Source organism: Chryseobacterium sp. OV279 (assembly GCF_900128945.1).
Taxonomy (GTDB): domain Bacteria; phylum Bacteroidota; class Bacteroidia; order Flavobacteriales; family Weeksellaceae; genus Chryseobacterium.
The window spans coordinates 576,714-692,056 of record NZ_FQUD01000001.1 but is presented as its reverse complement, the minus strand read 5'-3'; the positions used below and the strand labels follow the sequence as shown (position 1 = coordinate 692,056).

The window sequence follows — 115,343 nt, the reverse complement described above, 5'->3', positions numbered from 1 at the left end:
GAATTGCGCCGTCCTATGATGTTGTTGATCTCAGCAGAAAAATAACGGAAACTATTATGAATATTACGTGTGATCATTGTAAACAAACATTTACGGCATCCGGAGAACAGGCTTCTTTCATTCTGGATTCGCAGAAAAAAGGAATGCGTTTTATCATGCTGGAATGTCCTTCCTGCTATAGCGGCTTCTCTCTGAATCCACAAACGATGGATCCGCCTCTTCCACAGAAAATAGTGGATGAGGATCATTTGAGATGTCCGGTCAGTTCATGCTATGGTCTGATTTCTTATGTAGAAGACGAAAAACCATTTTGGGGCTGTGGTGAATGCGGAACAGTATGGTTTACCCAACCTGATTTGTTTGAAGCCATCGAAAAAAGTATTGAAAAATATCCTTACCGGGCAAAAGTCTATACAAAAAAAGGAAATACTTTCTTTCCAGCTCCGTTAGAAAATGAGCCGGACAATTACGAAGAAACCGTAGCTAAAGAATAAAAATCTGAAAAGTCATAAAAATTAAAACATCATCTAAAACTATACCTCATGTTATTAGCGATTTTACTTCCCTTTCTATCCTTTATGATCCGTGGAAAAATTCTCACCGGAATCGTTTGTCTTATTTTACAAATCACTTTGATTGGCTGGCTTCCTGCAGCTATCTGGGCGGCTTTATCTTTAAACAATGCTAGAGCAGACAGACGCAATGAGAAACTGATTAAGGCAGTGAAACAAAATCAGAGATAAATTTTTCCTTTTTACGAAATCACTATTGAGCATAACATAGTAATGATAATTATTTATATCTTTGCATAACAAAATAATAATTATGATTACTCTAAAACTTTTTTCAATGTTTCTGTTGCTTTTCTGCAGTACCATTGATGCACAATTCCAGGAAAAGAAAATAGACAGCTTAATTACTACAGAATTCAACGATCCTAACGGTCCCGGAGGTGTATTTATGATTGCTCATAAAGGAAAAACCATATACCGGAAAGCTTTTGGAAAAGCCAATCTTGAGCTGAATATGAATATGACCCCTGATAACGTTTTCCAGATCGGTTCTATGACCAAACAGTTTACATCTGTGGCGGTCCTTATGCTTGAACAGCAGGGAAAACTGAACGTCAACGACCCGATTTCAAAATACATTAAGGACTATCCTTCAGGGGATAAAATTACCATCCACCATCTGCTGACCCATACTTCGGGAATTAAGGATTTTACAAAAATGAAAGCGATATCCACCATCGCACAAAAAGAAATGAAGCCTGAAATGATGGTTGATTTTTTCAAAAATGAACCTGTCGATTTTGCTCCGGGTGAAAAATTTGAGTACAATAATTCGGGATATGTGGTTTTAGGATATATCATCGAACTGGCTTCAGGACAGACGTATGAAGATTTCATCAGGAAGAATATCTTTGAAAAAGCAGGCATGACGCATTCTTACTATGCCACAGACCGTCATATTATTCCAAAAAGAGCGTACGGATATCATCAGAAAGAACATGGATTTGTCAATAAAACAGTGATCAACTTCAGTGTTCCTTTTTCATCCGGTTCTTTGATGTCTACGGTAGACGATTTGCTGAAATGGCAGAAGGCTTTGAACCAAAATATCCTTCTCAATCCGGCAGAAACTAAAAAAGCATTCCAGAAATACAAGCTGAACAGCGGAGAAGAATTCACTTACGGTTACGGATGGCACCTGAAAGATATCAACGGAAGCCCTGACAGGGAGCATGGCGGTAGTATTTTCGGATTTAAAAGTATGGGTGTCTATATTCCTGGTGAAGACATTTACGTTATAGGATTGAGCAACTGTGACTGCCACTCGCCGACAGAGATCACCCGAAACATAGCAAAGATTGCATTACAGTCTTTTAAAAAATAATCCCCCGAATGAAGATTACAACACCAAAAGGAAGATTTTTTGAATTCAGACAAAATACAGAAAACTGGGAAAGCCTTGACAATTTCTCGTACAATGGCTTATCCGAGACCGATCGAAGTCCTGTTTTCGGATTTGAGAACGATTTTCCCAATGAATATGTCAAACATACTGATTTTGAACAGCGTCTGGGAGAATTCATTGATTTTTACATAGATAACAGATCGAGAATCATCTCTGAAACGAAAACAGCCGTTAATGGTCTTATTGCCCATAATCACGACATAGGTAAAGAAGATATGAATTACATCAATTACTTTGTTGAAATTCTAAACCTCGCCTCTTATGAATTTAAAATTCATTTTGTGTTTATGTATGGCTATGTTTATTATGAAATTTCCTATCAATTCCTTTCGCCTGAAAACTTTCTGATCACCAAAATAGATCGTATTCTAACCCATTAATATTTTTTTATTGATCTCAATCACAAGCTTTAAATATACACGCTGAACTGAAAAAGCAAATAAATTTGTACGCCGGATGATGAAGTAATATCTTTATATCCCAATCCATTGATATGAAAAGAATTTCACAGATTTTATTATTTTTAGTAAGCAGTTCAGCATTTTCTCAAACACAGTTTAATATTGAATTGAAGGCATCTGCATTTGAAAAAGATTCACTGCTGTTGGCACCTCCGGCCACATCAAGAAACATTATTTCGATATACAGCCTTAATTTAAATACGGACAATAAAAGCGTTAAATCTATCGGAAATTCAAAGGGAGCACTCATTAAAATCCAGCCTCAGGATAATACGATTGGCGGAACAGTTCCCTGCCCTATGCCGATGATCATGATGGGTCCAAAAGAAGATAAGAAAGGATTTCAGCAATCGAAAATGTTCTTCATTGAAAATGGAAATTTAAAAATTCAGGTTGCTGACAAAAATTTAACATTGGTCATCCCACCGGATGCAGTCATTAATAACGACTATAAAAAGCTGAAAGAATATCTTCAACAGGCAGACGAAAAACTCAAACCTTTTGAACAAAATAATCCAGCGGACCTTGACAATAAAGAAAAACTGCTGAAAGCATACATCAAAAAAAATCCGGAATCTTATCCTGCATTCTGGGAAATTATAGATTCTTTTTCAAAGTATGGTTTTCATAAAAATTACCTGACTGATCTTCCCTTATTTTCAAAAAAGATAAAAGCTTCGTCCTGTTTTAAGGATTTTGAAAAAATATTAATCCTTGAAAATTCAACCAATGTGGGAGGAAATTTCCCCGACATCGATTTCGGTCCAGAAAGTAAAATTACAAAAGCAACCTTTTCAGATTATAAACTCACCCTGATCGACTATTGGTCTACCAGCTGTAAACCGTGCATTAAAGAGCTTCCCGAGCTTGTTAAGCTGTATGAAAAATATAAAGACAAAGGCGTGAATTTCATCAGTGTTGCAGACGACAAAACGCAGCAGAGAATGGATCTGGCCAATAAAATATTCAAGGAGAATAATGCCACCTGGAAAAGCTATTTTGACACTACAAAAGAATTCACTAAAAAGCTCAATGCCGGAGGATATCCACTGTTCATCATAGTAGATCGCAATGGAAAAATCCTTTCAAAAGAGCTGGGCGGACAGGAAACGCTGGAAGCTGTCATAGAAAAGCATTTGAAATAGTTATTGGGAGGGAAGCTGGAAATTACTTTTGGGCATTCATTTAAAACCTGCCGTCTTTTCGTTTTGTTGTAGGAAGTATGTGCTCCGGAACTTTTGCAATCGAAAGCAGAACAATCATCAGACAAATAATATTGACAGCCAAAGCAATCGAAAAAGCTTGGTGATAATTTTTTGATGTAGGTTTAGGTCCGAGAAAATAATAGAAAACACTTCCCACGACAATAATTCCAATGATGGCAGCTGCCTGTACAAAGGTATTGTAGACTCCTGAAGCATTTCCCGCCAATGTTGATGGCAATCCGGACAGAGCTATATTCGCCAAGGAAGGGATAATGGAGCCCACGCCGATTCCGTGGAAAAAAAGCAAGAGACAGAGCACAAAAAAAGGTGTTTCTTTATCTAATAAAAGAATCTGAAGTATCAGAACGGTCATAATCAAAACCAATCCGGTTATTAAAAACTTTTTACCGTACCTTAAAATAAATCTCGCGGAAAACACAGAAGCCAGAATAAAACCGAGGCCCTGAAACACAATGATTTCTCCGGCAGCCATTGATCCGATGTGCAGTCCATCCTGAAAAAAAAGGGAAAGAATATAAAAATAAGAATCCAGCATAATGAAGAAAAAAGAAACGGCTAATATTCCAAGATTGAAGTTTTTATAGCTGAATAAAGTAAAATCCATCAGATAAGATTTCCTTTGCATTAACCTCATCTTTTGGTTTTTGACAAAATAGATTAAAATAAGTATTGAAATCACGGCCAATACCATGCTTTTGACCTGAATTCCCTGATGCTCAGACAGGGTAAGTGCATAGGTAAAACAGAAAAGCCCGGAAGCTAAGACTGCTACTCCAACGAAATCAAAAGTCTTTTTTTCAACTGAAATTTTAGATTCGTTTAATATTTTTTTGCTGAAAAGTAAGGCTAACATACATACCGGAATATTGATCAGAAAAATAAGCCGCCAGGATTCCTCCATCCAGCTTACCGATGAAAAATAGCCACCCAAAAACTGACCTGAAATGGTTCCCACTCCAATGGTAATCCCATACCAGCCCATCGCTTTTGTTCTTTCTTCATGCGCTGAAAACAAAACCTGTATCATCGACAGAACTTGCGGAGACATCATCGCCGCACTGATTCCCTGAATAAAACGGGAAATAACAAGAAGTTCCGGTCCAGCCGAAATTCCACACGTCACCGAACTCAGCATAAAAAATACCAACCCGATCATGAAGATCTTTTTTCTCCCATACAGATCGCCCAGCCTTCCACCTGTAATCAGGAATGAAGCAAAACCAATAAGATAAGACGCGATCATCAGCTGCATTTCTCCGTTGGAAGCATGAAGATCACGCTGTATCGACGGAATGGATACATTGATGATGAAGATATCCATGATGGTAAGCAGTTGACCGGATAATATCACCATCAATTTCAAATATTTAGCATTCATTTTTATATAGATATATCTATTTTTAATTGAGAAAAAAAATTAAGACAACTGTGCCTTAATCATTTTTTGGATCTGATCAAAAGAATCTGTGTTCTTATTGATCGTAGAAGTAACTACGGCACCTTCTATCAAAAGAAAAATCTGTTCCGTAAGCATATCTGTATTGATATCCTTTTTATTTTCGGTTTGTTCATTTACCATTGTTCGGATCATTTCTTTTTGCTTTTCCTTGTGCTGTCTGGCAAAATCGGAAACCGCAGGACTGCTGTCTCCTACTTCAGCCACAATTTTTATAAAATGGCAGCCTGCAAATTTTGATGATTGTTGTAATTTTTTCCGGTAGTCTATCAGCGAAAGTATTTTTTCTCCCGGGTCAGAAATTTTGGAAGAATGTTCTTCAAAACCTTTGAACCACTCCACCTCTTGTTTGATCAGATAAGCCTGGAGAAGATCATTTTTGGATGAGAAATGATTGTACAGTGAACCGATCGCAATGTCTGCCTCAGCAATAATCTGGTTGATTCCCGTTGAATTGAAGCCCTGTCTGTAAAACAGATCCGAAGCCACCCTGATGATCCTTTCCTGTACTTTTTCTTTTTTCATTCCGAAAATTTTTACAAAGGTAGATTAAAAATAGATAAGTCTATCTATTTTTTTATTTTCCGTGGATCGTTTCGAATTGAAATGATATTTAGGTTTTGGCTAAAGCCAAATGGTATTGATTTTTTTTGTTGAATGGGCTGAAGCCCATCCCTATTGAATAATATTATGTTTCATTATCAACATCTACTTTCCAATGTAAAAATATCTACATAATTTTATGTTCCCTTTCGAAATATGCGGAAAGGGCTAAAGCCCATCCCTATTGAATATGATCATGTTCTATTATCTACAAATCCTTTTCAATATAAAAATATCTCCGTAATTTTCATACGTTATCTAATATGTACAGATGAAAAAACTAATGATTAAAAATAAAGAAATTCCGTTTGTACGATTCTTATATTGTACCCTTCTCCCTTTAACACTTCTATCCTGTACCTCAAAAGAAAAAAATATGAATACTTCTAACCCCGTTATCTATTTCGAAATCCCTGTGAATGATATGAAACGTGCTGAGCAGTTTTACACGAATGTTTTTAATTTCAGTTTTGAAAAAGAAGATATTGATGGGTATGAAATGTCTTTGTTTCCGTTTAAGGAAAAAAGCAGCGGTATCACAGGCGCTCTAGCGAAAGGAGATGTGTACCAGCCAACAAAAGATGGAGTTATTATTTATTTTAAAACAGAAAATATGGATCATTCATTAGCCAAAGTGGTTCAGAATGGCGGGAACATACTCTACCCAAAAAAAATCAATGAAAAGTATGGATTTGCAGTCGCAGAATTTGAAGATTCCGAAGGAAACCGGATTGCGCTTCATGAAACCCTCAAAAATGATTAATAATTCACTGCATAATATTTTTAATTTTAATCGTCACATATTTCGTATCTTTAGGTACCATTTTGGAAAAGATCATGTGGTATCAAGCAATGGCAGAAGAACTTTATTTCATCAAAACGAATCCGAATATTGCTAAAATCAATTTGTACAATAAACTCTGCCGTGAGGAAGAAAATATCCTAAACTTTCTTCAGGCTGATGCCAAAGTAAGCCTTGAAATTATCAAAAATAAAGTAAAAGATTCTGTGGAAGAACTTTCCAAAGAAGAGCTTTCAAGTATTTTCACCTGGTTCAGTAATGCTTATCCAACGGATAATGAAGAAGCTAAAACCCAGCTGTTCATCCATGGTCTCGATCTTTTCTATGAAATCCCGAAAGAAGAAAACGTACATTCTTTTCAGGAAATCCTTTCCGATTACGAGAAATATTCCCAACAGAAGCTGGATTTCAGAGTGAATTCTCAAAATTTCAATCAGTTTCTGATTTATGGTTTATTTTTTACAGACATTGCCCTAAAGGAAAAAGGAAGCTGTGCAGTACTTTCCCATTATTTAAAAACGGAACATCCGGCTTTGTATGCCCTTGCAGAAAAGCAGTTCCGTGCAAAAGGCTCCGCTCAAAATAACGATCTTGCGCTGCAGCATTATTTCGGAGAACTTTATGATCTGACGAAATATTATAAAGGATCTATCATCCAGCTTTACACCCCATAAAAAGAGGCTTTTTCAAGCCCCCAGAAGATTTTTATTTTTCATCAGATAATCCAGTGCTTCTTCTACAGCCTGCCCGGGACTTTTTGGATTGAATCCCAATTCATTTTTGGATTTGGAAATATCAAAATCCTGCTGAAGTCCGGAGAACATCGCAATATCTTTCCTCGTCAGCAAAGGCGGTTTCCCACTTAATTTCGCGGTCAGCTCCATCATCCCTGCAATAGCATACAGTAAAAATTTGGGAACTGAACCCGGTACTTTTACATTCAGTTCGGGATATAATTTTCCTGCTAAAATAGTGGTATCTGTGATCGTCATACACTTTTCATTAGCTAAAATATAGCGTTCACCGGAACGTCCTTTTTGGGCAGCGAGATAGCATCCTTCTGCAACATCTTTGACATCGATCCAGTTCAGGGTAATCTTTGTATCGACTGGGATTTCTTTGTTCAGAATAAGTTTCAGGATATTGTAGGAAACATTCAATGGGAAAAAAGCATCACTACCAATCATTGCGGAAGGCATTACGGAAACCAGTTCAATATCCAGCTTGCGCGCCAGTTCGAAAGCCAGCTTTTCACCATCGTTTTTAGAATTGTAGTACATATCTCTTCTGTCCGGATTGTAGCCACCACTTTCTCTTGCCGGGAGTTTTGAATAATTCAAAGCAGCAATTGAGCTCACATAAACTATTCTCTTTACACCGGCTTCAGCTGCCGCTTCTATCGTATTGCGGGTACCGTTGATATTCACATCATAGATTTCCTTTTTTGGATCCTTTGCCCACAGTTTAAAGGAAGCCCCTACTGCATAAAAAGTTTCCACCCCGTGAAGTGCCTGTACAAAAGAAGCTTTATCCGTGATATCGGCCTGCACTATCTCACAGTTTAATCCTTCGAAAGGTTTTGTGTTCTTCGTATTTCTTACCGCTGCCCGTACAGGAATGCCTTTTTTCAATAAAAGCCGTACTACATTATTCCCCAAATGTCCATTGGCCCCTGAAACCAGAGCCAGATTGTTCTTTATCATTGCATTGATTTTAATGCTGTAAAGTTCACCTTCCCTACTCCGGAACCACTTGACTTTTGTTAGTTAATGCGAAAGTTACGGGTATAAGTTTGAGAGTAAAGTTTTGTTGCTGGTTGATAGTTGCTTGTTGCTGGTTCCAACCGCGAAACCCGCATCCCGAAACTTTATGGCTTGCTGAAAATTAATGTAAAAGTCTCGTGTCTGAAATCTGACATCTAAAATCTTCATTCACCATTCACTTGCGAAGCAAAATTGACCATTGACTTATTAAAATTGATAGAAAATTGGAAAGGCAGAACTCATGGGAATTAGTTTGTTGCTGGTTGACAGTTGCTGGTTCGAACCGTGAATCCAGCATCCCGCATCCTGAAACTTTATGACTTGCTGAAAATTAATGTAAAAGTCTCATGTCTGAAATCTGATGTCTGCTATCTGACATCTAAAATCTTCATTCACCATTCACTTGCGAAGCAAAATTGACCATTGACTTATTAAAAATAGTCTGAAATCTGATGTCTGATGTCTAGCATCTTGGTTCTTGTTTCTTGTCTCTTACTCAGTTAATTATTTTCCTCCGAATCCTACTCAGACTTTCCGGTTTCATTCCCAAAAAAGAAGCGATATACTGAATGGGAACATTCTGAATGATTTCAGGATAATTTTCTATCAGTTGAAGATAACGTTGTTCCGCATTCAGGACCGATAGTTCTCTGGAACGGTTTTCATTGTAAGCAATAGACTTCTGAAACACTGAAATACTGAAATCTTTCATCGCCTGACTGCTGCTGACGAGCTTATCAAGATTTTCTTTAGTAATTCTTAAAAGACTGCAGTCCGTGATACACTGTACATAATCTTCAGATCTGGTCTGGCTGATAAAATGGGTATAAGACGTGAAAAATCCGGGAGGGCAATTGATGTGTGTTGTGACTTCATTGCCACCCTCATCCATATAAAACAGCCTGAGGTATCCTGAAACAATATAGTACAGATGTCCGGGAATATTTCCGGCTTCCTCCAGGAGCGTATTTCTTGGATAACTGACTGGTTCGAAGTACAGTTTAATCGTCTCAATTTCATCAGAACTGAAATTAAAATCAGAATTCATCTCCTGTAAAAGCCTGTCATGCATGATGAAATATTTTTCGGAATATCTTACAAAAATAGCCAAAACAAAACCTGATTTACTGAAAGCTTCTCTGTTTTTTCCAACTTTTTATGTAATGCCACCACTTGGTGAGCTGTTATATATGAAAAGCAAACCATGAACCGAAAGATTATTCTTCTTTTAAGTCTTGTCTCATCCACTTACTTTTTCGCGCAAAGCATAGAGGGAAAAGTTACCGACCTGCAAAACAAACCAGCCACGGAAACTGAAGTCCTCCTTACAAAAGCGGACACCAAATTTTCTGCAATCACAGACGAGAACGGGATGTTTAAAATTCCATTAAAAGAAGATGGAAACTATATTCTTGAAATTATCAAAGACGGGGTAAAAACCAACAGTGAAAATATTACTGTAAAAGGAAATTCGAAGAAAGACATTCAACTGAAAGAGGCTCCGGTAGAACAAAAACTGGAAGGTGTCACTCTTACTGCAAGAAAAAAATTATTTGAAAGAAAGGTGGACCGATTGGTCTTCAATGTAGAAAATTCTGTTGCTTCACAGGGAATTGATGCTGTGGAAGCACTTGCAAAAACGCCGATGGTTCGTGCCACGGATGATGCGATCAGTATCGCCGGAAAAAGTAATGTCGCTGTCATGATCAACGACAGACTTTTAAATCTGAACGGTCAGGAACTTATCAATTATTTGAAAACCATCCGTTCAGATGATATTTTAAAGATCGAAGTGATCACCACACCGCCAGCCAAATATGAAGCCGAAGGAAAAAGCGGACTGATTAATATTGTTCTTAAGAAAAATTCGAGTCTGGGCTGGAACGGCTCTATTCAGACTTCGGGAAGTTCTTATTGGGGAAGACCTACGACATCAACCAGAAGTGGTGCTACTTTTAATTATCAGGGAGAAAAACTTTCGATTACCAGCAATTTATCTATCGGTGACAATTATTGGGAAAACCGTTCTTATAATTATCTTACCGGAACTACGGACAACAATTACTGGAAAACAAACAGTATCAACACCAACAATTACCGTTATAAGGGAGGCGGCTTAAAGGGTGAATATAAAATCAATGATAAAAATCTGGTAGGGTTCAACTACAACTATTCTTTCAGTAATCCTATCGAAAGGGGTGAAAGCAAAGCCAGTATTTTCGACAAGGACGGCTATCTGGATGTTGCGTCAAATTTCAACAACAGAAACCGCAGAAATATTCATAATGCAAGTGCGTTTTATGATGTGAAAATTGATTCTTCGGGAAGCAAGCTGAGCTTAACGGCGAATATGATGCTCAATAATTCCAATGCGAGAAATTTCTACAATACTATTACTTCGGACATCGTTTCTACTTTTGCGAATCCGGTGAGTGAGTACAGAATTTATTCAGGTCAGGCGGATCTTGAAAAGAATTTCGGTAAGATTAAAACAGAAGCGGGACTGAAGTATACGAAGATCAAAAATGATTCTGAATTTAATTTCTTCAATATTGAGAATGACCAATATATTCTTAACACAAAAAGAACAAATACTTTCTTTTACAACGAACAGAACTACGCGGCCTATGCATCTGCCAATTTTAAGATCAATGACAAATGGGATGCTAAAGCAGGGCTTCGCTACGAATATACAACCCTGGAAGGAATTTCTATGAATGATGATTCCTCGGCGAAAATCAAATACGGAAAACTATTCCCTACTGCGTACATCAGTTATAAACCGAACGAAAATCACGCGTTTTCCATCAATTATTCAAGGAGAATTTCAAGACCGTATTTTGGAAATCTGAATCCGTTTAAATTTTATGTTTCAGAACTGGAGTACAGTACGGGAAATCCTTATCTGTTGCCGTCATTTTCGGATAATATGGAGTTCGGATATGTCTTAAATAATAATTTTAATGTCACTTTGTACTACAACAAAACAAAAGATGACTGGGACAGGATTCAGGTGGTGGAAGGAAAATCGAAATACAGCATTGTGAAAAATTTCTTCAATGAAGACCAGACCGGAATCAATATCAGTTATAATTACAACAAGTTGAAATGGCTGGAATCCAATGTTTTTGTGAATGCTTTTTATTCCAAAACAAAATCTTACGATCCAACGGCAATAGCTGCACCAAAGGGATACAGCGCCAATTTCAATGTTGATAATAATTTCTTCCTGAATAAAAGCAAGACCCTTACTTTAATGCTGGGACTTTGGAGCAATCTACCGAACAGAGACGGAAATACCTATTATTTTGCCAATACATCCGTTTATACCGGAATGAAACTGAATCTGATTGAGAAAAAGCTCCTGATCAACCTGTATGTGAATGATATTCTGAATACCAACCGAAACAAGGGAATAGAATATTATCCGAATTATGACGTTGAATATTACAATAAAGGCATTACCCGAAACCTCTATCTTTCCGTAACCTATAAATTCGGGAACAATAATGTAAAAGGAGCTACGAAAGAAGTAAAATTTGAAGAATCCAAGCGGGCAGGTGGAGGAAATTAAACTTTATTTTATAATTTAGAAGCAGATACATTTTGACCATGCTGCTACAAAAAATACTGACCGGCAGTTTCCTGATATGTACAGGATTTCTGCTGGTCTCCTGCCATAAAGACTATAACCCTGAATTCTTCAACGGTGAGTGGCTTTCCGATTCTCTGGTCACCAAAGACAATGATCATTGGCGGGAATTCCTACATTTTGAGAACGGTCAGGCAGCACGTACGACCTATTGGGGTAAAAAGTATCTGCTCAACAAGAATCTTCAGTTAAAAGGATTGGAAATTTATGACCGGGACAATGCCTTATTTCAAATAAAGGTTTTAGATTCCAATAAGATTATTGTAGAAGGAAAAGATTATTACGGAAGCTTTTTTCGAAATGATTTCCAGTCAGATGATATGAAAAAAGAAGTATCAATGGCTGAAGAAACGGAAAAGCAACGAAAAACACTACTTGGAAAATGGAAAGCTATTGATTTTAAAACAATTCCCTTATCAGACTCACCTGAAAATAAAATCATGGCTGGGTACCTGCAGGATGAAGAAATAGTTAATATCCGTTTAAAGGAGATAAGTTCACTAAATTTTAATTATAATACATTTTCAATCTATAATGCAGCAAAAACCTCATTATTTGAGTACAGTGCGAAACCTAATAAAATAACATTCAATTCAGGAGATGCTATATATTCATTTAAATATTATTTTCAAAAAGAGCGACTCATCATTGAATATCAGAAAACAATGGGTTTTCTACATATCCTCACGTTTGAAAAGGCTCAATAATATGGTCCTGTGAAAATAATACACCATACCTCCCGCCAGATAGGCCAGAACATCCAAAATATCTTCTGTAAATTTTTCCGAAAGCATTGGACAGATTACTTCAAACAAAATTGAAAGGTATAACGTTGAAGACAGAATAAATTTAAAATCGGGTTTCCAGTGATAACCGAGAATGTTATTCATCAGATATTCTATCAGATAAGTGTACATGGGAACCGTGATACAATCAGTCAGATGATTGCTGATTACTGGAATAGTAATTCCTTTCTTTCTCAGAAAAATAATCAATAGCCAGATGGCAAGCCCCAGCAAAAACCAGTATGAAATTTTATTTTTCATCACATATGAAGTATGGCCATGATGAATCCGATAATGATCTGCAGGATTTTCACGAGCGTTTCCTGTATCTCTTTTCCTTTTTTGGAGTCTCTGTTTTCGGCGGTTTCATAATTGAATTTTTTTTGTCCTTCCATCCCGGTAAATTTGATAAGGCAAAGATATAAAAATTAGAACAAATGTTCTAATTTTGAAATATGATTTAAAGTCTCTTATATTTGGATCATGAAAACCAAGGATAAAATATTATCAAAAGCATTGGAGTTATTCAATGAAAAAGGCTACAACAATATCACCACAAGGCATATTGCAGCCGATCTGAACATCAGTGCGGGAAATCTGCATTATCATTTTAAACATTCGGAAGATATTATCAAGATCCTTTTTTCTGAACTGATTCTTAAAATGGATGCTTTAATGAATGATCTCCGGATAATAGAAAATAAAACGCTGGAAGATCTTTATCATTTTACTTTTTCAACCTATGAGGTTTTCTATTCTTTCCGTTTTATCTTCATGAATTTCTTTGATATTCTTAAAAAAATTCCGGTCATAGAATCACAGTATGAATCTATTAACATCACCAGAAAAGATGAATTCAGGGAAATTTTCGAAGGTTTTCAGAAAGACCATATTTTCAGAAACGATATTCCGGATTTTATTCTGGGAAGCCTCACCACGCAGATTTTCATTATTGCAGACAACTGGCTCATCCACAACAGCCTTTCTTTTAAACTCAACAAAGAGGAGGCTGTAAAGCATTATGCGCTTATTCAGATGAATCTTTTTTATCCACTGCTTACCGAAGAACAGCAAAAAATTTATGAATTAAAATACATTAGCTGATAAAACTAAACCATGAAAAGCATACTATCAATTATTTTATTTGGAATCATCATTTCAACCTGCGGAAATAAATCAAAGGACGATACACCGGAAGCTGTAACGTCGGATAATACCTTTCTTTTGCCCTATCAGGTAGGCAGTCAATGGGGGCTTGCAGATACATTGGGAAATATAAAAGTACAGCCTCAATATGATGCTGTGATTGATTTTATGCTTTCCGATCCATCCTATACCTATTATCTGATGAAGAAGAAAAACGAGATCTGTTTTATTGACGCTGATAACAAAAGATATTTTAAGAACCTAGAAATTGTACAGTCTGCGGATCAGAAAATCCACTTTAAAAAGAATGGAAAAATAGGAAATGTATGGCCGGAATATCATAACGGGACATGGGAGATTGATGAGAACCCTGCTTTATATATCTATGATAATCTCTACGATCTTCCTGGTGATTTTTCCAGATACACTATGACTGAGATCAACGGTAAAAAGGGAATTAAAGAATTTTCCGAGGATATTATTCCTGCCTCCTATGATTCAATATCTTATCATAAAAACGGAAGTATCGTTACATTCAAAGGCTATCAAAAAAAGGATGGTAAAACAGAAGGAACTACCATTACCACAAGAGATCTCAATTTTCCGCCTCCTCCAAGTGTATCAAAAAAACGGAAACCTGTAGAACAGCTTCTTGCCAAACGGGAGCTTACCGGTGAAGACAAGGGCTGGAAAAAACTGAGAGAATACAAATATGCCTACGATTATGATGAAAGGTACCCTACCATTGTAAAAGACAATACGAAAGAGCTTTATGCCTATAAATATCCCAATACAGAACTTGATTTTGCTTATGATGATATTTTTATAGGACTGAACCAGGTTCACTACAATGATCCGGAGCGTGTTATTGTAGCCAGAAAAGGAAATAAATTCGGATTTATTGAAGAATCTATCCGCCAGAGATCATCGGGGTTTATCTATGATTTAATAGAGCAGCGGCTTTTTAAAAATAAAGAGGGACAGACCATCCCTTACCTCATCGCTAAAAAAGGAAAAAAAACAGGAATGATTGTTCCGAACGGTGATACCAAAGCAAAAGACAGCTATCTTACCGTAATTCCTTTTGAATTTGATGATATCACAGACCAGAAAATCGTTATCAGAAACGGGCTGTATGGAGTATGGTTTGATGTTCCACGAAAGCGGGTAAAAATAGAGCCCCGATATACAACGAAACCGGTTCTTTATAAAAACATAAGTTACAACAATAAGAACTTCTATGTTTATGAAGCGACCAAAAAGAACAATAAAAAAGTTCTGGTTTTTTCGAACGGACTGGAATTATACAAATAAAATAAACGGCAAAAATATTTGACATGATCATCAGAAAAGGCAACTCCAGCGACCTGACAGAAATGCGCACCCTTTTTACAGATACCGTTACGACGGTCTGCCAAAACGATTACAGCAGCGATCAGATCAATGCATGGAAATCCGGAGCGGAAAATGAAGAAAGATGGCTTAGGGTAATAGACAGTCAGTTGGTGATTGTCGCTAAAATAAATGGTCAAATGGCAGGATTTTGCACCCTCGATCATGGAAATTATATTGATCTTCTTTTCGTTCATAAGGATTTTCAAAATCAGGGAATTGCCCGGAAAATGTATACCTTTATTGAACAGGAAGCCACCCTCCGGAAAGAAAAAACATTGGCCGCTGATGTCAGTAAAACGGCCAGACCTTTCTTTGAAAAAATGGGTTTTAAAGTCATCAAAGAGCAAACTGTCAATGTAAAAGGAATTGATCTCACCAATTATAAAATGGAGAAAGACTTAAATTAGAGTTATGAGTTATAAATTATAAGTTATGAGTTTTGGAGGTAGGGAATTTGGGATTGAAAGTATATGGATGTAACAGGTAACTCTTGGTTTGAACCACGAAACCCGCATCCCGATGCTAAAATTCACCATTCACTTGCGAAGCAAAATTCACCATTGACTTATTAAAAAATCTTTACCATGCAGGAATTACATCCGGAATATCATCAGCTCAAAATATCAGTTCCCCAGGAATTTGAAAGTGTATTCACGCATTTTTATTTCGCTAAAAATGGCTCCTCCGCCTCTGTTACGAAAACCCTGCTTCCCTCCTATCAAACGATTATGCTCTTCTGTTTTGGGGAGAATGTTTTTATGACCACTCAGGAAAATACCATCGCTGAAGTGGACAAATGTGTTGTATTGGGACCCGTAAGACAAGCCTTTGATTATACACTTCCCGCGGGGAGTTCTATTCTGGTGGCTAATTTTAAGGACGATGCTTTTTACCGTTTCTTTGGAAAAGCGATGATTTCCAGTCAGGGCACTCATCCCGATGAACTTTTGAAAGATAATTGTTTCACGGAACTCTGGCATCAGATCTGTGACTTCGCTTCCCCACAGGAAAAAACGGCACATATTCTTGAATTCTGTCGTCCTTATCTTCAGGATCAGGATGAAACAAGCCGCCTGCTGAGCAATTTTGAAAACATCAGTCTGAACCCTGTCAAAACCATTGCAGAACAGACCCGCCAAAGCGAAAGAAACATCCAGCTGAAGCAAAAGGAACAGTTTGGGTATTCCTCCAAAGAACTCGCCCGATACAGCCGCTTTCTCAAAGCAATTACTCTTATCGAAAAAGAACAGGAAAATGGCAAAAAGATCGAATGGTTCAGCGTTATTGATCAATGCGGTTACTATGATCAAAGCCAGCTTATCCATGATTTCAAACATTTTATTAATATCTCTCCTTCTAAATACATAAAGTTCCAGAAAGATATCTGCCGCTCCGGATCAGACTGATTCCGTTTCGTTTTCTTACAATTTTTGCAGTTCTTGCCGCTCTACATTTGTCTTATTAATTTAAACAATAAAAACGATGAGACATTTAATCATTTACGCACATCCTAATGAAAACAGCCTGAACAACCATTTGCTTCAAACCGTTATTGAAAGTCTGGAAAAAGATAATCACGACCTACAGATAAGAGATCTGAACAAAATAGGATTTGATCCGGTTTTTTCACTCGAAGATATGCAGGGACAGTTTGCCGGGAAAATTGCAGACGATGTAAAAACAGAACAGGATTATATTTCCTGGGCAGAACAGATCACTTTCATTTACCCCATCTGGTGGACCGGAATGCCTGCCATCATCAAAGGGTATATTGACAGGGTTTTCAGTTATGGTTTTGCTTACCGCTATGACCAGGGCGTACAGAAGGGGCTGTTAAAAGGGAAAAAAGCAGTCATTATCAATACCCACGGAAAGTCTCACGAGGAATATGAACGTATGGGAATGGATAAAGCACTTACTCTGACTTCCGACAACGGGATTTTCCTGTACAGCGGCTTTGAAATCATCCAGCATTTCTTTTTTGATAAAGCTGATAAAGCATCTCCCGGGGAAGTGGATATTTGGAAAGAACAGATCAGAAATACTTATTCACAGCCGGTTTTTAACCTTTAAAATTAATAAAAATGGAAAAATTAGCAGCAAAACAGACCGTCAGACCTCTATTATTCAGGACTTATAAGCTGAGCAAAAAAGTCATTAAATACACATTATTTATAACGATTCTTTATTTTGCTTATGAAGGGTTTATGGCATGGAATTAGCTTCAAGAGCGATAAGTAAAATTGTTTTTGAAACCTTTATTTTAAACCATTAGGACTGATAAACTGTTAAGAACAGTAAGTTTTTTTATAAATCTTAACTGATATGGAACTTTACAGCGGGTCTTAATGGTTTGGATATTGGATTATCATCAAAAAGCTTTTATATTTACATTATCAATGAAACATTTAAACAGCATATTGCGTCTTCCTTTTTTCAGTGAGTATTACTCCCCGACAAACCGTTCGGGAAGACTTTCTATATCTGTGATTTAATAAGAAATAATCTAATTTATATATAGAGCCCGGACAGCATTGTCCGGGCTTTTTTGTTTTAAAAACTCAATTATTATGATCAACACATTACAAGAAAATGCAGCCATCATCCTACCGGAAAACGGTCTGGAACAAAAACTTAAACAGGCTGAACAGGAAAACAGAAAATTAATAATTAAACTGGGATTTGATCCTACGGCTCCGGATCTACATCTGGGTCATGCGGTGGTGCTTAAAAAACTGAAACAGTTTCAGGAACTGGGACATCAGATCGTGATCGTGGTTGGAAGTTTTACGGCCAGAATTGGTGATCCGACCGGAAAAAACAAGGCGAGAAAACCGCTAAGTGTTGAAGATGTGAATCACAATGCCCAGACGTATATCAATCAGCTTTCGAAGATTATTGATGTGGAAAAAACCAGAATTGTCTTTAATTCCGACTGGCTGGATGCCTTGAACTTTTCAGAGGTCATTCAGCTGATGTCAAAGGTAACGGTAGCTCAACTGATGCACAGGAATGATTTTAATAAAAGATTTACAGAAAATACACCGATTGCGATGCATGAACTTGTATACCCGATTCTTCAGGGTTTCGATTCTGTACAGATTGAATGCGATATCGAGATGGGCGGAACAGATCAGCTCTTCAACTGTACGATGGGAAGGCAGCTTCAGGAGGTTCACCAGATGTCAGCTCAGGCGGTGATGTGTATGCCTCTGCTTAAAGGTCTTGACGGTAAAGAAAAAATGAGCAAATCACTGAACAATATTATCGGACTGACGGATGAGCCTAATGATATGTTTGGAAAAACCATGTCGATCCCGGACAGCCTTATTGATGAATTTATTGACCTTGCTTCGGATTTTTCTGCTGAGGAGAAGGCTGATTTACAATTAAAATTACAAAACGGCGAAAACCCGATGAACATTAAGAAGCTGATCGCTAAGAATATCATCACCCAATACCATGATCATGCTGCGGCAGAGCTTGCAGAAGAATTTTTCAGCAGTCAGTTTCAGAGCAAAAATTCTGAAGAGAAAGTCTATGAACTCGTTTCTTTAGCTTCATTTCATCATAAAGAAAACCTGATCACACTGGTGGAACTCTGCAGTGCGCTTAAAAATGACCTAAGCAAATCAGCGGTGCGAAGAATGATTCAAAGCGGAGGCATTCAGATTAATCAGATCAAAATAACGGATCCGGATGAAGAAATTGAATTACTCCCACAGACAAAGGTGAAAATCGGGAGAAGAGATTTTTTTGAACTTGCTTAAATCTTCAGATTCGTGAGGTAATTTTCAATATATTCGTTTCATTAAATAAAAGTGATGAGCTATATCATGGTGGATATTGAATCGGATGGCCCGATTCCCGGAGATTTCTCAATGATCTGTTTTGGAGCGGTCCTTGTGAATGAAGAACTGGATACTACGTTCTACGGAAAACTGAAACCTATTTCGGAAAAATTCAATCCCGATGCTTTGGCTGTTTCGGGCTTCAGCAGGGAAGAAACGATGCAGTTTGATGATCCCAAAGAAGTCATGCTGGAATTTGAAGAATGGATTGAGAAAAACTCTAAAGGAAGACCTATTTTCATCAGTGACAATAACGGTTTCGACTGGATGTTTATCTGCTGGTATTTTCATCATTTTACCGGGAAAAATCCATTCGGCTATTCATCAAGAAGATTGTCTGACCTGTATTGCGGACTGGAAAAAGACACTTTTGCCCAATGGAAGCATCTCCGTAAAACAGAACACACGCATCATCCTGTAGACGATGCCAGAGGAAATGCAGAAGTTCTGCTGCATATGAAAAAAGAAATGGGTCTGAAAATAGGTTTGAAATAGTTGATCATACAATTACGTGGGAAGAAATACTGAAATTTATATGTTTGATAAGGAGAAGGCATCTGTCCGTCTCTGTGAGGATCTGCAGCACAAAAGATTCCACACCAGAACATTTAAAACCTTTCTGGAAAGCAGAAAAAAAGAAATAGGTACGTATGATGTCACGTTTGAAAAAGTACTGGAAAAGGTCAGAGGTGACATCAATACCATAACGCCCGATGAACTGTTTGAGATTAATCTTTTTCTGAGTGAAGAGGTATATTCAGAATATACAGGGAGCAATTATTCCGCAATGGAAAAACATCTCGGGGATTTGTATAACCGTTATGGAATTATTTTGCTTTATGAGCTTCCTACCTCAACGGTATGTACCAGCTATATGTTTCAATATGGGAACTACACGCATTATTTCCCCATTTACGAACTGGAGAATTATGGATTAAAGCATAGTGACGGCGGCGTCAATATAGATTCAACAGATTTTTTAGAATTCAATGATTACATGATCCTGCTGATGAAAATGATCCTGGATAGAAAAATGGACGGTTATGAATATGACTTTACAAAAAACGAAGAGGACATCATCCAGCGTATAACGGCAGACCATCAGAATAATCTGATTCTGTTCAAAGAAATTGAAAGTGAATGTGATTTTATAAAAGAATGTTCCTCTGATGAAAAGGGTCCTTACGCACAGACGATCTACTATGCCTATGCTTTTTTTAAACAGTCCATTGAAATGAAACTGAGAATTGATACAGAAAAAAATGCAAGAATCGTTATCTTAGATTCCTAATAAATCCGGGCAGATACCGGCTCAAAATTGGATCTCCTATACAACTTATGAACACGACTATCACCTACAGAAAAGCCTCAGAAAACGATATCGATTATCTGCTTGATCTAAGAACGAAAACCATGAATCCGCATTACGCAGATTCTAACCTCCCAACGGACAAGGAAACAACGCTTCAGAGAATCCAGTATCAGTTTGACAAAGCCCATATCATCCTTCTAAACAATGAACCGGCCGGATTACTGAAGATCAACAAAGCTGATGATAAAACAGAAGTGCTGCAGCTTCAGATAGATCCCAGCCAACAGGGTAAAGGACTTGGAAGAACGATTTTAACAGCTATTCTGGAGGAAGCTTCAGCAGAAGGAAAAACAGTAGCCTTAAGCGTCTTAAAAACCAATAAAGCTCAACATTTATATACAAGTCTGGGGTTTAAGACTGTGAATGAGGATGAGCATTCTTTTTATATGGAATTTTCCGTCTAGAAGACTACCATCATTTCACTAAATCGTTCAGCCACATATAGATATCAACATCGCCGGGGATATTTAGTTTCTTTCGTAATTTATATTTTTTTGTCTGTACTGTTCTCACGGAAATAAAAGTGTATTCTGCAATATCCTTGGTAGAAAAATTCAAATACAGGTAAGCACAAAATCTTAGTTCTGAGCTTTGAACAGTATCATTAACGGACAATATCTTCGCCGAAAATTCAGGAAACAGTTGGTTAAATCTGGTCAGAAATTCAGGTTTATTTTGCTTGGCCAGTACAACAACTTCCTTAAACGATTCATTATACTGATCCTTTCCGGTGAGATCATCTAAAGGAGTATCTTTTTTATCCAGACTCCTCTCTTTGTATTTCTTATAAAAAAAGAATGTAAAATAAATGAGCCCTGCACCCAGAACGAGCGTGGTGACCAGCGTATAAACCAATCTCTTATTGCTGTTTTCCAGATTTTGCATCTGCTTCCGGTCCCCGATATCGATAGACTTATTGACATTAATATCTTTCTTTTTATTATTTTTCTGGAGTTCGACGATTTTCTTTAAATAGTAATTGATACTGTCTTTCCTCCCTTCCCTTTCATATAATTCCAGCAATGCAGTATATACAGCCAGCTTCATGTCATACCTTGGTAAATATTTCTCTTCGGTTTTTTTGGCCATAAGATAATAGGTCTGTGCTTTCTGATAGTCTTTATCAACCAAGTATACAGATCCTGCCACGTGGTATGTGGTATATTTAATATCTGCATTTCTTACATCGTCCAAATGATTGGTATCCGCTAAGGCTTCTTTCATGTAAATTCTGGCTGAATCCAGTTTGCCCATATCGAGATAACCGGCTGCCAGATAGGCTGTGGATTTATAACTGTCTTCGATTTGAAATTTCTGTTTTTTCCCGGGTATCAAATCAAGATTTTTCTGTTCTCTGCACGATTTTGAAATTTTATATGCCTCCTTGAAACATTTTAAGGACTCCGCATTATTTTCCATCGATATATTGATGGTTCCCCGCAATAATAAAATAAAATAATTATAATACGGGTAATTTTTGATCCGTGGGTCTGCAGAAAATTCATTAAGCTCGTCCAGCGCTTTTATGTATTTTCCGGAAGACCTGTAGATCCCGGACATTAAACATTTCAAACTGAAAAAATCTTCCAGATTTTTATCTGCAGTAATTAATTGCCGGCTGTTTATTTTTTCTATATACTCTAACGCTTTTGCCTGATTATTGTCTTTGGCATAAATCCGGGCCATTTTTAGGTAACCGGTTCCTTCGCAAGTCTCACATTTTTCAATAATATTTTGAATCTTGAGAATATCTTTATCATTTGCAGGAATAATATCTATGTCATGTATCATTCTTTTTAGCTGATCATCTGTAAGATTTTGAGCATGGCTGTAAGACGTAAAAAAAATACTCAAAGAGAAGAAGTAAAAAAATATTTTTTTTGCCATTTTATGGGACTGTTTAATTTAACGCTAAAATAAAAATACTTACCGTGTTTTCAATATACGTATTACCTACTACAATATGATAATCAAACATTTAAAATACAATCGGACTTTCTGAAAATTAAATCACGATTCTCAACATGCTCTTAAAATGTTGTTTAAAAAACATCATGTTTCGAATACCCAACCAAAATATCCCTGGGTTCAGAAATTTTCCGTTTCAATATTCCCTTCATGAAATCTGGTTTCGATCCAAAATAGCTGAGCCTGCAAGGTTATGGTAAGCATCTATAAATTTAGATGAATTTTTCAAATGTCTACGTATCATCTACTGTTTGTGCTCTGCTCCTCTTTTTCGGGGATTATATCTTAATGTAAAGGACTAATTTCGAATCGTTTAAAAATCGTCAAAGTATTTTTTTCATTCGTTTTAATGTGTTTTTATCAACTTGGACAGGCTGATTATTTCAAAAACAGCCTGTCTTAAGTTTTAGAAAGTCCCGGGATCTGAATGCAGCCCCATTACACTGTTTCAACATTTTTTTTAATCTTATACCTATTAACAATTAAATTTTTTTACATGCAAACAAAACTACTTTTACAATGGACCCTGATCTTTTTCTTCATGGCTCTCAGTCCAAAAAGCTTTGGCAGAACTATTATTCTGAACATCAATAATAACAACTCAGACGGCTCTCTTTACCAGCGAAGTGAAAATGTACTTATTGGTGACAAAATACGTTTTACCAATAACTTACCGTATCCCATTAATTCACAAAACAGCAGCTTTATCAATGACGGAGCAAGCAGTATTCCTGTCAACATTCCACCTGGAGGCTATCATGAGATAGAATTAACTTCAGCCTCAAAAACTCAGTTTACATTTGTTCACATGCTTATGGCCCAGAACAAATACTACAACAGCAGGATTAATCTAACCTTTCCGGCTTTAGGCGTGGACGATACCATAAATAAAGCAAAAGGTAAGATCCAGGTTTTTCCGAATCCATGCAGCGATGTATTGAATATCACTTCCACAGAACTTATCAGTGGATTAGATCTTTATGATGTCACAGGGAAATTGCTGTTTACTCAAAAATCAGCAGGCTCAAATGAGGATAACAAAGGAAACATTAAAATGACTTCCTACTTAAAAGGCAAATACTTTTTAAGAATAAGAGACACAAACGGCTCATATTCTGTAATAAGTGTCGCTAAAAAATAATTGAAATAGCTGAAAAGCCTGACAGGTACATTACACTTTCTTCCGGTTCTATTTTTCAGGAATTATTCCCGTAAAAAAAGACCGGAAGAAATTTTAGTCCGACTTACTGATTAAACGATTTTCTGAAGATAATTCTGATACCCAAAATAAAGCAGTTGATATCAATTGTTTCACTTAACAATTATCTCACGCTATTGATTTGCCAAAGTAACAAAGATCAGTCTCCCGCCTTCTTCGGCAGACAAAAGTATTTTCTTTCCATCTGTCAGTTCCACCATAGATCCGGGTGGAATCTCTTTCTGTTCCGTAACATCTTTCATCGAAGTCAGACTCTGATTCACGAGTACCCATCTCCCTTCATGAAAAGTGAAATATCCGACAGGCATTTTATCCTGCATCGTAAGATTTTCATTTCTGATGACCTTTCTTGACACATGCCATTTGAATAAATACTGGTTGTTGTAAACCATCAGCCGGTGGTTTTCAGGTTTCCAAACCTCATCATCAAATTTAAAATACAGATCCAGTACGGGAAGCGTTCCCCGGTGTGGTGTTCCGCAGAAAGGGCATTTAGGATTGCTGCTGTTGTCGAAAACATACCATTTCTCGGTACATTCCGGATTGTGACAGGGCTGAATCAGATCAGCCGTCTTTAGCAGGGCGGTTTCCCATTCATTGGCGGTTGGACGTCTGATCGGATCGTGGAGTCCGTCTATAAATGCTTTTCTAAACAGTTCGGAAAGATAAGGACCCGCAGCCGTAAAAGGAATTTTCTGAGGATCACCCCAGAATGCGTCCCATTTTCTGAGATGATCTGCTTTCACCTGATTGGATGGATCCCTGAAATGTTCTATGAATAAAGCTTTTTCACCCATAGAAATCACTTCATCCTTCTCGGAATCCAGATCCCAGATTTTTCCTCCTCTCAAAGGATGCCTTCTGAACAGATACATGTAAATCAGCACCGCCAAAGCATGAAGATCTGTTTTCTGGTTGGGCAAATGCCTTCCCGGATCCTGCATGCTGAGATGCTTGGTCTTTAACACTTCGGGAGCGATAAAATCCGCCGTCCCGATAACTTCCGGTGGGAAGAGTTTCGGGACAACCAATCCATCTATATCAATGATACAGGCAGATTTTGTCACCGGATCTATCAGAATATTGTTGTAGGAAAGATCAGAATGCGCCAGTCCCATCTGGTGAAGCTTTTTCACACCCCGGCTGATATTGATGGTGATCTGAAAATAGCTCAGCCAGTCCCCAAGTTCCGAATGATCCAGCCTCAGCGGATACTGTTGATTCCTGAACATCGGAGCTGTGAACCACTTCCCGACTTTATCCTGCCCCTGAATATTATCTGATCCGATATACCCTTTTGCAAAGAAGAATTTTTTATGATAAATAGGAACCACAATTCCCGTCAGTTTATTTTTTTCTACGATATCATACGGCCATCTGAAAATTTCATTCAGAAAGTAATCTGACGAATTCCCGTTCTGTATATTTCCGAGATAGGTGGAAACAATCCTCATGATACGCTCTTTCTGTCCGGCATCCAGAGGAGTCCGGTAAAATGCTACCACATATTCCCTTTCCGGCGAAAAATAGACATCTTTCACTCCGCCTCTGATAGGGCTTTCATCTACATATTCATAGGATTTTGAGTTATCCAGAATAGAAGCAACTTTAACGGTCTTTTTCATGTTTAATAGATTATGGCGAGGGTTCTGTCATCATGATTTCCGCGGCTCCAGAAATCGGTCCAGGTAAGAAGCTGTTGGTCAATGTCGGTATCGTTAATAAAATCTACTTTCGTCCGGTCATCATTGTTCCCAGCCAGATCATTAAAGAATGCTTTCCAGCTGTCGATATCTTCAAGTTTATTTTCTGTAATGAATTTCGGGTCGTAAATTCCATCTGTCATCAGTACGAGATAGGAAAAATCATTCACGCAGGTGATTCCAAACCTTGAAGCCGGATCATCGCTGAAGATCTCATTCATGGTGATAAAACGGGTTCCGCCACCAAATTCTCCAACATCCATTTGATTCAGAAGCTTTACGTCAGAAAAATCAGGACTGATCAGGTTGATCGGGCAGTCTCCCACTCCGAAAGTGAGGATGACATAACCGAAATCAAACTTTTTTGTCAGGGCAAAAATCAGCGTTGTATGGAAGTCTTTTATAGAAAATGAATGTTCTGCTGCCGTTTGATCCAAAACATGATAAACATGTAAAACTGCTTCATACAGAAGTTTTAGGATATTTTCTCTGGCTTCGGACCGTATTTCTTTTGATGACTCAGAACTACTGTAAACGATTTCAACATTTCTTTCGATTCTGTTTAAAATTTCATCTGAATTGAAAAAGCTGTTCACTGAAACTGCCGCCAGTCTTGACCCTTCTCTTGCCATAACAGCAGAACCGGCACCATCTGCCACGGAAACAATATTCCAGCCTCCGGAAAGTTCGTTTACGGCAAAATCATCATCCCTGAATTTTCCTTCATGAGCATGGGAACGTCCTCTTTTCGAAACAACAGTGATTTTTTTATCCAGAAATTTCCCTTTATGGGATGTTTCATCAGGTTTATGATAGACATCGTTGGTGTCGGATGGAATGTTCTTCCAAAGGTCTTTCGGGTCAGCATTGATGAACAGATGCACTTTCTTGATCTCCGTACTGTTTTCATCATGGATATGATAGAATTCAATATCCAGATCATGGACACTGTTTACATACGGAATTCCCGATATTATATTGTTTTCGAAAGTAAGTCCTGTCTCCTGAAGATGGGCGATATTTTTAATCTTTATATTCGGAAAGTCATCCAGCTCAAAATGGTATTCATAGAACTGCTTTGAACTGGCATTTTTAAGTACCAGATGAACTTCTTTAAATTCCTCTTTTTCTCTGTAAATAAGAGCTTTTTCCATGGTTTTGTGTGGGGTCTCGGCAATAGGATTTCTTTTCGTTATCCCAAAGTTCGGTTAATATCAAATCCTTCGCTGGAAAATCCGTAATAATCCGAAGTTCCGCACCATGGGCATTTGTTGTACCCTTCTCCTTTCAGGCAGTGAATTCCGCCACATGAGCAGGTTGCTAATGCGATGGGATTGGCACAGTGAGGACAAGATGTTCCTCCCTGCAGTTCTTCAATCGAAATTTTCAGATTATTTTTCTGGGAAGCGGAAAGCCTGTAATAGGATTTTTCGTCAATTTTATAGGCTCCATCCAGTCTGTAATATCTGGTAGACATTCCCGGTATACTTGATTCGGCGAATGTCTTTTTAAACTTCATCAAATAGAGTTTCTCCGTTTCTGAACATTTCCCGTTCAAAACAACAAAATTATTGTCCGGAAACTTCTGTTCCAGTTCAGTATCTACTTTTTCGAGAATAATAGAATCGATCTTGGAAAGATTGATGCCTTCTTTATTGGCTTCGGTAACGCTCTGGCTGGTTGTTTTAATGGAATCTGTTACCCATTTGAAAAATTCTTTATAGGAATTTTCATCAGAATTATTAAACAGCAAAACGTTGTCAGACAATGTCCCAAGCAGTTTATAATTGGTGTTTTCTCCTATCGACACTGCGATCGTATTGGACTTCCCGTGGTACTTATTGTTCCATCTTTCAATCGCTTTTGTGGCATCGTCGGTAGGAACGCCGTCTGTAAAAAGAAAAACAATAGGTTTCCAGTCGCCTTTTCTGTCGTAAGTTGTTTTCACAATATCCCTGTCTATGCAGTCCATCAATTTAATCAGTCCCTGAGACAGCGACGTTCCGCTTCCAATCGGGATTTTAGGCGGATAAAAACTGATGATATCCTGAAGCGGCGTAATGACCTCAGCCTCTCCCGCGAAACCTATAATGGAAATATAGACCGTTTCCAGGGAATACGGGTCTTTCTTTAATTCTCTGATGATATTGGCAATACCTTCCTGTACCTGCTCAATAGGTTCTCCAACCATAGATTCGGAGACATCGACTAAAAAATAAATGGGAAGTCTTCTCATGATTTATAGTAAGACAAGTGATTTAGATAATAATATTAAGCTCGGATGGCGGCGGTGGCAACGGTGTACTTTCTCCCGTTCCCTGCGATTTTCCTCCCATCGTGATGGATGAACTTACCCATTTGAAAAATGAGGAAAGCGTGATCGCATCGGTGGTATCCAGTTTTACAACATGGTCTGTAAGCTCCTTCAGGAACTGCTCATCTGCTTTTGGACCCGCAGCACAGCCTACGATAGCCCCAAATTCCAGATCTCTGATCACAGGGATCATCTGTCTGTATTTCTGGATATCGGATGGTTTTCCGTCGGTAAATATAAAAAGTAACGGTCTCCAGTCTTCTTTTTCATCCGAAGAACCTTTGATCAGTTCTTTCTTCACCAACTCTGAAACCATCTCCAATGCCGCACCGGTATGGGTAGGTCCACTATCCGGACAGGTGATTTCCATAGGGTAAAAACTGGCCAGATCTGTTAATGGAATGATGTTTTTAACCTCACGGTCGAAAGTGATCACACTCAGATGAAGACTGTCCATCGCCTGCGGATCTGCACGGAGCATGCTTATCAGCCCGTTAAATCCGTTATTGAGTGCCTGGATGGGTTCTCCGTTCATAGAACCTGAAGTATCCAGTAAAAAGTATGCTAATAATCTCCTGCTCATGGTATGGTATTAATTCTGAAGCCGGCAGCGGAAGTTGAAAACTTCCCTGCCGGCTTTTTAGTTTGATAAATATATTCAGGTTTAATTGCTGTAAGCGTACTGCTTCAGGATTTCTATAAAGTTATCCGTCTGGTGAGGTTCTCCGATAGCACGGAATTTCCAGTCGCCATTGTGACGGTAAGCTTCAGCAAAAACCATTGCACATTTACCATTCATACTGGAATCACCTGAAAGGCTGTATTTTGTAATCTCTTTACCTTTCGCATCTACTGCTCTGATAAAGGCATTCTCGATCATTCCGAAATGCTGGTTATTTTGTTTTCCCTGATAAATGGTCACCAGGAATAATATTTTCTGATAGCTTTCATCCAGCTGGTCAAGTTTAACGATGATCTGTTCATCATCACCATCTCCGGCACCGGTTCTGTTGTCTCCGGTCAGCCATATATTTCCGCTTGGATGCTGCATGGAATTAAAGAAAATTACATCACCCTGATACAACGCGATCTGTCTTCCGTCATTCGTTTGCACCGTTTTTCCCAAATTGGCTACTTTACCGTTTCCATCCAAAAGAAATGCAACAGCATCAAGATCATATTCTGCTTCTTTGCTGAACAGTTTCCCAAAGAAACCGCCCTGCTTTCTTACATCCCATCCTAAACCGATCGTTACTTTTGAAAGATCGTAAACACTTTCTCCACGGTCATTTTTTCTTAAATCAATCGTTTGACCTTTCTGTAAATTAATTGCCATAGTTATCGTTTTGTGTATTTGAAAATATAATTATTTAATGATCTGTCCTTTGTAGTATTTCTCAAGGAAGAAAGCAAGGTCTGCTCTGTAACCGATTCCTGAAGCTTCAAATTTCCAGCTTCCGTTTCTTTTGTACAGTCTTCCGAATTCTACACCGGTTTCGATGGAAAAATCCTCATCCAGTTCATATTTTGCGATCTCCTGGTTGGTGCTGTTATCCACAATTCTGATGTATGAATTTCTCACCTGTCCGAAGTTCTGTTTTCTTCTTTCAAAATCTTCAATGGTAACCACGAAAAGTATTTCTTCCGCTTTCGGATCTACTTTTTCAAGATCGACAATAATCGCCTCATCATCGTCACCATCGCTGTTTTTACCGCTCGGATCATCTCCTGTGTGAGTCAGTGCACCGTCCGGAGACTGAAGGTTATTATAAAAAACAAAACATTCCTCATTGATTAATTTTCTGTCGGAGTCAATCATGATGGCAGAAGCATCCAGATCGAAGTCGAAACCTGTCCCTTCATTCGGGTCCCAACCCAGTCCTATCGTCATTTTTGTCAGTCCTATATCGATCTTTTGTCCTTTCTGTAAATTAATTGCCATAGTGTTTTAGATTATTAATTATTTTTTGTTTAAGATAAATTTGATTTGTGAATTGACCAAATTTATTGATAAAAAAATAAATGGCGTGCGATCAATAGTATAAATGTTTAATTTTAATAGGGTTTTAACATAAGATGTTAGCTTCAACAAATCGGCTTTCTATTTTGATTTGATATGCCGAAAAAAATAAACCTTATAGGTTTTTGATGGGCGTAAAATCGGCATAAAAAAAATCCGGCTAAAAAACCGGACTTCTGTAGATTAAAAAATTTCTGTACAATTAATTTTTAACTTCCTGATCGGAAACTGCTTTTTCTCTTGCTTTAGCCAGCATCGGAATAGAGATCAGTCCCATGACCAGCATAATGGTGATTTGCAACGGAAGTGAAATAAACGAATAGGTAAGTCCCATTTCGCCCCCTAATTCAGCACTTTTACCCATTGAAATAAAAAGAGCCATAAATCCGAACTTCATCGCCAGATTGAAAGCCCCAATCCCGCCACTGGCAGGAATAATCATTCCCAAGGTGCCGACAACGATAATGAAAAAACCATCAGCAATAGTGAAATTGGAAGTTTCAGGAAGTGCGAAGCATACTAAGTACGCTGCAAAGTAGTAAGAAATCCATATTCCTAACGTATACAGGATGAATTTCCCTTTTTCTTTCAGCTTAAATATGGTTGCCAATCCTTCGAAAATTCCGTCAATAAAATTCACGATCTTCCCTAAAAACGGAACGTTTGCAAGTTTCTTTCTAAATACAAAGAATCCCACCGTACCTGCAGCCAGTATCAAAAGAACCAGCAATACCTTATTTGGATTAATATTAACGCCTGAATTTTCATAAAAAGACAGAATCGCTTCATATTTAAAGAGTAATGTCAGTCCCAGAAAACCCATCATACATATAAGGTCTACCACCCTTTCCAGAATGATGGTTCCGAAAGACTTGTCAACCGGAACTTTTTCCACACCATATAACGCGGTAGCTCTTGCCAGCTCACCACTTCTTGGAATGGTAAGATTCATCAGATACCCAAAAGATATGGACCATAATGAATTTGAATTTGAAATCCGGTGTCCCATGGGTTCCAGCATCAGGTTCCAGCGAACAGCTCTGAACCAGTAAGCCAGAATACCAAATACAGATGCGAAAAGTACCCAGAGATAATTAGCTTTCGCCAAAGATGCTTTGATCACTTTAAAATCAAGACCTTTTAAGGCAAGCCATAAAAAAAAGCCTGCAAAAGCAAGCGATATTACTATTGTTAGTATTGATTTTAAAGGATTTTTTGATTTTTTATCCATGAATTAAGTTAGGAGATTTGTTTTTTCATCCGGGAAAACAATCTTCGGCTGGAAGACTTTAGCCTCTTCAGGTGTCATCTGCGCATAAGCAATGATAATAATGATATCATCACGCTGTACTTTTCTTGCGGCAGGCCCGTTCAGGCATACTTCTCCGGATTTTCTTTTCCCTTTGATAACGTAGGTATCAAAACGCTCTCCATTGTTGACATTGACGATATAGACCCTTTCTCCCACTACCAGACCGGCAGCTTCTATAAGATCTTCGTCGATCGTTATACTCCCAATATAATTAAGGTCTGAGGCCGTAACCCGTACCCTATGGATCTTAGACTTGAAAACTTCTATTAACATGTTGCAAATTTATTAATAAAAATTAATAAATCCGCCTTTTGAAATCAATTTAAAACTCCCACAGACCCAGTCATTTAATTTTATATTACACAAGTTTTGAAGTCATTATTTATAAATTATGCAAACATATCATTAAAAATATTAATACTTTATACGAAATTCAGGATTTAATAAATGAAGGAAATAATATTAATTTTTTGCTAAAGTCAATACTCATAAGCATTTGGCATGATTTTAGTGAGCCGTAACGTAGATTTTACGTGAAAAGTCAAATTATCATATTTTAACTGTTTTCCCCGAAAAGCAAAAAAATTTTATAACTTTTAATAAAATAATTGCACAATTAGAAAATAGTATTATATTTGCTATAATTACGAACTAACTTTAATATTAAAAATTATGAACAAGTCTGAATTAATCGACGCAATCGCAAAAGATGCAGGAATCACTAAAGTTGCAGCTAAAGCTGCTTTAGAATCATTCATTGGTAATGTAACTACTACTCTAAAGAAAAAAGACGGAAAAGTTTCTTTAGTAGGTTTCGGTACTTTCTCAGTAGCTGAGAGAGCTGCTAGACAAGGTATCAACCCTGCAACTAAAAAACCGATCAAAATTGCTGCTAAAAAAGTTGCTAAATTCAAAGCAGGAGCTGATTTATCTAATGCAGTTTCTGGTGCTAAGAAAAAATAATCATTCAGATTAAAAAAATTCAAGGGCCGTTTCTTAGGAAGCGGCTTTTTTTGTGGTCATAGGTGGCTTCGAGGACCTCAGCCACCCAGAAATAGTGTCATCCGTAGAATGCGGAAGAAATTGTTTACCAATTCTCTTATGTTTTTCTTTTCATTTTTAGGTTTTGGCTAAAGCCTTTGTAATGTCTGGAAATTGAAAGCGGGCTAAAGCCCGCTCCTATTGAATATTAATGATATCTCTTTTTTATAAATAGAAACTATATTAAACAAAATCCACATTTCTTTAAATTGAAAAGACTGCATATAAAAAAGAGCGGGCTAAAGCCCACTCCTATTGAATTTTAAATAATATCATTTTAGACATAGAAAATTAGATTCAATAGATAATAGAAAAGACCACTATGCTTTAATTTCTCTACCAGAACTTCCATTTTCCGGCATCCACTTTCTAACTTCTAATCTCTAACTTCTAATCTCTAATCTCTAATCTCTAATTTCTAGCTTCTAATTCCTACGGTGCCAGTCGTGAAATCTTCCAGTCCAGATCCTCTAACTGATAAATAATCCTGTCGTGGAGACGGTTGGGTCTGCCCTGCCAGAATTCAATCTCGTACGGTTTTGCGATATATCCGCCCCAGTTGGCTGGTCTTGGTACTTCGCTGTTTTCGTATTGTTTTTCGAGTTCTTTTAATTTTTCTTCCAGGTATTCTTTATTTGGAATCACGTGGCTTTGCGGAGATACAGCGGCTCCAAGCTGGCTTCCTTTCGGTCTTGAATGGAAATATCCATCACTGAGGTTTTCAGCTATTTTTTCAAGATCAGCTTTGATGATGATTTGTCTTTCCAGGTTGGGCCAGAAAAAATGAAGGCAGGCTTTATGGTTGTTTTCTATTGCTTTTCCCTTTCTGCTGTCGTAATTGGTATAGAAAATAAAGCCTTCGTAGGTGTATTCTTTAAGCAGCACCATTCTTGTCCTCGGACATCCGTCTTCTTCTAAGGTAGAAACCGCCATGGCATTGGCTTCAGAGACCGTTGGGCTATTGCTGGCGTCCAAAAACCAGTCTCTAAACTGTTCAATGGGATTTTGTTTTATCTCACTTTCAATAAGTTGGGATTTCTCATACACTTTTCTTTTGTCGTGCAGGTTTTCCATAAATATTTTTTATTAAATTTGAGTATGAATTACTCATACAAAGGTAAAATATTAATTTCCACCCCTGACATTTCCGGAGATATTTTTTCGAGATCCGTCGTGCTGATCGTTGAGCATAACGAAAGCGGCGCATTTGGGTTGATTTTAAACAAGAAAAACAGCCAGATGAGTAGTAAGTTCAAAAACTTTTTTGACTTCAAAATAGAGGTCTATGACGGTGGACCTGTGGAGAACGATAAGGTCTTTTTTATTGTTAAAGAAAAGAAGGTCACTGAGATCTATTCTGAGATCAGCAAGGATTTCTATATCACGGAAGATATTGAAAGCATCATCAGTGCAGTTCTTAATAAGGAATTGAGCATTAATGATGTAAAAATCTTCTCCGGCTATTCAGGATGGGCGGCTGGACAACTTGATGAGGAAGTTCAGAGAAAGCTCTGGACGGTAGTGGATGTCTATAATCTTGATTATACGCTCCCCAATGACCAAACGCTTTGGAAATCAATTATGCAGAATCTGGGTGGGGAATATCTGCTTTGGGCCAACTCACCTGAGGATATTTCACTTAACTAACTGAATTCGTTTTTAATACGATGTGAAAACATTAACAAACTTTAAGATTATGTTAACCAATTTTAAAGAAAGAATTCACGTTATTTGAACAACCAAAAATCACTACCATGAGAGGATTTAAACTACTCGCTTTATCAGCATTTTCCGCTTCATTTCTATCATTTACCCCAATTAACAAAAAATACATCGTTATAGATGCCGGACATGGCGGAAATGACACGGGATCTGTTTATGGGAAAGTCTCCGAAAAAGAGATCACTGTAAATATTGCTAAAGAAATCAAGAAGCTCAATGAGAATCAGGATCAGTATGAGGTCATTCTCACCAGAGATTCCGATGCTTATCCTACTCTTCAGGAGAGAACAGCTATGATCAACAAGCTGAATCCGGAGATCGTTATTTCTCTTCATATGAACAGCAATCCAGAGAAGGAAACTCCAAAACAGGGAACTGAGGTATATATTCAGAATACTGAAAATTCAAAAAAACTTGCTGAAAAAATTTCAAAGAAATTTGATGTTTCCAAAGTAGAGGAACGCAATCTCCATATGCTGAGAGAGACAAAAGCTCCTGCAGTTTTGGTAGAGCTTGGCTTTATGAATAATACCAAAGAAAGAGAGTATGTCACCAGTGAAAAGGGACAGAAAGAAATCGCACAAAAATTCACAGACATCATCCGTGAATACTAAATAAAGAAACAATTTCTGATTATTCAGAATAAAACCCGGTAAAGGACTTGGGTACTTTGTTGTTTACCGGGTTTGTCAATTTATTGAAAACTATTTTTCCAGCTTTCCACCATTTCTATAAAACGGGAGCTTTCAAACGTCTTATTTCTTATTTTACCTACAGAAAATATGCCTTTCTCGTCGGAGATCATTAAAATCTCTTCTGCTTTTTGTGATTCAAAAGCAATAATTTCGTGTTCCTGAATATCTGCAAGGTTATTTTTATGCAGGAAAGTGACAAAATTTTCCATCAAAGGAGAAATGTATGCGCCTTCAGACTGCTTGGGAACTTTGATCACATTGCCTTCCAGGAACAATAGATTTCCTGAAGTAGTACGTGCAATTCTTTTATTGGGATTAAGCAGAATCACGTCATCCAGATCATTTTCTTCCGCATAGATGCCTCCGTAAATATTTTCCGGGGAGTGAACCCTGATGTTGCTTAATAAATTATTATTAACATTGATTTCCTTGGTAAGGTCCATTTCCAGAGGTCTCTGATGAACAGTAAGCACATCATCTGACTCTGTTACTTCGTAGAAATAGGATACTGAAGATTTTGAAACCGTTACAGCATCATTATTCCTGAAAACCTGAAAATTGATAATTCCGTTTTTAATTCCTTTACCATCGATAACATCTTTATGAAAAAGGGTCTGAAAAAACTCCAGCGTATAGGTAAGCGGAATGTTCATTCTCATCTTTCTCATGGAAGCCATCAGGAAGAAATAGCACTCTTCATCCATGATCAGTCCTCCGTTTCTTACGAAGAAAGAAACCTTCACTGCGTCGCCCAAAAGGAACGCTCTATTCTTTACATTTAATCCGTCTGATGTAAAATATTGATTTTCCAATTTTTGATGTGATTTATTTATAAAAAAATAATGAACGATAAATCGTTCATCAGTTTTACCATTTAATAGCGTCCGGCTTATGCCGCACCTAATTTTATTCTAAGGTTTTCTATCAGGTTTTCCCAGTACAATGCATTCTCTTCTTCAGAACCTTCTTCGCAGAAATCTGTAATATTCAGAGCCAGATCTTCTGTAATATCGTCTATTGTGATAGTCATTTCAAAGAAATTTTTAGTCCCCTCATCTTCTTCCCATCTGAAACGTACGAAACCTTCCGGCTTATATCTAATCAAAGTGGCCTTTTCGGCAGGTCCTCCGCCCCAGCTAAAAAAGAAATCATCGCCTTTCTCTGTAACCTCATCCGCAAACCATTCAGATAGCCCCTCCGCTGTTGCCAGATATTCGTATAAAATCTCTGATAAACAATGCATTGGAAATTCGTAATGGACTTTATGTTTCGCCATATAATCTTTGTTTTTATCGTCCCGCAATATATAAATTAATTTTTTTATTACACAAAAAAGCAATTACTTTTTTAAAGAATCTTCATGATATTTATCACTGGTTTTAAAACGCTGTAGAATATGATTTTCAGCATAAAAAAAGCCATGTGATGCATAAAAAAATCTCTCCGGTGTGGAGAGACTGTATCATTTAATCTTCGTTCAGAACATCCAGAATGATCTGGCATCCCTGTCTGATTTCTTCTAGTGAGATGGTAAGCGGCGGGGAGATTCTCATGTACTCATTTCTATAGAGCTGCCAGAATACAATAAGGCCCTTTTCCATGCATTTTTTGGCTACGGCAAGGGTGTAGTCAGGTGTTCCCAGATTAACGGCCAGCATCAGCCCCATTCCATTAATATTTTTAATCTTCGGATGGACCAGAAGTTCTCTGAACAGTTTTTCTTTTTCAGTGGTCTCTTCCATCAGTCCGCTTTCCAGAACTTCTTTCAAAGTAGCATGGCTGGCTGCTGCGATCAATGGGTTTCCTCCAAACGTTGTAATATGTCCTAATTTAGGGGAATGTGAAAGGGTTTCCATGATTTCTTTCGAACTCATAAAAGCACCTACCGGCACTCCGCCTCCCATTCCTTTGCCCATGACAAGAATATCCGGAACAATTCCGAAATGCTCGAAAGAGAATAATTTCCCTGTTCTACCGAATCCGGGCTGGATCTCATCAAGAATCAGAAGAGCTCCTACTTCTTCGCATCTTTTTTTCAGCTTAATCAGATAGTCCCCTTCAGGAACTAAGAATCCTGCTGCCCCCTGAATGGTTTCCAGAATGACGCATGCTGTTTTCTCTGTAATCTGGTCAAGATCATTTTCATTATTGAATTCAATAAAGCTGACCATCGGAAGTAACGGACGGAATTCTCTTTTATGGGTTTCGTTTCCTGATACGCTCAAAGCTCCGTGTGTATTCCCGTGGTATGAGTTTTTAAAAGAAACGATTTCTTCTCTACCAGTATAGCGTTTGGCCAGCTTCAGACTGCCGTCAATCGCTTCTGCCCCACTGTTCACCAGATAAGTGATTTCCAAAGGATCGGGCGTAGATTCTGCCAGGAGTTTACACAATGCGATCGGTTTTTCCTGTGCATATTCTCCGTACACCATGACGTGCAGATATTTGTCTGCCTGTTCTTTGATGGCTTTCACCACCTTAGGATGCGAGTGTCCCAAAGTATTGGCAGAAACGCCGGCCACAAAATCCAGATATCTTTTTCCATCTGTTCCGTAGATATAGCTTCCCTCTGCTTTTTCAACTTCAAAACCTGCTGCAAATTTTGTAGTCTGTGCCTGATATATAAAAAAGTCCTTGTGCATCTCCATTGTCGCGAAATTTTCAGCAAAGCTAAAAAAGATTCGGCACATGCAGAAATTATCTGCCGGGAATAAAAAAATTACCCCTGATGATCTCAAGGGCAATTGAATATAAATAATAAAAAGTAGAAAGCTGATTTAAAGTACTTTTTCCACCGTCACAAAGCTGTTGTTAATGACGTTATAGGCGGTTGTTCCTCCAAGTTCAGAAATCGCCTCCAGGGTAATATACTGTCCCTGAACGATATATACTGAAAAATCTAAGCTGATTTTCCGAATTGTCCCATCGAAATTCACTGTGTTTTCCAAAAGCTGAAATCTCTTGGCATCGTTCACATACAAACTTGCCCCTAATCTGCTGCTGAATGCGCCGGCTGCTCCGGTAAAATTCAGACTTACGTTCACTCTGTACAAACCGCTCTGACGGATATAAAGCCTGTTCAGATCTGCACCTGTTGTTGCTGCATTGGTTTTAAGCTTTAACGGATCTGCTAAAAAATTAGGCTTATCAATCAAAGAACTGATGGGAAGCATCACGGAACCTGAACTGGTATTGACCGGATTTATTGCAAATCTGGAAACATTATCAGATTCTATTTCAAAAGCTTTACTCCAAACGAGCCCATCGAATACCATTACTTCGCCTGTGCTTTTTACAAACAGAAGCATTCCGCGCAAAGCTTCTATTCTGGTTGCAGGTGCATTTACGCCCGTGTTAGGCAAATCTGTAGGAGTATCAACAGCAGGTAATCCAAAACCTTTAACCCCTGTCGCTTCACTTGTATTGGTGATATACATCATTACCTGATCGTTACCATTGGCGTTGGAATCAGGATTGGGTATATTGGTAAAATTGACTTGTGCACTGTACATCGTTAATGAAAACATGAACAGGCAGAATATATATTTTTTCATGGTTAGTAGGCTTTAATTAAACGTGCTCCGATATATGAGTTTATAGAATTGCTGTCTGTCCCGTAAGCAGACAAAGATCCTCCTGAGCCTCCAACAGTTGTTATGGTAGGAACAACTCTCAGTTCAGCACCGGCAGGTAAAGATACGGTCTGTGCAAAGCTGGATGTTTTACTACCCTGAGTATCGATGATAAATACCAGAGAATAGTTCGTCTTGGTAACGATGGTTTCCCAGTCTGAAGCCGGCGTATATTTTACCTGTAGTGTCAATTTAAATTCGGTAACTCCCAATTGTGCACCCACACTGCCTCCTGTGAAACCAAGAGCTGCGGCTATATCGTACATTCCGTTTTGTTTCACCGTCACCGAGCTTGCATTTTTCAGAAGCAGATTATCTACAAGCACCTGGCTTTTATTGTCCGGGGCAAGATAAACCGGAGCCCCCAGAGAAAGGCATATTCCAAGACCGAAAGCTAAACATGGAATGGTAATTCCCGAAGAAATACCCAGTCTTGAACCTTTAGGCTGAAAAATCCCCTGTATCTGTCTTGCAGGATTCCAGGCAAAACCGTCATATTTATAATATTGGTCATCAGCTTTATTGTAGATAAGACCACCTACAAGATTGGGATAATCACTAAAGAGATCTGATGATGCAGCGTCATACTTGGGAAAAGCAGTAAAGGTCGTGGAATATGGAAGAATTACTCCCCTAGTTCCATCCTTTACTTTTACTATATTCTGATTGCTGACCATATTGTCCCCAATCACTACCTGTGCGTTTATGCCATATTGAAATAAAAGCACTACAATTAATAGGATCTTTTTCATCTTATTGCATATTTATTTTTTCGACAATAATTTCTGACACGGCATTTCCTGTGGTATTCATTGAAAAAGACAATACATTTCCTCCAATAATACCGGTACAAACACCTGTTCCAATGTTCTGGTTTCCATAAAACCTGAGGCGTAAATTATCCCCTGCTTCAAAGCTGCCTATATAGGTAAGAACCAATGACTGCCCTACATCAATAGATCCCGGTGATAAACTTCCTAAGGACAGTGCACCGCTGGTAGAACTTGTCGAATTGTTTGTAATAGGTCTCCAGGTAGTTGGAGTGGCCGCTGTACTTGTTTCCAGATCAACCTTTGAGTATAGATTAATGGTTACACCTACACAGAGAGCCGGTGTCTTCACATCAATCGCACCACTTTTAAAGGAGATCTTATACAATCCTTTTGTTTTGATATTAATGACATTACTGGTAGCAGCGGCAAGCGAGACATCTGCTGTAATATCATTATAACTTGGGCTCACACTTGTAAAAGGAACATCTACCGCCCCTCCGGCCTGTGGGCAAAGCCGGTTGACGCCTCCACATCCCAATCCGCAGGTTCCGCAATCTGCAGTGATGGCAGCACTTCTTATAAAACGTGCCATTTTGTTGTTTTTCAAGGTCGTCACGATGGGATCTGAAATTTTCCAGGTGGCACCGTCATTCTGAACAATACTTCCGGTTTCTCTGTTGAAGATAATGGAACTTTGGGTACCGTTTCCAGTAGTACCGGTAGCAGAGACTGGCAGAACTGCTGCTGTGTTGGACCTGGGCATCCGTGCTGCATTGTTGTCTTGTTTTACATGCAGAAGTGTTCTTTCGTCAGGTTGAAATCCGGGTGCTTTTGCAATCCCAACCTGTGCGTTGATCCCTATAAAGCAAAGAATAGGAACCAAGAGGAAATAGTTGATTTTCATTTTTAAATTTTTTTATCATTCTAGGTGTATTAAATTTATAAAATATTAGTATTCAAAGAACAACCTTAGTGAAAAATTAATGTTAATAATATAAGCAATGGCTAAAAACCCAGAGTTTAAAAGGAATTTCGATAGTAGTCCCTATGCTTACTTTTGGAATAAAAGTCTATAATTTTACTAGATTTTGAAAATAATTCTACTTTTTGAGTCAAAAAAAATCACCATTTCTTATTAAAAAATGGTGATTTAATGTTTTCGTTGAAAATTTTTGTTTCTTATTTTCGCACCCGTTTCGGTTTCTTGGCCTCTTCTTTGGCTTTGGCTTTATCTACAGCTTCCTGAGCTTTATTAAACAACTCATTATCGGAAGTATATTTAATTTCTTCGTTATTAGGACTGTCTACCAGGATATCCTGCCATTTTCTGATCCGGTCTTTGGTATTCCAGTTGAAGTCGGAGAACTTTCTTTTGTCCGGTTCTATCATACTCATGGGATAGGTATCTGAATTGGCACCTATGCTGCATGATATAATCTGCAATCCGGTTTCTTCAAATAAAGCTCCAATGATTCCACAGGTAGAAAGCGTAATTCCTATTCTCTGGGGCTGTTTGGTTTCCTGATCTACATCGTCCACATAAGCGATGGATTGGGCATTCCCAACGACTCTCGCTTCTTTGATCTCGTTATTATGATAGTAAACGGTCATGAATTTTCCTTTCACCTGGTTGAATTCATCTTTAAGGTTCAATGAATCCACCTTACTGATGGCAAAGGCATTTCCGATTACTTTCAGTGAATCTATATTTTCAGTTTTTGTATTGAAATAGGCTTCCACTTTGTCTCCGGTTACCTGTTTTTCGCCACTCCAAAGAATGGGGTTGGTATACATATGCATGATCCCGTCTGTTTCATTGAAAGCGATGGAATCTGCTCTTCCCTGCGCATTGGATTTGAAGATACGTCCTTTTTTATAGGCTCTTAAAAAGCTTTTCTTAATAGTAATATCGGCTGAATCCGGTCTCTGGTAAGAAAGAATTTTTTCTGCTGCAAAATAGATAGAGTCTTTTTCCATGATCTTAACAGCATAAGGACTTTTGGTCATCATGGCTGAATCTTTCTTTTGGAAAACTTCTCCATATCCTCCTTTGATGTATCTTCTTTCCTTAGGATCATCCAGCGTAACGTTTCCGGTTGCTTTCCCGAAACCTGTGATATTGTTAAAATACATATCATCACCAGTCAGGATCTTGTCGTTATAAAAGATCTTGGAGTTTTTGTTAAGGAAAGCTTCCTTAGTCTCCATTCTATAGGTTCCTCTTTCGGTGTAGATTCTGTTTTTAGGATTGGCGCGGTTGGTGATGGTAGTCGGTCCAAAGAACTCAGCTACTTTTGTATTCTGGTTCTGTTTGATATTGGGACCTTCAATGATATAATCAGGACTGTCTATTTTCACATTCCCAACAAAATCAATCATTTTGGTATCGAGGAAATAGGTAGCCGATTTCGTATACATCACATTTTGTGCGTCACTAATTGTCCCTCCTGTATTGAAATAAGCCTGATTGGCAAGCTTGTCGTAATAAAGGATATCTGTTTTAATGGTCTGTTTAGGATCAGTAAGAACAACGTCTTTTCTGGCCACCCCTTTCTGGGTAGCTCCGTTGTATTCCATTTCATGGGCAGTAATTACGGAACCGTCTGCGTTCTGCAACTTAGCATTACCAATGGCTTTTACAATACTTTGATCGTTGTAAAGAATAACTTCATCTGCATAAAGAATAGATCCCTGATGCTCTATCTGAACATGACCTACCAGATACTGGTTTCCTTCGTACTTGGTGTCTTTATTAAATTCATCGGAATGGATGATTTTCACCTTATCTTCAGGGCGTACTACCGGCGTAGCTTTCCCTTTATTTTGAACATAAGAATCCACCTGCGTCGTTTTATTGTCCTGTGCGGAACTGAACGCAGAAATAAAAATTAACAGAAAAAGGATTATTCTCATTGATTAATCATTCTTAGTACCATAGAAATACAGCGAATGCGAATCAATATTTACGCCAAATGCTTCTTCAATTGCTTCTTTTATTCCCTGGATTCTTGGATCGCAGAATTCGATAATTTCTTCAATTTCTTTATCAGAGCCTTTTTTGTAGATCACCAAATGGTCATGCTGCTTGTCAAAATAAGACTTCTCATAAGATGAAGAGGTCAATGTTTTTTCTCCAAACTGATGCTTACGGATCAACCCTGCATCAAGGAAAATTTCAATAGTGTTGTAAATGGTTGCTTTTGAAACATGATATTTCTTCTGCATCATAAGGAGATACAGATCATCCACATTGAAGTGATGATCCATATTATAAATCTCTTCTAATATCGTATATCGTTCAGGTGTGTTTCTGAAACCCTTTTCTAGCAGGTAATTTCTTAAAACATCCTTGATCAAGGCAATATTTTTTTCTTTTTGTATTGTATCCATCAAAAAAATTATCTACAAATTTATTGATTTTTATTTAAATAGACCTCATGGTTTGCTACCCGGACTTTTAGGAGTTGTGACGGATGAAGCCAGACTGCTCAATCTTGTTGTCATAAATCGTAAGTTCTGTGATAGGCGCAGACTCCACTTCCACGTTGTGTGAGGATACTCCCCAGGCCTTGAAATCATCGCTTCCGATGTACTTCACAAAGTTGTAGATATTGAGTACAATCTTCTGTTTAACCGTTAAAAGTATATCGTTAATATATGTATTATCTATAATCACATATTTCAGATCCGGCGGTATATTATGGGCTCTCAGAGACGGATGGCTGCTTCTTGAAGGAATGGTTCCATCGGCCATAAGATCTTTCAACACCATATTAAAATAATCATTGATCCTTCTGTCTACTTTAAATCCTAAAAGGAAATTGACTTTGTATACAGTTCCCGGAAGAATTTCGTCCACGGTATATTTAAAAGTATACGGATCTTCCTGATTGACAATACTTAATATAAAATAATGATCTGCTCTTTTCGGCTGTTTTTTGATGATGGAGTAAATAATTTTAGATTCTACCTCATCATTTCTCTTGGCTCTGCTCAAATAAGCAAGGTTGGTTGCATATTTTGGAATGCTTTCATCCAGCTTCATATCTTTTATGATCGATACATATTTCTCTATTTTTACAAACTGGATAAATGTTGTTTTTATAAGTCGTCCATTATACCATGCATACATAGAGATCCCAATAGAACCTGCTAAAACTACAGTAATCCATCCACCTTCCATGAACTTGATAATATTGGCACTGAAAAACCCTAGTTCAATCGCCATGTAAACTAAAGCGAAAAATAAGATTAGTACTTTGCTTACTCTGTGTTTTAACAACCAGAAAACCAACAGGATCGTTGTCATCAGCATTGTTACCGTAATGGACAATCCATAGGCGGCTTCCATTTTCCCTGATTCTCTAAAATGTAATACTACGATAATACATAAGATCAAAAGTCCCCAATTGATTCTTGGAATATACATTTGTCCTTTAACTCCGGAAGGGTAATCAATTTTCTGATTAGGCCATAAATTAAGTGACATCGCCTCAGAAAAGATGGTAAAAGAACCTGTAATTAAGGCCTGACTTGCAATAATAGCTGCTGCAGTCGCCATAATTACACCCGGTACAATCATCCATTCTTCCATGATTCCAAAGAATGGGTTCACCACAGAAAATCCAGGTTTAGCATGATTGGTCAAAAGCCATGCTCCCTGTCCAAGATAATTTAAGATAAGCATCACTTTAACAAATCCCCAGCTTACTCTAATATTTTTAGCTCCGCAGTGACCTAAATCTGAATAAAGAGCTTCAGCTCCTGTTGTACAAAGGAAAACGGCACCAAGAATAACAATTGCGCTTGGAGAATTGACAATAAGCTTATACGCGTAATAAGGATTGAAAGATCTCAGAATTTCGAAGTTTTCACTTAAATGCATTACTCCCAAACCACCTAAAACCAGGAACCAAACCACCATTACAGGGCCAAAAAACTTCCCGATAAAGCTGGTTCCAAACTGCTGTACCACAAATATGACAATCAGAATTCCGATCGTAATAGGAACAACAGGCGTATGAGGATTATAAATTTCAAGACCTTCAATAGCTGACATCACTGTAAGCGATGGCGTGATGACTCCATCTGCAACCAGTGCTGCTGCCCCTACAATAGCAATAAGATACAGCCATCCTTTTTTGAGGTTTTTAACCAATGAGAATAAAGCCAAAATACCTCCTTCTCCTTTGTTGTCTGCCCTTAGAGCGATGATTACGTATTTTATTGTAGTCTGAAGAGTAAGGGTCCAGATAATACATGAAAGAGCTCCTTCTATGTATTCGTTGAAAGGCATATTACTACCGCCATCTCTTGCATTCACAATCGCTTTCATTACGTAAAGCGGTGATGTCCCGATATCTCCGAAAACAATTCCGAGAGAGACTAAAACTCCCATAAAAGAAAGTTTTTTTATGTCAAAATGATAACCATCTTCTGTAACGTCTGCCATGTCAGCTTATTTATTTTAAACGCGCAAATTTATACTAATTTTATGACGTCAAGAACTATTCTTCATGAATAGAATAAATGAAAAAACTTCCTTTCGGAAGTTTTTCTCTATAATAGTTATTTTACGTACATCGCTTTTTTGATTTCCTCTTTCACTTTTTCAAGCTTAGGGAACCAGTCTGCAAATAATGCAGCTGAATACGGTGCAGGTGCATCAGGAGTAGTAATTCTCTTGATAGGTGCATCTAAGTAATCAAATGCTTTCTGCTGTACCATATATGTAATTTCTGAAGATACTGAACCAAATGGCCATGCTTCTTCAAGGATCACTAATCTGTTTGTTTTTTTAACGGAAGCTAAAACGGTATCAAAATCAAGAGGACGAACTGTTCTAAGGTCGATCACTTCTACAGAGATTCCTTCTTTAGCCATATCTTCAGCAGCCTGAATAGCCAGCTTCATGATCTTACCGAAAGAAACCAAAGTAACATCTGTACCTTCTCTCTTGATATCTGCTTTACCTATTGGCAGGTAATATTCTTCTTCAGGGATTTCCATTTTATCACCATACATCTGCTCAGATTCCATGAAGATCACCGGGTCATTATCCTGAATAGCTGTTTTCAACAATCCTTTCGCATCGTAAGGGTTTGAAGGAACCACTACTTTTAATCCGGGAACGTTGGCAAACCAGTTTTCAAAAGCCTGAGAGTGTGTAGCTCCCAATTGTCCTGCCGAAGCAGTAGGTCCTCTGAAAACGATAGGACAGTTCCACTGACCACCACTCATCTGACGGATCTTAGCCGCATTATTAATAATCTGATCAATACCTACCAAAGAGAAATTGAACGTCATATACTCTACAATTGGTCTGTTACCATTCATCGCAGCACCTACAGCAATCCCAGTAAAACCAAGCTCAGCAATGGGTGTATCGATTACTCTTTTAGGACCAAATTCATCCAACATTCCTTTTGAAGCTTTATACGCACCATTGTATTCTGCAACTTCCTCCCCCATTAAAAAGATGGATTCGTCTTTACGCATTTCCTCGCTCATTGCTTGTGCAATTACCTCACGAAAAGTATATTCTGCCATATTTATTTGAAAAATTTAGACTACAAAAATAGTGTTTTTTTATTACTAACATAACAAAAAAGGCATCTCATTGAATGAGAAGCTTTAATATCTATTGAATTAAAAAGCTTTTTCTTCCGACTGGCTCAGTTCTCTGTAGTTTTTTCTGAGATCGGACAGGATTTTACCGTAAGTTCTTTACCAAATTCCTGTAAAAATAATCAGCATATAACAAAAAACGGCATCTCATTGCTGAAATGCCGTCTTATCATTTTATTTAAACCTGATTAGTTTACTTTATCCCAGGTCTGAGTTCTTCCGAATACAGAAACTCCCATATATCCCCTTACATTCAGTTTATCACCACTTTTTGTGATGGTACACTTATACGTCTTACCTGATTTAGGGTCTGTAATAGTTCCTCCTGTAAATTCATCTCCATCTTTTTTAAGACCTCTGATGATTTCCATGCCTAAGATTGGTTTTCCTTTTCTGTCATCTTTACATCCCGTGCAATTTGGATCTGCAGGCTTTATAAGCAACTGGGAAACTTTTCCGTAATACTTTCCGTCTGACTTTTTAAAGATTTCTACCACAGATTTAGCTTGCTTCGTTTCATCATCTATAGTCTTCCATTTCCCTTCAATCTGTGCAAACGATAATACGCCAAACAGAGAGAGTACGAATGTTAATAATAATTTTTTCATATTTCTTATAGTTTTAATTCCGATATACGTTTTTTGTTATGTATCTATTGCTAAAAGTATAAATTAAATTTTAAACAGGCAAAAACTTTTATTATACAAAGCATATGATAGGCCAAAGTTCCGGGTTGCAAGTTTCGGGTTTCGCGATGCGGGATGCGAACCAGCAACGATCAACCAGCAACTCAACTCTAAAACCCTAAAACGCTCCCACTCTCAAACTTATTTCAGTTTCCTGTTGATCACCCTGTCCATATAATCCTGGAACCAGGCTTTAGCCGTCTGCATTTCTTTTTCTGTTTCCGGGGTTTTCAACTGGCCCATCAGGTTCTTTTCAAAACCGAGGTCATTTTTATCGTATATCCCTGTGATCTGCTTTCCATCGAAGCGGTACATATGATTCCCGATGATGAACTGTTCTGAACTTCCGTCAGAATTCACTACAATAGAAGGGTATTTTTTATCACTCACGAGGCTTCTTCCCCAGCTTCTGATCTGTTTGTTGTATCCGATAAGATCAGCCAGTGTAGGATAAATATCGATTTGCTGAGCGGTTTCAGGATTTACGCCTTTCAGATTGTATTCCTGATTTGGAGAATAGAAGATCAGCGGAACGGCAAAACGGTTCATCGCTTTTTCATATTCGCCGTAAGCGATCTGGTTGGTATGATCTCCTGTGAACACGAAAATGGTATTATTGAACCAAGGTTCTTTTTTCGCGGTTTCAAAATATTTTTTAATAGAGTAATCCGTGTATTGGATCGGCTCATGCATTTCTATGGTTCCTTTTTTAAATTTCCCTTTATATTTTTCAGGGATTTTAAACGGATGGTGAGACGAAGCTGTGAACACCGTCGTCATAAAAGGCTGCTTCTTTCCTACATTCTTTGCAAAATACTGAAGAAATGGTTCATCCCAAATAGCCCACATTCCGTCGAAATCTTCATCATGATTGTATTCATTCTTCCCGAAATAATGCTTAAATCCTAAGATATTTCCAAATCCGAGAAAGCCCATCGATCCGTTAGGAGCTCCGTGGTAGAAAGAGGTATCATAGCCCAGATCATTACAAACTGAAACAATAGACTGAATTTTCTGATTGGAATACGGCGAGCTTGTAAACGCATCTGTAAGACTTGGAATTCCCGCCAATACGCTGCTCATGCCGTGGATAGACTGTCTACCATTAGCAAACATATTAGGAAAAATCAAACTCTGTCCCGCAAGACTGTCTATAAAAGGCGTATAGGAAACGTAGCCGTTGATATTTTTATCTTTATTAAAAGCTCCTGAGTATTCTCTGCCAAAAGATTCAACAATAAAAATGACAATATTGGGACGGTTTTCTACTTTCCTGTCATATATTTTATAAGGCTGAACATTGTCTGCAATGAATTTTTCGTCTACAAAATGAACTTCTTTAAAATTATTGGTTCCTAATGTTCTGAAAAACGAAAATGTACTGTTCAACACAATATTTCCCTGAAGCGGATTGACTACAAAACGGTTGGCATCCACCAAATTGATGGGTCTTGTGCTGTGTTTGAAATCACCACGGATTCCTCCCACTACCAAAACAGCGGTCCCGCAAAGAACCAGTACCGACCATATAAAGTATGGAATAAGTTTTAAAGGCTTCTGCTCTGTCACCTTCACCTTTTTGTAAAGGAAAACCCAAAGTGCCATTAACACGACAAACCATATCAGAACAAATGGATGCTGCCCTACGGAAACCGTGAATACTTTAAAGACATTGGATTCGTGTTTTGCCACCTCCATGGCGGTAGATGTCAGTCTTGCCTGTGAAAATTTATAGTAGATAAAATCCCCGAAATTCATCGCATAAGCAATACCATTGGTGATAAAATACAGCCAGAACAAAACAGCCTGATAGCCTTTCTTGGTATTGATGACAATGGGAACAAGGCTTAACAGAATAAACAAAGCATTCACATATAAAATAGCCGTGGTATCAAAGGCCGTCCCGTGAAACGCGAGGTTGAAATAATCTGAAACAGAGTCCACTTTGATGAGTTCTTTATTGAAATACCAAAACAAAAGCCGGGCAATCTGATAAAAAACGTATGCTAAGAAAATCCGGTACAAAAGCGCCAGAACTTCCTGTTTTCTAAATTCTTTAAAAAATTTCATTCGGCAAATTTACATCAAAAACCGATTAATGTATTTTTTCCTTCATAATATTTCGGTATAAAATTTGGAAAAACTGTATTTTTGTTGATATGAATTTCATAAAAAATAATCTTGCGAATTTATTGACCCTTGCCAATTTATTTGCAGGCTGTGTAGGTGCGATACATCTTATTCTGGGCGATTACCAGACTACGGCCATCTGTATGATTCTTTCTTGCATTTTCGATTTCTTTGACGGGTTTGTCGCCCGCGCTGTAAAATCAAACTCCAATCTGGGACTTCAGCTGGACTCTCTGGCGGATATGGTGAGTTTCGGACTGATCCCCGGTCTTACGATGTATAAAGCTCTGGAACCGTTCGGAAATGAAATTTTAGGATTGCATCTTCCTTTTGACATCAGTTATATCGGTCTTCTCGCGACCATTTTCTCATGCCTTAGATTGGCTATTTTTAATCTTGATGAGGAGCAGCGTTATTATTTCAAAGGACTGAATACGCCTACCAATACGGTATTGCTGTTTGGACTGTATTATGCCTTCAAAGAAACCGGAGCTTTTGGATTCCTATTTGACAATTCATTGCTTTTGATTGTATTGACGGTTATCACATCATGTCTTCTGATCAGCCCGATCAAGATGATGGCGATGAAATTCAAATCGAAAACGCTGCAGGACAATTACCCGAAAGTTATTTTATTAGTCGGCGGAATTGCTATTCTGATTATATTTCAGATTGTAGGGATTCCTATGCTTGTTATTTATTATATATTAGTATCGCTGGTTTTTCAGAGACAGTTGGGATAGATGTTAGACGTCAGATATCAGACATCAGATGTCAGACTTTAATCACCGAATCAACATATCACTAAATCAGCACATTATTAAATTAACCTATTTTCAAATTAAAGAAATGAATTTAAAACTCCATAAACCCCTTTGTGTTTTTGACCTTGAAACGACAGGAACGAATATCGGAAAAGACAAAATCGTAGAAATCTGCATTTTAAAAGTAAACCCGGATGCTTCCAGACAAAGCAAAACCTGGCGTGTAAACCCGGAAATGCCGATTCCTAACGAATCCAGTTTAATCCATGGAATTTATGATGCAGATGTAAAAGATGCTCCAACATTCAGAGATATCGCTCCAAAGGTGATGGAAATGCTTGCAGGAAGCGATTTGGGAGGATTTAATTCCAACCGTTTTGATGTTCCTCTTTTGGCTGAAGAACTTTTGAGAGTGGAAATTGATTTTGATTTAAGTAAATTCAGACTGGTAGATGCACAGACTATTTTCCATAAAAAAGAACCGAGAAACCTGGGAGCTGCCTATCAGTTCTACTGTGGAAAAGTTCTGGAAAACGCCCACTCTGCAGAAGCTGATGTAATGGCGACTTTCGAGGTACTGGATGCACAGGTCGGAAAATATGATGATATCCCGAATGAAATTGCTCCTTTAAGTGAATTCACCTTCCATAATAAGAACGCTGATCTTGCAGGATTCATCGGATACAATGATAAAACGGAAGCTGTTTTCAACTTCGGAAAATATAAAGGTCAGGTGGTAAAAGCTGTATTCCAGAAGGATTTAGGCTATTACGGATGGCTTCAGAATGCGGATTTCCCGCTGTACACGAAGAAAGTCTTCACCAAAATTCAACTGTCAAGCAAATTTTAATACATGTCAGATCTTGTCCGTTTTAAATTTTACGAAACCGCCCTTGAAGCTAACAGGGACAAACAGATCCTTGCCGAAAACGGGGTGAACGGTTTCATTGCGAACGAACAGCTGATCCAGTCTGACTGGCTGCTTTCACAGGCTGTTGGCGGCATTCAGCTGCAGGTTTTTGAAGATGATCTGGAAAAGGCGAAACAGATTCTGCAGGATTATAATGACAATGAGGCGTATTCACTGGAGGTAGAACATACCATCAAGGATCCGGCATTTGATTTTGTATGCCCGAAATGCGGTTCAAACCATATCTACAGAGACGACAGAGCGACGAGCTTCTTTGGAATCTCCATTCTGTCCAGTCAGAAGTTTGTCTGCTACTATTGTGGGAATGAGTTTACGCATCAATAGTATTTAAGATTTAAAAAAATTAGAGATTACTTCATCTTTACACATAAAACATCAATAATTAAGAATTATGAAAATCATTTGTATTGGAAGAAACTACAGCGAGCATGCAAAAGAATTAGGAAACGAAATTCCTGAACAACCGGTTATTTTCATGAAACCGGATACAGCGGTTTTGAAAGGAAACGATTTTTACATTCCTGAATTTTCAGATGACGTACATTATGAGCTGGAAGTGGTTGTCAAGATTTCAAAAGGTGGGAAATACATTCAGAAAGAAGTGGCTCACAAGCATTATGAGGAAATCAGCTTAGGAATAGATTTTACGGCGAGAGATCTTCAGACTGAGCTTAAATCCAAAGGCCTTCCATGGGAGCTTGCCAAAGGTTTTGACGGTTCTGCAGTGGTAGGAAACTTTTTCAATAAAGAAAACTATGATTTGGAAGGACTTCAGTTTTCACTTCTTCAAAACAAAGAAAAGGTTCAGGATGGCAATACTAAAGATATGATTTTCGGTATTGATGATATCATTGCTTTTGCTTCCCAGTATTTCACCCTGAGAGTGGGTGACCTTATTTTTACAGGAACACCAAAAGGCGTTGGGAAAGTAAATGAAAACGACGTCCTGGAAGCTTATCTGAAAGATGAGAAAATTCTTGATATCCGAATATTATAAGTATTTAACATAAAATTTTGGCATTTTTTTCTTACCTTTAGAATAACAAAATTAGAGGTCATGATAAATATTGTACTACCCGTAGATTTTGGGGACAAAACAGAACAGCTTGTAGACGGAGCCGTAAAATTTGCAAAACAGTTAAACGGCAGAATCTTTCTGATTCACGTAGCGCCATCGGATATTGGTTTTGCTATCGGTGATATGGGATATCAATATTTTCCTGAGGTAGAAGCCAACGAGATCAGAGAAGAACTGGTACAGCTGAATAAGATTGAGCAGCGAATTATAGCACAGGATGTGGACTGCGAACACCTTTTAAAACAGGGAATCGCCAAAGATACCATTCTGGACTATGCCAAGGCTAAAAATGCAGATTATATCGTTATGGGATCCCACGGAAGAAGTGGAATTTATGATGTTTTTGTAGGAAGCTTAACGAAAGGGCTTACAAAAGATTCACCCGTGCCGGTACTGGTACTTCCCATCCACGACTAGAAAGAATTAAATTTTAACTGTTAATAAAAAAACCGATCAGACCTAAGTCCGATCGGTTTTTTACTATATAACCAATTAATTAACCTTCTTTTTTATAGATCTTTGGATCGTAGTAAGGGTTCTTACCCTCAGTCGGAGAATAATAGTCTTTATCTTTATCACCACCCAGTTTTACTACCAATACATAGCACCAGTAAGTAAACAGTACGCAGCAAACGATAAATAAAATCCAGTTTAAAACATTTCCAAATGATTCAAAAAAACCAAATGTAAATTTGAAAACTTTACTTAAGAATAACCAGAAAGACGTCATTATTTTCCTTTTTTAAATTAACTTTGTACAAATTTATAAAAAATGTTTAAATTACTTTCAAAAGAAAGCAATATTTTTTCAATTCCTGTTTATATTGGTTTTCTTCTATTAGTAGTTATAATATTTAACATACTGAATTTCAACACATATGAAGCGATTATTGCCGGGGTAACTTTCCTGGGAATTGCTTTGGGATATTTTTGTTTTCACAGCATTGCGCTTAATTATCAGACGCATCTGCCGTTATTCTTATATACATTTTTTATTTTTGGACTTTATCCGGGAAATCTGGACATCGGAATTGCCGTTTCGCTGCTTACCAATTCTTTTCTGCTTCTGCTCCTCACCAGTGCGGATGAAGACATCAGAAAGAAGTCGTATGTTCTGGTAGGAGCCATCGTTGCTCTGAATTTTATTTTCCTTCCCACCACCTGGCCTATGGCCCTTTTCGTGATTGTTCACGTGATCGCTACTTCTCAAAAAATAAGCTTAAATCTCTTCAGATTTCTCTTAGGAACTATATTAATTGCATTCAGTTATTTCTCCCTCATGTTCTTTTTCAGTTTTACGACGTGGAATATAGATTATTTCCCGTTCGGAAAAATGAAACCGATGACGGATTATACGGATCTTTTTCCACTGATTCCTATTTTACTGATGCTTATTTATGCGGTATACGACCACTTCACAAACTATAACAAGAAAAGCCCGATAAGCAGATATAAGTATACCTTTCTGCTTGTTTTCTCACTGGCTCAGCTGGTGACTATTATTCTGTACATGAATAAAAATTATGAGTATTTACTGCTACTGGCATTTCCGTCGAGCATTATCCTGAGCAGGATGATGAGATTCTTGCCTAAATACTGGATGCAGGAGGTAAGCTTATGGCTTATCATTATAAGTTTGATTGCTTTTAAAGCAGGTACGTATTTTGATTTATTTTAAAGATTATGATTCAGATAGACGATAAATTGATTTCAGAGGATATATTTTCCGAAGAATTTGTTTGCAACCTTACGAAATGTAAAGGTGCATGCTGTGTGGAAGGAGATGTAGGCGCTCCCCTGGATAAGGATGAACTTGAGATTTTAGACAGTATTCTTGATAAAATAAAGCCTTATCTCACCCAGGAAGGCATCAAAGCCCTTGAAGAACAGGGAACATGGACTACAGATCCGGAGGACGGAATGTATGTAACCCCTATGGTAGAAGACCGCGAATGTGCTTATGTAACTTTTGATGAAAGAGGAATCACGAAGTGCGGTATTGAAAAAGCGTATGAAGACGGTGCTATAGACTGGCAAAAACCGATTTCCTGCCACCTCTACCCGATCCGTGTTACAGAATATTCTACGTTCACAGCCCTGAACTACCACGAATGGAGTGTATGCAGTGATGCTTGCGCTTTAGGAAAAGAACTGCAGGTTCCTATTTATAAATTCCTGAAAACGCCTCTCACCAGAAAATACGGTGAAGCGTTTTACGGTGTTCTTAGTGAAGCTGCCGATGAATGGAAAAAAGCCTATGGCTCTTAAACCAATAAAAAAACCGCAGACTGATCTGCGGTTTTTCTTTTATCAGATTGATATTCTACTCATGAGTAGCTTGACTTTATTATTTCAAAATTTTATAGGTTGTATAATCTTTGATGGTTTCTAATTCATAAATTTCTTCTTTATCTGCATCTATGATCCTGATGTTGTCTAATGGAACATTCTGGCAGTGGATAAAGTTGATAAACTTCCAACCGTTAAAATTTCCTTTTACAAAAATATCAAAGCCGTTTTCTATTTCCACAGAACTGAACCATTCCCACTTTTTCATATACTGTAAATTATAAATTGACAAATCCACGTCTTTTAATAATTCATCATATTTTTTGTCATCATCATTTAGCTGTTTGATTTTATTTACAATTCCTTGTGGAAGAAGTTCCTCCCATTTCGGATCTTGATAATGAATATTTTTACTCTTTAAAAATGTCAGAACTGCATTTTTAAAATTATCTAAAACTTCTTTTGCATTAGCTGTATTTCTCACCCTCACAATTTGATAGCCTTTTGAGGGTTTTTCACCTTCTATATTGTACTTTATATCTCTTTGTTCATTCATGAATTTATTTACAAAATCATTTTAAAATTTTATAGGTAGTATAATCTTTAATCGTTTTCAACTCATAAATTTCTTCTTTATCTGCATCTATGATCCTGATATTGTCTAATGGAACATTCTGGCAGTGGATAAAGCTAATGAATTGTCCAGCATTAAACTTTCCTTTTACAATAATATCAAAACCTTTTTCCGTTTCTAAAGAGCTATACCATTCCCATTTTTTAATATCCTGAAAGTTGTAGATAGTCATATCTATATCATCTAACAACTCATCATATCCATAATCATCATCATCTAATTGTTTAATTTTATTCACAATTCCCTGAGGCAGTAATTCATCCCATTTCGGATCTTCATAGTGAAGGTTTTTATTTTTTAAGAATGTTAATACTGCATTCTTGAAATTATCCAAGACTTCTTTTGAATGGATTATATTTCTTACTCTAACTATCTGATAGCCTTTTGAAGGTTTTTCTCCTTTTATATTGTATTGTATCTTTCCTGATTCTGTCATCACTTTATTTTTTAATAATTACTGCTTTTTTATTAAATATATTTTTAAAATCTTCTATCTTCATAGAATAAGAGGTTCCTTGATTCATAGGTAAAGGATCTCTTAAAAATACTTTTTCAGCCTCCACCTTTTCAAGTACTACAGCATGGCCTTTAAATTTATCCGTCCATACACTTACAATTGCTTTATCTCCATCTTCTAGTTTTTCCAATAATTTAGGGAAAGTTATTCTGTTTTCTGCTGTAACAACTATTTCATCTAAATAACTGTTATATAATGCCTCAGGAATATCTTGAATTCTTGCTCCATCTGTTGTCGTGTTTAAAGCACTGGCAAGATATTTTTCACTCTTAATAATTCCCTTATCATCTAAAACCATTCTTAAAGAAGTTGAAACACAAGTGTAATCCATAGATTGTCCAAAGACCTTATTTTCACTTATCCATCGTTCAATTCTGATCCCTGCATTTTCAGCAAAAGATTTAGTTGGATCGCCGCCGCCTCTTTGAAGCTTTCTTCCTCTGATGATTACTTCTTCCAGATCATGAACTTCATCGGCCAGATCCTCAGCTTTAGCGCCATTCTTCGCCCCCTGCATCAGTTCTTCTATAAACCTGAAAAAACCTTTGAATCCCTTGGCGCAAGCTTTTCCAAATCTAACAATAAATCTTGAAAGAAAAGCCAGCAGGTCCGGAATTCCTAAAGTCACAACAGAAAAAGTCTCTCTGCCCAAAACTCTTAACATACTCGTTATTTTTGCCAGATAAGTTTCTCCTTTTACAATATTGGCCGTGCCTCCTGTAAAGATGAGAAGCAGAATATTAATTAAAACTTCAAAAGCAATAATACCAATAAAGAAAGCTACAGTGTAACGGGAAACATCTCCAAAATATTCCTTCATCTTATCCAGCATTCCTTCCATATCAGAGAGCGAAAAGCTTCCATTTGAGCTGAAAAGGTCTTTAACTCCCTGTAAGAATTTAGGAACATTTTCTGTCACCCAATCCAGTACATCTTCTGCTTTTTCCATCAGATCTCTTCTTTCCAGATATTGCTGGTACGAAAAAGTGGTTGTAGGCTGTAAAAGAAACTCTAAAATATAAAGCAGACACTGTATAAGACTGACCAGACCACTATGAATACCGCAATAGAAGGCATTGACCAGCTTAAGGATTTCTATCCCAAGCTTTGCAAGTTCATCAAGATCCTCTTTTACATTGATGAGAAAAGATTTAATATCAGTAATGACACCGGAAATTTTATTAATCATCTTTTTAAAAGCATCCGGAAGGTGGTCTATGGAAGCATTCGCAATCTTACCGGCTGCCTGCTCAACCATTAACCACACTTTTGAAAAAGCAGACTCAGCACCCTGAACAAAAGGATTATCTCCCAGCCCCTCAAAGAACTGCGCAGCCTTATTGATATTAACGGGAACCGGAATACCTCCGATAAGAAGAATTAATGGTGCATAATCTTTAGATTCAGGATTATAATTTTTTTCTGCCGGTTTTAAATTTTCCAGCTGTTCTGCACACCATCCGATAGCATCAGCCGGAATAGAAGAAATATTTCCAATGATCTCTTGAAACCTTTTGTCTCCCGTATAAAACTGATATTCTCTCATTAACGCCTGATGAACAAGAGCAGCATTAATCTTATCTTTTTCAAAAGTATAAGCCAATTGTGTAAGATAAGCAGCTTCATCTTCCATAGAAGTAATATCGCTGAAAAACTGACCGTTTATTTTAGAAGATAATGGCTCGGGAAATCTTTTGAATAGATCTACAAAATAATCTCCCATTTTAGCAATACAGAAGTCACCCGAAAAGTTTGATTTTTTGGAATTCGGTTTCTCGTAAAACAAAAATAGGGCCTGATTTTTTCTTTCATTAGCCTGATAGCTTCCATAAACCTGAGAACCTGTTTCACAAGGAAGAACCTGTGCATAATATTCATACCCTTTTTTTCCCGCTTCATTCGCTCCCGTTGAAGCAAAACAAGAAACAGGATCATCTGTAAGATAAGATTCGCCCAAAGGAGTTCCGCTGTAATCATGGAAAGGACTGCGGTAATCTTCAGAGCCTTGATCTGTCATTATACCTTGCAGGGCAGTAACTGGCCGGTTCTGAAAATTAATAGTCTTATCGGTAGTAAAAGCATTCAGCAGGGCTTGGCTTTCTTCATCAAATTCATCAAGACCGTTTATTAAATTTTTCATAAATTGTGTTTAAGGAATTAATAATCTTTCTCGAAACGTTTCTGAGACAAAGCTATCCCTTGGATGCGACAGAACTTGACGTATCTCATTAGAATAAAAAAAACTTAAAATACACAACAAAAAAAACCGCAGACTGATCTGCGGTTTTTCTTTTATCAATTATTCTGAAAAATATTATTTAGTGACTGATGCGCCTACCACTGCAGGTTTGGCATCAGCTTTTTTAGTATTTTCCCATCCGTCTTCCGGCATCAGTGTTGCTGTGATTTTTCCTTTGGCAAGGTATTTCTTCGCAACATCCTGAAGGTCTTTTACGGTAAGCGCTTTTACTTTTTCCTGATAGTTCAGGATGTCGTATTTATCGCTGCCATCCAACTGGTTTTTAGCAAGAGAACTCAGCCAGAACATATTATCCTTAAGTTCTGTTTTATTGTCGTTGTATTCCCCTTCTTTGTACTTGTCAAGGTCTTTTTGTTCCGGACCTTTGTCGATCAGTTTCTGAAGTTCAGTAATGGCACTTTTCGTTAATTTGTCTGCATTTTCAGGTCCGCAAGGGAAACTGATGCTGAAATTGTAGGCACTATAAGGAATTTTATTCATGCTTCCTCTTGCTCCGCCACCGTAGATTCCGCTTTCATCTTCTCTTAGTTTTTCGATCACTTTGATGGTCGCTACTTCTCCAAGTGCTGCAAGAGCCAAAGCTTCTTTCTCGTTGTAAGGTGTTTCTCCACTGTAAGAAATCGTTACCATACTCTTAGGATCTTTTCCTTTTTTGTACACTTTCGAATGATCTCCGGTTAGCTGTCTGTACCCTGTATCTTTGAACGTTGCTGTTTTACCGGCTGATGGAAGGCTTCCGATATACTGAAGCACCTGCTCTTTGAACGTAGCTTCATCTATATTTCCAACAAAATAGAACTGGAAGTTTCCGGCATTGCCAAATTTCTCTTTATAGATATCGTATGCTTTTTTATAGTCTGTATTCGCCCAGTCTTTCTCCATTGGGAATAATCCGATGAATCTCGGGTTCTTCTGGTTCATGAATTTCGCATGCTCATTGGAGAAATAAGCCTGAGGATTAGACAGAAGGTTATCCAGCATAGCAGACTGTTTTTCTTTGTAAGCATTGAATGCAGCAGGATTGTAATTTAATCCCGTAAAATAAGCATACGTAAGCTCCATAGCAGTTCCTAAATCTTTCTGGGAAGTTCTTCCTGAAATTCCTTCAAAGTAAGGTCCTATCATTGGATTTACGCTCACCTGCTTACCTGCAAGATAGTTCGTAAGATCCGCTTTTGACAATCCGCCCACTCCTGCTTCGGATAATGCTCCGAAAGCGAACTGAGTTTTGATAAAATCAGCATCAGAGATCAAAGAGTTTCCTCCTAAACTTCTTGCTGAAAATACAATTTCGTCATCTTTGAAATCTGTCTTTTTGAAAGTCACTTTAGCTCCGTTGCTCAATGTCCAGGTTGTTGTTCCTAATTTCGCATCGGTTTCCGTTTTAGCAATTTTTCCTTCAGATTTGAAAGGCTTTATCAGGTTTTTGATGGCTGCTTTCTCCTCGTAAGGCTTAAGATCCGCCATTTTTACTGATTCAAAGGTATTGAGAACCATTGCTTCTGTAGGCATTGTAACGTTATCCTTTTTAGGTCCGGTGATCACGATAACTCTGCTGTCATCCTTCACCATTTTCTTGATTACATCATTGGTTTGTGCCAAAGTAACTTTAGGAAGGAAAGCTTTCGTATCATCATATTCCCAGGCGATTCCCGGCATTGGTTCCTGCTCCAGGAAGTTTCTTACATATTCGTCTACCAGCATATCACTTTCCGTTTTGTCACGGTTGTTATAAGATCTTTCAAGATTTGATAACATCTGCGATTTTGCTCTGTCAAGCTCAGTTTGTGTAAATCCGAATCTCTTTGCTCTTTCCACTTCTTCCAAAAGAACTTTCAAAGCGTTCAGCTGATTTCCTTCTTTTACCATGGCAAATCCCTGAAAAGCTTCTTTGCTTCTGGCATAAGTTCCTCCATGATATACAGATCCGAATGTAAAAGGTGGATTATTTGAATTGATCAGTTCTTTCAGTCTGTTGTTTAGCATCGTCGTAGAAAGACCTTCGATGATAGTCTGGTTGTACTGTTCAACCGTTACGTCCGGCTTGTAAGCATCAGCATCTTTCATAATGAACTGTACCATAGAATTGGTAGCATCAGGATCAGTTTCTATCGCTACTAATGTTTCTTTATGATTCGGCAGGTCAAATACTTTTCTTTCTCTTGGCTTGGATGGATTTTTATATTTGCTGAAATTATCTTTGATTTTCTTTTCAACTTCATCTACGTTGATGTCTCCTACCACTACAATCGCCATCAGATCCGGTCTGTACCAGTCCTGGTGGAATTTTCTGATCACATCCGGCTTGAAGTTTTCCAAAACATCTTTTTTTCCGATCGGAAGTCTGTCTGCGTATTGTGATTTGTATAATAATTTAGGAAGATATTTATCGGCCATTCTTTTATCTGCCCCAAGACCCAATCTTAGTTCTTCCAGAACAACGCCTCTTTCTTTGTTGATTTGAGCATCAGAAAGCGTGGCGTTAAAAGCCCAGTCTTCCATTACTTTTAGCCCAGCATCCAGGTTTCCGGGTTTATCTAATGGAACGGGAAGCATGTAAACGGTTTCGTCAAAGCTGGTGTAAGCATTCAGGTGCTGCCCGAATTTCACCCCGATAGACTGTAGAAAATCGACAAGTTTGTTGTCCGGGAAATTCTTGGTTCCGTTGAAGTTCATGTGCTCCATAAAGTGAGCCAAACCTCTTTGGTTTTCATCTTCAAGAATAGATCCGGCATTGATCGCCAGACGGAAATCTACTTTCTTTTCAGGTAATGTGTTTTTTTTGATGTAGTACTTCATTCCATTGGAAAGGGTACCGATTCTCACGGAAGAATCCACAGGGATATTCTGTCCGAAAACATTTGAAGACATCAGGAAGATGACCGCAAATGATGATAAAACTTTCTTCATATAATTTGAATTTATTTTCGTCCTAAAAATATCAATTATTCACCACGTGAAGAAATGTTAAAATTCACATTATAGTTAAAGTTGAGTTAAAGTTATTCAGACCACAAAAAAGCCGGAAAATATCCGGCTTTTATCTTATAAAATGATTGTTTTTATTTAAAGTCTGCATCAGAAACAGGAGCATTTAAAACAACTTTAGTCGTTTTAATGGTCACTTTCTGGCCATTCCCATCAATATCTACTTCAGAAGGGAATTTTAATCCTTCTACTGTAGTATAATTCTTTACGATAACATTTCCCTGTCCTACCGTAGACTTATATAAAAGTCCTGTAGCAGCGTCAAAGTAAAATTTTCCTTTATCCGAAGATAATACGTTATAATCTTTAGCGTCTAGTTTTTCTACTGTAGCGGTCTGAAAGTTAGCAGCGTTAAAGCCTAAAGCCTCAACCGTTGTTCCTTTTTTCAGTTCAGCAATATTCTCGGCAGGGAAATCTGTTTTCTGTCCTCCTCTTTCTATATATCCTTTTTCACCGTCAAAAACCTGACTTACGGTTTGTCCCATGGCAGTTTGAACAGACTTGAATTTATTGCCCATTTTCGTGGTGCTCATGGTGATATCCATCCCCTGAACACTAAGACTGTTATCAATAACCGTAGATTTTACGGCTTCCAGTTTGGCCTTACCTCCTAAAGCTTTGAAATAATTGTCTATAACTTCTTTGGGTGTCAGTTTAGATTTCACGACTTCCGTCTTTGCGGGAGCTGCGCTGGTCTGCTGAGCTGCTGCCGGCACTGAAAACAATACGGCACAGAAAAACGGAATGATGATCTTTTTCATATGTATAATAAGTTTTAAAGTGTAAATATAGGAATTATGATCACAACAAATAAGCCAAAGAATACTTATCCCCGATACATTATAATACCTGTAAGAATACTTTAAGGTTTTTTAAGATAATGGGCCTGTGAAAAGATGATGTGGAAGAGAGTAACAGGGGGTGAAAATCGGGATTTTACTGAAAGGTAGAATTTCCTTTTGTACCTTTGAGTAACCATGTCAAGGTTTTGAACCTTGACATGGCTAACAGAACCACTCAAATCCGGATAGCCTCCAACTTTCTTACCCTCATTAAAGCAAAAAGCTCTTATCCTGCATTCAGGTTACGCAAGTAAAAACTCTTTTAAACCAGACATAAAAAAACCTCCGGTTTCCCAGAGGTTTTCAAATATTTATATCGAAATAAATTATTTCTTAAGTTCTTCTAAAAACTCGTCGTGAGAGATTTTAGTTTCTTTTTTTCCTCCTTTTTCAAGGATTACATCTTTCAGTTTAGCCATAGCTACTTCAGAAGAAATTTGTCTTACCTGCTCCTGGTCTTTCAACATCTCAACAGCGTATTTCTGGATTTCTTCGTCACCTAAGTGGTGAATTCCGTAGATCGCCAATTGGTTTTTCACCAACTGCTCAGCCTGTGCCAATACATCAGCATAGTCTAATTTGATCTCATTATCCGTCATTAATTTACCTTCAATGATCTGGTATCTTAACTGGCTTTTTTCTGATTCAAGAATTTCTTTAGCTTGCGCCTCAGACTGGATATTCTGGTTAGAGAATATTAACCATTTTACTAAGAAATTTTCAGGAAGTTTCACTTCTTCTTTTTCAGTAACCTGCTCCAATACTTTATTCACATAGTGAACGTCAGCATTTTGCTGGAAGTACTCATCCAATTCAGATTTTACTTTGTCTTTAAGCTCTTCTTCAGAGGTGATCGTTCCTTCTCCGTATACTTTGTCGAATAGATCCTGGTTCAGTTCAGCCAAGTTCAATGCATAGAAATCTTTTACTTTAACTTCTACTTCAGCATGGTGTAAGTGCTCAACTTCTTCTTTAGTGAATCCTAATTCTTTAGCTAATTCTTCGTCAGATGCAAGAGTTTCTTTAGATACTTTTACAGAACCGTCCATTTTCAAAGCTTTTACCAATTTGAAAGCTTCTTTGTTTTCAGCTGTAATGGTAGCATTCTTTGGGTGGTGGTGGTGCTCTCCTTCAGCATCTTCTTCTACAACCTGAGAAATCTCTAAAGCGATATAAGAATCTTTACCGATTTTATCCTGAGGAACCTGCTCCGCAAAACGTCTCTGCATGTTCTCAATGCTCTTCGTGATTTCTTTGTCAGAAGCCTCTACTTTATAATGAGGAGCTTCATATTTAGCTAAATCTATAGTGAATTCAGGCTCATATCCTACCTCGAAACCAACTTCAATTTGTTCAGCGTTGTAGTCCAATTGGTTTACTGGCTGAGGAACAGGCTGTCCAACTAATCTTAACTTGTTTTCGTTAACGTAGTTGTTCAATGCGTCAGAAACCTGTTTGTTGATTTCTTCGAATGCAATACCTGCTTCATATTGTTTTTTAACCATACTCAAAGGCACTTTCCCTTTTCTGAAACCAGGAACTTGCGCATTTTTAGCATAATTAATCAACTGCTTTTCTACTTTTTCTTTGTAGTCAGATTTTTCCAATGTCACTGTAAGTAATGCACTTACGTCATCATGGTTTTGTGCGGTAACCTTCATTATTGATTAAAATTTTAGGTTGCAAAAATATGAAAATTTTATGAGAATAACCTACTTCTAATCAATTCTTAGTCCTCAAATGTCTATAAATAAAAAACCACTGAATATATCAGTGGTTTTTTGTTTACAAGATTAAAGGATATATTAATTAATAATATTATAATTTGCCTGTGCGTCTGTTTCACCTCCTGTATGAGTTCCATAAATGACTCCGTTTCCACTTACTGCAGAAGCTTCAGAAACGGTTACCGGCTCGTGGAATAATGTAAGAACCAACTGGCTGGTTGCAGAAGGATTTTTTATAGCAGCATTTACTACCCATTTTGTTTTCAGTCCAACACGGTTTCCGTCTCCTCTTGTTGAGCTTGCATCATCTGTACGTGTTAAAGTAATATCAGAATTTGGAAAGTTATACACCAGAAAGTGTTCATCTTTAGCATCTTTAATTTCCTGAGTAGCATCTTCATTCCCATTTTTGAAAATTACTTCCACATTATAGGTATGACCGTTGATTAGTTTAACATTCGGGTTAGTCGTACTATTCACCTGATAATCATACACTGCAGGAACTCCCGTAGCCTCATCTGTTACTCTTAACAGAACATCTGACAGTTCTTCCTGAGGAAGGTCATCCGCTTCATCATCGCTTCTGTTACATGAAGTTAAACTGAAAGAAACTGTTAGGAATAAAAGTCCAAGAATAAGTGTAGTATTTTTAAAAGTATTTTTCATTTTTTTGATTTTAAGTAATTAAAATTGATATTTAAGAGTTAAAATAAAGTTTCTTCCCATCTCGCTGGAAAAGAAACGAAGCCTGTTCAGATAATCTCTGTAAGACGTATTAAATACATTCCGGACTGAAAAGTCAATTCCGAAATTTTTAGACAAATTCACCCCTGTCTGAAGGTTCCATAGCGAATATCCGTTTGGAGGGGTAGAAATATCCACTTCTTCATTATAAGCATTTCCATCTGAATCAAATAATCGGATGGGAACATTATAAATCGGAAATCTTGTTTGTTTCAAATAAGTATTGTTACTTACCGTAACATAAAAGTTCTTCCATTCTTTCTTGTTGAATTCCAATGAATTATTAAAATTAGGGGGCATCATCAGAATAAGCGGTACATCATGCGTTGTATCCTGCCCGTAAACATATGATCCGCTTCCTTTATAAGTAAGATTATCTGTAATATTAAGCTGAACATCAAGATCCACTCCATACATTTTCGCATTGATCTGCTGATAATTATAGACTACAAAAGCCCCTCCCCATTGGGTATTCTGGTATCCTGTAGGAATCTGATTGATGAAATTCTGTGTATAAAAGAAGTATGGGTTTACTGAAATATTCAATCCTTTTAAAACATTTGCTTTTACATCAGCAACTAAGTTAAACTGGTTTCCTGTTTCACTTTTCATTCTCATATCCCCTCTTTCAATAATAGCTGCAGAATGGTGAAGTCCGTCTGCAAAAAGCTCTGCAACATTGGGAGATCTTGAAACTCTGGCATAATTAAATTTCAGATCAAAATATTCTGATGGATGATAGACAATTCCTCCGTTTACCGAAATATTATTATAGCTTAAAGATGGGTTTGTCAGAATTCTGTTTTGGTTGGTTCTTACTACAAAATCTGAATAATCCGCTGCATACATTTTATTCCAGTCACTCAGATCATACCACTTTGTTACTTCATAACGGTCATAATCATATCTGCCTCCCAGCTCAAGATCCAAATGGGGTGTCATCTTATATTTAAATACAGAATAAATTCCTGCATAATATCTGTCATAATTTGGAACAAGACGTCTTGCCTCGGTCTGGGTATTGGAATAGTTGTTTTGATATCCTGCATTAATTCCTGTTTCAAGATTCCATTTCGCTCTTTCTATCAGATGATTAACACTCAGATCATTGGTTATCAGTTCAAGATCCAATGCCGGTTTTTTACTAAGTTCATCGGTACGTCTAATATCATATTCTTTTCTATGATTGTACTGGAAACTATAAGTCGCTGTAATTTTTCCAAAATTTTCAAACCTTTTGTAAGCAGAAACTTTAGCAATATGATGCTCGATTTCCTGTTTTGGATTATCAATATCATAACTAAAATCCCTTTGATAAATAGGTTCAGGTGCCGTAAGTGCATTACGCAGGTCTTCAGAGTTCCCTACATGAGAACTTCTGAGAATTCCTATCGTACTCTTCGTCAGATAATAATCAAAAGAAATACCTTTCTCAAATGTCATCTTCTGAACTCCAAAATTAAATCCGGAGCTCTCAAGACCTGTATTCATCAAGCCATAATCCGGAGCTTCAAGATCACCCAATTTTTTAAAACTTCCATTGGTTTTAACAGCCCAGCCATTATCCCAGGTTTTTGAGAGCTTTACATTAAGATCAGCGCCTCTTCCGTTTGAAATTCCGGAAAGAGATACACTTCCCATTATCGTATCTTTCTTAGGCAGGATCTGAGGCTGCAAAACAACCACTCCACCTACAGCTCCACCTCCATATTTCAGGGCAGATGCTCCTTTTATGACATCAATATGTTCAAAATTATTGACATCAACATTAGGTGCATGTTCTACACCCCACTCCTGTTCGGCCAGTTTTACCCCATCATTAAGAATAGAAACTCTACTACCATAAAGCCCATGAATAATAGGTTTGGTAATATTATTACCCGTTTTGAGAACATTAACACCTGAAATATTTGTTAATAGATTCCCCAGGTTTTCACTAACATTCCTTGAAATCATGGATTTGTCAATGGTTTTCACAACCATACTTCCATTGTTCTTATGGCTGCCGTGAACCGTAACCGTTTCAATATCTTTAATATGGTGCTCCAGGGTAATGACCAAGTGTACATCCTGAGTAACTGCTATATTTTCAGTATAATCATTACAATCAGGATGTTTGGCAATGAGTATATATTTCCCCGCAGGAATTTTATTAAACGTAAACTTACCCTTATTATCTGTTTTCGCAGTGAATCCGCCGATGTTCACCACTGCATTTTCCAGCATGGTTTTATCGTGAAAATCGTGAACGGTTCCTTCCACCGAGTAAGTCTTTTGTGCACTTATCAATGCCAGTCCGCAAAAGACCAACATCAGACTATATATCAATTTCATTGTCTATAGATTGATTGCGTACCGTTTCAGGTACATTTTTTTCGTAAAAAATTTGTTAAAAGGGTTTATTTTAATTGTAAAAAGTACAATGTAAAATGTAGGAATGACTGAGATGGTAAGTGATGAGATTTCAGATTTCAGACGTGAGATTAGAGACATGAGACTTTTGCCGTAATAAAGTTTCGGTGAGATTTGAATCAACAATTCAACTCTACACTCATATAATCTCAAATCGTCTAACTCGATAATCCCGAATCCGTTTACGAGAAATGATATTCCTACTTAAGATCTGCAGAGACTTCTGTCTTCCCTCTTCCATCTCAAGTCTTAAATACCGAACTCAAAACCCGCATTCCGAATCCCGAAAAACCCGAATCGAACCCATTCACAAGAAATAATATTCCATTTAAGAACCGCAGAGATTTCTGTCTTCCCTCTTCCATCTCCCAGCCTTAAACACCGAACTCAAAACCCGTATCCAGAATCCCCGAATCTCGCATCCCGAAATTCTCATCTATCAGCCATTAGCTTTAAACCCAAAGTACTGAACTTTAAAATCAATTAAAGCCCATAAAAATCTATGATTTATGAAACTGCGGGAGGCCCCCGAAGTTGAAAAGTAAATTTGGTCTGAGACCATATTTTTTCCTGAACGGCAATAACCTGTTTTACTTCATGCGAAAAATGATCGAATGTAAAACTGTACTCGTCCGGAACCAATGTATTTCCTGTCGCTAAGAAGTGACACGCCAGACAGTCGCCCGGCTTTTCTTTAGCTGAAGATTTAGCAATTGTATTTTCTGTCTTTTTAAAGTGGAAACTTTTAAAATAATCGACAGCATCGTGGTGGTGAAAACTTTGGGAAAACAGCGCAATGAAGTAGATCCCAAACAAAAGTTTGGAAATAAAATTCTTCAGATTTCTGCTTTCCTTAAAAATCATGCTTCAAAAGTATGAAAATAATTTAAGTTTTATTAAACACTGTATAAAAACTATTCGATATGTCGGTGAAAGTGATAGTTTGTTACAGGGAAGAGAATCAAGAATCAAGATGCCAGATTTCAGACATCAGATTTTAGACACGAGATGAGAGACATGAGACTTTTTACCTCCGAACTTTAGCATTAACAAGTTCGGGATACGTGTTTCGGGATGCGGGTTACGGGGTTCGAACCAGCAACTGTCAACCAGCAACCAACTACTCATCCACTCTCAAACCCTAAAACGTTCCCACTCTAAAACACTATAACACCCTAGCTCAACTGAGAACCCAAATGCTCCCATTCCTGAAGGGCAACTTCCAGTTCTTCTTTTGTTTTATTGTATTTTTCTAAAGTTTCTTCAGAAGGATTTTCTTTGGTGAATGAAGCTTCATATTTTTCAATTTCTGTTTCAAGCTCGGAAATTCTTTCTTCTACTTTCTTTAGTTTATTCTGAATATTTTTTTGCTCCTTGCTTACGATAGTTGATGATTTTTCTTCAACTTTCACTTCTTTTGGAACCGGTTTTGGCTCAATTTTGTCTTCGCTGTGAAGTTTTGCTTTTTCCGCGGAGATTTCTCTAAGGGTTTCCTTTTGTCTGTATTCAAGGTATTCTCCCACACTTCCAAGGAATTCCTTCATTCTTCCGTCACGGAATTCGTAGATTTTATCACAAAGTCCATCCAGGAATTCTCTGTCGTGAGAAATCACGATCAATGTTCCTTCAAAATTCTGTAGAGCCAGTTTGATAATTTCCTTAGACTGAATGTCAAGGTGGTTGGTAGGCTCATCCATGATCAGTGTGTTGAATGGACGAAGCAACAGTTTACAAAGTGCCAGACGGTTTCTTTCTCCTCCGGAAAGTACTTTTGTCTTTTTGGAAACAGCCTCACCCTGGAAAAGGAAAGATCCTAATAAGTCTCTTACCCTTGGTCTCGTTTCTTCGGTTGCTGCATCTTCAGCTTCTTCTAAAACGGTTTTATTCGGTGTCAGTACTTCTTCCTGATTTTGGGCGAAGTATCCGATGTTTACGTTGTGTCCTAAATTCCAGGTTCCTGTATGATCTTTAATATCTCCTGCAAGAATTTTCGCTAAAGTGGTTTTACCCTGTCCATTCTGTCCTAGAAGAGCAATTCTGTCTCCTCTCTGAACAATAAAATCTACATTATCAAAAATTTGTTTCTTTCCGTATGCTTTTCCTAAATTCTCCGCTTCAAAAATAACTTTTCCGGGAACCATAGACTGTACGAAACGGATGTTGAATTTTGAAACGTCTTCATTATCCACTTCAATACGCTCGATTTTATCCAGCTTTTTCATCAATGACTGTGCGAAAGATGCTTTGGTAGCACTCGCACGGAACTTATTGATATTGTCCTCCATCTGCTTGATCTCTGCATCCTGGTTCTTTTTTGCACCGATCAGTTTCTCACGGCGCTCTTCACGCATTACGAGATATTTGGAATAGTTGGCTTTGTAGTCGTCAACTTTTTTATTGTTAATGTCAAAGGTTCTGTTGCAGACAGCCGTCATAAACTGTTTATCGTGACTTACCAGAACAATGGCACCGGGATAATCTTTAAGGAAGTTTTCCAGCCAGATAATGGATTCCATATCCAGGTGGTTGGTAGGCTCATCGAGAAGCATGATGTCATTTTTCTGAAGCAGCAGTTTTGCCAGTTCAATTCTCATTCTCCACCCTCCTGAAAATTCATCGGTGATTTTTTGGAAATCATCAGCTTTAAAACCTAAACCGAACAATACTTTCTCCATATCGCCTTCAAGATTGTAAGCGTCATGGTTCATCAGAAGGTCATTCAGTTCTGTCATTTTATTGATCAGATCTGTGTAGGCATCACTTTCGTAGTCTGTTCTCACAGTCATCTGGTGATTCACCTCTTCCAGTTCGTTTTTCCACGCATTGATCTGCTCAAAAGCCTGCATGGTTTCTGCCCAGACCGTTCTTCCTTTTACGAAATCCAGATCCTGCTTCAGAAAACCGATGGTAGCACCTCCTTCGCGGACTACACTTCCTTCATAGAAATTAATTTCCCCGGAAAGCATTTTCAATAAAGTAGATTTCCCTGCTCCATTTTTCCCTACGAGACCTACTTTATCATCCTTTTTAATGGTGAAATTTGTATTTTGAAACAGATAGTTTCCTGAATGATGTAATCCTAAACCTTGAACCGAAAGCATTGTGTAAAATAAAAATTAGTGATGAATAATGAATTTTCGGGTGCAAAAGTACGGAAAAAGAAATGAATAGCCCAGAAATAAAAACGGACTGCCCCGGAGCACCGTTATTTGGGACCATAAAAGGGATGCCCTGCCAGACATCCCTTCGTAACCTAAATTTAAAACTGAAAAGTACTAACGTATTTATCTAATTCTGATCTGCCGTTACGGATCTCATTTCGATCGTACGGCTCCAGATATCATTATTGGGAACATTGGTTCCATACAGAAAATCTGCCACAAAGCTGTCTTCGGGAAGATGCAGCTCGGTAAGAAGTCTGGTATGAATGCCACGGTCTACGGATGTACTGCTGGGTACATTCAGACCGTTATTGATCAGCTCGGCTTCAATTTCCTCCACGGTTTTATTGTCCGACGGGTCTCTGTACATCCCGTAATTCGCTGAAATATGAGTATAGGCTGCCAAAGCTGAATAATCATACTTCGGTTTCAGATCCGGTGTGAGGCTTTCAACATAGGTTGAAAGGGCTTTATAAAAATCCGAAAGGAAGGTATCATCTGTAATTTCAAGACCTGATTGGCTAAGATCCGTATTAAATATTCCGGACACGGCATTATTGGTTTCCTCCAGCATGATGCGTCCATATACGAACGGAAGCGTGTTCAGCACAAGCTCTCTTGAAATATAAGCCTGCGAAAGGACCACTCCTTTCTCAATTTTAAAATCCGAAAGCAGTGCATCCCAGATTTTATTTCCTTCAGCATCGGTTTTCGCATTCCTTACATCTGAAACATAGTCATTAAGATCATTCACATTAATGAAATCAGTAGAAATATACACAGAATGTGCTGCCGGCAAGTAGCCTCCGCCTACATCAGCATGGGCTCCCGGAACAAAAACTTCTTTCCAGACGGAACCGGCTGTTTCGGTTTTGGTATCCTGCATATTTTTAGAGTTCTCAAAAAATCCGGTAAGCGGGAAAAAGAATCTGCATTCATTGACCGCACAAATATGCAGAGCATTTTCCACTTCCTGCGGCAGACCCATATCATAGGTATTGAAAGGTTTGGATTCAACCGTATCAAAAACGCCCAGAAACTTTATGGTAACATTTACTGATGGATATTTCGCGACAAGCTGGTTGCAGAATTCTCTTGCCAGCATGCTTCCTCTGCTGAATCCATAGACGTAAAACTGATACTCTATATTTTTATCAATCACAAGATTCTGCACAAAAGTATCTGCTTTCTGCAGTTTATCATCGGAAGAATAGCCCTGTGCATCCGGTGGATTGGCACATGTAGCCATGGCGAAATTACTGTCTTCACCTCCTGTAATTGTTCCTATTCCTTCGACATATATTTTATCGTTTCCGTTGAATAAATTGAATAATTTATAAACATTGGTGGGGGCCTCTTTATAACTTTCATTATTGGCTGAAGGTACTATGATGGCTTCCGTATTGATCCCGTTGTTTCCTGTTCCGTCAAAAAAAATTCCGACAGATATTATTGTATCTTTTTCCATCGCTGTGTTTTGCTTTAATTGTTAAAAGTTTTCCCAGACATCTTCATGATCTGATTCTGCTCTGAATTCCGTAAAAACTTATTTTTCAAATTAACGGAAGAAGGAAAAGCAATACTAGCGTGAAAAATACCAAATAAAAAATTCCGTATTTCTACGGAATCAGATTTTATCTAGAGAATATATATTGTTGACCACGGCGTAGATGACAATCCCTACTGTGTTCTTGGCTCCAATCTTTTCCAGGATCCGCTGGCGGTGACTTTCCACGGTCCGGGGGCTGATGAAAAGCTTCTCTCCGATCTCGTTATTGGTGTATTCCTGACAGATCAGTTTGACCACATCTTTTTCCCGTTCAGATAATTCGTCTTCCATTTCAAAAAGCGATTTCTTCTTGGCAGAGCTGTTCATGTAGGTAAATAACATCTGATGATCTTCGGCCGTAAAGAATACTCCGTTTTTATATACCATCGTAATGGCATCGATAAATGTTTTTCTGTCTGAATTTTTAGGAAGAAAAGCTGAAACGCCCAACTTAACCATATACCCCAAAATGGAAGTTTTGTAGTGGGAAGAAAGGATAATGATTCTTAGTTCAGGATATTTTTCTTTAAGAACTTCTACCAGCTCAAAGCCGTTCATAGGCTGCATCTGTACGTCTACCAATGCGATATGCGGAAAATCGTCTTCGGAAAGGCTTCCCAGTTTCTCAATGAAGTCAGGGCCGTTACTGGACGTAAGGCAGACGGAAATATTCTTTTCATTCGAAAGCAGCATTTTCACCCCTTCCAGGATCAGCTGTTCGTCATCAATTAAGGCTATTTTGATTTGGGAGTTCATTGTTTTTTGGAATTATAATGATTAAACGGGTTCCTTTATTTAAAGTACTTTTCCATTTATGGACGGCATTCATGGATTTTATTCTGGATTCGATGTTTTTGATTCCCATTCCTTTTTTCACGAGATCATAATCAAACCCCTGTCCGTTATCAGAGATAATCACTGCCATATTTTGAGGATAATCTTTGATATAAATCCAGAGATCCGTCGCTGTGGAATGTTTAATCACATTGGTCGTAAATTCCTGGATAATCCTGTACAGCTGTACTTCCACAAAGATATCTTTTTTCTCATATCCGGGCATTACCTGCATAGAGATATTGATCTTGTGCGAAAGGTTAGCAATCAGTTCTTCCACATACAGAACAAATCCCACCGATTCAAGATTGACAGGATATAATGAATGGGAAATACTGCGCGCTGCATCAATAAGGGATGACATCTGGTTGTAAATATTTTTTTTGATCACCTCATCACCTTTGGTATCAAGGTTATTCATCCACAGGGAAAGGATATTGAGACGGTTTCCGATATCATCATGAATCATGACGGCTATTCTTTTTCTCTCTTCTTCCTGTGCTTTGATGTTTTCCAGGACAAGTTTTTTCTGGTGAAGAACTTCAGCCTCATGCTGAACATTTTTCTCTTTAATGATCCGGCTGATAAAAGATCGGTACGCTATGAGAATAAAGGATACGATAACTGTTATGGTAACAATTATAAGGATCAGCAGGCTAATATTTAAGGTTACTTCTTTAATTTGATGAAGGTATATAAAAATGAACAGTATAAAATGCTTGACAGAATATTATTCACACTTAAAATAATATAATAGTCATTTTCTGACAGATTCGCGAGCTGGTGCTGAATAATAAAAATAAAGACCGACACGGAATAGTAGAAAAAAATACACGCATCTACGAGAAGAAAACGGTTCTGTGTAGACGCATCTTTGATCTCGCGGATCAGGGCAAACCCGGAAAGGCAGATGATCATAATATTGGAAATCACCTTGACAATATCACTGTTGAAAGGGTAATTGAATACATATTTCGACACCATAAATCCTGTGGCCAGCAATGCTGTAATCCCCAGAAAATATTTGGGAAGATCCAGTTTTCTGATAAACAGGGCTGTCACCAGGAAAAACTCTCCGGCTATGTACAGAGGATACAGAAATGAGGTATCGTTAAGATTGAACACATAAGGCAGAACGAGGTTCAGCAGTTCAATAAAAAAAAGAAAAGCAATACAGTGAAAATATTGCTTCTCTTTAGTATTCAGTATACGGTATTTTGCTGCTCCCAAAAGTATGATGGACAGAAGCAGACCATAGTTTAGGAATAGAATTGCTTTAAAAAAATCTGTCATTCCTATCTATACTACGTATTTAAGATCCAAGTTCTGGAATACGGCAGACAGGCGGACATGGTTTCGCCCAATCGTAGGTATTTGAAATAGTTTCTTCGCTTTCTCCTTCCTGAAGAAGCTCATGGAACGAAATGAAAATTACGGTTACCAGCATTCTCTGGTAAATATCATTCTGTCTAAGCCCAAATGAACATTTAATCCCAGCAACTTCCGGATACGGATGAGACAAATCTGCAATAGGAATATAAAATCTTTTAAAAATTCTCTGTCCTCCAAATTCTGTACACTCACGGAAGAACCATTCCATTCCTTCATTTCTCCAACGTTCAATAGCTTCTACAGCGATATCCTGATCAAGAATTGGTTGATTGGTTACAGGAAGGGTTGTGTTGGTATTATCATCAATTTTGGTAAGGTTACTGGAAAGAACCGCATTTTTCACAACGGTGAATTGTTTTGTTTCCTGCAGTCTCAGATCATGTTTAAGCGGTTTCAGCGTAGTGTACTGATATTCAACAACGCTTCTGTCAATAAATCCTTTTTCATCCAGAGGGACGAAGATCAGAACCATTTCGCCGTTGAATACACCTACCTGCGCACATGCATCTACGTACTTATTCTTTTCTTTAATTTTATCGAGCTGCTCTTTAGACAGATCAAAAACATAATTGGTTTGAATCAGCTGAGTGATCAGAAAATAATCTGACCGGTGCCTGTCCCATTCGGCGATCGCCAGTTTGTAATCGTTCTCGTTCATAATTTCATGGTTTATTTAGTCGCATAAAATTATATAAACTAAACCTACCGCACAAATAATCGTATCATAAATTTATTATTCGTAAAACAAATTTAATTTTAAACGCTTAAAATTAACAAAACAACATCATGCTGTTTGTGATATATGATTCTCGATACCGCACAGACAAGCCGATACAGCTATCAATAACCCGACAATCTTTTATGAAAACTGTTCATTATATTTCAAGATATTACAAAAATTGGAAACCTTCAGAAGGCAGACAAAAGAAAATTAGTAATTTCTCACCGTAATATGATAACAGCTCTGCTGTCTCTCTTTAATGTAATAAATTCTTCCTGCAGCTACATAGTACTTTAAAACTTTCTCCAATGCTGCTTCCATTTTCGGATTGTATTTCAGAACGTCATTGAACCGAATGTAAGAAATATCAAAAGAGTTTCCGTAATTGTGGGAGCTTATTCCCATTGAAGCGTTGGAATTTACCCGTCTCAGTCTGCACTGGTCTTCAAGCGTTCTGGTCATGGATGAGACAGTGAAAGTATGTCCTTTGGTTTCTTTGCTGAATCTGGACGCCATCTTTTCGAGCGTAGCTTTAGCTTTGGAAACCATATAAGCACGGCTGTAATCAAGTTTCTGAACACGGTAGCCTTTTCCGCTTTTTTTTATTTTATGAAATTTCCCGCTGTTAATATACTTCTGTACCGTTTTGGAATCTGTGAGCAATTTTACTCCGAAACTTTTTGAGGCATCCAGATGCGACTTGTAGAGTGCCGTTGGTTCCACTTTCAGTACCGTTGAAAGATCATAACAGGGAACTGCTTTTTTTGTTCCCTGCGAATAATAAAAGCTATACATAAAAGGCAAAAAAGCCACACAAAAATACTTTCTCATTAACCATGCTTTTAAATTACTAAACGAAAGATAAACATTTATGCTCTATCATTCAACCCCCACATAATGTCATCCCGGAAAAATTCCCAACAAACATTAAACCAAATTATTAAATCTTGAATTTTCAGTTAAAAAAAGTTAAAATATTTTTTCACTTTAACTTTCTATTTTAAAATTTAAATTTTACATTTGAGATACATTTAAATAATAAACAACATGATAAAAAAACTTTTCGCTGAATTTTTCGGCACATTTTGGCTTGTTTTCGGTGGCTGCGGAAGTGCAGTTTTTGCTGCCGGAGTTCCCGATATCGGAATTGGCCTGCTGGGCGTAGCTCTAGCGTTTGGTCTTACCGTTCTTACGATGGCTTATGCTGTCGGGCATATTTCTGGCGGACATTTCAATCCGGCAGTATCTTTCGGACTTTTAGCTGGAGGCAGATTCTCGGCAAAAGACCTTATTCCTTATGTGGTAGCGCAGTGTCTTGGAGCATTGGTAGCCGCAGGATGTCTTTACGTTATCCTTAACGGTTCCGGAGCAGTAGATTTTTCTAAACCGGGAGCTTTTGCCACCAATTTTTATGGCGAAGCAGTTTACAACGGAAAAGCGTTCAGCATGGGAGCCGCATTCCTTGCCGAATTTTTACTGACAGCCTTCTTCCTGATCGTAATCATGGGAGCTACAGACAAATGGGCTAACGGAAAGTTTGCAGGTATCGCTATCGGTCTTGCTTTAACATTGATTCACCTTATCTCTATTCCGATTACCAATACTTCGGTAAACCCGGCAAGATCGCTTTCACAGGCGGTATTCACCGGTGGGCTTGCGATGTCACAGCTTTGGCTGTTCTGGGTTGCTCCTATTGCGGGAGGAATCGTAGGAGGATTGATCTACAAGTTCTTACTTCAGAGAGATTCAACGGAAGTGGTTGCTGATTAATTAATACCAATCATTATAAAAAATATGGGCTGTCAATTTTTTGGCGGCCTATTTTTATGGGTGCGAGGTGCGGGTTTGAGGGTCGGAGAGTTTGAGGGTTTGAGAGTGTAAGAGTGGAGCGCTAGTTGCTAGTTGTCAGTTGTCAGTTGTCAGTAACTAGTTCGAATCTCGTAACCCGCATCCCTAAATTAAAATTTACTACAAAAAGTCTCAGCTCAAAAATCTTGATTCACCATTCACTTGCGAAGCAAAATTGACCATTGACTTATTAAAAATAGTCTGATGTCTGAAATCTACTTCACCTTCTTAATCTCAAAAGGATTTTTGAAAATAAGTTCTTCCTGTTTTCCTTTGATTTCCATTTTACGCTGCAGTAAGTTCAGGGCCATTTTCCGGATAAAAAGATCTTTGTCACTCAGTTTCCAGTAAGGATCTTCGTGTACTCTTTTTGGGCTGCGTATAAGGTAGAATTCCGTTTCCCAGGTATCGGCATTATGGTAGAACTCGATAATGCCACAGTGTTCCGGAATTATGCTATGCTCAACCATTCCCATTGGGAGCAGGAAACTGAAAGCATTACAGATATAATCTCCACAGGAAATCTTATCGTGTTTCAGAAACTTCTCTCCTGTTTCTTTATTGAGGTATGATTTTTTGAAATCGTTTTTAAAGTCACTTTTAGAAAGCTTGATCTCTATTTCATGACTGAAACCATCCGCATCTATGAACAGCATATCCGCTTCCCAGTCTGCCTGGAAATAATTCGTCAGTACAATTTCTTTTTCGAAATCGCAGTGGGAATGGATATAGGCATGAACCAATTCTTCTATTTTCAGCACGATATATTACTTTTTTTGCAGTTCAACAACACCATAATGCAGCCATATTCCAAAAAAACCTGTTTTGGTAAAATAAGTTTCATCTTTTCCGAATGCAACGGTAGTATCTGGCGGTGTCTGACAGATAAAAAAATGTCCACCATCAATACAATTGATTCTTCCTTGCTTATGCATATCTGTCAAGCCAAACTCTTTATATGCATCCTCGTCATTGGCCAGGTCAAATAAAAAACGCTTAACCGTGATTTTATCCTTGCCGCCATCTCTTTTTGAAGTCATAGACCAGCGAACCAGATCGGATTTTTCTTTATCTGCAACTTCCTTAGCATCAGCATCCTTTATTCTGGCAATCACCAGCGTACCAGTCGTTGTTAAACCTCCGTCGCTCTTCTTTTCATTGACCATATAAGTTCCGGACCAGATATCCTTTTCTGCTTTCTTTTGAGCAGACACCAAGCCGGATAATCCGATCAGCAGTAAAAATATAAATCCATTTTTTATAAGATCCATGATAAGAAGTTTTTATTTGATAATTAAGAAACCAATAAACTGCATCCGCGAATATCGGAGTGGTCTATTCTTCCCAGCACCTGAAATGTATCTCCCGGAAGCGTTTTACCTAAATCCTGCGTCGCAATAAAGCAGCATGAATGGATATTAGCCAAATCTATAATATTGATGGCTCCGGTTCTACCTTCCTGTTCGTAAGAAAATGGATCTTCTGCATTACGCACCAGTATTTTCATCCAGTTGGGACACTTATACTCGTTATTTCCCAATGAATAGGCCTGTGAAAGCAGTTCCGTCATGGAATATTCTGAGTAGATTCTGTCTGTTTTAAAACCATTCTGCAGAATTTTCAGAAGCTCATCTTTTGTCATTTCCTCTTTTCTTCCCTTCATTCCTCCGGTTTCAATAACGGTCAGATTTTGAGATCCTTCAATTGAAAAATCAAGAGACTCCACAGAATCCAGGAAATCTAAAAGAGCAAAAGATACCCCAAAAAGAATGACTTTTTTATCTTTCAAACGGTTTAGAAGTTCAAACAGTTCAGAATGATTATACAAAAAATAGCCGTTTTCAGGTTTTGCAGACTTCTTCATCAGATAGTCTACCATATAAATCAGGGAAGAATTCTGCTTCTCCAGATAGCTCGGAAGCAGACCCAGAAAAATAAAATCTTCCGGTTTTCCTATAAACTGTTCAAAACTTTTATAGATGCTTTCTTCATAAAGATCGGGAGCTGCAATGAAATGTTTCGAAAGATTCATCTGTGTGGTTCCTGAACTCTGAAAAAACAGATCTGTTGACTTATTCCTGTCCAGAATCTGGTGGTTTTTAAACATCTCTATCGGCAGGAAAGGAATCTTCTCCAGACTGTTGATTTCGTCCGCATTTATTTTCAGATAATCCACGAACTTTTTATATATCTCAACATTTTCGTACTGATAACGAAAAGCGGCCAACGAGGCATTCAGGAAATCCTGTTCTGTCTGTATGCTGAATATATTTTTCAATTTTCTAAGACTATTTTTAAGTTCATTATCAATTCATAATGAATGAATTACACAATAAAACCTATTTTTTTAATATTTTTTTAATGGAAGCATTACACTTTGGTAAACTTCTTGCAAGTACTTACCCGGAATATGGATTAAAAACAAGAGTGAGCTTCGGTTCATTCGAAAATTACCTCTCTCAGGGGTAATTTTTTTTTGTGCCGTCTTTATAGGTTTTCAGTTCAAAATCACTTTCAAAAACTCCGTACGTAAAATAAGAAATCCAGTCGCCCAGATTGATGTATTTTGCCTTCTGTTCCAGATCCAGCACCATCGGAAGGTGACGGTGGCCATAGATAAAGTAATCGATCTTCTGGCTCTTCAGTTTTTCTTTTGAATAGATGATCAGGAATTCTTTATCTTCTCCTAAAAACGCCTTATCCTCTTCTCCGGAGATCATTTTGTTTTTCTGTGAAAGATACAAAGCCACTTTCATCGCAATATCCGGGTGCAACCATTTGAAAAACCACTGCGCCAAAGGATTGGTGAACAGTTTCTTCATTCTTTTGTAGCCTTTATCACCGGGTCCGAGACCATCTCCATGAGCCAGCAAAAACTGCTTTCCGCCCATCTCAAAATATTGTTTCTGATAAAAAACAGTACATCCGATCTCTTCTTCCAGATAGTCTTTCATCCACAGGTCATGGTTTCCTACAAAGAAATAAATATGAATTCCCCTGTCTTTCAGTTCGGCTATTTTTCCGAGAACACGTACATATCCTTTTGGGATCACATGTTTCCATTCATGCCAGAAGTCAAAAAGGTCACCCATTAAAAACAAAACCTGAGCATCTTCTTTGATCTCGTCCATCCAGCGTATAAATTTCTCTTCACGCACTTTGCTCTCCTTAGGTGTAGGAGCTCCAAAATGTTGATCTGAAGCAAAATATACTTTTTTTCCAGGTTCTAAATTAATGATCGTTTTTAACACCGGTCTGAATTTTTATGGATAAATTACTGTTACTTATTATCTTCTGCGAACCATTCTCCATAAGAGTTTTCCGTTTCGTGAAGTTTAAGGTAGGCCAGAGAAACCTCAGCCGGAAGTTTTGATTTTATTTTTGCAGCAATAGCGTACAACATGTTCTCACAGGTAGGCTGAAAGCTGCAGTAGATTACTTTATGTCCTTTATTTTCAAGATCCTCCCCCAGTTCTTTATGGGGCGACAATGCATTCACAAGAACGGCATGGTCCCAAAGATCCACGATTTCAGATTTTACGATACTTTTAATATCCCCAAAATCCACTACCATTCCATTTTTGGAATTCTCCAAATCATTAATCACTTTTCCTTTCACCGTTACAAACAGTTTATAGGAGTGTCCGTGCATATTTTTACATTTCCCATCGTAGTTGTACAGCACATGGGCTGTCTCGAATGTGAAAATTTTTGTAATACGTATCATAGTGCAAAGATATGACAAAACATAATTATAAGTGGTCTATCCGGGCTGGAAAAACAAATTGTGAGCAGCGGCCCTAAAGTGAATCTTTTATTATTAAAAAAAGCACAAGTATGGACGCTTGTGCTTTTTTCACATTATAAATTTGTATCAGATATAAATTTATAATGTTTTGAATAGCTCGTTATTTTCTTTAAAGATATATTTATGATTAATAGTTACTCTGTATTATCTAAAATTAGCAAATATTTTTTTTCAGAATTATTTGTAATTGCATATACTACACTAGCTATTATTTCTTTATAAATTCCCAATAAAACGCTCTGCGGTATTCAGGTTTTGATTCTAAGATTAGTCTTAACTCCATATTAAGCTTTATAAACATTTTTTTTTCAAGTTGTGTTTCTACACATTTTGTAGTTAACTTCTCATTATTAAAGAGAAAACTTGATTTGATAGTAATATTTTCAATTATAGTACAATCTTCTAAAACATGTTTCTTTGATTCATTTTTAATCTTCCAAATTTTAGATTTTTCTTGCTTTGTTAGCGGAATTATTACTTTTTCTTCAAAGGATGCAGAATAAGATCCACAACTAGCTCTATAATATAACCCTGTTTTACTATTATAAGATTCTATTTTTGTTATAAAGCAATCTTTTTTCCTAACCTCTTCATAATTAAAATCTTCATATTCTTGTGATAGAGCAAGACATGGGAAAAATACAATGATTATTATTTTTTTCATAATTATTATCTTTTATAGTGCATAAATCTTTGAAATACAGGAAGCAATTTTTGAAAACTGTCATCAACTAAGCTTTTCATACTAGGTGATAGTTTAAAATATTCAATCAGATTAACATCTTCATAATCAACAAATAGCTTAGGGCTTCTGCTACTATAATTTAGCAAATTGTATTTAGCATATACGTGCTCTAACTTAGCAATTGCAAAATGCTGAGTTGTGTCCAAAGCTCCATAGTTAATGTTATATTTTTTTCTGTCTATCGAACTATCTATTAATCCCAATGCATTACCATATGCATGCCCTGTTTCATGAACCATAGAAAGAGCTAAAAGAGGATTATTCTGTGCCGCAATAGGTGAATAATATATAGTGGAACGTCCTGTTAAAAAATCATATGTCGTATATGCAAGATCCTGACGCCCAGGTCCTGGGCTTAAATATCCAGATAAATCAATCATCTTTCCAAGTTTGTCGCTCTCAACTCTATAAATTTTCATTTCTGCATCACTAAAATTAGAGCTTCTCATATTATCTATATTTTCTTGCATTGTTTCTTTACTTACATTAACGTCATATTTATATTCATCTATATTTGTTACTTGATCCTTTGATAAATGTTTAGCTTTGTAAAGTCCTTTCGCTAGATAATTTACTGAATAACTAATACTAGCCACAGCTCCCCCGATCACAGCTCCTTTTGCCAATCCTTCAAGAAAATTATCTCCATTTATTAAAGAAACAACACCACCACTTCCTGCTCCTGCTAAAGCTCCATTTCCAGCAGTAGCCCAGAAGCCTCCCGCATTAAATACATCTCCAAGGCCTGCAGAAACTGCACCTGTAACAGTTCCCATTAAAATAGATTTAGCAAAGCCACCCCAAGACCAATTATTATTCAATGTTGCCTGAAGAGCGTACATACCTACACTTATTGCTGCTCCAATAATCGCACCGGATATAACTGCAGCCCAAAAATATCCCAGCCCAACACCAATTAAGAAGGGAAGCACCTCTCCACTTGGATCATTATAAATAAGCGGATTATTTAATACATATCCGTATTTATTATAATTCTGTGTATTATAGGGATCCTGTATATATTCATCTGCATTTAGGAATCTTCTTAATAAAGGATCATAAAGTCTTCCGTTCATGTGGATAATTCCCACTTCTGCAAAATGTTCATGACTGGTATATCCTCTGTCTAATAATAACGAAGTATTATTGATTATATTTTTATCCGTAATGACCGGACCATTTCCAATCTGAAGATGGGTAAAATTACCCCAAGCATCAAAATGTCTCTGCTCAAGCTTGTTTCCTGCCTGATCACTAATAGCTAATATACTTCCCAAGTAATCTTTATGCAGGAACTTATAAGAGCCTGTACTCTCTGAATAATCTTTTATATAAACAATATTACTTTCATAAGGACTACCACCGATATAAAGAATATGTTTTTCTTTACCTGTTATATTATCTTTAAGAATTTCAAAACTCCCATCTTCACTATAATACTTAGTAAAATTCCCTTCCTGATCAGGATCAAAATTGCCACCGTAACTTACTTTCTGCCTCATATTTGTGAGTCCGTACTGGAAAGCTACGTCACCTTTTGCCCCATCAATAAATACAGGGTCATTATTTTCATTATAAGCAATACTCTGGATGAGATCGTTATTATAATTTTGGGATCCCTCTGCATTCAGAGTCATCCCTGTAGGCTGATAAATCTTTGCAGCATTATCAAATTTAATGGTTCCAACCTGATTATTTTCTAAGATTCTTCCTTTAACATCATAAACGTTCGTATTATCATGGCCTGTTACAGGATTAGTCCATTTTACAAGCCTATTGTTATCATCATAATCAAAGGATTCGGAAATATTGAAATCCCCCCCGGTAATTCTACTTTTCAGTTCATTCTTAATGGCATCAAATTGATATTTTATGTGTAAGAAACTTGAATTTCCGGCTGTACTATGCTTGATCTCTTTAAGAAAACCGCTATCGGCATTGTAATCATTGATGATATCTACAGATCCTAATTTTGCTTTAAGAATCTGTCCCTTTTCATTGATTTGATTAAGCTCCCATAGAATTTTTCCCGAAGTTTTATCTTTTACCTGATAAAGCTCTCCATTCCATGCACTATAAATATTTTCTACTACTACTTTCGTAAGAACACCCGATGAATATAGATTTCTTTCATAAGAAACCATCCTTGCCATATCGTCATAGGTGACTCCCTTTTGAATAAAGTATTTACCATTACTGCTTTCAGAAGAAGATAGTATTCTGCCCTGTGGATCATAGGAAATGTTGGCACTATAAGTTTTTCCTTTTGATGTTCCGGACTTAGAAACGATTCTTCCTTTATCATCATATTGGTAAGAAATTATTTTATTGGTCGCTTGTCCTCCATCTGTAGAAGAGAGTTCTTTTTGGGAAATAAGCTGGCCAGAAGAATTGTAAGTATATTCTTTAGTTCCTTTAGGGCTTATTGTTTTTTTAGGTTGGCCAAAACCATCATATTCATATTTGTATGTCCCGTTAGAAGGGTCATTAAATTCCGATTTTCTTCCCCATGAGTCATATTGGGTGGTTACGATATTCTCTGCATATTTAGCGCGGATCTGTTCTCCTCCTGCATTATAAGAGAATGTAATGGTGCCTCCTTTATCTGAAGAAGAAATTGTATTTCCTAATGCATCTACCGTTTTGGTTGTTATTCTTAAGTTACCATTTTCCTCTTTAACTGTTGTTGTTAATCCTGAAACAGACGTTGTTGCCTCCTTCCCATTGAAGGATTTTGCTTTTAATATGGACGGAAATACAGAATCATCGTAGGTGACTGTACTCCATTTATTAGCACTTTGTCCTTCAAAATAAGGCTCACTATCTGCTATTTTTCTTCCTAGTATATCATATTGAGTTTCATTAGAAACAAACTGCCCTTGCCCAAATGCTTTGGTAGAAACTTTATATTCCTGTCCCAATTTGTTGATTTCCTTTTTTGATATATTTCCGTCGGGATCATTTTGAGTTATGGTAACATTGGAATTAACGTCTTTTTTGTATTGATAAGTGGTGGTTCCTGCTAAATTACTTTTGGAAGAAAGAAGTTTGCCCCATCCATCATATTTGTTATAAAGTGTATTACCCAGCGGATCTGTTTGTTTTTCAATCTGTCCCCATTGAGTGTAAATAATATTGGTTTCCAGGCCTAGATTATCAATTTTCTTTTCTACAAATCTTCCTTTAGAGTCATATAGCACTTCGCTAGTCTGTGTTTGGGAATCTGTACTATTGCTGGTGCCATTTTTTACAATATTTCCAAAGCTATCATAATTATATGTTTCTAATAGATAACCCGTATTATCTCTGTTCCAGGTTTTTAATGTTTTTAAAAGGTTATTTTCATAAGTATATTCTTCTTTTTTAGATTTTGTATCTCCATACGCCTGTATTACATCAATTTTAGATTTGGGACGTCCTATATAATAGTCAGCTCCTGTTCCTCCAGAATTATGAATATATACAAATGCTGAAGTTTTTATAGCATAGTTATTATCAATATTGGTCACACTTTGTGCCGGAAGATAATAATCTCCATAGATAATACTTCCTGTAGTGATTGTTCCTGTTAGAAAATCTTTAGTTTTGGTATTTTTCGCAATAATTGCCGTTACTATATTCGGTTTGTTATTATCTGAAACAGGTGCAGTGACCAGCTGATTGTTCAACAATTTATCAGCTTGATAAAGAGTAGATTTAAAGCTTAATAACTGGGTATTATTCTCAGAAATATCGGTTGGAAAAATTTTAGATTCATCGTTCGTTCTGATAGACCATTCTTTTACTGGGACTCCATCCATAAGCGGATTTATTTCTGCTCCAGACCAAATTTTAATATTCACAGAAACATCAGCATACCATGAAGAACGGGAAGATTGATAGTATCCTATCATACCTTTTCCTTGCATATGCCCTGTCATGCCTCTGTATCTGAAGTCTTGCGTTTTGCCTTCCTGCCTAAGCTGTGATACAGCATAGGACTGATCTAAACGGCTTAAAGAAAAATAGGGATAAAATTCTTTCTTAATTTTTTTATAAAAATTGGGATTAATAGTATTGTTGGGGATTACTTCCAAATAATCTACCGCCGTTATAATTCCTCCCTGAGTAATGGATTTTACCTGAGAAAGCTCTCTGATTGAAGAAGGAGCTTTAAGCTTATGTATCCGCTCTTTCCAAAATAAAAAAACATCATAGTAGTTGTTATTCACTTTAATTTGCGAAGTGATAGGTGAAAACAAGCTGAATTCTTTATAATTTTGTACTACATATTTATGCCCTCCAAGTTTATTACTTACAGCAAAATCTAATGATCCATTTCCCTGAGCACCATCATAAGTATAAGTATATATATCATATCCAAAAGTTCTGTAAGAAGAATTACCATTTGAATCTTGCTGACCTATATCATTATAAGAATTGATGTGAAGAATATCAGACTTACCGTCTTTGTTTATATCTGATGTTGAATAAAAATTACGATAAATATGAAAACTTCCCGTTGAAGCATTAGGTTTTCTGAATTTTAAAAAATTAGATTTTAAAAAATTAGAAAATCCTTTTTCAGTTCCCATATAAAATCTCCAGTTATCTTTTTCCTGAGTGTCTGTAACAGGAATTGTAAAATCAAGATTTCCATCGCCATTAAAATCGCCATAAAGTACAGGGAAATCAGGATTTTTCGCTTCTAGTAAACTCCCTGTAAATTTTATTTTTTTGATATATTCAAAAGGAGAAGTTCTCACAAACTCAAACACAGTATAGTCAGTGTTCGAAACATTTATGATGTCAACTTTTCCATCGCCATCTATATCATTATATTGTAGTTTATCATATATACTTTCGTTGATATTGGAATCAACAGTAAATGTTGAAACTGGAATATTGGGATTTTTAAGATCTACAATAAAATTTACTCTAGGAGAATCATAGCACGTAGCACCCCCAGGAGGCAGTCCTTCCTCAGGATTGTGTATTATTTCCAGGTAACAATCTGTTCTTGCAAGAGAAATTATTAGGTTACTTATCCCATCTCCATCAATATCTCCTTCGTCAAACGTTGCTTTAATTGTACAGCTATGATTTGTATCAATACCGCAAGTTGAAATGTCATAAATTTCTTTTTCAAATATTTTAACAAAAATATTATCTCTTAAAATATAGCCTACAACTTTACCATTTTCATATTGAACAATTCCATTTCCATTATAAACCTGTCCTTCTTCATCTAGTAAAGTATTAACAACCTTTGCGTCAGTACCAAAAATCTTATTTGTAGGAACATCGGTAAAAACTTCATTAAAAGCCCCTAGTTTAACGTTTCCATTGTTCATAATGAAATCCACGTAAGAATCTCCATTAAAATCTCCAGCTAATCTGACATTGTCAAAACTATCCATATTGTTTGGTGAAAATTCCAGACTTTGTAGGGTTGGAGCGGGATAACTGAAGGTTACTGGATTTGCAGGACTATCCTCAGTATTGTGTTCTATAATTGTATTAACTAACTGATAATTATTCCCATTTTTTATGTACTCAATAGCATATCTTTTAAACTGATTTCCATTTGAACTTACCTTAATTTCAGACAGCAATTTATTTTGAGTATATCTCAATCCCCTTACATATGACTGTTCTGCAAAATCCCTGTCGCGATAACTAAAATCAATAGTATTAAAGTGGAGCTTATTTAAAGTTTCATTTCCACCCCAATTAATAGATGATATTCTGGAGACACCACCGTCTGTACCCCTGAAGCCCGAAATTAAGGTATACTCATAATTATAACTTATATAATTACCTTGGGCATCTTTCCATTTTGTAATGTTATATTCCAATGTTGGGATCATAGCTCCATTAGAACTATTGGTGAATGTTTTTTCATATTTAGCCTGAGAACCATCTTCAAAAGTCACTTCCCAATAATCAGGACCTGATATATTTAGAGTGTTTCCGACTGATCTTATTTTCGCATTAGAATATTTCTCTGTCACATACTCAGCCCCATCTCTGCCATATTCTCCGGATTTTAAAATTAATCTCTGCCCGTTAAAACTATAATAATCAGAATAATCTAATTGAACTCCTCCACTTTCCCCTTCTTTTTCAACTGTTTTTCCAGACCTTGAAATGGCTGTCAGCCCAGACATACTCCAGCCATATCCTGCAATACCGTTTCCAGAACCACTGGTATAAACCAAATTAACCTGAGGGGCTACACTTTTCACTCCCGGAGGCAAAGCAATAGGTAACGTAAATTGTAATTGTCCTGCTCCTGTGACCTCTATGTTTCCTTTTGTATCATGGAATTTTTGATCACCTGAAACAGTTGTCCCACTTGGGTTATTTGCTCCTGCATTGGAATCCGCAGGTTCTCCGCCCGGATTTTCTGTATTGGGTCCAATCTTAGCAACAAAAGGATTGGCAACCGCAGAAGAAACATGAAATCCCTGTGCAAGCACTACGGTTTGCGGATCTTGAACCGTTCGCGAGGCGCTTTCCGACTGATACAATATAGTTTGTGAATATCCTAATATCGAGATACAGGATATAATGAATGAGTAGAAAATTTTCATATTCTTTTTCTTTGTGTTAATAAATTGATAAATAACGAATCAGAAAAACAGCTTATCGTTTTGTAACATTTCTACCGAAGACCCTTCCATCCTTCAACGTAAAACGTAGGATATAAACTCCCCAGTCATATCCGGTCATATTGATTTTAAGCTGACGGTTCAGCCCCGGAATATTTTGCTGTTGGAATTTCCAGTGCACGGTGCTGTGCTGATAGAGTGAAACGGATTCTATAAAATGATCTGCTTCTTCAGTCCAATCGACGGTAAGAATATCATTGACGGGTACCGGATACAGTCTGATTTGTTTCCAAAATGTTTTCTCATCCATTGCAACTGGCTGTTGCAAAGAAGCTGCGGCTGTAGTTTGTTTTTTTGCTGTTTCAGCTGGGGCTGCTTTTCCTGCGGCATCTGGTCCTCTGTATCTTTGGTTTCCAGCTTCGTCATATTTAAAATAGACTTCAGTTTGAGAAAAACCGAAAAAGCCTATAAACAAAGAAAAGATCGAAAGTAATTTTGTTTTCATCTGTGGTGTTTATTTTTTGGTGGAAAGAATCTGTTGAACCTGTTTTTTCAATTCTTCAATCTCATGAGATTGAGATTTCAACGTTTTGTTCTCTTCCTGAAGATTTTTTATCTGCTTATTCTGTTGAATGGAATAAAGAGTTAATTCTTCAATTTTTTCAAGAAGCTTTGCATTCATCTCTGCTACGTTGATCCCGTCCTGCATCACCTTTTCTGCCGAAGGCATATTGGGAAGATGTCCTTTTTCCTGAATATGTTTTTCTACCTGCTCTAAAGTATTTAGCTTATAATCTTTTTGAAATACATAATCCGCCCAAACATTGGCCTTAACTTCAACTTCTTTAGCAAAGATTTTACCGTCAAATCTTGCAGTAGCGTTATTAAAGAATTTCACCCAAATACCGTTAGCAAGATCCTGAACCCCTACATAATATTGCCCGTCATTGTTATCATTAGGCATCGAAAGAATAATATTATGGGTTCTGCTTATATTTCTAAGCACTGTATCTCCGGTTTTACCTCCAAAACATCCGTCGCAGGTAGATTTTGTAATCTGGAATGAGCCTAATGAACTGGCAACTTCCAGGACAGGGTTCTCAGCCTTATAGATTCTAAAAAACTCAGCACCATTTGCTTTGGGGTCGTTTATCCCTACTCTAATCTTTCCATCAGGAAGAATACGCATTGCTTCAGCACTGTTAGTTTTAAGAACCAATGGCTGGTTATCTGTTGTTCCAATAAAGTTTCCCGAAGAATTTGTTCCTGAATTTCCTGTCAGATTCCATGATTGTGCAAATGTGAACGATGACACCAACAGGGTCATTGATAATAATTTTTGTTTCATCTTAGTATGTAAAAATAGATTGTCTTATTTTTTGCAAAAGTATTCTTTTTTACCTCACTAAAGAAAGATTTATTTAACAAATTACAACTTTAAAACTATGATTTAAAACACCTTACGTTTATATATTCACACCAAAACAATAGAATCCATTATATCATTCTCAATAATATTTATATAAAATTAAAATTTAAACTAAAAACAAAATATCGCTTTAATTTTCTTCGAAGTACAATTTATTCTGTTCAATCCCTGTAATGTGAAAATTTTGGCAATCCCTATCATAGTAAAAAGATAAAGCTTAAGTTTGAAATTAATTATTTTTAGCTTAAGTTTAAAATGGGAGACATGAATAATGATAAAACAAATCCTGAGTTTAAAAAAGAACACAACTTTATACGAAGTTACCTGGGCAAAGACCCACTCTATTCTGATGAAGAATTTCAGGAAGAAGAAAAAGCAAAGCGTGAGAAATGGTTCGATTACAAGTTTATTCTGGATCTGGATTTCAATGAATATCTGAAAAGCGTATCTGTTGAGAATCACAGAACTGATGATTTTTGCGCAATGTACCCGGTAACCGTTAAAGACGATTTGCACACTCTTCATTGTAAGAATAAGGAACACCCTTTCTCAGTTTTATGGGAATATGCTGATTTAATGTATCTGGTCAACTTTGATATCAACAGGGTTTCCAGACCTTATGACGAATTTTTCGCCAATACCTACCATCATCTGGCAGGTGTTATGGATTCTAAAAATAAGAGCATCCTGATTCTTCCATTTTTTAATGAAGTAAGATATTATCCTGATTTTAATATATTTTGCGGCTCAATGTTTCCAGACAATGAAGAAGATATGAATAACTATGTGCGAAGACTTTTTTATTTTGACACCAAAGGGCGTTTTATAAAAGAGGAGAAGGGACATTTGCCCAATCATATTCCAACGATTGGTTTTAATGAAAAAAACAGCAGTTTTACAGAGATCAGTGTACCTTATGCCGAAAAAATTCATTCTCACACTTTATATACTATTGAAAAAGAGGGCGGTTTCACTTTAACCAACCATCGGAATGAGCCTTTAATTGATGGAATTTATCAGAAAATATTCGTCAACGATTCTTTAGACTCTGCCATCACTCCTCATGAAAATGATATTTCCCTCCACTTCTTTACAGATAAAACTAAAATAAAGGTCACAGAAGGACAGCTCGTAGACCAGAAAAATTCTTTTATCCGGTTTTTTGATGTTCAAAAAAAATGGGGTATTCTGAATAATCAGTCTATTGAAATAGTACCAGGTTATGATTATTTGGACTGGACATATGATAAAACAAGATTAAGAGCATTCAAAGGCGATTTCACATGGACCTATATTGAAAATTTCACAGAATTGATCGGCACAAAAATCACCGCTGATAATCCGGATCTATACACCAGCCACGGAAAAAAACTGGAAAGCGGCAAATGGGGAATTATAAATCTACAATCCGAAATACTCATCCCATTTGAATATGAATGGATCGAAGAACTCAACGAAAACCTATATCTGGCCAACAAAAACGGAGAAGTATACCGGTTTGATTTATATAATGAATACAGTGAATGGAAAAAACCTGAGGTACATTATGACGAGCACGTAATAACAGGAGGCGAATGGTATATCCTGGATCTGCAGGGGGAAATCCAGAAAAAGCTATCTATAGAAGAGCTTCAGGAATTATATCGTTCAAACTCTATTGAAGACTCAGAGACATTTTATAAAAACTGTGGTGTACAGTCCTATATATTTTAATGGTCCATTACTTAATGGCATCCATCCAGTCACTTTCCAGTCTCTTTATCTTTTGTGTCTTCAAATCAACCAAGACCCAAAGAGTGCTTGAATCTACAACGAGCTTATCATTACAGTAAAACTCCACTTTTCTTGGTTGTTTTATGCCTTCAGGAGTTTTCGGGTAAGTTTTAACTGTAATTACATCCCCAAGATACACCTGTTTTTTGTACTGAATATGATGATCAACAAGTATCCATGCGAATTCAGCGAACTCTGTTTTATGCTTTAAAGAATCCCAGTGCTCGGCAGCTATTTCCTCCACCCAATGTACATATTGTACATTATTGACATGATTATTCTGGTCTATATGTTCTTCAGTTACCTGAATCTGTTTTTCATAAATTAAATTCATTTCTGTTTTCGGCTTCATTAATAACCAAATATATGAACTTTTGATTATTGTTCCGGTGGCAAATGATTTAAAAACAGGTTAAATTTTAAGTTCTTTTCTTAATCATTCCGTAAAGAAAGATGAAGCAGGCCTGCCCATCGGCACATACTTCATCATCATCATTTGTGTTTTTAGAATCTACTTTTTCCCTCTTGCGACGATCATCTTTTAACAGCAAGAAATTCTTTTTTCATCTTTACTCTTTTGGAGATACTCCATACTGTTTTCATTATTCATTGACGATCTAGAATCATGGGCATTGGCAGGGCACCAATTTTTTTTATAAACAACCAGTAAGATGGTGTATGTTATTCTTTAATTAATTTTCACTTCTTTTATTTAATTATGATCAATTGTCATTTTTAAGTTATGGAACAATATCTTAAAACCAGCACCATTTCGTTCTGTTCAAAACTAGTATAAATGGTTAAAAAAATAACCCAGTAATAGAAGCGGTTAACAACGCAGATCATTAACTTACTAGTTATCAATATTTAACAAATCATATATTAACACATATTTTCGGATCAGATAATACTTTATTAACAGAAAAAACAACACAACACCACTACAAAACCTGTAAAAAATCAATCAAAACAAGACATATTACAAAAAGTGACTAAAAAACATGAGTCTTGCATCTATATAAAAAAAATAAATCATCTTATATATCGTCATGTTTTTCACAAATTCGTCTGCTTAACGGTTTCTTTTTCACACCAAAAAACCTTCCCAATATTGAGAAGGCATGTATTTATAAAAATTACTATAAAATAATTAATGAAACTGCGCCGTTTCCGTAGAATCTTTCATCGCAACTGTTGCGGAAGAACCATTAGTTACTACATTTTGAACCTCATCAAAATATCCTGTTCCTACAAATGACTGATGCTTTACAGCCCTGAATCCTTTCTGCTGAAGAGCAAATTCACGTTCCTGAAGTTCGGAGTATCCTGCCATTCCTCTTTCCTTATAAGCTAAAGCAAGTTCAAACATCGCAGTATTCAATGCATGGAAGCCCGCCAGTGTGATAAATTGGAATTTATACCCCATTTTTGCAAGCTCCTCACGGAAATTAGCCATTTCTTCCACACTTAATCTCGCCGCCCAATTGAACGATGGGGAACAATTGTAAGCCAGCATTTTCCCTGGAAACTGAGCATGAATTCCTTCCGCAAATTGTCTGGCCTGCTCCAAATCAGGATTAGAGGTCTCCATCCAGATCAGGTCTGCATAAGGCGCATATGAAAGTCCGCGGTCTATACCTTGCTCTACTCCATTATTAACTACATAAAAACCTTCAGAAGTTCTTTCTCCGGTTACAAATCTCCTGTCTCTTTCATCGATATCAGAGGTCAGAAGATCTGCTGCATCCGCATCCGTTCTGGCAATGATAATACTTGGAACACCCAATACATCTGAAGCAAGACGTGCTGCAACCAACTTATTAATAGCTTCCTGAGTGGGAACCAAAACTTTTCCACCCAAATGCCCGCATTTTTTTGCCGATGAAAGCTGGTCTTCAAAATGAACGCCCGCAGCTCCTGCTTCAATCATCTGTTTCATCAGTTCAAAAGCATTCAGATTCCCTCCGAATCCGGCCTCTGCGTCTGCAATAATCGGGACTAAATATTCTTTATCTCCATTTCCACTCACCGACTGGATCTGATCCGCTCTTAATAAAGCATTATTGATCTTTTTCACCACAGAAGGCACTGAATTGGCGGGATATAATGACTGGTCAGGATACATTTCCCCGGAAAGATTCGCATCCGCAGCCACCTGCCAGCCTGAAAGATAAATCGCTTCCAGCCCTGCATCAACTTCCTGAACCGCCTGGTTTCCTGTCAGTGCACCAAGTCCGGCTACATAATCCTGGTTATTCAGTTTATCCCAGAATTTTTTGGACATTTCGGTTGCAATGGTATAATCAATTGTGTACGAACCGCGAAGCTTTAATACTTCTTCAGCAGTATACGTTCTTTTTACTCCGGTCCAGCGGGGATTGTTCAGCCAATCCTGCTCTAAGGCCTGGATCTGTTCTTGTCTTGTTTTCATAATATTTTGGATTTGTTGTTTTTGTATTAAGTTGGAGGACATAAGTGTCGGAGCGTTTGAGTGTGGGAGAGTTTTAGAGTTGTCGGTTAATATTGGTCAGCTCGAATCTCAAATCCCAAAACTCTCCCACTCTCAAACTCTCTTACCCAATAAACGGGTACGCTTTCAAGGTCAGGAATTCTTCGAATTTTTCAGAGAATACCAGTTCGTTGAAAAGTTCTTTTGCTAAATTGAATTTTCCGTTTTTAAAACGTTCTTCGCCTACATATTTTTCGATGTATTCTATTTCTTCAGCCTCCCATTGCAGAATCATTTCCCTGGTTAAGACAAGACCGTTATCCAGCTTAGCATCGTTTTTAAGCCATTGCCAGAGTTGCGTTCTGGAGATTTCTGCCGTGGCGGCATCTTCCATCAGGTTATAAATGGCTGCTGCACCCACTCCCATCAGCCAGCTTTCCAGATATAAAATACCAACGTTGATATTTTTTCTTACGCCCTTTTCCGTAATTTCACCTTGTGGGACTTCAAGCAGATCTGTTTCTTTGATATGGTATTCGAATTTTCTATCAATCTGGTTCTTGGCAGGCATATGATGATCAAAAATTTCTTTTGCAACCGATACTAATGCAGGATGTGCCACCCAGGTTCCGTCGTGGCCGTTTTTCACTTCACGCTCTTTGTCCTTTTTTACTTTTTCAAAAGCAGCGGCATTGGCTTCATCATCGTTTTTTACAGGAATTTGTGCGGCCATTCCACCGATAGCATGAACATTTCTTTTATGGCAAATTTCAATCACTCTTTTTGAATAAGCGCTCATAAAAGGAGAAGCCATCGTCACCTGATCTCTGTCCGGAACCATAAACTCAGGAAGATTTCTGAATTTTTTGATGAATGAAAAAATATAATCCCATCTTCCGCAATTCAGTCCGGCACTGTGCTCTTTTAATTCAAATAAAATTTCATCGATCTGAAAAGATGCTGTAATCGTTTCAATCAAAACAGTTGCTTTAATGTTTCCTGTAGGAATTCCAAGATATTTTTGAGCAAAAACGAAAACCTCATTCCACCAGCGGGCTTCTTTATAATGTTCTAATTTCGGAAGGTAAAAATAAGGACCACTTCCATTTTCTATGAGTTGCTCTGCATTATTAAAAAAGTAAATTCCAAAATCCGTCAGTGAGCCGGATGCTTCTTCACCGTTGATCTCTATGTGTTTTTCCGGAAGATGCAATCCTCTTGGGCGAACCTGAAGAATAGCCGTTTTTTCATCAAGCTGGTAAGATTTTCCATTTTCAGCCGTGAAATCTATATTTCGTCTTATAGCATCCTTTAAATTAATCTGACCTCGAATACAGTTTTCCCAGGTTGGCGAGCTGCTGTCTTCAAAATCAGCCATAAAAGTGGATGCGCCGGAATTAAGTGCATTAATGATCATTTTCCGGTCTACGGGTCCTGTTATTTCCACTCTTCTGTCCAGCAGATCAACAGGAAGTGGTGCGCAGGTCCAGTCACTGTTTCTCACTTCTGCTGTTTCTGGCAAAAATCCCGGAAGATTTCCCAAATCAAAAAACTGTTGTGTATTTTTTCTTTCTTCTAAAAGCGTCAACCTTTTCTGATTAAAATTCTGATGAAGTGCTGTCAGAAAACCGGTCAGTTCCGGAGTAAAAACATCGTCAAACGGCTTCTGAGCTTTTATTTTTAATTGCGTCCTGGTTTCCATAACCTATTGATTTTGTGATTTGATGTTACAAACATAAATAAAAATATTCACACACAGCGAACGTTCGCTAATTATTTTTAAAATTTATTATGCGGATAATCGCATCCAATTATTTATATTTGACTATGAATTCAGAAAGCGATTTTATCAAAACAGTTTTCGGACTAAAGCTCAAACAGCTTAGACAAAAGAAAAACTGGTCTCTGCAGGATCTTGCGGTAAAGACCGGTTTGTCTAAATCTTACCTAAATGAAATTGAAAACGGAAAAAAATATCCAAAGCATGATAAGATCATCCAGCTTTCGGAATCTCTGAGCTGTACTTTTGATGAACTGGTTTCCACCAAACTGGATAAAAGTTTAGCCCCATTCAACGAAATTCTGCAATCGGATTTTTTCAAGGAAGTACCGTTGGATCTTTTTGGAATCAGCAAAAACAATCTGATCAGTATCATCAGTGATGCTCCCAAAAAAGTGACTGCTTTTATCAATGCACTGATTGAGATTTCGCAGAATTATAATTTGGGAAAGGAACGTTTTTACTTTGCGGTACTTAGATCTTTCCAGGAGCTTTATGATAATCATTTTCCTGAAATTGAGGAGAAAACGTTAGAATTTATCAAAGAAAACGGATTGGATATCAGTAAAGATCTAAGAGCTTCTGTTTTGGAGACTATTCTTACTGAAAAATTTCATTACAGCATAAGATCTGAGGATTTTGAACAGTTCGGAACTCTGGATAATCTGCGTTCACTTTTCATTCCTGAGCAGAAATTACTGCTTTTGAACAGGAAACTTGAAAAAGATCAGCGAACATTTATTTTAGCGAAAGAAATTGGATTCAATGTTCTGGAACTAAAAATTCGCCCCAATACGTATTCATGGTTGGATTTTGGAAGTTTTGAAGAAATTCTGAACAATTTTTATGCTTCCTATTTCGCAGGTGCTTTATTAATTTCCAAAGAAAAAACGCTTGAAAAAACATCAGAATTTTTACTTCAAAATACATGGGAACCAGAAAGTTTTGAAGCGCTGATTGAAAGCTTTACAGATTCTCCTGAAACTTTTTATTATCGACTGACCAATTTGCTTTCATCAGAATTGGGCATCAAAGATTTATTCTATCTGTGTCTGGTGAAGAAAAAAGATTCGGATAAAATCCAGATATTAAAGGAACTTCATCTGAATCACCAGCAAGCGCCGCACGCGAACGCAATGAACGAGCATTACTGCCGAAGATGGATTGCTGTAAAAAATTTACATCATTTAAAAGAAAATGAAACGCTTACGGATGCTCAGATCTCTCACTACAAGGATCAAGGGGTAAGTTATCTCGTGATTTCAACTTCACAGAAAAACCCATTTTCAGACGGCAGTAACAGAAGCTACTGTCTTGGCATTTTACTGAATTCCCAGACCATTAAAAAAATTGGTTTTGTAAAATCTCAGACATTAAAAACGGTCAATGTAGGCGTCACCTGTGAATCCTGCAGCATTCCGGATTGTGAAGTACGCCAGGCGCCGCCGGTCCGACTGGAAAAGGAACATTTTAACCTTAGCATGAAAAATGCAATTGAGAAGATCAGAAAACAAATGATGAATGATGAATGATGAATGATGAATGATGAATGATGAATGATGAATGATAGTTGCAAAATTACAAATTACGCTTCTAACTTCTAATTTCTAACATCTAACTTCTAATAAAAAAAAACACAATGATATTAGATTTATTTTTCCCAAACCGCTGTATCCACTGCAGCCGGATCATAGACGCGAAGCTTTTGGTCTGCAGTTTATGCTTTGAACAGATTCATTTTACGCACTTTGATTATTTCGGTGATGACATCATCAAAGAAAAATGCAGGCTCCTTTTTCCTGTTGAAAATACATATGCTCTGATGAAATTTGAACAGGATGGACTGAGTCAAAAAATCATCCACGAACTGAAATATAAAAGCAGGGAAAATGCAGGGAAAACTCTAGCCGAATGGACTGCAGAACGCCTGGATTTCAAAGATAAAAAACCGGATCTGCTGCTTTCGGTTCCGCTTCATCCAAAGAAATTAAAGGAAAGAGGCTATAATCAGCTCCATTTATTTACAGAAACTTTATCAAAATTTTATAACCTTCCATTCGATCATGAACTTATTCAAAGAAATCATTATTCCAAAGCACAGGCCTTAAAAGATAAAAAACACCGTCTGGAAACAGTAAATCCCTTTTCTCTTTCAAAATCAATTTCGGGGAAACATATTCTTCTAATAGATGACGTTTTCACTACCGGAAACACCGTATCATCCATTGCCTGGGAGATTTTGAATTCCGGGGATAATATGGTGAGTGTATTGGTGATGGCAGTGGATGTGTAAGAGGGTTTGAGAATATGAGTGTGGGAGAGTTTGAAAGTTTCGGGATTTGAACCAACGACTGTCAGCCAACAACTAGTAACCAGCAATTAGGGACATACACATCCCGAAACCCGCATCTCTCACCCCATAGCCCGAAACTCAATTCTTTTTCCTAATTTTCGGGTAAACTTTTGATTATGAAAAATCTGCTTTTACTGCATGGTGCATTGGGACACTCTGATATTTTTAAACCTTATGAAAAGGAGCTGTCAAAGCATTTCAATATCCATACGCTTTTATTTTCAGGACACGGAAGTACTGAGTTATCTGAAAACGGTATAAGCATTGAGAAATATACTGAGGAGATAAGAGATTATTTGGTAAAGGAGAACTTAGAAGACGTCTGCATTTTCGGACACAGTATGGGAGGTTATGCTGCCCTTAACTGTAGTCTTAGATATCCTGAAAGAATTAATTCCATCATGACTCTGGGTACAAAATTCAACTGGACCGAGGAGCAGGCTTTAAAGGAAAGTAAAATGCTTGATCCGGAATCTATTCTTTTAAAAGTTCCGAAATATGCCGAACAGCTGGAAAATCAGCATGGTGCCAAATGGAAGCAGTTACTGCCGGCCATTGCTCAGATGATGGTTTCACTTGGTAAAAATCCACCTCTTAATGAAAGCAGTTTGTGGGCTATCAATATTCCTGTACAGATTATGACCGGAGATAAAGACAATATGGTGAGTATTGAGGAAAGCATCCGTGCTTACCGAAGTATTCCGAATGCAAAATTGGCCATACTCCCGGATACAAAGCATCCTATGGAAAAAGTACGGCCTAATTTATTATCTGATCTGATGAAAGATTTCTGGAATCTCTCCTAATATTTATCGTTGTAGTTTTTCACCGTAGCTTAAATCTCCGGCATCACCAAGTCCTGGTGTGATATATCCTTTTGAAGTCAATCCTTCATCGATGGCTCCTACCCAAATTTTCGCGTCAGGATAAGCTTTTTCGATGGTTTCTACTCCCTGTCTTGAAGCAATTGCGGCTACAATATGCAGCTGAGTTGGTGTTCCGTTTGTCAAAAGATCTTTGATGGCTTCAATTAATGAAGCTCCTGTTGCCAACATGGGATCTGCTACAATTAATGGTCTTCCTTCAATATTCGGGCAGGTAAGATAATCCTGTTTGATAGAGAAATAATCGTTGGCATCGTGCTTTCTGTAGGCTGCAACGAAACCGCAGTCTGCTCTGTCCAGGTAACTCAAAATCCCCTCAAACAAAGGAACTCCGGCTCTCAAAATAGTGGTAATTACAGGCTGCACGGCTATTTCCTGAACTTTGATCTTATCTAATGGGGTTTGAATCTCTACTTCTTTGTATTCTAATCCTTTACTGATCTCAAACGCTGCAATTTCACCTATACGTTCCATATTTCTACGGAATCTCATTCTGTCATGCTGGATGTCTATATTCCTAAGCTCATTGATCCAGGAGTTTATTAAAGAAAACTGTTTTGACAATACAATTGTATTCATTATTCTGAAAAAACTTTTTATTAAAAATATTAAATTTAATATGAATAAAATCCCTCTTAGAAAAATCTAAAAGGGATTATTTTTTATTTCTGTCTGAAATACACTTCAATAGGAACTCCGGTAAACCCGAATTGCTTTCTCAGTTGGTTTTCAGTAAATCTTTTGTAAGGTTCTTTTACATATTGAGGAAGGTTGCAGAAAAATACAAACTGTGGTGACGGCGTTGGAAGCTGTACACAGTATTTAATTTTAATATACTTTCCTTTGTTAGCCGGTGGCGGAGTCTGCTCAAAAATAGGAAGCATCACTTCGTTTAATTTTGAAGTTTTGATCTTTTTCTTACGGTCTTCGTATACAACCATTGCCATTTCCACGGCTTTCAAGATTCTCTGCTTCGTTAATGCTGAAACAAAAAGAATTGGAATATCACTGAACTGACCGATCTTCTCTTTAATTGAATTTTCAAAATCCCTAACGGTATTGGTTTTCTTATCTTCAATAAGATCCCACTTATTCACAACGATCACAATTCCTTTTCTGTTCTTTTGTGCCAAACCGAAAATATTCATATCCTGAGATTCCCAGCCAAGCGTTGCATCCACCATAATGATCACAACATCTGAAAATTCAATAGAACGAATAGATCTCATTACCGAATAAAACTCCAAATCCTCATTTACTTTAGATTTCCTTCTCATTCCGGCCGTATCAACTAAAACAAATTCGTGTCCGAATTTATTATAAAGCGTCTGAATACTGTCTCTTGTAGTACCTGCAACATCAGTTACGATGTTTCTTTCTACATCAAGCAAAGCATTCGTTAAAGTAGATTTACCAACATTAGGACGACCTGCGATCGTAATTTTCGGCAATCCCTCGAAAGGATCTTTATAATCTGTTGTAGGGAAATCTTTAACGATATCATCTAAAACTTCTCCCGTTCCGGAACCTGTAGCTGAAGACAACGTGTAATATTTTTCAATTCCTAACTGATAGAATTCAGTAGCATTTATTTCCTCTTTGGCAGAATCTACTTTATTGATAACGATATAAACGGGTTTATTTGCTCTTCTCAGAAGTTCGTGAATTTCGTAATCGGTATCAGTAAGGCCTTCTTCTACATTCATCATAAAAATGATAGACGTAGCCTCATCTATTGCCAGCTGAACCTGCTTACGGATCTCTTCTTCAAAAATATCATCCGTTCCTACATCATATCCGCCGGTATCTATAACTGTAAAATCTACTCCGTTCCAGTCAGACTTCCCGTAATGACGGTCTCTGGTAACACCAGCCGTAGAATCTACGATGGCTTCTCTTCTTTCTAGTAAACGGTTAAAAAGTGTGGATTTTCCTACGTTGGGACGCCCAACGATTGCGACAATATTTGACATAAAAATGTTTAATAAATGAAATTATTAATGGGTATCTCCAACTTTTGGAGCCCAATTTTTTGCAAAGATAAGATTTTATTATTAGCCGTTGAAAATTGAACCCTATAAAATTGTTTACAAAACAAAAATATTCATTGATCTATTTTATTAAAAATCATATAATTACAGATAAACACTACTTTTTCAGTTGTTAATCTGCCAAAAAATATTTTTTTCAATCAAATATTTTTTATAATTTCGCGCCACCAAAATAAAGCAGACCCATGGTGTAACGGTAGCACTCTGGTTTTTGGTACCATCAGTTGGGGTTCGAATCCCTGTGGGTCTACTTAGCAAAGCAATCTTCTGATATACAGTTGATTGCTTTTTTTTATTTATCACCTATGGCATTTTATCTTATCCTTGATAAAATTTTTATAGCAAAGTCAATAAGTACAATATTATACAACAGTAATCCATCTCTTAATATTTTTCATTTACACTAAAAAACATATTAAAAGTGTATATATATCTTATTGAACGAAAATAAATTATTATTTTTGCATTGAAATGTTTCAACACAGGTACATATTCATTTTTATTCTGCTGGGTTTTTTATTAATGCCCAAACAGACCTATGCCTGTGATCTAAAGTTTTCTCCGGCGAAATCCTCAAGCTGTGAGGCCAAAACTGTAAAAGCGGGTAAGAAACATCATTGTGAGTTTTGTGGTTCAAAAACATGTAATGGGAAATGCAACAGTCCTTTATGTAAATGTCCCGTTTCAAATCTCAATCCTACTCTTTTCAACAAGTATGATTTTAATTTTTTAAAACTAAAAAACTTTAATTTCATCTCTTTTTCACCATACGAAACCGCAATTTCAAATGGGTTTCTGTCCATATGGCTAATTCCTAAAATAGGCTAATTTCAAATCATTACAGCCTAAACTGTGCGTTTTTTTTCTAAAACACACTTAGTTTTCAACATTTTCAGTTTATAAACGAAGCGATAGATCGTACCGTTCTTTTGCTTTTAAAAACAATTCATCCAATGAAATTAATATCGAAAATATTGGTTGCATTTACTGTGTTGATCACATGGACAATGCATGCCCAAATTAAAAATACAAAGACAGAAATCATAAAGATTTATGGAAGCTGTGATATCTGTAAAGGTATGATAGAAAAAGCCGGTAACCTTAAGAAAACAGCTGCCGTGAGCTGGAATAAAGATACCCAAATGGCTACCTTAACTTATGATGCCCAAACGACCAATCAGGACGAGATCTTAAAACGAATTGCCCTGGCAGGTTTCGATAGTGAAAAATTCTTAGCTCCTGATGATATTTACGCCGCATTGCCGGAATGTTGTCATTATACCAGAGAATTGAAACCGGTAGCTAAAAACAAAGATGCGGGAATGAATATGACCACCGACCACAACGGTCATGATCATAGTAAAATGGTTCAGGCAGAAACTACTCCTGTTCAGAATATGTCCCCATTGACACCTGTTTTCGATACTTATTTTGCTATAAAAAATGCTTTAGTGAAAACCGATGCAGGAGCTGCATCTGCAACAGCCACAAAGTTACTGGCAGCCATCAAAACTATTGAAATGACGAAACTTTCTCCTGAAGAACATATGGTTTGGATGAAAGTAACAAAGGATCTGATAGCTAATACAGAAAAAATAGCCTCAGCCAGGGACATTTCCAAGCAGAGAGAAACATTTGCCCTACTGGCTAAAAGCATTTATGATCTGGCTAAAATATCTCCCTACAATACTCCTATCTATTATCAGCACTGCCCAATGTTCAACAATGGGAAAGGAGCCGATTGGCTGAGTCTGGAAAACGAGATCAAAAATCCGTTTTTCGGTTCAAAAATGATCACCTGCGGGAGTACGGTAGAAACCATTGACAACAAATAAATTAAACGTTCATGGCATCCCGTCATGATATTCAAAACTTTAACAACTAAAAATATTCATACAATGAAAAATATATTTTCATCATTTACTATAATAGCACTAACAGGACTTACCTTATTTTCATGTAAAGAAGCCTCCAATAAAAATACAGATCAACATGCTGAACATATTTCTGCTGCTACAGAAACTCAGGAAACTCAAGCACCACAGCCGTCAGAGCAAACTTCTGCTAACGCATCTGCGGAACCTATCAATGAAAAAGAGACAAAAGCTCCGGTGAAAGAAGAGGTAAAAAATTTTTCCATCTCCCCGATCATCAAGGATTATCTTGAGCTGAAAAATGCACTTACAGCAGATAACGACAAAGCGGCTGCCAGTGCCGGGAAAAAGTTATTGGCTACCATAAAGAATATAGACATGAAATCTATTCCTGCCGATAAACACAAGGAATATATGGATATCGCAGATGATGCCAAAGAAAATGTAGAACACATTGGTGAGAACGTTGGAAAAATAGATCACCAGAGAGAACACATGGCACCATTAAGCCAGGATATGGCTGATCTTATTGCGCTATTCGGAACAACTCAAAAGCTTTACCGTGATTATTGCCCAATGTTTAATGACGGAAAAGGGGCTGTCTGGATCAGCGAAACAAAAGCGATCAAAAATCCTTACTACGGCAGCAAAATGTCGAATTGTGGTTCCGTAAAAAAGGAATATTAAGATGAAAAAAGCACTGAAAATTATGGGAACTATCCTGCTTCTCGTTTTTATTGCTATACAGCTTTATCAGCCTGCCCCGAATGTAGATAAGGGGCAGCCTGCTACAACCGATTTTATGCAGACTTATTCTGATATGCCTGCTGAAATAAAGATGATCATACAAACATCCTGCTACGATTGTCACAGCAATCATACCAATTATGAATGGTATGATTATATCCAGCCAGCCAGAAGTTTGTTAGTGGAAAAACACATTAAAGAGGCAAAGGAAGATTTGAACTTTAGTGAATGGAACTCCTATTCTCAGCGGAAACAAAAAAGATTAATAACCTCAATAAAGAAACAGATTGAAACTAAAAAAATGCCTATGTCTTCATACACGCTCATGCACCACAATGCAAAGCTGAATAATGTACAGATCAAACTTTTAACCCAATGGTTAGAAACGCAGGAATAAGTTTCATTTAACAAGAAATATAAAAATGAATATACCCAAAAATATCCCGATAAAATTACTGACAGTGATGTTTATACTGCTGTGTTCGGAAATAGTTTTCGCACAAAAGCTTGTCCGATACCAGCTCTATGTAAAGGACACGGTCGTCACTTATGCCGGTAAAGAAAAAAGAGCGATTGCAGTCAACGGACAGATTCCTATGCCTACGCTTACTTTCACGGAGGGTGATACTGCCGAAATTGTAGTCCACAACCAGTTAAAGGAAAGCACGTCTTTGCACTGGCATGGTGTATTTTTACCCAATAAAGAAGATGGTGTTCCTTTTTTAACGCAAGAACCCATAAAGCCGGGCGCAACCTATACTTATCGTTTTCCTATCATTCAACATGGAACCCACTGGTACCACTCGCATTCCGGATTACAGGAACAGATTGGAATGTATGGGAATTTTGTCATGAAGAAACGTAACGATGACAAAACCTTCAGAAAAGGAATTGATGATCTGCCTACCGTTCCCATTATCCTAAGCGAATGGACCAATCTTAATCCTGATAACATCAACAGAATGCTGCATAATGCCAACGATTGGGCCGGAATTAAGAAAAATGCAACGCAATCCTACGCAGAAGCCATCAGAGAAGGATATTTTAAAACCAAGATCGCGAATGAATGGAAGCGAATGACAGCAATGGACGTAAGTGATGTGTATTATGATAAAATATTAATCAACGGAAATAATACTACAGATCTGAAAAGTGTAGACGGAAAACCACTTAAAGCTGGTGATAAAGTCAGACTACGGATTTCAAACGGAGGTGCCTCGTCTTACTTCTGGCTTCGTTATGCCGGTGGTAAAATAACAGTTGTCGCCAATGACGGGAACGACGTAGAACCTGTAGAAGTAGACCGGTTAATCATTTCTGTTTCGGAAACTTATGACATCGTGGTCACTATTCCGGAAGACGGTCGGGCTTACGAGTTCCTGGCTACCACGGAGGACAGAACCCAATCTGCCAGTTATTATGTGGGTAACGGCATCAAACAGCTCATTTCACCTCTTCCGCGTCTGAAATATTTCGAAGGCATGAAAATGATGAATGACATGATGAAAATGAATGGTGATCTGAACGATATGGGAATGAAAATGAGTCTGAACCAAATGGACATGAATGTGGTGATGTATCCTGAAATTACCGGTGAGGCTAATCCAAAGAAAAAGGAAAAGAAAAAAGAAAAAGAAGATCACAGCAAGCATAACATGAGTACGGGTATGGATATGAATATGGATAACGATGCCAACCGTTACAATACTAACGCGCTGGGAGACATTGTTACTCTGAACTATGCCATGCTTAAATCTCCTCACAACACAACGCTTCCTAAAGATGCTCCGGTGAGAGAACTGAAATTTACTCTGACAGGAAATATGAACCGCTACGTCTGGAGCATGGACAACAAAGTACTTACTGAAACTGACAAAATCCCGGTAAAGAAAGGAGAAATATTAAGAATTACTATTCATAATAACTCGATGATGAGACACCCGATGCACTTGCACGGTTTCGATTTCAGGGTCATTAATGGTAAGGGCGAAAGATCTCCACTGAAAAATGTACTGGATGTAATGCCGATGGAAACAGATACCATTGAGTTTTTAGCTAATGAAGAAGGAGACTGGTTTTTCCACTGCCACATCCTCTACCATATGATGGCCGGTATGAACAGAGTATTTGCGGTTGGTGATTATAAGAATCCGGGACTTCCCGATAAAGAAAAAGCATACAAAGCTTTGCAGATGGAAAGCAATATGCCTCACTTTATGGCACAGAATGATTTCGCGACTAACGGGAATGACGGTCAGGTGATGTTACAAAATTCAAGATGGTCTTTGGGTGCAGAATGGCGTTTAGGATACAACAGTATGCATGGTTATGAAATGGAAACTCATTTAGGAAGATATATCGGAAAAATGCAGTGGTTCATGCCTTTTATCGGCTTCGACTGGCGCTACCGTAAAATGGGAATAGATCCACGTGAAACCAATTTATTTGGACAGACCAATGAAAAAGACTTCCGAAAAGCGGTTAGCTTAGGTTTTATGTACACCTTACCTATGCTTGTCACCTTCCAGGCCGAGGTGTATCACGATGGAATTGTCCGTCTGCAGTTGATGCGTAAGGACATTCCCATTTCCAGAAGAATAAGAGGAGGATTTATGGTGAATACCGATATGGAATATATGGCAGAGCTACGCTATGTGATCAATAAAAACATTGATTTCCGTACGCATTACGACAGTGATATGGGTTTTGGTGTCGGCTTTTCATTAAATTATTAAAATAGAGTTTGATACCCATTCAAAACTATTAAACAACAGAATAACCGCTTTTAAACAAGCGGTTATTTCTTTTTTTTCATCAATTGTGTTTTTTAAAACCCTCCAGAATTTTTTTAAGCTTCCCAACCTTTCATAAAAAATCCTATCGGGTTTTAATAACATTCAGTACCAGATAAATAATCAATACCAGGAATGCCAGATAAAAAACTATCTCAAACCTTTTCAGCCATTTGAACTGCCTATAGGTTTTTGCATTCTTTTTTAATTCATCATCCGTGTAGTTCTCCATTTCTATTACTTTTTTTGAAGATTGTTTTGAAATGATGAAGCAAAAGTAAATCACAGCTTATAAAAATCAAGCATTTGGAGCGTTACTTTTCGTTAACTGTATATTGATTTATCATTAAAAAATTGTTAACTACACAAACATAAATAAATGAATATCAATGTTTTAAGTTTCCATATCAGCAAATAAAGAAATGGCAGAAAAAACAGGTAAACTTCCATTCAAAAAGTGAAAATAATCTATCAGAAGCTTGAAATGAAGTCAATATAAATTTTTGTGCGCTTGATTCTGAAATAAATGAATTAAAAAATAGCCAATAATTAAATACTTTTTAAGAAAGTATTCAGATCTGCTTCTTTTCCAATATTCATCTTATTTTTTATTTTAGTTTTGTACACTCTTGTACTGCCTTCTGTTATATTTTCAAGAATTGATATTTCTTTGGAAGACAGCTCTAATTTATAATACACACAGAATTTAAGCTCGTTATTGGTCAAAGATGGAAATTTTGCCGAAAGTTTTTGAATAAATTGTTTATTTTCCATGGAACTTTCGCTTATTAAGTCATAGTTCTTTTTATCAATCTGGATAAGATTATTAATTTTAAGAAAAAGATCAGTAACGATTTGTTCAGCATCGATATTTTTTGATTTTTTCATCTTTCTTATATTTTCTAAGAACGTCTTTTCAGTTTCTATCTTTAGATTAAGGTTTAAATGCAGATTGGTTATCTTCTCTTCCTGGCGTTTTAAATCCTGTTCTAAGATTGTTTTATTCTTTATCAGAATAATTTTTTCTTTCATAGCCAGTTCCTTCTCTTTTTTATTGTTATTCCTTATAATAAATATGGTGATTCCAAAAATAATGACCAGACTACCTACCATCATCAACATTAAGCTGTTGCTTAGTTTCTGATCATCGATTCTGTGCCGATTCTTTTGATCAATATTCCTGATGATAAAACTGTTAAGTATATCTGATATATAGGTCAGCTTCTGATAAGATTTTTCTTCGTTCTTATCATGCAGTAAGACTAACTTTCTACATAAGGATTTTACAGATTGTGGATCATCCTTTTTTAAATAATAAGACTGAATCATTTCATTCATTAAAATCTTATCAGATATAGCCTGTAATTGTGGTTCAATGGAACTCCCAAAATCTATAACCTCTTTCAGTTTATTATTTTGGTTGGTTTCATTATAGAGTTTAAATAAATTTCCGAGATTTACTGTTAGTTCATGATACCTATCCCTTTTATCCGCATAAAACGTAAATTCCTGAACAAGAAGCCGCTCTGCTTCAGCATAATTTTTCATTTGATAATAATAAAATCCCATATTCCCTTTAACACTTACTAAAAAAGCAGTTTCATTCGGACTTAGATCTTTTGCACTTTCCAGAATTCTGGACGCTTCTGTAGTTTCTTTTACTGCGAGCTCCATACGCCCCATCTTTTCATAACACAATGCAAAATTATTGTGCATGGAAGATATATATATAAGATTCGGTCTTGTTTTACTTAGACTCTGAAGTGATCTTTTAAAATAAATCATGGCCTGAGTATATTTTTTATCATTGAAGAACAGCCTTCCTTTTAAATGATAAAGATGAGGAAGGTAATATTTCTTACCCGATTTTTCATCAAGCTTAATGGCTTCATCAAGAAACTGCATTGAAAGCTTAGGCGATTTATGTTCAAACTGATGGGCCAGATTAAAGTTACATGCAATAGTAATATAATCATACTCATTATTATTCAATATTAATAGCTCATATACTATTGGAATTTGACTTAAACCGAATTCATCGTTTTTATCTTCAGTATCATTAAAATCATAAAATAATTCAATATACTTACTGCTTATCTGGTATTTACGTTCACCTGTACTTTCATATTTTTTTTGTTCTCTTGCTTTTAATTCCTTAATTTTTTCTTTCTGATAGATCAGTTTTGAAACTTCTTCATTAATATGCCTGAAATAACCATTAACTTCCTCCTTTTTAGAAGACTGGCACGAAACAAAAATCACAGAAAAAACTAAAACAATTAAAATATTAATAACTTTATTTTCCATCAATACATTTTTTCAACATTATCATTAATTACACGATAAAAACATGTGAAAATAGAGGGCTTAAATTCAACATATTTCACGGTCGCATATTAAAATTATAATTTTCGTCTCAAAAACAAAGCCGAAGTAAGCCTTTCTTATGCATACCCTAATAGGTCCTAATAGTTAACGTTAATTGAGGAAAATACCATTAAAAATCAGCACATTACAAAATAATAGTTAACTAATTATTCAATAAATACAATTTTAGATAACAATTAGTTAACATTAAACTTCTATTAGAGGGTAATTTTGATCAATAAGTTGTCGTGTAATGAAGAGTGAAATAAATACCATAAGATTTTAAATTGTTGGAACAGATATATTATTTAATATAAAATTACCCCCGGCCATTCTGGCCGGGGGTAATTACTTTATCGGTTATGTCTTAATTTATTTACTTCAGATCAAATCGGTCTGAATTCATGATTTTAGTCCATGCACCTGCAAAATCTTTTACAAATTTTTCCTGGGCATCGCTGCTTCCGTACACTTCTGCAATCGCTCTCAATTCAGAATTTGAACCAAAAACAAGATCTGCACGGGTAGCCGTCCATTTCGGTTGTCCTGTTGAACGGTCAGTTCCCATATATACTTCATTGCTTTCTGAAATTGATTTCCATTGGGTGTTCATATCTAAAAGATTAACAAAGAAATCATTGGTAAGCAAGCCGGGACGGTTGGTAAATACACCATGTTTGGATCCGTCAAAATTCGCATCTAAAGCACGCATTCCACCAATCAGTACAGTAAGTTCCGGAGAGGTAAGGGTTAAAAGCTGTGCCTTATCAATCAGTAGAGACTCTGTAGATACGCTGAATGTTTTTTTCTGATAATTACGGAATCCATCAGCTGCGGGTTCCATATAATTCATAGATTCTACATCGGTCTGCTCCTGTGAAGCATCCATTCTTCCAGGTGTGAATGGTACTTTAATATACTGTCCGGCATCTTTCGCTGCTTTTTCCACTGCTGCAGTCCCTCCTAAAACAATCATGTCGGCAATTGATATTTTCTTTCCACCACCTTGAGCATCATTAAATTCTTTCTGAATTCCCTCCAGTCCATTCAAAACTTTCTGAAGTTGGGAAGGATTATTGACCGCCCAGTCTTTTTGAGGAGCGAGTCTGATTCTTGCTCCGTTGGCACCGCCACGCTTGTCACTTCCCCTAAATGTAGAAGCGGAAGCCCATGCTGTGGACACCAATTCAGAAACTGTCAGTCCTGAATTTAATATTTTATCTTTTAATGCATCAATGTCTGCATCATTCACCAATTCATGATTCACTTCAGGAATAGGATCCTGCCAGATCAGTTCTTCCTGTGGAACATCCGGACCTAAATATCTTGCTTTAGGGCCCATATCTCTGTGGGTAAGTTTAAACCAGGCTCTTGAGAAAGCATCGGCAAATGCATCCGGGTTTTCGTAGAAATGTCTTGATATTTTTTCATACTCAGGATCTAGTCTTAGTGAAAGATCCGTAGTAAGCATGGTAGGTCTGTGTTTTTTATTGGGATCAAATGCGTCAGGAATAATCTCTTCGCCATTTTTAGCCACCCACTGATGAGCGCCGGCAGGGCTTTTAGTAAGCTCCCATTCGTTTTCGAATAAATTTTTAAAGAAATAATTGCTCCATTCGGTCGGAGTTTCGGTCCAGGTTACTTCCAGACCACTGGAAATGGCATCTGTTCCTTTTCCTGACTTATAATTACTGCTCCATCCCAGTCCCTGAAGTTCAATTCCGGCAGCTTCCGGTTCTTTTCCTACGTTATCCGCAGGTCCCGCACCGTGTGTTTTTCCGAAAGTATGTCCACCAGCAATCAATGCCACTGTTTCTTCGTCATTCATCGCCATACGTCCGAAAGTATCTCTGATATCTTTAGCCGCTGCGATAGGATCCGGATTCCCGTCCGGTCCTTCAGGATTTACATAAATAAGTCCCATCTGTACGGCCGCAAGCGGTTTTTCAAGATCTCTGGAGTGAATATCACCATCTGCGTCATCATCGGTAGGAAGCACACCATGTTGCTCAGCGACTCCTTCTGATCCGTGTGCATAACGTAAATCACCACCCAGCCAGGTTTTCTCTGATCCCCAATAAATATCCATATCCGGTTCCCAAACATCTTCACGCCCACCTGCAAAACCGAATGTTTTAAAGCCCATAGATTCAAGAGCGATATTTCCGGTAAGGATTAAAAGGTCTGCCCAGGAAATTTTCTTTCCATATTTTTGTTTGATAGGCCACAACAGTCTTCTGGCTTTATCTAAACTTACATTGTCCGGCCAGCTGTTCAAAGGCGCAAAACGCTGCTGTCCCGCACCGGCTCCTCCTCTACCATCTCCTACACGGTAAGTTCCGGCACTGTGCCAGGCCATACGGATAAACAGAGGTCCATAATGGCCAAAATCGGCGGGCCACCAGTCCTGAGAATCTGTCATTAAAGCATGAAGATCTCTTTTTACAGCTTCAAGATCAAGGCTTTTAAATTCTTCAGCATAATCAAAGTCTTTGTCCATAGGATCTGAAAGTGATGAGTGCTGGCGCAGAATATCTACTCTCAGCTGCTCGGGCCACCAGTCAAGATTTTTGGTTCCTCCGCCTGCTACGGCTTCTTTTTTCATTGTCCCGTTATGAAACGGGCATTTACTGATGTCATTTAAATCATTTTCCATTGTCGTTTAATATTTTTTATGTTGATTAATACAGTTTATTCTTAAAGACCTGACAAATCTACAAAGCTTACTTTATAAATACAATCTATTAATTTTAATTTAAGCGATAGTTAAAAACTATAACAAATTCAATTTTACAAATTCTCAGGGTACATGATAACAAAAGAGATAATACTGCAATTAAGTTAATCAAAATTCAAGAACATCTGTATAAAAAGCAAGAGCAAACAGGCATATTTAGAATGATTCAAATGAAACTCATTCCAGTTCATACCAATTATCATTAACAATCACTAAATTTGATCGTTAAGCATTTTTGAAATCAGAAATATATGATCTAAAACTGTACAAAACAGTGAATTTTTTAAATGAAATTAAGAATATAATACCTGCTCAACGAGCATACACCAATTGACCCCATTAATTGATTTTAACAACTACTTATGGCAACAGAAAATATGGATTATAAGGATAAAGGATTCTTAACATCTGATACATTTATGCAGCTGGCATTCCATTACATTAATGAAGAATTAAAAAAAATTCAATATATCTTTACAAAAAAAGAACAGCTTCAGGAATATCACAGGATGGTAATCAATGGGGAGATGGGAGGTTGGTTTGCTTTCCTTTGGGATTCCTATATATCAGACTCTTCGGAAGAACAGACCATGATTCAAATTCTTCAAAACGTAAAAAATATCATTCAAAATAAAGGAAGCTACATTACAACGGCAGAACTGCAGTCAATTCCTACTAAAGACGAAGATTTTAAGATGTTCTACAACAAACCTTTTCCCACAGAAGATCTCAACAAAATAATAAGTGCCCTTATAAAAATGTTAGAAGGAACCTGGGATTTAACGAACTATGATATGTATATTAATTATTATTATTCGTGACTTATAGCAATACCACATTGTTCATAGAAACAGCAAAACTCATCAGATAGAAGAATATAAAGATGGAATCTTAGTTAAAATTTCATTATTTTTATACTATAAACAAGAATTCGATATGAAAAAAATAGTGGTTATCCTTCTCGTAGCATTTATCATCATTCAGTTTTTTCCCATCGACAAAACCAATCCCCCGCCTACTCCGGGAATGGATTTCCTGAAGATTAAAAACACACCGGAACCTGTTGCAAAGATCATCAGCACATCCTGCTACGACTGTCATTCCAACGAAACTCAATATCCCTGGTATGCAAGTATTTCACCGGCTTCATGGTTCGTTAAAAATCATATAGATGAAGGCAGAAAGCATCTTAATTTCTCTACCTTTGCAGTGTATGAACCCAAACAACAGGCTCATAAACTGGAAGAATGTATAGAGATGGTCGGGAAAGAAGAAATGCCACTGGAATCGTACTACGTAGGACATCAGGATGCTAAACTAACCCCTGAACAGCGTAAAGAACTTGTGAAATATTTCAAAAAAGTAAAAGAAGATACCGAAAGAAAAATGGTATTCTAAATATCAACATCATGCGAGAGAACTGGGAAGATCAACATATTGTATTTTTTGACGGCGAATGTGGCGTCTGTAATTTTTGGGTACAATGGGTTCTCGAACGGGATAAGCATGACCGGTTTATGTTTGCATCCCTGCAGTCTGATTTCGGGCAGAAATTCCTGAATGAAAGAGGTCTGGAATCAAAAGTATTCAACACACTGTATCTCTGGAAACCCGGACAGTATTACTATACGAAATCACGGGCGGTCTTACAGATTGCTAATGTTTTGGGTGGGGTTTATAAGCTGTCGGCTGTTGGGAAACTTGTCCCTGCGTTTTTAAGCGATCAGGTGTACGATGTTGTTTCGAGAAACAGAATGAAATTGGCCAATCAGAAGTGTTTTCTTCCGGATCGGGAACAAAAGAAGAAATTTATTGAGGTTTAAGGTTTTTAACTTTAACCACAGATTTCACGGATTTTCACAGATAATTGCGGATAGACTGTATTATGATTTTGGCTAAAGCCAATTGATTTTTCTTAAAACGACAAACGGGCTAAAGCCCGTTCCTATTGATGAGTATCTTTTCTATTATAAATTAAAAAAGCAAGGATAAATTACCCTTGCTTTTGTTTTTAGATCATTAAATTTTATTGGTTCAGTGACCATATTGAATAACTGTTCGGTGGACATTGGATTTTCACCCATTTATCAGCCTGCGTCGTTGGATACCAGCTTGAATGTCCGGTAAAATCTTTCATTTGCTGACTGCTCCAGTTGGTTTCTACCCATCTTTCCTGCCAGCTTGTCGAATTATTGATATAGACTACGAGTCCGGGATTTCCATTGTAGCCGTTACGTCTTGCAATGTATTCGTCGTTATCCGTGTAGAGGATTGAGGTGGTTCCGGTAGCTTTGTTGTTGTGGATCCAGATCAGGTTGTTCAGTCTTTCTTTATTCAGCCACTCTTCATAATCCCGGTAAAAAATGGTAGGATATCCTTCATGAGTAAGAATGTAGGCATAGGCCGGCATTTTATTGTTAATAATATCAGTATCATGATTGGCTACGAAAGTCACGGCTTTGTACGGATTTCTTTTCCACATCATGTCATCGTTCAGGACATTTAAATTTCCGTTGTCAAATGCTTCATCCATTTTATAGTAAGCCGCAAAATCGAAGACGGAACTGTTGGCATTATTAGCCCACCATTCCAGCGTATTGACATTGGAATCCCACAGTTCGCCCACAGAAAATCCGCCCACATTGCTATTCCAGGAATTGACTACCCAAGGTCCGAAGCCTTTCACATAATCAAATCTCCAGCCGTCAAACTTCATGACATTCTTATAGTATTTTCCCACAGAGTCATCTCTTCCCCACAGCCAGTCCTGTACATAAGGATTCGCATGACACAGATCGGGAAATCCTCCGAAAGCACCTTCATCATTATTCCCGTAAGAATTTTTGTAAAAGTCATTATAACTTCTCGGAAATTTCCCTGAAGCGATTGCTGAGAAATCAGTCCATGTATTGGTTCCGGTAAAAGGATTTGCCTGAGACTGTCCGCCACTGTTGTGATTGATGACAATATCTGCGTAAACCTGCATATTTTCGGCGTGAGCTTTTGTAATTAAAGCTTCCAGTTCAGTCCGGGATCCAAACCGTGTTTCTGTACTTCCGTTCTGGTTGAAATTTCCGAAATCATAATAATCGGTAGGGTCGTATCCCATTGAATAGGCTCCATTCTGAGCTTTTGATGCGGGAGGAAGCCATACTGCCCCTATTCCTGAATCTGACCAGGCCGTCAGTTTGTCTTTTACGACATTCCACCAGGTACCGCCTTCGGGAACATCCCAGTAAAAGCCCTGCATCAGCACTTCGCCTCCGGGACCGGAGACAAATTTTCCGGATACAGATCCGCTTCCGGTACTGAAGGGACGGCCGTCATGAGTCGTAACGTTTACAGTCTTCGTGTGAGACTCTGATTTTCGGAGATTGTCATTGTCGTTTTCATCATTGTTCCGGCAAGCATTAAAAATTGTTAAAACCAGCATCGAAACGAGAAAATGTGTTTTTTTCATACTATTAATTTAATTATTAACCTATTAACTAAATTACAATTTTATTAAAATAAATTCTATAAAACGGGAAATATTTTCATTTTCACCAAAAGATCTATAGAAAAGACTGCATAAATATTTCATTAAAAAATCATAAACTTTTAATATTTTCAAAACAATTTTTCTTTTAATCCATATATTTGCATATTATGGAATATAACACCCAAAGAACTCAGCTTCATATGCCGGAATACGGCAGAATCATACAGCAGCTGGTTGAACGCTGCAAAGAGCTCCCTACCAAAGAGGAAAGGAGTGAAATGGCTATGGCCATTATCGATTTTATGGGTCAGAGAAACCCTCAACTCCGTGACGAAGAAAATTATAAACATAAACTTTGGGATCATCTTTTCATTTTAGCAGAATATGATCTTGACGTAGACTCCCCATATCCTTTCCCTACCAGAGAACAGCTGGCAGAAAAACCTAAAAGAATGGAATACCCTAAACTTCAGGGTGATTTTAAGTTTTACGGAAAAAGTATCCTTCAACTGATTGATAAAGCTATCGAACTGGAACCAGGCGACGAAAAAGAAGCCCTGATCGAAGTGATCGCAAACAATATGAAGAAGTCTTACAATGTCTATAATAAGGAACATGTAACGGATGATGTGATTTTCCGTCACCTGAAAGAGCTGTCTGAAAACAGGCTGGACCTTACGGGAATAGAATCTCTCGAAAAAAGCAAGATCTACTACACCAGCAACAACAATAGCCGAAACAACAACAGCAACAACGGCAGAAACAACAACGCACGAAACAACAGCAATACAAGTAACAACAAAGACCAGACTAATAAGAGAAGGCATAACAACAACCATAAAAACAGAAAGTAATGAGTGGAACATTTCAGATAAGAGGAGGAAAAAGGCTGCATGGGGAAATCACTCCACAAGGGGCTAAAAATGAAGCTTTACAAATTTTATGTGCTGTCCTGTTAACAGATGAGGAGGTAAGAATCAAAAATATTCCGGACATCCATGATGTAAACAGACTGATTGAAATTCTGGGTGACTTTGGTGTAAAAGTAACCAAGAATGGCCAGGGCGATTTCACATTCAAAGCCGATAAGGTCAATTTTGATTATATAAAATCAGACGAATTTAAAAAAGACGGTGCTAAACTGAGAGGCTCCATTATGCTGATGGGTCCGATGCTTGCCCGTTATGGTGAGGCTTATATGCCAACTCCCGGTGGTGATAAGATCGGAAGAAGAAGACTGGATACGCATTTCCAGGGACTTGTTGAACTGGGTGCTGAATTTAATTATGATGAAGAAGAATATTTCTATTCATTAAAAGCTAAAGAACTTAGAGGGAAATTTATCCTTCTGGAAGAGGCTTCTGTAACGGGAACAGCAAATATTGTAATGGCTGCTGCGCTTGCTAAAGGAAAAACAAGAATTTACAACGCTGCCTGCGAACCTTACCTTCAGCAATTATGCAAAATGCTGAACAGAATGGGCGCGAATATTTCTGGAATCGGTTCCAATCTGGTTACCATTGAAGGGGTAGAACATCTTCACGGTACGGAGCACACGATGCTTCCGGATATGGTAGAGATCGGATCATGGATAGGTCTTGCTGCCATGACAAAATCTGAGATCACCATCAAAAATGTAAACTGGAGCCAGCTTGGCGTTATCCCGAATACATTCAGAAAATTAGGAATCCAACTTGAACAGAGTAATGACGACATCTTCATTCCTGCTCAGGAAAATTATAAAATCCAAAAGTTTATCGACGGATCTATCCTTACTATTTCAGATGCTCCATGGCCAGGATTCACACCGGATTTATTATCGATTATTTTGGTAGTAGCTACTCAGGCGAAAGGAAGTCTTTTGGTTCACCAAAAAATGTTTGAATCCAGATTATTCTTTGTGGATAAACTGATTGATATGGGGGCACAGATTATTTTATGTGATCCGCACAGAGCTACGGTAATCGGGCTGAATCAGGAAGCTCCATTGAGAGGAACAACCATGGTTTCTCCGGATATCAGAGCCGGAAACGCACTTCTTATCGCAGCACTTTCTGCAGAAGGAAAATCGATCATCCACAATATTGAACAAATCGACAGAGGTTACGAAAATATTGACGGAAGATTGAAAGCGATTGGTGCTGATATTGAAAGAATTTAAAAGAATTTATTTAAAATAGGCTGTCTTAAAAGACAGCCTATTTTAAATAACAGTATTGGAGTATGACAAAATTGCTCTATAAAATAATATTTAATCAATATCATTAATACTAAGTTTTGCAGCTTCTAAAATAAGTTCTGCTGCTTCATAAAAATGTCCATGATATTTTTTTGAAATTCCTTGAACCTGGAATTTTTTTTCTGAATTATCTTTTTTAAAAGTTATTGAATTACTTCCACCATCAAGAGTTCCTATCAAATAATTATTACTTTTAGGAAATTCTATGCTATCTTGGTT

The 115,343-nt window shown here is 37.3% G+C and carries 109 protein-coding genes and 1 tRNA gene (2 of these 110 cut by a window edge); 46 read left to right on the top strand and 64 right to left on the bottom strand.

The annotated features are described in order from the left end of the window. The 6 genes from BUA72_RS03015 to BUA72_RS02990 form a co-directional block, all read left to right on the top strand. A protein-coding gene (locus tag BUA72_RS03015; RefSeq protein ID WP_072921754.1) for a class I SAM-dependent methyltransferase crosses the window boundary here: on the top strand, window positions 1–45 show its final stretch. It extends 687 nt beyond the left edge of the window; only the last 45 of its 732 coding nucleotides appear in the window; its start codon lies beyond the left edge, outside the window; its stop codon occupies window positions 43–45. An 11-nt stretch (window positions 46–56) separates the two neighbouring features. Then, the gene (locus BUA72_RS03010; protein ID WP_072921753.1) at window positions 57–494 is read left to right on the top strand and encodes a hypothetical protein; all 438 of its coding nucleotides are present in this window, start codon (window positions 57–59) and stop codon (window positions 492–494) included. A 48-nt stretch (window positions 495–542) separates the two neighbouring features. Beyond that, window positions 543–743: a YqaE/Pmp3 family membrane protein gene (locus BUA72_RS03005; RefSeq protein WP_047450067.1), complete on the top strand. Its 201-nt coding sequence runs from the start codon at window positions 543–545 to the stop codon at window positions 741–743. An 82-nt stretch (window positions 744–825) separates the two neighbouring features. Then, window positions 826–1,896, top strand: coding sequence for a serine hydrolase domain-containing protein (locus BUA72_RS03000; RefSeq protein WP_072921752.1), 1,071 nt, complete (start codon window positions 826–828; stop codon window positions 1,894–1,896). 8 nt (window positions 1,897–1,904) lie between these two features. Continuing rightward, window positions 1,905–2,357, top strand: coding sequence for a hypothetical protein (locus BUA72_RS02995; RefSeq protein WP_072921751.1), 453 nt, complete (start codon window positions 1,905–1,907; stop codon window positions 2,355–2,357). 113 nt (window positions 2,358–2,470) lie between these two features. Continuing rightward, complete coding sequence (locus BUA72_RS02990; RefSeq protein WP_072921750.1) at window positions 2,471–3,583, top strand: TlpA family protein disulfide reductase; 1,113 nt, start codon at window positions 2,471–2,473, stop codon at window positions 3,581–3,583. 40 nt (window positions 3,584–3,623) lie between these two features. On the opposite strand, the gene BUA72_RS02985 is transcribed toward BUA72_RS02990, so the two are convergent. Further along, complete coding sequence (locus BUA72_RS02985) at window positions 3,624–5,042, bottom strand: MFS transporter (protein WP_072921749.1); 1,419 nt, start codon at window positions 5,040–5,042, stop codon at window positions 3,624–3,626. Window positions 5,043–5,081: 39 nt separating this feature from the next. After that, the gene (locus tag BUA72_RS02980; RefSeq protein WP_072921748.1) at window positions 5,082–5,645 is read right to left on the bottom strand and encodes a TetR/AcrR family transcriptional regulator; all 564 of its coding nucleotides are present in this window, start codon (window positions 5,643–5,645) and stop codon (window positions 5,082–5,084) included. Between the two features lie 454 nt (window positions 5,646–6,099). Between BUA72_RS02980 and BUA72_RS02975 the strand changes: the two genes are divergently transcribed. Continuing rightward, on the top strand, window positions 6,100–6,486 hold the full coding sequence (locus BUA72_RS02975) for a VOC family protein (protein ID WP_072922477.1): 387 nt from the start codon (window positions 6,100–6,102) through the stop codon (window positions 6,484–6,486). Between the two features lie 89 nt (window positions 6,487–6,575). Continuing rightward, window positions 6,576–7,199 (top strand): hypothetical protein, encoded by a 624-nt coding sequence (locus tag BUA72_RS02970; RefSeq protein WP_072921747.1) that lies wholly within the window; start codon window positions 6,576–6,578, stop codon window positions 7,197–7,199. 12 nt (window positions 7,200–7,211) lie between these two features. Here BUA72_RS02970 and BUA72_RS02965 read toward each other — a convergent pair whose 3' ends face one another. Both BUA72_RS02965 and BUA72_RS02960 read right to left on the bottom strand, forming a co-directional pair. Beyond that, entirely contained in the window at window positions 7,212–8,228 is a 1,017-nt protein-coding gene (locus BUA72_RS02965; RefSeq protein ID WP_072921746.1) for an NAD-dependent epimerase/dehydratase family protein, read from the bottom strand. A gap of 556 nt (window positions 8,229–8,784) precedes the next feature. Then, window positions 8,785–9,399, bottom strand: a complete 615-nt coding sequence (locus BUA72_RS02960) for a Crp/Fnr family transcriptional regulator (protein ID WP_228407831.1) — start codon at window positions 9,397–9,399, stop codon at window positions 8,785–8,787. Window positions 9,400–9,492: 93 nt separating this feature from the next. On the opposite strand from BUA72_RS02960, the gene BUA72_RS02955 reads away from it, so the two are divergent. After that, window positions 9,493–11,862, top strand: coding sequence for an outer membrane beta-barrel family protein (locus tag BUA72_RS02955; protein WP_072921744.1), 2,370 nt, complete (start codon window positions 9,493–9,495; stop codon window positions 11,860–11,862). Window positions 11,863–11,900: 38 nt separating this feature from the next. After that, window positions 11,901–12,647 (top strand): hypothetical protein, encoded by a 747-nt coding sequence (locus tag BUA72_RS02950; RefSeq protein WP_072921743.1) that lies wholly within the window; start codon window positions 11,901–11,903, stop codon window positions 12,645–12,647. On the opposite strand, the gene BUA72_RS02945 is transcribed toward BUA72_RS02950, so the two are convergent. Beyond that, the gene (locus BUA72_RS02945) at window positions 12,615–12,986 is read right to left on the bottom strand and encodes a hypothetical protein (RefSeq protein ID WP_047450102.1); all 372 of its coding nucleotides are present in this window, start codon (window positions 12,984–12,986) and stop codon (window positions 12,615–12,617) included. The genes BUA72_RS02950 and BUA72_RS02945 overlap by 33 nt on opposite strands. Further along, entirely contained in the window at window positions 12,986–13,120 is a 135-nt protein-coding gene (locus BUA72_RS24730; protein ID WP_262484390.1) for a hypothetical protein, read from the bottom strand. Before BUA72_RS24730 ends, BUA72_RS02945 begins: the two co-directional genes overlap by 1 nt. An 88-nt stretch (window positions 13,121–13,208) precedes the next feature. Between BUA72_RS24730 and BUA72_RS02940 the strand changes: the two genes are divergently transcribed. The 10 genes from BUA72_RS02940 (at window position 13,209) to BUA72_RS02900 (ending at window position 20,893) form a co-directional block, all read left to right on the top strand. Then, the gene (locus tag BUA72_RS02940) at window positions 13,209–13,829 is read left to right on the top strand and encodes a TetR/AcrR family transcriptional regulator (RefSeq protein ID WP_047450105.1); all 621 of its coding nucleotides are present in this window, start codon (window positions 13,209–13,211) and stop codon (window positions 13,827–13,829) included. A 12-nt stretch (window positions 13,830–13,841) separates the two neighbouring features. Then, window positions 13,842–15,185 carry a hypothetical protein gene (locus tag BUA72_RS02935; protein WP_072921742.1) on the top strand — a complete coding sequence of 448 codons (1,344 nt, stop codon included), beginning with the start codon at window positions 13,842–13,844 and terminating at the stop codon, window positions 15,183–15,185. A gap of 23 nt (window positions 15,186–15,208) precedes the next feature. Then, window positions 15,209–15,673 (top strand): GNAT family N-acetyltransferase, encoded by a 465-nt coding sequence (locus tag BUA72_RS02930; RefSeq protein ID WP_072921741.1) that lies wholly within the window; start codon window positions 15,209–15,211, stop codon window positions 15,671–15,673. Window positions 15,674–15,850: 177 nt separating this feature from the next. Then, window positions 15,851–16,672, top strand: a complete 822-nt coding sequence (locus tag BUA72_RS02925) for a helix-turn-helix domain-containing protein (protein WP_072921740.1) — start codon at window positions 15,851–15,853, stop codon at window positions 16,670–16,672. 76 nt (window positions 16,673–16,748) lie between these two features. Continuing rightward, window positions 16,749–17,339 (top strand): NAD(P)H-dependent oxidoreductase, encoded by a 591-nt coding sequence (locus BUA72_RS02920; RefSeq protein WP_047450117.1) that lies wholly within the window; start codon window positions 16,749–16,751, stop codon window positions 17,337–17,339. An 11-nt stretch (window positions 17,340–17,350) separates the two neighbouring features. Then, complete coding sequence (locus BUA72_RS24345; protein WP_156122710.1) at window positions 17,351–17,488, top strand: hypothetical protein; 138 nt, start codon at window positions 17,351–17,353, stop codon at window positions 17,486–17,488. 348 nt (window positions 17,489–17,836) lie between these two features. Beyond that, entirely contained in the window at window positions 17,837–19,036 is a 1,200-nt protein-coding gene (gene tyrS / locus BUA72_RS02915) for a tyrosine--tRNA ligase (RefSeq protein ID WP_072921739.1), read from the top strand. Window positions 19,037–19,090: 54 nt separating this feature from the next. Continuing rightward, window positions 19,091–19,612, top strand: coding sequence for a 3'-5' exonuclease (locus BUA72_RS02910; RefSeq protein WP_072921738.1), 522 nt, complete (start codon window positions 19,091–19,093; stop codon window positions 19,610–19,612). 40 nt (window positions 19,613–19,652) lie between these two features. Continuing rightward, window positions 19,653–20,408, top strand: coding sequence for a hypothetical protein (locus BUA72_RS02905; RefSeq protein WP_139259487.1), 756 nt, complete (start codon window positions 19,653–19,655; stop codon window positions 20,406–20,408). Window positions 20,409–20,455: 47 nt separating this feature from the next. Beyond that, entirely contained in the window at window positions 20,456–20,893 is a 438-nt protein-coding gene (locus tag BUA72_RS02900) for a GNAT family N-acetyltransferase (protein WP_072921736.1), read from the top strand. A 10-nt stretch (window positions 20,894–20,903) separates the two neighbouring features. Here the strand turns inward: BUA72_RS02900 and BUA72_RS02895 are convergent, their stop codons facing one another. Then, entirely contained in the window at window positions 20,904–22,280 is a 1,377-nt protein-coding gene (locus BUA72_RS02895; RefSeq protein WP_175548848.1) for a tetratricopeptide repeat protein, read from the bottom strand. Between the two features lie 673 nt (window positions 22,281–22,953). On the opposite strand from BUA72_RS02895, the gene BUA72_RS02890 reads away from it, so the two are divergent. Next, on the top strand, window positions 22,954–23,598 hold the full coding sequence (locus BUA72_RS02890; protein ID WP_072921734.1) for a T9SS type A sorting domain-containing protein: 645 nt from the start codon (window positions 22,954–22,956) through the stop codon (window positions 23,596–23,598). A 191-nt stretch (window positions 23,599–23,789) separates the two neighbouring features. On the opposite strand, the gene BUA72_RS02885 is transcribed toward BUA72_RS02890, so the two are convergent. The 8 genes from BUA72_RS02885 to panD all read right to left on the bottom strand — a co-directional run bounded on the left by BUA72_RS02885 (window position 23,790) and on the right by panD (window position 31,298). Continuing rightward, window positions 23,790–25,301, bottom strand: coding sequence for a helix-hairpin-helix domain-containing protein (locus BUA72_RS02885; RefSeq protein WP_047450136.1), 1,512 nt, complete (start codon window positions 25,299–25,301; stop codon window positions 23,790–23,792). Between the two features lie 2 nt (window positions 25,302–25,303). Next, window positions 25,304–26,533 (bottom strand): PP2C family serine/threonine-protein phosphatase, encoded by a 1,230-nt coding sequence (locus BUA72_RS02880; RefSeq protein WP_072921733.1) that lies wholly within the window; start codon window positions 26,531–26,533, stop codon window positions 25,304–25,306. A gap of 38 nt (window positions 26,534–26,571) precedes the next feature. After that, window positions 26,572–27,615 (bottom strand): TerY-C metal binding domain-containing protein, encoded by a 1,044-nt coding sequence (locus BUA72_RS02875; RefSeq protein ID WP_072921732.1) that lies wholly within the window; start codon window positions 27,613–27,615, stop codon window positions 26,572–26,574. A gap of 22 nt (window positions 27,616–27,637) precedes the next feature. Continuing rightward, window positions 27,638–28,276 carry a vWA domain-containing protein gene (locus BUA72_RS02870; protein ID WP_047450142.1) on the bottom strand — a complete coding sequence of 213 codons (639 nt, stop codon included), beginning with the start codon at window positions 28,274–28,276 and terminating at the stop codon, window positions 27,638–27,640. 81 nt (window positions 28,277–28,357) lie between these two features. Beyond that, window positions 28,358–29,029 (bottom strand): TerD family protein, encoded by a 672-nt coding sequence (locus tag BUA72_RS02865; protein ID WP_072921731.1) that lies wholly within the window; start codon window positions 29,027–29,029, stop codon window positions 28,358–28,360. A gap of 30 nt (window positions 29,030–29,059) precedes the next feature. After that, entirely contained in the window at window positions 29,060–29,635 is a 576-nt protein-coding gene (locus BUA72_RS02860; RefSeq protein ID WP_047450147.1) for a TerD family protein, read from the bottom strand. A 280-nt stretch (window positions 29,636–29,915) separates the two neighbouring features. Further along, window positions 29,916–30,944, bottom strand: a complete 1,029-nt coding sequence (locus BUA72_RS02855) for a lysylphosphatidylglycerol synthase transmembrane domain-containing protein (protein ID WP_072921730.1) — start codon at window positions 30,942–30,944, stop codon at window positions 29,916–29,918. 3 nt (window positions 30,945–30,947) lie between these two features. Further along, complete coding sequence (panD, locus tag BUA72_RS02850) at window positions 30,948–31,298, bottom strand: aspartate 1-decarboxylase (RefSeq protein WP_034706528.1); 351 nt, start codon at window positions 31,296–31,298, stop codon at window positions 30,948–30,950. A 399-nt stretch (window positions 31,299–31,697) separates the two neighbouring features. Between panD and BUA72_RS02845 the strand changes: the two genes are divergently transcribed. After that, window positions 31,698–31,988 (top strand): HU family DNA-binding protein, encoded by a 291-nt coding sequence (locus BUA72_RS02845; protein WP_002976900.1) that lies wholly within the window; start codon window positions 31,698–31,700, stop codon window positions 31,986–31,988. A 510-nt stretch (window positions 31,989–32,498) separates the two neighbouring features. On the opposite strand, the gene pdxH is transcribed toward BUA72_RS02845, so the two are convergent. Next, on the bottom strand, window positions 32,499–33,140 hold the full coding sequence (gene pdxH, locus BUA72_RS02840; RefSeq protein WP_072921729.1) for a pyridoxamine 5'-phosphate oxidase: 642 nt from the start codon (window positions 33,138–33,140) through the stop codon (window positions 32,499–32,501). Window positions 33,141–33,164: 24 nt separating this feature from the next. Here pdxH and BUA72_RS02835 point away from each other — a divergent pair, with 24 nt between their 5' ends. Together BUA72_RS02835 and BUA72_RS02830 are read left to right on the top strand one after the other, a co-directional pair. After that, window positions 33,165–33,713 (top strand): YqgE/AlgH family protein, encoded by a 549-nt coding sequence (locus BUA72_RS02835; protein WP_034731547.1) that lies wholly within the window; start codon window positions 33,165–33,167, stop codon window positions 33,711–33,713. Between the two features lie 107 nt (window positions 33,714–33,820). Beyond that, the gene (locus BUA72_RS02830; protein ID WP_047450167.1) at window positions 33,821–34,402 is read left to right on the top strand and encodes an N-acetylmuramoyl-L-alanine amidase family protein; all 582 of its coding nucleotides are present in this window, start codon (window positions 33,821–33,823) and stop codon (window positions 34,400–34,402) included. 80 nt (window positions 34,403–34,482) lie between these two features. On the opposite strand, the gene BUA72_RS02825 is transcribed toward BUA72_RS02830, so the two are convergent. The 12 genes from BUA72_RS02825 to BUA72_RS02770 all read right to left on the bottom strand — a co-directional run bounded on the left by BUA72_RS02825 (window position 34,483) and on the right by BUA72_RS02770 (window position 48,271). After that, window positions 34,483–35,295: an aminotransferase class IV gene (locus BUA72_RS02825; protein WP_047450170.1), complete on the bottom strand. Its 813-nt coding sequence runs from the start codon at window positions 35,293–35,295 to the stop codon at window positions 34,483–34,485. A 77-nt stretch (window positions 35,296–35,372) separates the two neighbouring features. Further along, window positions 35,373–35,759 carry an START-like domain-containing protein gene (locus BUA72_RS02820; protein ID WP_034731603.1) on the bottom strand — a complete coding sequence of 129 codons (387 nt, stop codon included), beginning with the start codon at window positions 35,757–35,759 and terminating at the stop codon, window positions 35,373–35,375. Between the two features lie 190 nt (window positions 35,760–35,949). Continuing rightward, the gene (locus BUA72_RS02815; RefSeq protein ID WP_072922476.1) at window positions 35,950–37,125 is read right to left on the bottom strand and encodes an aspartate aminotransferase family protein; all 1,176 of its coding nucleotides are present in this window, start codon (window positions 37,123–37,125) and stop codon (window positions 35,950–35,952) included. A 135-nt stretch (window positions 37,126–37,260) separates the two neighbouring features. Continuing rightward, window positions 37,261–38,037, bottom strand: coding sequence for a hypothetical protein (locus BUA72_RS02810; RefSeq protein ID WP_072921728.1), 777 nt, complete (start codon window positions 38,035–38,037; stop codon window positions 37,261–37,263). A gap of 2 nt (window positions 38,038–38,039) precedes the next feature. Continuing rightward, window positions 38,040–38,867: a hypothetical protein gene (locus BUA72_RS02805; RefSeq protein ID WP_047450176.1), complete on the bottom strand. Its 828-nt coding sequence runs from the start codon at window positions 38,865–38,867 to the stop codon at window positions 38,040–38,042. A 1-nt stretch (window position 38,868) separates the two neighbouring features. Continuing rightward, complete coding sequence (locus BUA72_RS02800; protein WP_072921727.1) at window positions 38,869–39,792, bottom strand: hypothetical protein; 924 nt, start codon at window positions 39,790–39,792, stop codon at window positions 38,869–38,871. A gap of 275 nt (window positions 39,793–40,067) precedes the next feature. Further along, window positions 40,068–41,801: an OstA-like protein gene (locus BUA72_RS02795; protein WP_072921726.1), complete on the bottom strand. Its 1,734-nt coding sequence runs from the start codon at window positions 41,799–41,801 to the stop codon at window positions 40,068–40,070. 3 nt (window positions 41,802–41,804) lie between these two features. Further along, window positions 41,805–42,278: a Fur family transcriptional regulator gene (locus BUA72_RS02790; RefSeq protein WP_034731532.1), complete on the bottom strand. Its 474-nt coding sequence runs from the start codon at window positions 42,276–42,278 to the stop codon at window positions 41,805–41,807. 67 nt (window positions 42,279–42,345) lie between these two features. Then, window positions 42,346–44,340 carry a KUP/HAK/KT family potassium transporter gene (locus BUA72_RS02785; RefSeq protein ID WP_047450186.1) on the bottom strand — a complete coding sequence of 665 codons (1,995 nt, stop codon included), beginning with the start codon at window positions 44,338–44,340 and terminating at the stop codon, window positions 42,346–42,348. A 116-nt stretch (window positions 44,341–44,456) separates the two neighbouring features. Then, on the bottom strand, window positions 44,457–45,437 hold the full coding sequence (locus BUA72_RS02780; RefSeq protein WP_034731527.1) for a pyruvate dehydrogenase complex E1 component subunit beta: 981 nt from the start codon (window positions 45,435–45,437) through the stop codon (window positions 44,457–44,459). 266 nt (window positions 45,438–45,703) lie between these two features. Next, window positions 45,704–46,123 carry a DUF2147 domain-containing protein gene (locus tag BUA72_RS02775; RefSeq protein WP_034731525.1) on the bottom strand — a complete coding sequence of 140 codons (420 nt, stop codon included), beginning with the start codon at window positions 46,121–46,123 and terminating at the stop codon, window positions 45,704–45,706. A 219-nt stretch (window positions 46,124–46,342) separates the two neighbouring features. After that, complete coding sequence (locus BUA72_RS02770; protein WP_072921725.1) at window positions 46,343–48,271, bottom strand: LTA synthase family protein; 1,929 nt, start codon at window positions 48,269–48,271, stop codon at window positions 46,343–46,345. Window positions 48,272–48,360: 89 nt separating this feature from the next. On the opposite strand from BUA72_RS02770, the gene BUA72_RS02765 reads away from it, so the two are divergent. From BUA72_RS02765 to BUA72_RS02745, 5 genes are all read left to right on the top strand, one after another. Continuing rightward, entirely contained in the window at window positions 48,361–49,074 is a 714-nt protein-coding gene (locus tag BUA72_RS02765; protein WP_072921724.1) for a CDP-alcohol phosphatidyltransferase family protein, read from the top strand. A gap of 106 nt (window positions 49,075–49,180) precedes the next feature. After that, window positions 49,181–49,945, top strand: coding sequence for a 3'-5' exonuclease (locus BUA72_RS02760; protein WP_072921723.1), 765 nt, complete (start codon window positions 49,181–49,183; stop codon window positions 49,943–49,945). Between the two features lie 3 nt (window positions 49,946–49,948). Next, on the top strand, window positions 49,949–50,350 hold the full coding sequence (locus BUA72_RS02755; protein WP_034731518.1) for a putative signal transducing protein: 402 nt from the start codon (window positions 49,949–49,951) through the stop codon (window positions 50,348–50,350). A 67-nt stretch (window positions 50,351–50,417) separates the two neighbouring features. Beyond that, window positions 50,418–51,023 carry a fumarylacetoacetate hydrolase family protein gene (locus BUA72_RS02750; protein WP_072921722.1) on the top strand — a complete coding sequence of 202 codons (606 nt, stop codon included), beginning with the start codon at window positions 50,418–50,420 and terminating at the stop codon, window positions 51,021–51,023. A 60-nt stretch (window positions 51,024–51,083) separates the two neighbouring features. Continuing rightward, entirely contained in the window at window positions 51,084–51,521 is a 438-nt protein-coding gene (locus BUA72_RS02745; protein ID WP_047450205.1) for a universal stress protein, read from the top strand. A gap of 79 nt (window positions 51,522–51,600) precedes the next feature. Here BUA72_RS02745 and BUA72_RS02740 read toward each other — a convergent pair whose 3' ends face one another. Then, window positions 51,601–51,834 carry a DUF6341 family protein gene (locus BUA72_RS02740; RefSeq protein WP_047450208.1) on the bottom strand — a complete coding sequence of 78 codons (234 nt, stop codon included), beginning with the start codon at window positions 51,832–51,834 and terminating at the stop codon, window positions 51,601–51,603. Window positions 51,835–51,876: 42 nt separating this feature from the next. Between BUA72_RS02740 and BUA72_RS02735 the strand changes: the two genes are divergently transcribed. After that, window positions 51,877–52,782 carry a DUF6427 family protein gene (locus BUA72_RS02735; RefSeq protein ID WP_047450212.1) on the top strand — a complete coding sequence of 302 codons (906 nt, stop codon included), beginning with the start codon at window positions 51,877–51,879 and terminating at the stop codon, window positions 52,780–52,782. 5 nt (window positions 52,783–52,787) lie between these two features. Next, a complete protein-coding gene (locus tag BUA72_RS02730; RefSeq protein WP_034731509.1) occupies window positions 52,788–53,372 on the top strand; it encodes a DUF3109 family protein in 585 nt (194 codons plus the stop codon). Between the two features lie 79 nt (window positions 53,373–53,451). On the opposite strand, the gene BUA72_RS02725 is transcribed toward BUA72_RS02730, so the two are convergent. The 16 genes from BUA72_RS02725 to BUA72_RS02650 all read right to left on the bottom strand — a co-directional run bounded on the left by BUA72_RS02725 (window position 53,452) and on the right by BUA72_RS02650 (window position 74,005). Further along, the gene (locus BUA72_RS02725; protein ID WP_072921721.1) at window positions 53,452–53,949 is read right to left on the bottom strand and encodes a hypothetical protein; all 498 of its coding nucleotides are present in this window, start codon (window positions 53,947–53,949) and stop codon (window positions 53,452–53,454) included. A 16-nt stretch (window positions 53,950–53,965) separates the two neighbouring features. After that, on the bottom strand, window positions 53,966–54,463 hold the full coding sequence (locus tag BUA72_RS02720) for a hypothetical protein (RefSeq protein ID WP_072921720.1): 498 nt from the start codon (window positions 54,461–54,463) through the stop codon (window positions 53,966–53,968). Window positions 54,464–54,467: 4 nt separating this feature from the next. After that, complete coding sequence (locus BUA72_RS02715) at window positions 54,468–56,684, bottom strand: cysteine peptidase family C39 domain-containing protein (protein ID WP_072921719.1); 2,217 nt, start codon at window positions 56,682–56,684, stop codon at window positions 54,468–54,470. A 174-nt stretch (window positions 56,685–56,858) separates the two neighbouring features. Beyond that, entirely contained in the window at window positions 56,859–59,714 is a 2,856-nt protein-coding gene (locus BUA72_RS02710; RefSeq protein ID WP_072921718.1) for a M16 family metallopeptidase, read from the bottom strand. A gap of 152 nt (window positions 59,715–59,866) precedes the next feature. Next, complete coding sequence (locus BUA72_RS02705) at window positions 59,867–60,553, bottom strand: hypothetical protein (RefSeq protein WP_072921717.1); 687 nt, start codon at window positions 60,551–60,553, stop codon at window positions 59,867–59,869. A 407-nt stretch (window positions 60,554–60,960) separates the two neighbouring features. Beyond that, the gene (locus BUA72_RS02700) at window positions 60,961–62,295 is read right to left on the bottom strand and encodes a trigger factor (RefSeq protein WP_047450227.1); all 1,335 of its coding nucleotides are present in this window, start codon (window positions 62,293–62,295) and stop codon (window positions 60,961–60,963) included. A gap of 144 nt (window positions 62,296–62,439) precedes the next feature. Then, window positions 62,440–63,027, bottom strand: a complete 588-nt coding sequence (locus BUA72_RS02695; RefSeq protein ID WP_072921716.1) for a hypothetical protein — start codon at window positions 63,025–63,027, stop codon at window positions 62,440–62,442. A gap of 18 nt (window positions 63,028–63,045) precedes the next feature. Then, complete coding sequence (locus tag BUA72_RS02690) at window positions 63,046–65,439, bottom strand: TonB-dependent receptor (RefSeq protein WP_072921715.1); 2,394 nt, start codon at window positions 65,437–65,439, stop codon at window positions 63,046–63,048. 585 nt (window positions 65,440–66,024) lie between these two features. Next, on the bottom strand, window positions 66,025–66,381 hold the full coding sequence (locus BUA72_RS02685; protein ID WP_034731487.1) for a hypothetical protein: 357 nt from the start codon (window positions 66,379–66,381) through the stop codon (window positions 66,025–66,027). A 311-nt stretch (window positions 66,382–66,692) separates the two neighbouring features. Continuing rightward, window positions 66,693–68,618 carry an ABC-F family ATP-binding cassette domain-containing protein gene (locus tag BUA72_RS02680; protein ID WP_072921714.1) on the bottom strand — a complete coding sequence of 642 codons (1,926 nt, stop codon included), beginning with the start codon at window positions 68,616–68,618 and terminating at the stop codon, window positions 66,693–66,695. Window positions 68,619–68,805: 187 nt separating this feature from the next. After that, window positions 68,806–70,146, bottom strand: coding sequence for a T6SS phospholipase effector Tle1-like catalytic domain-containing protein (locus BUA72_RS02675; protein WP_072921713.1), 1,341 nt, complete (start codon window positions 70,144–70,146; stop codon window positions 68,806–68,808). A gap of 159 nt (window positions 70,147–70,305) precedes the next feature. Next, on the bottom strand, window positions 70,306–70,983 hold the full coding sequence (locus tag BUA72_RS02670; RefSeq protein ID WP_072921712.1) for a response regulator transcription factor: 678 nt from the start codon (window positions 70,981–70,983) through the stop codon (window positions 70,306–70,308). Beyond that, on the bottom strand, window positions 70,952–71,530 hold the full coding sequence (locus BUA72_RS02665) for a sensor histidine kinase (protein ID WP_228407830.1): 579 nt from the start codon (window positions 71,528–71,530) through the stop codon (window positions 70,952–70,954). Before BUA72_RS02665 ends, BUA72_RS02670 begins: the two co-directional genes overlap by 32 nt. Window positions 71,531–71,730: 200 nt before the next feature. After that, on the bottom strand, window positions 71,731–72,354 hold the full coding sequence (locus BUA72_RS02660) for a hypothetical protein (protein WP_047450248.1): 624 nt from the start codon (window positions 72,352–72,354) through the stop codon (window positions 71,731–71,733). 19 nt (window positions 72,355–72,373) lie between these two features. Next, complete coding sequence (locus BUA72_RS02655) at window positions 72,374–73,111, bottom strand: hypothetical protein (protein WP_072921710.1); 738 nt, start codon at window positions 73,109–73,111, stop codon at window positions 72,374–72,376. Window positions 73,112–73,384: 273 nt separating this feature from the next. Further along, window positions 73,385–74,005, bottom strand: a complete 621-nt coding sequence (locus BUA72_RS02650; protein ID WP_034731444.1) for a DUF5715 family protein — start codon at window positions 74,003–74,005, stop codon at window positions 73,385–73,387. 219 nt (window positions 74,006–74,224) lie between these two features. On the opposite strand from BUA72_RS02650, the gene aqpZ reads away from it, so the two are divergent. Continuing rightward, window positions 74,225–74,944, top strand: coding sequence for an aquaporin Z (gene aqpZ / locus BUA72_RS02645; protein ID WP_034731472.1), 720 nt, complete (start codon window positions 74,225–74,227; stop codon window positions 74,942–74,944). A 293-nt stretch (window positions 74,945–75,237) separates the two neighbouring features. On the opposite strand, the gene BUA72_RS02640 is transcribed toward aqpZ, so the two are convergent. The 9 genes from BUA72_RS02640 to BUA72_RS02600 all read right to left on the bottom strand — a co-directional run bounded on the left by BUA72_RS02640 (window position 75,238) and on the right by BUA72_RS02600 (window position 87,516). Then, window positions 75,238–75,783: a hypothetical protein gene (locus BUA72_RS02640; protein WP_072921709.1), complete on the bottom strand. Its 546-nt coding sequence runs from the start codon at window positions 75,781–75,783 to the stop codon at window positions 75,238–75,240. A gap of 6 nt (window positions 75,784–75,789) precedes the next feature. Next, window positions 75,790–76,293, bottom strand: a complete 504-nt coding sequence (locus tag BUA72_RS02635; RefSeq protein WP_072921708.1) for a hypothetical protein — start codon at window positions 76,291–76,293, stop codon at window positions 75,790–75,792. 23 nt (window positions 76,294–76,316) lie between these two features. Beyond that, window positions 76,317–77,300, bottom strand: coding sequence for a LuxE/PaaK family acyltransferase (locus BUA72_RS02630; RefSeq protein WP_072921707.1), 984 nt, complete (start codon window positions 77,298–77,300; stop codon window positions 76,317–76,319). A 181-nt stretch (window positions 77,301–77,481) separates the two neighbouring features. Next, window positions 77,482–78,273, bottom strand: a complete 792-nt coding sequence (locus BUA72_RS02625) for a UDP-2,3-diacylglucosamine diphosphatase (RefSeq protein WP_083544109.1) — start codon at window positions 78,271–78,273, stop codon at window positions 77,482–77,484. A gap of 29 nt (window positions 78,274–78,302) precedes the next feature. After that, entirely contained in the window at window positions 78,303–78,749 is a 447-nt protein-coding gene (gene queD, locus BUA72_RS02620; protein WP_034731429.1) for a 6-carboxytetrahydropterin synthase QueD, read from the bottom strand. 289 nt (window positions 78,750–79,038) lie between these two features. Next, window positions 79,039–79,494, bottom strand: a complete 456-nt coding sequence (locus BUA72_RS02615) for a hypothetical protein (RefSeq protein WP_072921706.1) — start codon at window positions 79,492–79,494, stop codon at window positions 79,039–79,041. A 5-nt stretch (window positions 79,495–79,499) separates the two neighbouring features. Next, window positions 79,500–86,150, bottom strand: a complete 6,651-nt coding sequence (locus BUA72_RS02610; protein WP_072921705.1) for an RHS repeat-associated core domain-containing protein — start codon at window positions 86,148–86,150, stop codon at window positions 79,500–79,502. A gap of 52 nt (window positions 86,151–86,202) precedes the next feature. Next, on the bottom strand, window positions 86,203–86,673 hold the full coding sequence (locus BUA72_RS02605) for a hypothetical protein (RefSeq protein WP_072921704.1): 471 nt from the start codon (window positions 86,671–86,673) through the stop codon (window positions 86,203–86,205). 9 nt (window positions 86,674–86,682) lie between these two features. Continuing rightward, a complete protein-coding gene (locus tag BUA72_RS02600; protein WP_072921703.1) occupies window positions 86,683–87,516 on the bottom strand; it encodes a cell wall anchor protein in 834 nt (277 codons plus the stop codon). 345 nt (window positions 87,517–87,861) lie between these two features. On the opposite strand from BUA72_RS02600, the gene BUA72_RS02595 reads away from it, so the two are divergent. After that, the gene (locus BUA72_RS02595) at window positions 87,862–89,310 is read left to right on the top strand and encodes a WG repeat-containing protein (protein ID WP_175548847.1); all 1,449 of its coding nucleotides are present in this window, start codon (window positions 87,862–87,864) and stop codon (window positions 89,308–89,310) included. 7 nt (window positions 89,311–89,317) lie between these two features. Here BUA72_RS02595 and BUA72_RS02590 read toward each other — a convergent pair whose 3' ends face one another. The 3 genes from BUA72_RS02590 to aceB all read right to left on the bottom strand — a co-directional run bounded on the left by BUA72_RS02590 (window position 89,318) and on the right by aceB (window position 93,521). Beyond that, complete coding sequence (locus tag BUA72_RS02590) at window positions 89,318–89,722, bottom strand: acyl-CoA thioesterase (RefSeq protein ID WP_228407829.1); 405 nt, start codon at window positions 89,720–89,722, stop codon at window positions 89,318–89,320. Window positions 89,723–90,520: 798 nt separating this feature from the next. Continuing rightward, entirely contained in the window at window positions 90,521–91,801 is a 1,281-nt protein-coding gene (gene aceA / locus BUA72_RS02585) for an isocitrate lyase (RefSeq protein ID WP_047450278.1), read from the bottom strand. Between the two features lie 142 nt (window positions 91,802–91,943). Continuing rightward, on the bottom strand, window positions 91,944–93,521 hold the full coding sequence (aceB, locus tag BUA72_RS02580) for a malate synthase A (protein WP_072921701.1): 1,578 nt from the start codon (window positions 93,519–93,521) through the stop codon (window positions 91,944–91,946). A gap of 125 nt (window positions 93,522–93,646) precedes the next feature. Between aceB and BUA72_RS02575 the strand changes: the two genes are divergently transcribed. The 3 genes from BUA72_RS02575 to BUA72_RS02565 all read left to right on the top strand — a co-directional run bounded on the left by BUA72_RS02575 (window position 93,647) and on the right by BUA72_RS02565 (window position 96,758). Then, on the top strand, window positions 93,647–95,131 hold the full coding sequence (locus tag BUA72_RS02575; protein ID WP_083544108.1) for a helix-turn-helix domain-containing protein: 1,485 nt from the start codon (window positions 93,647–93,649) through the stop codon (window positions 95,129–95,131). A gap of 107 nt (window positions 95,132–95,238) precedes the next feature. After that, complete coding sequence (locus BUA72_RS02570; protein ID WP_072921699.1) at window positions 95,239–95,892, top strand: ComF family protein; 654 nt, start codon at window positions 95,239–95,241, stop codon at window positions 95,890–95,892. Between the two features lie 176 nt (window positions 95,893–96,068). Beyond that, the gene (locus tag BUA72_RS02565) at window positions 96,069–96,758 is read left to right on the top strand and encodes an alpha/beta fold hydrolase (RefSeq protein WP_072921698.1); all 690 of its coding nucleotides are present in this window, start codon (window positions 96,069–96,071) and stop codon (window positions 96,756–96,758) included. A gap of 3 nt (window positions 96,759–96,761) precedes the next feature. Here the strand turns inward: BUA72_RS02565 and upp are convergent, their stop codons facing one another. Both upp and der read right to left on the bottom strand, forming a co-directional pair. Continuing rightward, window positions 96,762–97,415, bottom strand: a complete 654-nt coding sequence (gene upp, locus BUA72_RS02560; protein WP_034731387.1) for a uracil phosphoribosyltransferase — start codon at window positions 97,413–97,415, stop codon at window positions 96,762–96,764. 83 nt (window positions 97,416–97,498) lie between these two features. Next, on the bottom strand, window positions 97,499–98,809 hold the full coding sequence (der, locus tag BUA72_RS02555; protein ID WP_047450295.1) for a ribosome biogenesis GTPase Der: 1,311 nt from the start codon (window positions 98,807–98,809) through the stop codon (window positions 97,499–97,501). 257 nt (window positions 98,810–99,066) lie between these two features. On the opposite strand from der, the gene BUA72_RS02550 reads away from it, so the two are divergent. The 5 genes from BUA72_RS02550 (at window position 99,067) to BUA72_RS02525 (ending at window position 104,243) form a co-directional block, all read left to right on the top strand. Then, window positions 99,067–99,137, top strand: a tRNA-Gln gene (locus BUA72_RS02550). Window positions 99,138–99,840: 703 nt separating this feature from the next. After that, complete coding sequence (locus BUA72_RS02540) at window positions 99,841–100,722, top strand: DUF3347 domain-containing protein (RefSeq protein WP_072921696.1); 882 nt, start codon at window positions 99,841–99,843, stop codon at window positions 100,720–100,722. Window positions 100,723–100,785: 63 nt separating this feature from the next. Next, window positions 100,786–101,448 (top strand): DUF3347 domain-containing protein, encoded by a 663-nt coding sequence (locus tag BUA72_RS02535; RefSeq protein ID WP_072922473.1) that lies wholly within the window; start codon window positions 100,786–100,788, stop codon window positions 101,446–101,448. A gap of 1 nt (window position 101,449) precedes the next feature. Further along, window positions 101,450–101,905, top strand: a complete 456-nt coding sequence (locus tag BUA72_RS02530) for a heme-binding domain-containing protein (protein WP_072921695.1) — start codon at window positions 101,450–101,452, stop codon at window positions 101,903–101,905. A gap of 25 nt (window positions 101,906–101,930) precedes the next feature. After that, the gene (locus BUA72_RS02525; protein ID WP_072921694.1) at window positions 101,931–104,243 is read left to right on the top strand and encodes a multicopper oxidase domain-containing protein; all 2,313 of its coding nucleotides are present in this window, start codon (window positions 101,931–101,933) and stop codon (window positions 104,241–104,243) included. Window positions 104,244–104,385: 142 nt separating this feature from the next. On the opposite strand, the gene BUA72_RS24340 is transcribed toward BUA72_RS02525, so the two are convergent. The 3 genes from BUA72_RS24340 to katG all read right to left on the bottom strand — a co-directional run bounded on the left by BUA72_RS24340 (window position 104,386) and on the right by katG (window position 109,323). After that, window positions 104,386–104,532, bottom strand: a complete 147-nt coding sequence (locus BUA72_RS24340; RefSeq protein ID WP_156122714.1) for a hypothetical protein — start codon at window positions 104,530–104,532, stop codon at window positions 104,386–104,388. A gap of 317 nt (window positions 104,533–104,849) precedes the next feature. Beyond that, the gene (locus tag BUA72_RS02520; protein ID WP_072921693.1) at window positions 104,850–106,607 is read right to left on the bottom strand and encodes a tetratricopeptide repeat protein; all 1,758 of its coding nucleotides are present in this window, start codon (window positions 106,605–106,607) and stop codon (window positions 104,850–104,852) included. A gap of 436 nt (window positions 106,608–107,043) precedes the next feature. Beyond that, window positions 107,044–109,323, bottom strand: a complete 2,280-nt coding sequence (gene katG / locus BUA72_RS02515) for a catalase/peroxidase HPI (protein WP_072921692.1) — start codon at window positions 109,321–109,323, stop codon at window positions 107,044–107,046. 443 nt (window positions 109,324–109,766) lie between these two features. Here katG and BUA72_RS02510 point away from each other — a divergent pair, with 443 nt between their 5' ends. From BUA72_RS02510 to BUA72_RS02500, 3 genes are all read left to right on the top strand, one after another. After that, on the top strand, window positions 109,767–110,225 hold the full coding sequence (locus BUA72_RS02510; RefSeq protein ID WP_072921691.1) for a hypothetical protein: 459 nt from the start codon (window positions 109,767–109,769) through the stop codon (window positions 110,223–110,225). 115 nt (window positions 110,226–110,340) lie between these two features. Beyond that, window positions 110,341–110,802, top strand: a complete 462-nt coding sequence (locus BUA72_RS02505) for a heme-binding domain-containing protein (protein ID WP_047450325.1) — start codon at window positions 110,341–110,343, stop codon at window positions 110,800–110,802. Window positions 110,803–110,813: 11 nt separating this feature from the next. Then, complete coding sequence (locus BUA72_RS02500) at window positions 110,814–111,227, top strand: thiol-disulfide oxidoreductase DCC family protein (RefSeq protein ID WP_072921690.1); 414 nt, start codon at window positions 110,814–110,816, stop codon at window positions 111,225–111,227. A 203-nt stretch (window positions 111,228–111,430) separates the two neighbouring features. On the opposite strand, the gene BUA72_RS02495 is transcribed toward BUA72_RS02500, so the two are convergent. Next, the gene (locus BUA72_RS02495) at window positions 111,431–112,864 is read right to left on the bottom strand and encodes an alpha-amylase (RefSeq protein WP_072921689.1); all 1,434 of its coding nucleotides are present in this window, start codon (window positions 112,862–112,864) and stop codon (window positions 111,431–111,433) included. Between the two features lie 188 nt (window positions 112,865–113,052). Here BUA72_RS02495 and BUA72_RS02490 point away from each other — a divergent pair, with 188 nt between their 5' ends. After that, on the top strand, window positions 113,053–113,739 hold the full coding sequence (locus BUA72_RS02490) for a DUF4290 domain-containing protein (RefSeq protein WP_047450333.1): 687 nt from the start codon (window positions 113,053–113,055) through the stop codon (window positions 113,737–113,739). Beyond that, on the top strand, window positions 113,739–115,046 hold the full coding sequence (gene murA / locus BUA72_RS02485; RefSeq protein ID WP_034731362.1) for a UDP-N-acetylglucosamine 1-carboxyvinyltransferase: 1,308 nt from the start codon (window positions 113,739–113,741) through the stop codon (window positions 115,044–115,046). Before BUA72_RS02490 ends, murA begins: the two co-directional genes overlap by 1 nt. A 90-nt stretch (window positions 115,047–115,136) precedes the next feature. Here the strand turns inward: murA and BUA72_RS02480 are convergent, their stop codons facing one another. Then, window positions 115,137–115,343: the end of a hypothetical protein gene (locus BUA72_RS02480; protein ID WP_072921688.1), read on the bottom strand. Its footprint extends 258 nt past the window's final position; the window shows 207 of its 465 coding nt (coding positions 259–465); the start codon falls outside the window, past its right edge; its stop codon occupies window positions 115,137–115,139.

Bases quoted from the DNA above. Each gene is read 5' to 3' on its own strand.
- BUA72_RS02740 (WP_047450208.1), bottom strand. From the start codon at position 51,834: ATGACGTCTTTCTGGTTATTCTTAAGTAAAGTTTTCAAATTTACATTT.
- BUA72_RS02775 (WP_034731525.1), bottom strand. From the start codon at position 46,123: ATGAAAAAATTATTATTAACATTCGTACTCTCTCTGTTTGGCGTATTA.
- BUA72_RS02655 (WP_072921710.1), bottom strand. From the start codon at position 73,111: ATGAACGAGAACGATTACAAACTGGCGATCGCCGAATGGGACAGGCAC.
- BUA72_RS02750 (WP_072921722.1), top strand. From the start codon at position 50,418: ATGAAAATCATTTGTATTGGAAGAAACTACAGCGAGCATGCAAAAGAA.
- BUA72_RS02530 (WP_072921695.1), top strand. From the start codon at position 101,450: ATGAAAAAAGCACTGAAAATTATGGGAACTATCCTGCTTCTCGTTTTT.
- BUA72_RS02880 (WP_072921733.1), bottom strand. From the start codon at position 26,533: ATGGAAAAAGCTCTTATTTACAGAGAAAAAGAGGAATTTAAAGAAGTT.
- BUA72_RS02540 (WP_072921696.1), top strand. From the start codon at position 99,841: ATGAAATTAATATCGAAAATATTGGTTGCATTTACTGTGTTGATCACA.
- BUA72_RS02855 (WP_072921730.1), bottom strand. From the start codon at position 30,944: ATGGATAAAAAATCAAAAAATCCTTTAAAATCAATACTAACAATAGTA.
- BUA72_RS02985 (WP_072921749.1), bottom strand. From the start codon at position 5,042: ATGAATGCTAAATATTTGAAATTGATGGTGATATTATCCGGTCAACTG.
- BUA72_RS02845 (WP_002976900.1), top strand. From the start codon at position 31,698: ATGAACAAGTCTGAATTAATCGACGCAATCGCAAAAGATGCAGGAATC.
- BUA72_RS02635 (WP_072921708.1), bottom strand. From the start codon at position 76,293: ATGGATCTTATAAAAAATGGATTTATATTTTTACTGCTGATCGGATTA.
- aceB (WP_072921701.1), bottom strand. From the start codon at position 93,521: ATGGAAACCAGGACGCAATTAAAAATAAAAGCTCAGAAGCCGTTTGAC.
- BUA72_RS03005 (WP_047450067.1), top strand. From the start codon at position 543: ATGTTATTAGCGATTTTACTTCCCTTTCTATCCTTTATGATCCGTGGA.
- BUA72_RS02660 (WP_047450248.1), bottom strand. From the start codon at position 72,354: ATGACAGATTTTTTTAAAGCAATTCTATTCCTAAACTATGGTCTGCTT.
- BUA72_RS02970 (WP_072921747.1), top strand. From the start codon at position 6,576: ATGGCAGAAGAACTTTATTTCATCAAAACGAATCCGAATATTGCTAAA.
- BUA72_RS02945 (WP_047450102.1), bottom strand. From the start codon at position 12,986: ATGAAAAATAAAATTTCATACTGGTTTTTGCTGGGGCTTGCCATCTGG.
- BUA72_RS24340 (WP_156122714.1), bottom strand. From the start codon at position 104,532: ATGGAGAACTACACGGATGATGAATTAAAAAAGAATGCAAAAACCTAT.
- BUA72_RS02510 (WP_072921691.1), top strand. From the start codon at position 109,767: ATGGCAACAGAAAATATGGATTATAAGGATAAAGGATTCTTAACATCT.
- BUA72_RS02965 (WP_072921746.1), bottom strand. From the start codon at position 8,228: ATGATAAAGAACAATCTGGCTCTGGTTTCAGGGGCCAATGGACATTTG.
- BUA72_RS02710 (WP_072921718.1), bottom strand. From the start codon at position 59,714: ATGAAGAAAGTTTTATCATCATTTGCGGTCATCTTCCTGATGTCTTCA.
- BUA72_RS02890 (WP_072921734.1), top strand. From the start codon at position 22,954: ATGCAAACAAAACTACTTTTACAATGGACCCTGATCTTTTTCTTCATG.
- tyrS (WP_072921739.1), top strand. From the start codon at position 17,837: ATGATCAACACATTACAAGAAAATGCAGCCATCATCCTACCGGAAAAC.
- BUA72_RS02940 (WP_047450105.1), top strand. From the start codon at position 13,209: ATGAAAACCAAGGATAAAATATTATCAAAAGCATTGGAGTTATTCAAT.
- BUA72_RS02690 (WP_072921715.1), bottom strand. From the start codon at position 65,439: ATGAAATTGATATATAGTCTGATGTTGGTCTTTTGCGGACTGGCATTG.
- BUA72_RS02865 (WP_072921731.1), bottom strand. From the start codon at position 29,029: ATGGCAATTAATTTACAGAAAGGTCAAACGATTGATTTAAGAAAAAAT.
- BUA72_RS02650 (WP_034731444.1), bottom strand. From the start codon at position 74,005: ATGAGAAAGTATTTTTGTGTGGCTTTTTTGCCTTTTATGTATAGCTTT.
- queD (WP_034731429.1), bottom strand. From the start codon at position 78,749: ATGATACGTATTACAAAAATTTTCACATTCGAGACAGCCCATGTGCTG.
- BUA72_RS02830 (WP_047450167.1), top strand. From the start codon at position 33,821: ATGAGAGGATTTAAACTACTCGCTTTATCAGCATTTTCCGCTTCATTT.
- BUA72_RS02820 (WP_034731603.1), bottom strand. From the start codon at position 35,759: ATGGCGAAACATAAAGTCCATTACGAATTTCCAATGCATTGTTTATCA.
- BUA72_RS02895 (WP_175548848.1), bottom strand. From the start codon at position 22,280: ATGATACATGACATAGATATTATTCCTGCAAATGATAAAGATATTCTC.
- BUA72_RS02735 (WP_047450212.1), top strand. From the start codon at position 51,877: ATGTTTAAATTACTTTCAAAAGAAAGCAATATTTTTTCAATTCCTGTT.
- BUA72_RS02975 (WP_072922477.1), top strand. From the start codon at position 6,100: ATGAATACTTCTAACCCCGTTATCTATTTCGAAATCCCTGTGAATGAT.
- BUA72_RS02575 (WP_083544108.1), top strand. From the start codon at position 93,647: ATGAATTCAGAAAGCGATTTTATCAAAACAGTTTTCGGACTAAAGCTC.
- BUA72_RS02795 (WP_072921726.1), bottom strand. From the start codon at position 41,801: ATGAGAATAATCCTTTTTCTGTTAATTTTTATTTCTGCGTTCAGTTCC.
- BUA72_RS02505 (WP_047450325.1), top strand. From the start codon at position 110,341: ATGAAAAAAATAGTGGTTATCCTTCTCGTAGCATTTATCATCATTCAG.
- BUA72_RS02670 (WP_072921712.1), bottom strand. From the start codon at position 70,983: ATGAACTCCCAAATCAAAATAGCCTTAATTGATGACGAACAGCTGATC.
- BUA72_RS02800 (WP_072921727.1), bottom strand. From the start codon at position 39,792: ATGAAAATCAACTATTTCCTCTTGGTTCCTATTCTTTGCTTTATAGGG.
- BUA72_RS02785 (WP_047450186.1), bottom strand. From the start codon at position 44,340: ATGGCAGACGTTACAGAAGATGGTTATCATTTTGACATAAAAAAACTT.
- BUA72_RS02495 (WP_072921689.1), bottom strand. From the start codon at position 112,864: ATGAAAAAAACACATTTTCTCGTTTCGATGCTGGTTTTAACAATTTTT.
- BUA72_RS02955 (WP_072921744.1), top strand. From the start codon at position 9,493: ATGAACCGAAAGATTATTCTTCTTTTAAGTCTTGTCTCATCCACTTAC.
- BUA72_RS02665 (WP_228407830.1), bottom strand. From the start codon at position 71,530: ATGATTCATGATGATATCGGAAACCGTCTCAATATCCTTTCCCTGTGG.
- BUA72_RS02570 (WP_072921699.1), top strand. From the start codon at position 95,239: ATGATATTAGATTTATTTTTCCCAAACCGCTGTATCCACTGCAGCCGG.
- BUA72_RS02520 (WP_072921693.1), bottom strand. From the start codon at position 106,607: ATGGAAAATAAAGTTATTAATATTTTAATTGTTTTAGTTTTTTCTGTG.
- upp (WP_034731387.1), bottom strand. From the start codon at position 97,415: ATGAATACAATTGTATTGTCAAAACAGTTTTCTTTAATAAACTCCTGG.
- BUA72_RS02935 (WP_072921742.1), top strand. From the start codon at position 13,842: ATGAAAAGCATACTATCAATTATTTTATTTGGAATCATCATTTCAACC.
- BUA72_RS02500 (WP_072921690.1), top strand. From the start codon at position 110,814: ATGCGAGAGAACTGGGAAGATCAACATATTGTATTTTTTGACGGCGAA.
- pdxH (WP_072921729.1), bottom strand. From the start codon at position 33,140: ATGGAAAACCTGCACGACAAAAGAAAAGTGTATGAGAAATCCCAACTT.
- BUA72_RS02695 (WP_072921716.1), bottom strand. From the start codon at position 63,027: ATGAAAAATACTTTTAAAAATACTACACTTATTCTTGGACTTTTATTC.
- BUA72_RS02700 (WP_047450227.1), bottom strand. From the start codon at position 62,295: ATGAAGGTTACCGCACAAAACCATGATGACGTAAGTGCATTACTTACA.
- katG (WP_072921692.1), bottom strand. From the start codon at position 109,323: ATGGAAAATGATTTAAATGACATCAGTAAATGCCCGTTTCATAACGGG.
- BUA72_RS02920 (WP_047450117.1), top strand. From the start codon at position 16,749: ATGAGACATTTAATCATTTACGCACATCCTAATGAAAACAGCCTGAAC.
- BUA72_RS02535 (WP_072922473.1), top strand. From the start codon at position 100,786: ATGAAAAATATATTTTCATCATTTACTATAATAGCACTAACAGGACTT.
- BUA72_RS02725 (WP_072921721.1), bottom strand. From the start codon at position 53,949: ATGAATGAACAAAGAGATATAAAGTACAATATAGAAGGTGAAAAACCC.
- BUA72_RS02905 (WP_139259487.1), top strand. From the start codon at position 19,653: ATGTTTGATAAGGAGAAGGCATCTGTCCGTCTCTGTGAGGATCTGCAG.
- BUA72_RS03000 (WP_072921752.1), top strand. From the start codon at position 826: ATGATTACTCTAAAACTTTTTTCAATGTTTCTGTTGCTTTTCTGCAGT.
- BUA72_RS02910 (WP_072921738.1), top strand. From the start codon at position 19,091: ATGAGCTATATCATGGTGGATATTGAATCGGATGGCCCGATTCCCGGA.
- BUA72_RS02870 (WP_047450142.1), bottom strand. From the start codon at position 28,276: ATGAGCAGGAGATTATTAGCATACTTTTTACTGGATACTTCAGGTTCT.
- BUA72_RS02980 (WP_072921748.1), bottom strand. From the start codon at position 5,645: ATGAAAAAAGAAAAAGTACAGGAAAGGATCATCAGGGTGGCTTCGGAT.
- BUA72_RS02745 (WP_047450205.1), top strand. From the start codon at position 51,084: ATGATAAATATTGTACTACCCGTAGATTTTGGGGACAAAACAGAACAG.
- BUA72_RS02590 (WP_228407829.1), bottom strand. From the start codon at position 89,722: ATGAAGCCGAAAACAGAAATGAATTTAATTTATGAAAAACAGATTCAG.
- BUA72_RS02680 (WP_072921714.1), bottom strand. From the start codon at position 68,618: ATGCTTTCGGTTCAAGGTTTAGGATTACATCATTCAGGAAACTATCTG.
- BUA72_RS03010 (WP_072921753.1), top strand. From the start codon at position 57: ATGAATATTACGTGTGATCATTGTAAACAAACATTTACGGCATCCGGA.
- BUA72_RS02875 (WP_072921732.1), bottom strand. From the start codon at position 27,615: ATGAGAAGACTTCCCATTTATTTTTTAGTCGATGTCTCCGAATCTATG.
- murA (WP_034731362.1), top strand. From the start codon at position 113,739: ATGAGTGGAACATTTCAGATAAGAGGAGGAAAAAGGCTGCATGGGGAA.
- BUA72_RS02600 (WP_072921703.1), bottom strand. From the start codon at position 87,516: ATGAAACAAAAATTATTATCAATGACCCTGTTGGTGTCATCGTTCACA.
- BUA72_RS02780 (WP_034731527.1), bottom strand. From the start codon at position 45,437: ATGGCAGAATATACTTTTCGTGAGGTAATTGCACAAGCAATGAGCGAG.
- BUA72_RS02810 (WP_072921728.1), bottom strand. From the start codon at position 38,037: ATGAAAAAATATATATTCTGCCTGTTCATGTTTTCATTAACGATGTAC.
- BUA72_RS24345 (WP_156122710.1), top strand. From the start codon at position 17,351: ATGGAAAAATTAGCAGCAAAACAGACCGTCAGACCTCTATTATTCAGG.
- BUA72_RS02835 (WP_034731547.1), top strand. From the start codon at position 33,165: ATGAATTACTCATACAAAGGTAAAATATTAATTTCCACCCCTGACATT.
- BUA72_RS02715 (WP_072921719.1), bottom strand. From the start codon at position 56,684: ATGAAAAATTTAATAAACGGTCTTGATGAATTTGATGAAGAAAGCCAA.
- BUA72_RS02615 (WP_072921706.1), bottom strand. From the start codon at position 79,494: ATGAAAAAAATAATAATCATTGTATTTTTCCCATGTCTTGCTCTATCA.
- BUA72_RS02685 (WP_034731487.1), bottom strand. From the start codon at position 66,381: ATGATTTTTAAGGAAAGCAGAAATCTGAAGAATTTTATTTCCAAACTT.
- BUA72_RS02925 (WP_072921740.1), top strand. From the start codon at position 15,851: ATGCAGGAATTACATCCGGAATATCATCAGCTCAAAATATCAGTTCCC.
- BUA72_RS02770 (WP_072921725.1), bottom strand. From the start codon at position 48,271: ATGAAATTTTTTAAAGAATTTAGAAAACAGGAAGTTCTGGCGCTTTTG.
- BUA72_RS02705 (WP_072921717.1), bottom strand. From the start codon at position 60,553: ATGAAAAAGATCATCATTCCGTTTTTCTGTGCCGTATTGTTTTCAGTG.
- BUA72_RS02525 (WP_072921694.1), top strand. From the start codon at position 101,931: ATGAATATACCCAAAAATATCCCGATAAAATTACTGACAGTGATGTTT.
- BUA72_RS02720 (WP_072921720.1), bottom strand. From the start codon at position 54,463: ATGACAGAATCAGGAAAGATACAATACAATATAAAAGGAGAAAAACCT.
- BUA72_RS02675 (WP_072921713.1), bottom strand. From the start codon at position 70,146: ATGGAAAAAGATACAATAATATCTGTCGGAATTTTTTTTGACGGAACA.
- panD (WP_034706528.1), bottom strand. From the start codon at position 31,298: ATGTTAATAGAAGTTTTCAAGTCTAAGATCCATAGGGTACGGGTTACG.
- BUA72_RS02565 (WP_072921698.1), top strand. From the start codon at position 96,069: ATGAAAAATCTGCTTTTACTGCATGGTGCATTGGGACACTCTGATATT.
- BUA72_RS02805 (WP_047450176.1), bottom strand. From the start codon at position 38,867: ATGAAAAAGATCCTATTAATTGTAGTGCTTTTATTTCAATATGGCATA.
- BUA72_RS02930 (WP_072921741.1), top strand. From the start codon at position 15,209: ATGATCATCAGAAAAGGCAACTCCAGCGACCTGACAGAAATGCGCACC.
- BUA72_RS02860 (WP_047450147.1), bottom strand. From the start codon at position 29,635: ATGGCAATTAATTTACAGAAAGGACAAAAGATCGATATAGGACTGACA.
- BUA72_RS02815 (WP_072922476.1), bottom strand. From the start codon at position 37,125: ATGCACAAGGACTTTTTTATATATCAGGCACAGACTACAAAATTTGCA.
- BUA72_RS02610 (WP_072921705.1), bottom strand. From the start codon at position 86,150: ATGAAAATTTTCTACTCATTCATTATATCCTGTATCTCGATATTAGGA.
- BUA72_RS02605 (WP_072921704.1), bottom strand. From the start codon at position 86,673: ATGAAAACAAAATTACTTTCGATCTTTTCTTTGTTTATAGGCTTTTTC.
- BUA72_RS02765 (WP_072921724.1), top strand. From the start codon at position 48,361: ATGAATTTCATAAAAAATAATCTTGCGAATTTATTGACCCTTGCCAAT.
- BUA72_RS02900 (WP_072921736.1), top strand. From the start codon at position 20,456: ATGAACACGACTATCACCTACAGAAAAGCCTCAGAAAACGATATCGAT.
- aceA (WP_047450278.1), bottom strand. From the start codon at position 91,801: ATGAAAACAAGACAAGAACAGATCCAGGCCTTAGAGCAGGATTGGCTG.
- BUA72_RS02995 (WP_072921751.1), top strand. From the start codon at position 1,905: ATGAAGATTACAACACCAAAAGGAAGATTTTTTGAATTCAGACAAAAT.
- BUA72_RS02730 (WP_034731509.1), top strand. From the start codon at position 52,788: ATGATTCAGATAGACGATAAATTGATTTCAGAGGATATATTTTCCGAA.
- BUA72_RS02755 (WP_034731518.1), top strand. From the start codon at position 49,949: ATGTCAGATCTTGTCCGTTTTAAATTTTACGAAACCGCCCTTGAAGCT.
- der (WP_047450295.1), bottom strand. From the start codon at position 98,809: ATGTCAAATATTGTCGCAATCGTTGGGCGTCCCAACGTAGGAAAATCC.
- BUA72_RS02950 (WP_072921743.1), top strand. From the start codon at position 11,901: ATGCTGCTACAAAAAATACTGACCGGCAGTTTCCTGATATGTACAGGA.
- BUA72_RS02990 (WP_072921750.1), top strand. From the start codon at position 2,471: ATGAAAAGAATTTCACAGATTTTATTATTTTTAGTAAGCAGTTCAGCA.
- BUA72_RS02490 (WP_047450333.1), top strand. From the start codon at position 113,053: ATGGAATATAACACCCAAAGAACTCAGCTTCATATGCCGGAATACGGC.
- BUA72_RS24730 (WP_262484390.1), bottom strand. From the start codon at position 13,120: ATGGAAGGACAAAAAAAATTCAATTATGAAACCGCCGAAAACAGAGAC.
- BUA72_RS02885 (WP_047450136.1), bottom strand. From the start codon at position 25,301: ATGAAAAAGACCGTTAAAGTTGCTTCTATTCTGGATAACTCAAAATCC.
- BUA72_RS02595 (WP_175548847.1), top strand. From the start codon at position 87,862: ATGAATAATGATAAAACAAATCCTGAGTTTAAAAAAGAACACAACTTT.
- BUA72_RS02790 (WP_034731532.1), bottom strand. From the start codon at position 42,278: ATGGATACAATACAAAAAGAAAAAAATATTGCCTTGATCAAGGATGTT.
- BUA72_RS02760 (WP_072921723.1), top strand. From the start codon at position 49,181: ATGAATTTAAAACTCCATAAACCCCTTTGTGTTTTTGACCTTGAAACG.